101 protein-coding genes, 2 tRNA genes and 1 riboswitch (2 of these 104 running past the window's edge) are annotated in these 113,232 nt (G+C 72.4%); of the genes, 52 read left to right on the forward strand and 51 right to left on the reverse strand.

The features are described 5' to 3' along the window. On the reverse strand, positions 1–201 hold the start of the coding sequence (locus IEZ04_RS03910; protein ID WP_189215150.1) for a PPA1309 family protein. Its footprint begins 342 nt before the window's first position; 201 of the gene's 543 nt are visible here — the first part of the coding sequence; it begins with the start codon at positions 199–201; its stop codon lies beyond the left edge, outside the window. Positions 202–376: 175 nt separating this feature from the next. Between IEZ04_RS03910 and IEZ04_RS03915 the strand changes: the two genes are divergently transcribed. From IEZ04_RS03915 to IEZ04_RS03930, 4 genes are all read left to right on the forward strand, one after another. After that, complete coding sequence (locus IEZ04_RS03915; protein ID WP_189215404.1) at positions 377–3,340, forward strand: UPF0182 family membrane protein; 2,964 nt, start codon at positions 377–379, stop codon at positions 3,338–3,340. A gap of 73 nt (positions 3,341–3,413) precedes the next feature. Then, positions 3,414–3,487: transfer RNA gene (locus tag IEZ04_RS03920), tRNA-Met, on the forward strand. 230 nt (positions 3,488–3,717) lie between these two features. After that, complete coding sequence (locus tag IEZ04_RS03925) at positions 3,718–5,589, forward strand: tetratricopeptide repeat protein (protein ID WP_189215151.1); 1,872 nt, start codon at positions 3,718–3,720, stop codon at positions 5,587–5,589. 65 nt (positions 5,590–5,654) lie between these two features. Continuing rightward, positions 5,655–5,728, forward strand: a tRNA-Met gene (locus IEZ04_RS03930). A gap of 140 nt (positions 5,729–5,868) precedes the next feature. Here the strand turns inward: IEZ04_RS03930 and IEZ04_RS03935 are convergent. Then, positions 5,869–6,285, reverse strand: coding sequence for a Fur family transcriptional regulator (locus IEZ04_RS03935; protein WP_189215152.1), 417 nt, complete (start codon positions 6,283–6,285; stop codon positions 5,869–5,871). Positions 6,286–6,429: 144 nt separating this feature from the next. Between IEZ04_RS03935 and IEZ04_RS03940 the strand changes: the two genes are divergently transcribed. Then, positions 6,430–7,884: a catalase gene (locus IEZ04_RS03940; protein WP_189215405.1), complete on the forward strand. Its 1,455-nt coding sequence runs from the start codon at positions 6,430–6,432 to the stop codon at positions 7,882–7,884. Positions 7,885–7,970: 86 nt separating this feature from the next. Here the strand turns inward: IEZ04_RS03940 and IEZ04_RS03945 are convergent, their stop codons facing one another. Together IEZ04_RS03945 and hisN are read right to left on the reverse strand one after the other, a co-directional pair. Continuing rightward, entirely contained in the window at positions 7,971–8,378 is a 408-nt protein-coding gene (locus tag IEZ04_RS03945; RefSeq protein ID WP_189215153.1) for a CBS domain-containing protein, read from the reverse strand. 210 nt (positions 8,379–8,588) lie between these two features. Next, positions 8,589–9,389, reverse strand: coding sequence for a histidinol-phosphatase (gene hisN / locus IEZ04_RS03950; protein ID WP_189215154.1), 801 nt, complete (start codon positions 9,387–9,389; stop codon positions 8,589–8,591). Between the two features lie 359 nt (positions 9,390–9,748). Between hisN and IEZ04_RS03955 the strand changes: the two genes are divergently transcribed. Then, positions 9,749–10,384: a TetR/AcrR family transcriptional regulator gene (locus IEZ04_RS03955; RefSeq protein WP_189215155.1), complete on the forward strand. Its 636-nt coding sequence runs from the start codon at positions 9,749–9,751 to the stop codon at positions 10,382–10,384. Between the two features lie 61 nt (positions 10,385–10,445). On the opposite strand, the gene IEZ04_RS03960 is transcribed toward IEZ04_RS03955, so the two are convergent. The 4 genes from IEZ04_RS03960 to IEZ04_RS03975 all read right to left on the reverse strand — a co-directional run bounded on the left by IEZ04_RS03960 (position 10,446) and on the right by IEZ04_RS03975 (position 14,094). Then, positions 10,446–10,769 carry a DMT family transporter gene (locus tag IEZ04_RS03960; protein ID WP_189215156.1) on the reverse strand — a complete coding sequence of 108 codons (324 nt, stop codon included), beginning with the start codon at positions 10,767–10,769 and terminating at the stop codon, positions 10,446–10,448. A gap of 107 nt (positions 10,770–10,876) precedes the next feature. Then, on the reverse strand, positions 10,877–11,890 hold the full coding sequence (gene rsgA / locus IEZ04_RS03965) for a ribosome small subunit-dependent GTPase A (RefSeq protein WP_189215157.1): 1,014 nt from the start codon (positions 11,888–11,890) through the stop codon (positions 10,877–10,879). Between the two features lie 16 nt (positions 11,891–11,906). Next, a complete protein-coding gene (gene aroA, locus IEZ04_RS03970; protein WP_189215158.1) occupies positions 11,907–13,223 on the reverse strand; it encodes a 3-phosphoshikimate 1-carboxyvinyltransferase in 1,317 nt (438 codons plus the stop codon). A gap of 148 nt (positions 13,224–13,371) precedes the next feature. Then, the gene (locus tag IEZ04_RS03975) at positions 13,372–14,094 is read right to left on the reverse strand and encodes a M50 family metallopeptidase (protein ID WP_189215159.1); all 723 of its coding nucleotides are present in this window, start codon (positions 14,092–14,094) and stop codon (positions 13,372–13,374) included. 49 nt (positions 14,095–14,143) lie between these two features. On the opposite strand from IEZ04_RS03975, the gene IEZ04_RS03980 reads away from it, so the two are divergent. From IEZ04_RS03980 to IEZ04_RS04025, 10 genes are all read left to right on the forward strand, one after another. Beyond that, positions 14,144–14,971, forward strand: coding sequence for an SOS response-associated peptidase (locus IEZ04_RS03980; RefSeq protein ID WP_189215160.1), 828 nt, complete (start codon positions 14,144–14,146; stop codon positions 14,969–14,971). Positions 14,972–15,017: 46 nt separating this feature from the next. Beyond that, the gene (locus IEZ04_RS03985; RefSeq protein WP_189215161.1) at positions 15,018–15,662 is read left to right on the forward strand and encodes an alpha/beta hydrolase family protein; all 645 of its coding nucleotides are present in this window, start codon (positions 15,018–15,020) and stop codon (positions 15,660–15,662) included. A 329-nt stretch (positions 15,663–15,991) separates the two neighbouring features. After that, the gene (gene sigR, locus IEZ04_RS03990; protein ID WP_189215406.1) at positions 15,992–16,678 is read left to right on the forward strand and encodes an RNA polymerase sigma factor SigR; all 687 of its coding nucleotides are present in this window, start codon (positions 15,992–15,994) and stop codon (positions 16,676–16,678) included. After that, positions 16,675–16,977, forward strand: coding sequence for a mycothiol system anti-sigma-R factor (gene rsrA / locus IEZ04_RS03995; protein ID WP_189215162.1), 303 nt, complete (start codon positions 16,675–16,677; stop codon positions 16,975–16,977). Before sigR ends, rsrA begins: the two co-directional genes overlap by 4 nt. Before the next feature lie 224 nt (positions 16,978–17,201). After that, on the forward strand, positions 17,202–18,602 hold the full coding sequence (locus IEZ04_RS04000) for an HD-GYP domain-containing protein (RefSeq protein WP_189215163.1): 1,401 nt from the start codon (positions 17,202–17,204) through the stop codon (positions 18,600–18,602). Beyond that, complete coding sequence (locus tag IEZ04_RS04005) at positions 18,599–19,894, forward strand: HD domain-containing protein (RefSeq protein ID WP_229820816.1); 1,296 nt, start codon at positions 18,599–18,601, stop codon at positions 19,892–19,894. The genes IEZ04_RS04000 and IEZ04_RS04005 overlap by 4 nt, the downstream gene beginning before the upstream one ends. A gap of 147 nt (positions 19,895–20,041) precedes the next feature. Continuing rightward, the gene (locus tag IEZ04_RS04010) at positions 20,042–21,022 is read left to right on the forward strand and encodes a tetratricopeptide repeat protein (protein ID WP_189215164.1); all 981 of its coding nucleotides are present in this window, start codon (positions 20,042–20,044) and stop codon (positions 21,020–21,022) included. Positions 21,023–21,122: 100 nt separating this feature from the next. Further along, positions 21,123–21,773, forward strand: coding sequence for a peptide deformylase (gene def / locus IEZ04_RS04015; protein WP_189215165.1), 651 nt, complete (start codon positions 21,123–21,125; stop codon positions 21,771–21,773). A gap of 280 nt (positions 21,774–22,053) precedes the next feature. Then, positions 22,054–23,136 carry an epi-isozizaene synthase gene (gene cyc1 / locus IEZ04_RS04020; protein ID WP_189215166.1) on the forward strand — a complete coding sequence of 361 codons (1,083 nt, stop codon included), beginning with the start codon at positions 22,054–22,056 and terminating at the stop codon, positions 23,134–23,136. Further along, positions 23,133–24,530: a bifunctional albaflavenone monooxygenase/terpene synthase gene (locus IEZ04_RS04025; protein ID WP_189215167.1), complete on the forward strand. Its 1,398-nt coding sequence runs from the start codon at positions 23,133–23,135 to the stop codon at positions 24,528–24,530. Before cyc1 ends, IEZ04_RS04025 begins: the two co-directional genes overlap by 4 nt. Before the next feature lie 31 nt (positions 24,531–24,561). On the opposite strand, the gene IEZ04_RS04030 is transcribed toward IEZ04_RS04025, so the two are convergent. Next, entirely contained in the window at positions 24,562–25,524 is a 963-nt protein-coding gene (locus tag IEZ04_RS04030; protein WP_189215168.1) for a GlxA family transcriptional regulator, read from the reverse strand. A gap of 93 nt (positions 25,525–25,617) precedes the next feature. Between IEZ04_RS04030 and IEZ04_RS04035 the strand changes: the two genes are divergently transcribed. Next, on the forward strand, positions 25,618–25,863 hold the full coding sequence (locus IEZ04_RS04035) for a hypothetical protein (protein ID WP_189215169.1): 246 nt from the start codon (positions 25,618–25,620) through the stop codon (positions 25,861–25,863). Here the strand turns inward: IEZ04_RS04035 and IEZ04_RS04040 are convergent. From IEZ04_RS04040 to IEZ04_RS04065, 6 genes are all read right to left on the reverse strand, one after another. Beyond that, a complete protein-coding gene (locus IEZ04_RS04040) occupies positions 25,776–26,732 on the reverse strand; it encodes a ribonucleotide-diphosphate reductase subunit beta (RefSeq protein WP_229820844.1) in 957 nt (318 codons plus the stop codon). The genes IEZ04_RS04035 and IEZ04_RS04040 overlap by 88 nt on opposite strands. A 56-nt stretch (positions 26,733–26,788) precedes the next feature. Next, positions 26,789–29,179, reverse strand: a complete 2,391-nt coding sequence (locus IEZ04_RS04045) for a ribonucleoside-diphosphate reductase subunit alpha (protein WP_189215171.1) — start codon at positions 29,177–29,179, stop codon at positions 26,789–26,791. A gap of 140 nt (positions 29,180–29,319) precedes the next feature. Continuing rightward, positions 29,320–29,455: riboswitch (cobalamin riboswitch) on the reverse strand. Positions 29,456–29,519: 64 nt separating this feature from the next. Then, the gene (locus tag IEZ04_RS04050; protein WP_189215172.1) at positions 29,520–30,026 is read right to left on the reverse strand and encodes a GNAT family N-acetyltransferase; all 507 of its coding nucleotides are present in this window, start codon (positions 30,024–30,026) and stop codon (positions 29,520–29,522) included. A gap of 65 nt (positions 30,027–30,091) precedes the next feature. After that, positions 30,092–30,292 (reverse strand): YbdD/YjiX family protein, encoded by a 201-nt coding sequence (locus IEZ04_RS04055; protein WP_189215173.1) that lies wholly within the window; start codon positions 30,290–30,292, stop codon positions 30,092–30,094. Continuing rightward, a complete protein-coding gene (locus tag IEZ04_RS04060; RefSeq protein ID WP_373296251.1) occupies positions 30,264–32,375 on the reverse strand; it encodes a carbon starvation CstA family protein in 2,112 nt (703 codons plus the stop codon). Before IEZ04_RS04060 ends, IEZ04_RS04055 begins: the two co-directional genes overlap by 29 nt. A gap of 183 nt (positions 32,376–32,558) precedes the next feature. Beyond that, positions 32,559–33,323: a GntR family transcriptional regulator gene (locus tag IEZ04_RS04065; protein ID WP_189215175.1), complete on the reverse strand. Its 765-nt coding sequence runs from the start codon at positions 33,321–33,323 to the stop codon at positions 32,559–32,561. Between the two features lie 422 nt (positions 33,324–33,745). Here IEZ04_RS04065 and IEZ04_RS04070 point away from each other — a divergent pair, with 422 nt between their 5' ends. The 4 genes from IEZ04_RS04070 (at position 33,746) to IEZ04_RS04085 (ending at position 38,621) form a co-directional block, all read left to right on the forward strand. After that, positions 33,746–35,023 carry an extracellular solute-binding protein gene (locus IEZ04_RS04070; RefSeq protein ID WP_189215176.1) on the forward strand — a complete coding sequence of 426 codons (1,278 nt, stop codon included), beginning with the start codon at positions 33,746–33,748 and terminating at the stop codon, positions 35,021–35,023. A 223-nt stretch (positions 35,024–35,246) separates the two neighbouring features. Next, complete coding sequence (locus tag IEZ04_RS04075) at positions 35,247–36,245, forward strand: carbohydrate ABC transporter permease (protein WP_189215177.1); 999 nt, start codon at positions 35,247–35,249, stop codon at positions 36,243–36,245. 14 nt (positions 36,246–36,259) lie between these two features. Next, positions 36,260–37,123 carry a carbohydrate ABC transporter permease gene (locus tag IEZ04_RS04080; protein WP_189215178.1) on the forward strand — a complete coding sequence of 288 codons (864 nt, stop codon included), beginning with the start codon at positions 36,260–36,262 and terminating at the stop codon, positions 37,121–37,123. Positions 37,124–37,130: 7 nt separating this feature from the next. Then, positions 37,131–38,621, forward strand: coding sequence for a glycoside hydrolase family 3 protein (locus tag IEZ04_RS04085; RefSeq protein WP_189215179.1), 1,491 nt, complete (start codon positions 37,131–37,133; stop codon positions 38,619–38,621). An 81-nt stretch (positions 38,622–38,702) separates the two neighbouring features. On the opposite strand, the gene nagB is transcribed toward IEZ04_RS04085, so the two are convergent. Further along, positions 38,703–39,488 (reverse strand): glucosamine-6-phosphate deaminase, encoded by a 786-nt coding sequence (gene nagB / locus IEZ04_RS04090; protein WP_189215180.1) that lies wholly within the window; start codon positions 39,486–39,488, stop codon positions 38,703–38,705. 510 nt (positions 39,489–39,998) lie between these two features. Between nagB and IEZ04_RS04095 the strand changes: the two genes are divergently transcribed. Beyond that, the gene (locus tag IEZ04_RS04095) at positions 39,999–41,474 is read left to right on the forward strand and encodes a PAS domain-containing sensor histidine kinase (protein ID WP_189215181.1); all 1,476 of its coding nucleotides are present in this window, start codon (positions 39,999–40,001) and stop codon (positions 41,472–41,474) included. Positions 41,475–41,659: 185 nt separating this feature from the next. Here IEZ04_RS04095 and IEZ04_RS04100 read toward each other — a convergent pair whose 3' ends face one another. After that, on the reverse strand, positions 41,660–41,917 hold the full coding sequence (locus IEZ04_RS04100) for a WhiB family transcriptional regulator (RefSeq protein WP_003992873.1): 258 nt from the start codon (positions 41,915–41,917) through the stop codon (positions 41,660–41,662). Positions 41,918–42,236: 319 nt separating this feature from the next. Then, the gene (locus IEZ04_RS04105) at positions 42,237–43,205 is read right to left on the reverse strand and encodes a diacylglycerol/lipid kinase family protein (RefSeq protein WP_189215182.1); all 969 of its coding nucleotides are present in this window, start codon (positions 43,203–43,205) and stop codon (positions 42,237–42,239) included. 178 nt (positions 43,206–43,383) lie between these two features. On the opposite strand from IEZ04_RS04105, the gene IEZ04_RS04110 reads away from it, so the two are divergent. Continuing rightward, a complete protein-coding gene (locus IEZ04_RS04110) occupies positions 43,384–43,866 on the forward strand; it encodes a hypothetical protein (protein ID WP_189215183.1) in 483 nt (160 codons plus the stop codon). A gap of 84 nt (positions 43,867–43,950) precedes the next feature. Here IEZ04_RS04110 and IEZ04_RS04115 read toward each other — a convergent pair whose 3' ends face one another. The 3 genes from IEZ04_RS04115 to IEZ04_RS04125 all read right to left on the reverse strand — a co-directional run bounded on the left by IEZ04_RS04115 (position 43,951) and on the right by IEZ04_RS04125 (position 46,084). Beyond that, a complete protein-coding gene (locus IEZ04_RS04115; protein ID WP_373296246.1) occupies positions 43,951–45,096 on the reverse strand; it encodes an RNA polymerase sigma factor SigF in 1,146 nt (381 codons plus the stop codon). Further along, entirely contained in the window at positions 45,093–45,506 is a 414-nt protein-coding gene (locus tag IEZ04_RS04120) for an ATP-binding protein (protein ID WP_030574593.1), read from the reverse strand. The genes IEZ04_RS04115 and IEZ04_RS04120 overlap by 4 nt, the downstream gene beginning before the upstream one ends. Before the next feature lie 317 nt (positions 45,507–45,823). Then, positions 45,824–46,084: a UBP-type zinc finger domain-containing protein gene (locus IEZ04_RS04125; RefSeq protein ID WP_189215185.1), complete on the reverse strand. Its 261-nt coding sequence runs from the start codon at positions 46,082–46,084 to the stop codon at positions 45,824–45,826. Between the two features lie 72 nt (positions 46,085–46,156). Between IEZ04_RS04125 and IEZ04_RS04130 the strand changes: the two genes are divergently transcribed. After that, positions 46,157–47,764 (forward strand): Na+/H+ antiporter, encoded by a 1,608-nt coding sequence (locus tag IEZ04_RS04130; RefSeq protein WP_189215186.1) that lies wholly within the window; start codon positions 46,157–46,159, stop codon positions 47,762–47,764. Here IEZ04_RS04130 and IEZ04_RS04135 read toward each other — a convergent pair. From IEZ04_RS04135 to IEZ04_RS04145, 3 genes are all read right to left on the reverse strand, one after another. Beyond that, complete coding sequence (locus IEZ04_RS04135; RefSeq protein ID WP_189215187.1) at positions 47,746–48,714, reverse strand: 1-aminocyclopropane-1-carboxylate deaminase/D-cysteine desulfhydrase; 969 nt, start codon at positions 48,712–48,714, stop codon at positions 47,746–47,748. The two genes, IEZ04_RS04130 and IEZ04_RS04135, sit on opposite strands and share 19 nt — an antisense overlap. A gap of 43 nt (positions 48,715–48,757) precedes the next feature. Beyond that, positions 48,758–49,348, reverse strand: a complete 591-nt coding sequence (locus IEZ04_RS04140; RefSeq protein WP_189215188.1) for an N-acetylmuramoyl-L-alanine amidase — start codon at positions 49,346–49,348, stop codon at positions 48,758–48,760. A 157-nt stretch (positions 49,349–49,505) separates the two neighbouring features. Next, positions 49,506–49,739, reverse strand: coding sequence for a hypothetical protein (locus IEZ04_RS04145; protein WP_189215189.1), 234 nt, complete (start codon positions 49,737–49,739; stop codon positions 49,506–49,508). 276 nt (positions 49,740–50,015) lie between these two features. On the opposite strand from IEZ04_RS04145, the gene IEZ04_RS04150 reads away from it, so the two are divergent. The 4 genes from IEZ04_RS04150 to IEZ04_RS04165 all read left to right on the forward strand — a co-directional run bounded on the left by IEZ04_RS04150 (position 50,016) and on the right by IEZ04_RS04165 (position 53,836). Continuing rightward, a complete protein-coding gene (locus tag IEZ04_RS04150; protein WP_189215190.1) occupies positions 50,016–51,422 on the forward strand; it encodes a family 2B encapsulin nanocompartment shell protein in 1,407 nt (468 codons plus the stop codon). Positions 51,423–51,534: 112 nt separating this feature from the next. Then, a complete protein-coding gene (locus IEZ04_RS04155) occupies positions 51,535–52,734 on the forward strand; it encodes a family 2 encapsulin nanocompartment cargo protein polyprenyl transferase (RefSeq protein ID WP_189215191.1) in 1,200 nt (399 codons plus the stop codon). A gap of 207 nt (positions 52,735–52,941) precedes the next feature. Continuing rightward, positions 52,942–53,607 (forward strand): GNAT family N-acetyltransferase, encoded by a 666-nt coding sequence (locus IEZ04_RS04160; protein ID WP_189215192.1) that lies wholly within the window; start codon positions 52,942–52,944, stop codon positions 53,605–53,607. Between the two features lie 4 nt (positions 53,608–53,611). Further along, the gene (locus IEZ04_RS04165) at positions 53,612–53,836 is read left to right on the forward strand and encodes a hypothetical protein (protein WP_189215193.1); all 225 of its coding nucleotides are present in this window, start codon (positions 53,612–53,614) and stop codon (positions 53,834–53,836) included. A gap of 190 nt (positions 53,837–54,026) precedes the next feature. Here the strand turns inward: IEZ04_RS04165 and sodN are convergent, their stop codons facing one another. After that, positions 54,027–54,422 carry a superoxide dismutase, Ni gene (gene sodN / locus IEZ04_RS04170; RefSeq protein WP_189215194.1) on the reverse strand — a complete coding sequence of 132 codons (396 nt, stop codon included), beginning with the start codon at positions 54,420–54,422 and terminating at the stop codon, positions 54,027–54,029. A gap of 145 nt (positions 54,423–54,567) precedes the next feature. Between sodN and sodX the strand changes: the two genes are divergently transcribed. Continuing rightward, on the forward strand, positions 54,568–55,002 hold the full coding sequence (gene sodX / locus IEZ04_RS04175; protein ID WP_189215408.1) for a nickel-type superoxide dismutase maturation protease: 435 nt from the start codon (positions 54,568–54,570) through the stop codon (positions 55,000–55,002). Here sodX and IEZ04_RS04180 read toward each other — a convergent pair. After that, positions 54,906–55,535: a CGNR zinc finger domain-containing protein gene (locus IEZ04_RS04180; protein ID WP_189215195.1), complete on the reverse strand. Its 630-nt coding sequence runs from the start codon at positions 55,533–55,535 to the stop codon at positions 54,906–54,908. The genes sodX and IEZ04_RS04180 overlap by 97 nt on opposite strands. A gap of 139 nt (positions 55,536–55,674) precedes the next feature. Here IEZ04_RS04180 and IEZ04_RS04185 point away from each other — a divergent pair, with 139 nt between their 5' ends. Further along, entirely contained in the window at positions 55,675–56,445 is a 771-nt protein-coding gene (locus IEZ04_RS04185) for a class I SAM-dependent methyltransferase (protein WP_189215196.1), read from the forward strand. A 147-nt stretch (positions 56,446–56,592) separates the two neighbouring features. Here IEZ04_RS04185 and IEZ04_RS04190 read toward each other — a convergent pair whose 3' ends face one another. From IEZ04_RS04190 to IEZ04_RS04200, 3 genes are all read right to left on the reverse strand, one after another. Then, positions 56,593–57,405: an amino acid ABC transporter ATP-binding protein gene (locus IEZ04_RS04190; RefSeq protein ID WP_308429775.1), complete on the reverse strand. Its 813-nt coding sequence runs from the start codon at positions 57,403–57,405 to the stop codon at positions 56,593–56,595. Next, positions 57,402–58,343 carry an amino acid ABC transporter permease gene (locus IEZ04_RS04195; protein WP_189215197.1) on the reverse strand — a complete coding sequence of 314 codons (942 nt, stop codon included), beginning with the start codon at positions 58,341–58,343 and terminating at the stop codon, positions 57,402–57,404. Before IEZ04_RS04195 ends, IEZ04_RS04190 begins: the two co-directional genes overlap by 4 nt. 68 nt (positions 58,344–58,411) lie before the next feature. Beyond that, on the reverse strand, positions 58,412–59,392 hold the full coding sequence (locus tag IEZ04_RS04200; RefSeq protein ID WP_189215198.1) for an ABC transporter substrate-binding protein: 981 nt from the start codon (positions 59,390–59,392) through the stop codon (positions 58,412–58,414). Between the two features lie 632 nt (positions 59,393–60,024). Here IEZ04_RS04200 and IEZ04_RS04205 point away from each other — a divergent pair. Further along, a complete protein-coding gene (locus IEZ04_RS04205; RefSeq protein WP_189215199.1) occupies positions 60,025–61,251 on the forward strand; it encodes an NAD(P)-dependent malic enzyme in 1,227 nt (408 codons plus the stop codon). A 429-nt stretch (positions 61,252–61,680) separates the two neighbouring features. After that, entirely contained in the window at positions 61,681–62,646 is a 966-nt protein-coding gene (locus tag IEZ04_RS04210; RefSeq protein ID WP_189215200.1) for a zinc-binding dehydrogenase, read from the forward strand. Between the two features lie 63 nt (positions 62,647–62,709). Here the strand turns inward: IEZ04_RS04210 and IEZ04_RS04215 are convergent, their stop codons facing one another. The 3 genes from IEZ04_RS04215 to IEZ04_RS04225 form a co-directional block, all read right to left on the reverse strand. Then, entirely contained in the window at positions 62,710–63,762 is a 1,053-nt protein-coding gene (locus IEZ04_RS04215; RefSeq protein WP_189215201.1) for a PadR family transcriptional regulator, read from the reverse strand. 1 nt (position 63,763) lies between these two features. Next, positions 63,764–64,675, reverse strand: coding sequence for a DUF4097 family beta strand repeat-containing protein (locus IEZ04_RS04220; protein WP_189215202.1), 912 nt, complete (start codon positions 64,673–64,675; stop codon positions 63,764–63,766). Between the two features lie 318 nt (positions 64,676–64,993). Next, positions 64,994–65,176 (reverse strand): DUF6104 family protein, encoded by a 183-nt coding sequence (locus tag IEZ04_RS04225; RefSeq protein WP_019075209.1) that lies wholly within the window; start codon positions 65,174–65,176, stop codon positions 64,994–64,996. Between the two features lie 224 nt (positions 65,177–65,400). Between IEZ04_RS04225 and IEZ04_RS04230 the strand changes: the two genes are divergently transcribed. From IEZ04_RS04230 to fxsT, 8 genes are all read left to right on the forward strand, one after another. Beyond that, positions 65,401–65,994: a CU044_2847 family protein gene (locus IEZ04_RS04230; RefSeq protein WP_189215203.1), complete on the forward strand. Its 594-nt coding sequence runs from the start codon at positions 65,401–65,403 to the stop codon at positions 65,992–65,994. After that, entirely contained in the window at positions 65,991–68,192 is a 2,202-nt protein-coding gene (locus IEZ04_RS04235) for a VMAP-C domain-containing protein (RefSeq protein WP_189215204.1), read from the forward strand. The genes IEZ04_RS04230 and IEZ04_RS04235 overlap by 4 nt, the downstream gene beginning before the upstream one ends. Before the next feature lie 122 nt (positions 68,193–68,314). Then, positions 68,315–69,340: an AAA family ATPase gene (locus IEZ04_RS04240; protein WP_189215205.1), complete on the forward strand. Its 1,026-nt coding sequence runs from the start codon at positions 68,315–68,317 to the stop codon at positions 69,338–69,340. A 7-nt stretch (positions 69,341–69,347) separates the two neighbouring features. Then, positions 69,348–72,860, forward strand: coding sequence for an SAV_2336 N-terminal domain-related protein (locus IEZ04_RS04245; protein ID WP_189215206.1), 3,513 nt, complete (start codon positions 69,348–69,350; stop codon positions 72,858–72,860). 77 nt (positions 72,861–72,937) lie between these two features. Continuing rightward, complete coding sequence (gene fxsA, locus IEZ04_RS04250) at positions 72,938–73,129, forward strand: FxSxx-COOH cyclophane-containing RiPP peptide (protein ID WP_189215207.1); 192 nt, start codon at positions 72,938–72,940, stop codon at positions 73,127–73,129. Positions 73,130–73,327: 198 nt separating this feature from the next. Continuing rightward, positions 73,328–74,563: an FxsB family cyclophane-forming radical SAM/SPASM peptide maturase gene (locus IEZ04_RS04255; RefSeq protein WP_189215208.1), complete on the forward strand. Its 1,236-nt coding sequence runs from the start codon at positions 73,328–73,330 to the stop codon at positions 74,561–74,563. Continuing rightward, complete coding sequence (locus IEZ04_RS04260; RefSeq protein ID WP_189215410.1) at positions 74,563–76,053, forward strand: aKG-HExxH-type peptide beta-hydroxylase; 1,491 nt, start codon at positions 74,563–74,565, stop codon at positions 76,051–76,053. Before IEZ04_RS04255 ends, IEZ04_RS04260 begins: the two co-directional genes overlap by 1 nt. 146 nt (positions 76,054–76,199) lie before the next feature. Further along, positions 76,200–79,208 carry an FxSxx-COOH system tetratricopeptide repeat protein gene (gene fxsT / locus IEZ04_RS04265; RefSeq protein ID WP_189215209.1) on the forward strand — a complete coding sequence of 1,003 codons (3,009 nt, stop codon included), beginning with the start codon at positions 76,200–76,202 and terminating at the stop codon, positions 79,206–79,208. Between the two features lie 116 nt (positions 79,209–79,324). On the opposite strand, the gene IEZ04_RS04270 is transcribed toward fxsT, so the two are convergent. The 4 genes from IEZ04_RS04270 to IEZ04_RS04285 form a co-directional block, all read right to left on the reverse strand. Then, positions 79,325–83,140 carry a multifunctional oxoglutarate decarboxylase/oxoglutarate dehydrogenase thiamine pyrophosphate-binding subunit/dihydrolipoyllysine-residue succinyltransferase subunit gene (locus IEZ04_RS04270; RefSeq protein ID WP_189215210.1) on the reverse strand — a complete coding sequence of 1,272 codons (3,816 nt, stop codon included), beginning with the start codon at positions 83,138–83,140 and terminating at the stop codon, positions 79,325–79,327. 478 nt (positions 83,141–83,618) lie between these two features. Next, a complete protein-coding gene (locus IEZ04_RS04275; protein ID WP_189215211.1) occupies positions 83,619–84,713 on the reverse strand; it encodes a HAMP domain-containing sensor histidine kinase in 1,095 nt (364 codons plus the stop codon). Between the two features lie 130 nt (positions 84,714–84,843). Then, a complete protein-coding gene (locus tag IEZ04_RS04280; RefSeq protein WP_189215212.1) occupies positions 84,844–85,581 on the reverse strand; it encodes a response regulator transcription factor in 738 nt (245 codons plus the stop codon). Positions 85,582–85,702: 121 nt separating this feature from the next. Further along, on the reverse strand, positions 85,703–86,380 hold the full coding sequence (locus tag IEZ04_RS04285) for a spermine/spermidine synthase domain-containing protein (protein WP_189215213.1): 678 nt from the start codon (positions 86,378–86,380) through the stop codon (positions 85,703–85,705). Positions 86,381–87,285: 905 nt separating this feature from the next. Between IEZ04_RS04285 and lon the strand changes: the two genes are divergently transcribed. Further along, complete coding sequence (lon, locus tag IEZ04_RS04295; RefSeq protein WP_189215214.1) at positions 87,286–89,688, forward strand: endopeptidase La; 2,403 nt, start codon at positions 87,286–87,288, stop codon at positions 89,686–89,688. Between the two features lie 175 nt (positions 89,689–89,863). On the opposite strand, the gene IEZ04_RS04300 is transcribed toward lon, so the two are convergent. Then, positions 89,864–90,727 carry a lysozyme gene (locus IEZ04_RS04300; protein ID WP_189215215.1) on the reverse strand — a complete coding sequence of 288 codons (864 nt, stop codon included), beginning with the start codon at positions 90,725–90,727 and terminating at the stop codon, positions 89,864–89,866. 319 nt (positions 90,728–91,046) lie between these two features. On the opposite strand from IEZ04_RS04300, the gene IEZ04_RS04305 reads away from it, so the two are divergent. Further along, positions 91,047–91,550 (forward strand): MarR family winged helix-turn-helix transcriptional regulator, encoded by a 504-nt coding sequence (locus IEZ04_RS04305; RefSeq protein WP_189215216.1) that lies wholly within the window; start codon positions 91,047–91,049, stop codon positions 91,548–91,550. 29 nt (positions 91,551–91,579) lie between these two features. On the opposite strand, the gene IEZ04_RS04310 is transcribed toward IEZ04_RS04305, so the two are convergent. After that, positions 91,580–92,365 (reverse strand): protein phosphatase 2C domain-containing protein, encoded by a 786-nt coding sequence (locus IEZ04_RS04310; protein ID WP_189215217.1) that lies wholly within the window; start codon positions 92,363–92,365, stop codon positions 91,580–91,582. 369 nt (positions 92,366–92,734) lie between these two features. On the opposite strand from IEZ04_RS04310, the gene IEZ04_RS04315 reads away from it, so the two are divergent. From IEZ04_RS04315 to IEZ04_RS04340, 6 genes are all read left to right on the forward strand, one after another. Next, positions 92,735–95,557, forward strand: coding sequence for a sensor histidine kinase (locus IEZ04_RS04315; protein WP_189215218.1), 2,823 nt, complete (start codon positions 92,735–92,737; stop codon positions 95,555–95,557). Further along, a complete protein-coding gene (locus IEZ04_RS04320; protein WP_189215219.1) occupies positions 95,554–96,060 on the forward strand; it encodes a roadblock/LC7 domain-containing protein in 507 nt (168 codons plus the stop codon). The genes IEZ04_RS04315 and IEZ04_RS04320 overlap by 4 nt, the downstream gene beginning before the upstream one ends. Further along, positions 96,057–96,518 (forward strand): DUF742 domain-containing protein, encoded by a 462-nt coding sequence (locus IEZ04_RS04325; RefSeq protein WP_189215220.1) that lies wholly within the window; start codon positions 96,057–96,059, stop codon positions 96,516–96,518. Before IEZ04_RS04320 ends, IEZ04_RS04325 begins: the two co-directional genes overlap by 4 nt. Beyond that, a complete protein-coding gene (locus IEZ04_RS04330; RefSeq protein ID WP_189215221.1) occupies positions 96,499–97,191 on the forward strand; it encodes a GTP-binding protein in 693 nt (230 codons plus the stop codon). Before IEZ04_RS04325 ends, IEZ04_RS04330 begins: the two co-directional genes overlap by 20 nt. A 34-nt stretch (positions 97,192–97,225) precedes the next feature. Continuing rightward, positions 97,226–98,467, forward strand: coding sequence for a styrene monooxygenase/indole monooxygenase family protein (locus tag IEZ04_RS04335; protein ID WP_189215222.1), 1,242 nt, complete (start codon positions 97,226–97,228; stop codon positions 98,465–98,467). Positions 98,468–98,670: 203 nt separating this feature from the next. After that, complete coding sequence (locus tag IEZ04_RS04340; RefSeq protein ID WP_189215223.1) at positions 98,671–98,895, forward strand: hypothetical protein; 225 nt, start codon at positions 98,671–98,673, stop codon at positions 98,893–98,895. A gap of 105 nt (positions 98,896–99,000) precedes the next feature. Here the strand turns inward: IEZ04_RS04340 and IEZ04_RS04345 are convergent, their stop codons facing one another. The 7 genes from IEZ04_RS04345 to IEZ04_RS04375 form a co-directional block, all read right to left on the reverse strand. Next, a complete protein-coding gene (locus IEZ04_RS04345) occupies positions 99,001–100,119 on the reverse strand; it encodes a C40 family peptidase (protein ID WP_229820817.1) in 1,119 nt (372 codons plus the stop codon). A 158-nt stretch (positions 100,120–100,277) separates the two neighbouring features. Continuing rightward, a complete protein-coding gene (locus tag IEZ04_RS04350) occupies positions 100,278–100,616 on the reverse strand; it encodes a DUF8847 domain-containing protein (RefSeq protein ID WP_189215224.1) in 339 nt (112 codons plus the stop codon). A 25-nt stretch (positions 100,617–100,641) separates the two neighbouring features. Further along, a complete protein-coding gene (locus tag IEZ04_RS04355; RefSeq protein WP_189215225.1) occupies positions 100,642–101,367 on the reverse strand; it encodes a TetR/AcrR family transcriptional regulator in 726 nt (241 codons plus the stop codon). A 461-nt stretch (positions 101,368–101,828) separates the two neighbouring features. Further along, positions 101,829–103,295: a penicillin-binding transpeptidase domain-containing protein gene (locus IEZ04_RS04360; RefSeq protein WP_189215226.1), complete on the reverse strand. Its 1,467-nt coding sequence runs from the start codon at positions 103,293–103,295 to the stop codon at positions 101,829–101,831. After that, the gene (locus IEZ04_RS04365) at positions 103,292–104,764 is read right to left on the reverse strand and encodes an FtsW/RodA/SpoVE family cell cycle protein (protein WP_189215227.1); all 1,473 of its coding nucleotides are present in this window, start codon (positions 104,762–104,764) and stop codon (positions 103,292–103,294) included. Before IEZ04_RS04365 ends, IEZ04_RS04360 begins: the two co-directional genes overlap by 4 nt. Positions 104,765–104,879: 115 nt before the next feature. After that, the gene (locus tag IEZ04_RS04370) at positions 104,880–105,233 is read right to left on the reverse strand and encodes an SH3 domain-containing protein (RefSeq protein WP_189215228.1); all 354 of its coding nucleotides are present in this window, start codon (positions 105,231–105,233) and stop codon (positions 104,880–104,882) included. A gap of 263 nt (positions 105,234–105,496) precedes the next feature. Continuing rightward, complete coding sequence (locus tag IEZ04_RS04375) at positions 105,497–106,015, reverse strand: protein-tyrosine phosphatase family protein (RefSeq protein ID WP_229820818.1); 519 nt, start codon at positions 106,013–106,015, stop codon at positions 105,497–105,499. Between the two features lie 103 nt (positions 106,016–106,118). Between IEZ04_RS04375 and IEZ04_RS04380 the strand changes: the two genes are divergently transcribed. Then, positions 106,119–106,922, forward strand: a complete 804-nt coding sequence (locus tag IEZ04_RS04380) for a nuclease-related domain-containing protein (protein WP_189215230.1) — start codon at positions 106,119–106,121, stop codon at positions 106,920–106,922. A 9-nt stretch (positions 106,923–106,931) separates the two neighbouring features. On the opposite strand, the gene ligD is transcribed toward IEZ04_RS04380, so the two are convergent. Beyond that, complete coding sequence (gene ligD, locus IEZ04_RS04385; protein WP_189215231.1) at positions 106,932–107,822, reverse strand: non-homologous end-joining DNA ligase; 891 nt, start codon at positions 107,820–107,822, stop codon at positions 106,932–106,934. Between the two features lie 71 nt (positions 107,823–107,893). On the opposite strand from ligD, the gene ku reads away from it, so the two are divergent. Continuing rightward, on the forward strand, positions 107,894–108,925 hold the full coding sequence (gene ku / locus IEZ04_RS04390) for a non-homologous end joining protein Ku (RefSeq protein WP_189215232.1): 1,032 nt from the start codon (positions 107,894–107,896) through the stop codon (positions 108,923–108,925). 56 nt (positions 108,926–108,981) lie between these two features. On the opposite strand, the gene IEZ04_RS04395 is transcribed toward ku, so the two are convergent. From IEZ04_RS04395 to IEZ04_RS04415, 5 genes are all read right to left on the reverse strand, one after another. After that, positions 108,982–109,293, reverse strand: coding sequence for a hypothetical protein (locus tag IEZ04_RS04395; protein ID WP_189215233.1), 312 nt, complete (start codon positions 109,291–109,293; stop codon positions 108,982–108,984). Between the two features lie 126 nt (positions 109,294–109,419). Continuing rightward, positions 109,420–109,803 (reverse strand): hypothetical protein, encoded by a 384-nt coding sequence (locus IEZ04_RS04400; protein ID WP_189215234.1) that lies wholly within the window; start codon positions 109,801–109,803, stop codon positions 109,420–109,422. Positions 109,804–110,007: 204 nt separating this feature from the next. Then, on the reverse strand, positions 110,008–111,126 hold the full coding sequence (locus IEZ04_RS04405; protein ID WP_189215235.1) for a hypothetical protein: 1,119 nt from the start codon (positions 111,124–111,126) through the stop codon (positions 110,008–110,010). A 298-nt stretch (positions 111,127–111,424) separates the two neighbouring features. Further along, positions 111,425–111,580: a hypothetical protein gene (locus tag IEZ04_RS04410; protein ID WP_189215236.1), complete on the reverse strand. Its 156-nt coding sequence runs from the start codon at positions 111,578–111,580 to the stop codon at positions 111,425–111,427. A 133-nt stretch (positions 111,581–111,713) separates the two neighbouring features. Next, positions 111,714–112,640 carry a hypothetical protein gene (locus IEZ04_RS04415; protein WP_189215237.1) on the reverse strand — a complete coding sequence of 309 codons (927 nt, stop codon included), beginning with the start codon at positions 112,638–112,640 and terminating at the stop codon, positions 111,714–111,716. A gap of 151 nt (positions 112,641–112,791) precedes the next feature. Here IEZ04_RS04415 and IEZ04_RS04420 point away from each other — a divergent pair, with 151 nt between their 5' ends. Both IEZ04_RS04420 and IEZ04_RS04425 read left to right on the forward strand, forming a co-directional pair. Further along, positions 112,792–113,187 (forward strand): WXG100 family type VII secretion target, encoded by a 396-nt coding sequence (locus IEZ04_RS04420; RefSeq protein ID WP_506004852.1) that lies wholly within the window; start codon positions 112,792–112,794, stop codon positions 113,185–113,187. Then, positions 113,187–113,232, forward strand: partial view of a WXG100 family type VII secretion target gene (locus tag IEZ04_RS04425; protein ID WP_189215239.1) — the 5' end (the start) only. Its footprint extends 914 nt past the window's final position; only the first 46 of its 960 coding nucleotides appear in the window; it begins with the start codon at positions 113,187–113,189; its stop codon lies beyond the right edge, outside the window. Before IEZ04_RS04420 ends, IEZ04_RS04425 begins: the two co-directional genes overlap by 1 nt.

The following is a 113,232-nucleotide window of genomic DNA, read 5'->3' on the forward strand; positions in this document are numbered from 1 at the left end:
GACGGGGGTGAGACCGGCGGTTTCCGACTCGCCCTCCAGACCGAGCTGGGTTGCGAGGGCGGGTTCCTGGGCCCGCAGACGCGCGGTGTCGACAAGGGCGAAGAGGCGAGCGGGCCCGTCCCAGCCGAGGCCGGAGGTGTACTCGTCGATCTCGAGCACGGCCCGGGTGAGGGGGTTCGCTGCCATGGGAGTGTTGGACATGGTCACAATCCTGCCTCGTTCGTCCCCCGAACCGGGAACCGAGTAAAGCGTAGGTAAGTTGCATAGATGAGGTCCCTGTGCTCGCCACGATCACAGGGACGAAGAAGATGGTCCGCGATCACGAGGGCCTGACGTATCAACAGCGAACTTCGAGGTGCGCACCTTGGCTTTCCAGATGCCGGACCGCGGCGGAGGCCCGACGGGGCCACGGATGAGAGTGGGCCGACCGTCCCGGCGGGTCCGGACCCTCCTCATGACACTGGGCGTCCTTGCCGTCCTGGGCATGGCGTTCGTCATGTTCTCCGGGTTCTGGACGGACTGGCTCTGGTACCGGTCGGTCGATTTCTCCTCGGTCTTCACGACCACCCTGCTGACCAAGGTCGGGCTTTTCTTCGTCTTCGGCCTGCTCATGGCGTTGGCCGTCGGGCTCAACGTCTGGCTGGCCCACCGGCTGCGCCCGCCGCTGAGCGCCATGTCGATGGAGCAGCAGAGCCTCGACCGGTACCGCATGGGCATCGCGCCCTACAAGAAGTGGCTGCTGCTCGGCGTCACCGCGCTGGTGGGCCTGATCGCGGGAGCCTCCGCGTCGAGCCAGTGGCGCACGTGGCTGCAGTGGGTGAACGGCGTGCCGTTCGGCCAGAAGGACCCCCAGTTCGGACTGGACGTCTCCTTCTACGCCTTCGACCTGCCCTGGTACCGGTTCCTGCTCGGCTTCGGCTTCGCCGCCACGATCCTGTCGCTGATCGCCGCCGCGCTCACGCACTACCTGTACGGCGGCCTCAGGGTCACCTCCCCGGGCGCGCGCGCCACGGGCGCGGCCACCGGGCACCTGTCGGTACTGCTCGGCCTCTTCGTGGCCCTGAAGGCGGTCGCGTACTGGCTCGACCGGTACGGCCTCGCGGTGAAGTCCAGTGACTTCAAGGCGACCGGCAACTGGACCGGCCTGAGGTACGTCGACGCGAACGCGTACCTGCCGGCGAAGACCATCCTGTTCTGCATCGCGGTCATCTGCGCCCTGCTCTTCTTCGCCACCCTGTGGCGGCGCACCTGGCAGCTGCCGCTGATCGGCTTCGGCCTCCTGGTGCTCTCGGCGGTGCTGATCGGCGGGCTCTACCCGGCGATCGTGCAGCAGTTCCAGGTCAAGCCGAACGAGCAGGCCAAGGAGACGCCGTACATCGAGAAGAACATCGAGGCGACGCGCAAGGCGTACGGCATCGACGGCGTCAAGCTCGACAACGTCTCGGGCACGGGCGACAGCGGCAGCGCCGAGCAGCAGCGCGACCAGGCGGAGACGATCGCGAGCTACCGGCTGAACGACCCGAACGTGGTCTCGCCGACGTTCCAGCAGCTCGAGCAGGAGCGGAAGTACTACCAGTTCCCGACCACGCTGGACGTCGACCGGTACGACGGCCAGGACACGATCATCGGTCTGCGTGAACTGAACCTCGACCGTGTCGACAAGAAGAACTGGATCAACCAGCACTTCATCTACACGCACGGGTACGGCGCCATCGCGGCGAAGGGCACCGAGATCCAGGAGGGTTCCGACGGTTCCCCGGCCTTCACCGAGCAGGGCCTGCCCACCACCGGCGCCCTGAACGAGGGCTACCAGCAGCGGATCTACTTCGGCGAGAAGACCACCCAGTACTCGATCGTGGGCGGGCCCCAGAAGGAGCTCGACTACGAGGAGGGCGGCGGCCAGAAGACGTACCAGTACCAGGGCAAGGGGGGTATCGATCTGTCGAACCCGCTGAACCGGGCCGCGTACGCGACCGTCTTCAGCGAGCCGCAGATGCTGTACTCCGGTGCCATCGGCGACGGCTCCAAGATCCTCTACAACCGTACGCCCAAGGACCGCGTCGAGGCGGTCGCGCCCTGGCTGACCATCGACGGGGACGCCTATCCGGCCGTCATCGGCAAGCGGGTCCTGTGGATCGTCGACGCGTACACCACCACCAACGGCTATCCGTACGCCTCGCGCACGACGCTCGGCACCACCACCGCGGACGCGCTCACGGACGACGACAGCCAGCGCGCGGTGGTCGCCCAGCAGAACCAGGTCAACTACATCCGCAACTCGGTGAAGGCGACCGTCGACGCGTACGACGGCACGGTCACCCTGTACACCTGGGACGAGAACGACCCCGTCCTCAAGACGTGGAAGAAGGCGTTCCCGGACACGGTGAAGGCGAAGGCCGACATCCCGGCCGAACTGAAGGAGCATCTGCGGTACCCGCAGGACCTCTTCAAGGTGCAGCGCGAGCAGCTGGGCGTCTACCACGTCACCAACGCCGACCAGTTCTACAACGCGAGCGACGTGTGGCAGGTGCCCAACGACCCGACGAGCCGGGACCGCGTCGCCGTACCGCCGTACTACCTCTCGCTGAAGATGCCCGGTGACGACCGGCAGAGGTTCTCGCTGACGACGACCTTCACCCCGAGCGGACGGCCCAACCTGGCCGCGTACATGGCGGTGGACGCCGATGCGACCAGCGACCAGTACGGCACGATGCGGCTGCTCAGGGTCACCGGCGAGTCCGAGGTCGACGGACCGGTGCAGTGGCAGAGCAAGCTGAGCTCGATCCCCGCGGTGCAGGAGTTCACGCGGAACGCGGAGACGTCGAAGTCGAACATGATCTTCGGCAATCTGCTCGCGGTGCCCATGGGCAGCGGATTCCTGTACGTGGAACCGATCTATGTGCAGGGCAGCAACGCCGAGTATCCGCTGCTGAAGAAGGTCGCGGTGTCGTACGGCGGCAAGACCGCCTTCGAGGACACCCTCGAACAGGCGCTGAACACGGTGTTCGGTACGGAGGGCTCCGGCACCGAACCCCCGGGCGACGGCCAGGACGAGGGCCGGGACGAGGGCCGGGACGACGGCACGGAGCCGCCGGCGTCGAGCGACCCGACGGTCCAGGCGGCCCTGGACGACGCCCAGAAGGCGTTCGAGGACGGCCAGCAGGCTCTCAAGGACGGCGACTGGGAGGCGTACGGCCGGGCGCAGAAGAGTCTGGAGGAGGCGCTCCAGCGGGCCGAGGAGGCGCAGTCCAGGGCCGGCGGGTCCGATTCCGGGTCCGGCTCTGGAGGCGGTGGGCCGGACAACGAGCAGGATTCCGGAGGGAGTTCGGCGGAAAGCTGAGCCGGGCCCGCGCGTGAGCGCACCGACGACGACAGGCTCCACCCCGCGCCGTGATACGGTTGCAGAACAACGGCGCGGGGTGGAGCAGCTCGGTAGCTCGCTGGGCTCATAACCCAGAGGTCGCAGGTTCAAATCCTGTCCCCGCTACTGAAGTCGAAGGCCCGGATTCCTTTCTAGGGATCCGGGCCTTCGGCGTGTGTGGCGACGCGCCGGGCCGCACGGGCTGACCTGGACGGCTCGACGCGGTGCCGCGACCTACGGGGCCGGAGAGCGGCCCTGTGTTTGACTTGTCTCTCTGTGGGCATGTCGACAAAACGCTGTAGTGACCTCAATCGCTGCGGTATACCGGGTGTACCCAGGTTGCGGGTGGTGCGACGATGGACGTTATGGGGGACAAGGCAACTCTGTGGAAGACGGGACGGTTTGCGCGGCCTGCTGACATTTCGCAGCCTATGGACAGGGACGAGGCCGGCGAAGCCGTCGAGGAGGCGCGCCGCCGGATGGCCGCCGAGGCCGGCGACGTGGAGGCCATGAGCGTCCTCGGGGCCATGCTGCTGCGCCGCGGCGATCTGGACGGGGCCGAGCCCCATCTGCGCGCCGCCACCGCCGCGGGCGACCGCGCCGCCGCCAACAACCTGGGTGTCCTGCTGCACCAGCGCGGCTACCCCGACGAGGCCGCCGGCTGGTGGCGGATCGCCGCCGTCGCCGGTTCGGCCGCCGCCGCGCACGCGCTGGGCCGGCACCACCGTGAGCGCGGGGACGAGCCGGCCGCCGAGTACTGGTTGCGCCAGGCCGCCGAACAGGGGCATGTGCTCGGCGCGTACGCCCTCGCCGACCTGCTGGAACACCGCGCCGACCCCGACGCCGAGCACTGGATGCGGGCCGCCGCCGAGCGCGGGCACCGGGAGGCCGCGTACCGGCTGGCGCGCGCCCTCGACCGCCGGGTCGCGGACGAGGAGCACCGGGAGGCGTGCGCCGAGCCCGGGACACCGGCCGCGGAGAAGGCCGCCGACGGAGGCGCCGGGCTGTCCGCCGCCGAGGAGGCGGAGCAGTGGTACCGGCAGGCCGCCGCGCGCGGGCACCGGCGGGCCGCGCTGCACCTCGGGGCCATCCTGGAACGGCGCGGGGACCTCAGGGAGGCCGGACGCTGGTACCTGACGTCCGCCAAGGACGGCGAGGCGCGGGCCGCCTGCGCGCTCGGGTTCCTGCTGCGCGACGCCGGGGACGACGAGAGCGCGGCCGTGTGGTGGCTGCGGGCCGCGCAGGACGGTGACGGCAACGCGGCGAACGCGCTGGGCGCGCTGCACGCCGAGCGCGGCGAGACGCAGACCGCCGAGCGCTGGTACCGGGCCGCGCTGGACGCCGGTGACGTCAACGGCGCGTACAACCTCGGGCTGCTCTGCGCCGAGCAGGGGCGCACCGCGCAGGCCGAGCAGTGGTACCGGCGCGCCGCGTACGCCGGGCACCGTGAGGCTTCGAACGCGCTCGCGATCCTGCTGCTGCAGGTCGGGGACGCGTCCGGGGCCGAGCCGTGGTTCTCCAAGGCGGCCGAGGCGGGCAGCGTGGACGCCGCCTTCAACCTCGGCATCCTGCACGCGGGCCGGGAGACCTCGGAGGGCGCCAGGAACGCGCTGGTCTGGTACGAGCGGGCGGCGGCGGCCGGGCACTCCGAGGCGGCGCTCCAGGTCGCCATCGCGCGGCTGAAGGAGGGCGACGAGCAGGCGGCCGAGCGGCATCTGCGGCAGGCGGCCGGGGGCGGCAGCGCCGAGGCCGCGTACCGGCTCGCCGCCGTGCTGGACGCCCGCCGTCCGCCGGAGGCCGCGCACGAGCTGGGCGAACCCGCGCGGGAGAAGACCGAGTGCGAGGAGTGGTACGAGCGCGCCGCGTCCCAGGGACACCGGCGGGCCCAGGTGCGGGTCGGCATGCTCGCGGCGGCCCGCGGGGACGTCGCGGAGGCGGCCCGCTGGTACCGGCGGGCCGCCGAGGCCGGATCCCGCAACGGCGCCTTCAACCTCGGGCTGCTGCTGGCGCGGGAGGGCAGCGAGCCGGAGGCCGCGCTGTGGTGGACCCGGGCCGCCGACGCCGGGCACGGACGGGCGGCTCTCCGGCTCGCCCTGGTCTACGCGCGTCGTGGCGAACTGGCCGAGGGGCAGCGCTGGGCCGACCGCGCCGTGACCCTCGGACCGGCGGAGGTCGCCGAGCGCGCCCGGCGGCTGCGGGACGCGCTGCGGCAGGAGCTGTCGGCGTGACGGCGGCCCGTACGGGAAGCGATTTGCATCCGTCCGACGCCTTGACGTAGTGTTCATTTCACCGACGCGGGGTGGAGCAGCTCGGTAGCTCGCTGGGCTCATAACCCAGAGGTCGCAGGTTCAAATCCTGTCCCCGCTACAAAGGCCGAGGGCCGGAATCCGACAGGGTTCCGGCCCTCGGTGTTTCCCCCTCCGTGTGTGCTCGGTGCATCCGTCATCGGTACGGGCATCACGAGAGGGCCCCCGGCGCCATCGGCGCCGGGGGCCCTCTCGTGATGCTTACGCCTTCGCGCAGTCGGGGCACACGCCCCGGTACGTCACCTCGACGTCCGAGACGGTGAAGCCGAACCGCTCCGCGGCGGGCAGGTCCGCCAGCGGGTCACCGGTCGGGTGGACGTCGCGGATCGCGCCGCACCGGGCGCAGATCAGGTGGTGGTGCGGACGGTGCGCGTTCGGGTCGTACCGCTTGGCGCGCTTGTCCGTGGCGACCTCGACCACCTCGCCGAGGGAGACCAGCTCGCCCAGGGTGTTGTACACGGTGGCCCGGGAGATCTCCGGCAGCCTGTCGACCGCGCGGGCGTGCACTTCGTCGGCCGTCAGATGCACGTGTTCGCCGTCGAGGACCTCGGCCACGACACGCCGCTGCGCGGTCATGCGCCATCCGCGTCCGCGCAGCCGTTCCAGTAGGTCACTCATAGCAGCCAGCCTAACAGCAGAGGGAAAGGAATCCCGAACGGGTGTGGTTTTGGAGCTTCACTTGACTTAGACATTGTCCATTGTAGGATCGAGCTCGGCATTGGCCAAGGGACAGGAACAGCAGGAATGACGCAGGAGGCGTACGTGTCGCAGGGACCGCTCACGACGGAGGCCGGTGCTCCGGTCGCCGACAACCAGAACAGCGAGACCGCGGGCGTCGGCGGCCCCGTGCTCGTCCAGGACCAGCTCCTGCTGGAGAAGCTCGCGCACTTCAACCGCGAGCGCATCCCGGAGCGTGTCGTCCACGCCCGTGGCGCCGGTGCGTACGGCACCTTCACCGTCACCGCCGACGTCACCAAGTACACGCGCGCCAAGTTCCTCTCCGAGATCGGCAAGGAGACCGAGGTCTTCCTGCGGTTCTCGACCGTGGCCGGCAACCTCGGCGCGGCGGACGCCGTCCGTGACCCCCGCGGCTGGGCGATGAAGTTCTACACCGAGGAGGGCAACTACGACCTCGTCGGCAACAACACCCCGGTCTTCTTCATCCGGGACGCCATCAAGTTCCCCGACTTCATCCACACCCAGAAGCGCGACCCGTACACGGGCTCGCAGGAGGCGGACAACGTCTTCGACTTCTGGGGCCTCAGCCCGGAGAGCACCCACCAGGTGACCTGGCTCTTCGGTGACCGCGGCATCCCCGCCTCGTACCGCCACATGGACGGCTTCGGTTCCCACACCTTCCAGTGGAACAACGAGGACGGCGAGGTCTTCTGGGTCAAGTACCACTTCAAGACCGACCAGGGCATCAAGAACCTGACGGCCGAGGAGGCCGAGATCCTGGCGGGCAAGGACCCCGACTCCCACCAGCGCGACCTGCGCGAGGCCATCGAGCGCGGCGAGTTCCCGACCTGGACGGCGTACGTCCAGATCATGCCGGCGGCGGACGCGGCGACCTACCGCTTCAACCCGTTCGACCTGACCAAGGTCTGGCCGCACGCGGACTACCCGCTGATCGAGTACGGCAAGCTGGAGCTCAACCGCAACCCGGAGAACATCTTCGCCGAGGTCGAGCAGTCGATCTTCAGCCCCGCCCACTTCGTGCCGGGTATCGGTCCGTCCCCGGACAAGATGCTGCAGGGCCGTCTCTTCGGCTACGGCGACGCCCACCGCTACCGCGTCGGCATCAACGCCGACCAGCTGCCGGTGAACCGTCCCAAGGCCACCGAGGCGCGTTCCCACGGCCGTGACGGTTTCCTGTACGACGGCCGTCACGGGGGCGCGAAGAACTACGAGCCGAACAGCTTCGGCGGCCCGTTCCAGACGAACCGCCCGCTGTGGCAGCCGTTCACCGACTTCACGGGCGCCACGGGCAACCACCCGACGCCGGTCCACGCGGAGGACAACGACTTCGTGCAGGCGGGCAACCTCTACCGCCTGATGACGGAGGACGAGAAGGAGCGCCTGGTCAAGAACCTGGCGAACGCCATCTCGGGGGTCACGCGCGACGACATCGCCGAGCGCGCGATCAACAACTTCCGTCAGGCGGACGCGGACTTCGGCAAGCGCCTGGAGGTCGCGGTCCAGGCCCTGCGCGGCTGACCCAGGCTGGACCGCTTGCCGTAGGTGACGGGCCGGAACCCCCTTGGGGTTCCGGCCCGCTCGCTTGTCCGGGCACGCCCGCACGGTCACGCGGGGGCGTGCTGCCGGGCCGGGAGCTGCGGGGCCGGGGCCCAGCAGCGGATGATGTCGCGGACCGAGACGATGCCGACGGGGTCGACCCCGTCCAGGACGACGAGATGCCGGAAGCCGCCGTGGGCCATGGCGCCCGCGGCCTCCTCCAGGGTCCAGGACGGCGTGGCGAACACGACGTCGGTGGTGGTGTGCGCATGGACCCGCTCGGCGTCCGGGCTCTGCCCGAGGCCCACGGAGCTGAGGACGTCGCGCTCGGTCAGTATGCCTAGCCCGCCGGCGTCGGGGTCGAGGACGACGGCCGCGCCGACCTTGCGGGCGGACATCAGGGCGGCGGCCTGGCGAAGGGTGTGGTCGGGGCCGATGGTGAGGACCACCGTGCTCATGGCGTCACGGACGAGCATGGAGTGCAGCCACCTCCTAGGAACCCTGGCGCCGACGGCGCCAGTTCAGGGATTCACAAGTTCACAAGTGGGGGAACTCTCAGAGTTGCAGCCGGACTTCGGACCAACAAGGGGGCGCGCGAGTCAGTTCGGGGCGCCCGCGCGTCACTTGGCACCCCTGTTTCCCAGGGGTGCCTGGACGTACGGTTCCGTCCCGGTGGCGTCCGGCGCTCAGCGGCGTCCGGCGAGGTGGTCCAGCAGGTCCTCGTGGAGCAGTCCGTTCGACGCCGCCGCGTTGCCGCTGTGCGGGCCGGGACGGCCGTCGAGTCCGGTGAAGGTGCCGCCCGCCTCGGTCACGACGATCGCGTTGGCCGCCATGTCCCACAGCGACAGCTCCGGTTCGGCGCAGAGGTCGACCGCACCCTCGGCGACCATCATGTACGGCCAGAAGTCGCCGTACGCGCGCGTCCGCCACACCTTGCGGGTCAGGTCCAGGAAGGCGTCGAGCCGGCCCTGCTCCTCCCAGCCGCTCAGCGACGAGTACGCGAAGGAGGCGTCGGAGAGGTCGGCGACGCGTGAGACGTGCAGCCGGGAGGCGGAGGCCAGGCTGCGGCCGCTGTACGCGCCGTGCCCCTTCGCGGCCCACCAGCGGCGGCCGAGAGCGGGAGCGGAGACGACGCCGACAACCGGCTGGTATCCCCCCTCGCCCGCCTCCATCAACGAGATGAGGGTCGCCCACACCGGCACGCCGCGGACGTAGTTCTTCGTACCGTCGATCGGGTCGACGACCCAGCGGCGCGGCCCGGTGCCCTGGAGGCCGTACTCCTCGCCGAGGACCGCGTCACGCGGCCGGGAGCGCTTGAGGTGCGTGCGGATCACGTCCTCGGCCGCCTTGTCCGCCTCGCTCACCGGGGTCATGTCCGGCTTGGTCTCGACCTTCAGGTCGAGCGCCTTGAACCGGTGCATGGTCGCCGCGTCGGCGGCGTCCGCGAGGACATGGGCGAACCGCAGGTCATCGAGATAGTCGGGCATGTGCGAACCGTATCCGGCGATTCCGGCGCACGGCCACACGGCCCCTCCGCGGGGCGGCCGGAACGTTGCCCGGGCGCCGCCGCGGGCGTCACCATGGCGGCGTGGACGCGGCATCCGGGGCTGGGGCGTGGCACCCGCCACCGTCGGCGGGCTCTCCGGGGCGCGCGGTGCGCGGCCCGCGCCCGGGGCTCGCCCGCACCGGCCGCGGCCGACTCCGTGCGCCGTGCCCGGCCGCCCTGCGTGGCTTCCGCCCACGTTGGCCGACACACGCCCCCGGACGTCGCCGTACACCCTTGACAGTGCCCCGGCGCACGTCAAATCTGAGCTCCAGAGCCGCCGCTCGCCCCTGGGAGGCGATCATGCCTGCAGCGCGGGAATCCCTGCTGGACGCCGCCTACGCGGCGCTCGCGCGTCGTCCCTGGTCCGCGGTGCGCATGGTCGATGTCGCCGCCGTGGCGGGGGTGTCCCGGCAGACGCTCTACAACGAGTTCGGCAGCAAGGAGGGGCTGGCCCGGGCCCTGGTGCGCAGGGAGGCCGACGCCTATCTGGCCGGGGTCGACCGGGCGCTCGCCACCCACACCGACGCCCGTGAGCGGCTGGCCGCCGCCGCGGAGTGGACCGCGTCGGCGGCCAGGGACAACGCGCTCGTCCGGGCCATGCTCACCGGCTGCTGGGGCGAGCGCCTGCCCGCGCCCACACTCTCCGCGGTGCCCTCGTCCTCCGCCGTTCCCGCGCAGCGCCGCGCCGACGGGCCGCTGCCCTCGCCCGCCGACTTCGTCGCCCTGGTGCGCGACCGCGCGGTCACCCTGCTCTCTGTTCCCGGTCCCGGTGGTCCCGGCGGTCCCGGCGCGCACAAGCCGGACACGGCGGAACTCTCCCGCACCTGCGAACTCGTCTTCCGGCTCGCGCTGTCCTGTCTCTCGGCGCCCCCGGGGGAAGGCGGCGTGGCGGACCTGGTGCGCACGGCCCTGCAGCGGCAGCCGGTCCGGTTCTGAGTCCGCGCCCGGTGCTCGCCCGGTGCTGAAACCGCGCCCGGCGCGCGGACCGCTGTGCGGACTAGTGGGCGGAACCGGACAGTTGGAGGCCGATGACGCCCGCGATCACCAGAGCGATCGACACGATCTTCAGCGTGGACACGACGTCCCCGAGGAAGACCATGCCGTAGACGGCGGTGCCCGCCGCGCCGATGCCGGTCCACACCGCGTAAGCGGGCCCCACGTCCAGCTTCTTCAGGGAGAGCGTCAGCAGACCGAAGCTGCCCAGCGCGAAGACGGCGAACGCGATCGTCGGCCAGAGCCTGGTGAATCCGTGCGAGAGCTTGAGGCAGACCGCGAACCCCGTCTCGAGGATTCCGGCCACGATGACCAGCAGCCACGCCATGTCTCGTCCTCCCGTGTAACCATGCTCCGTGACCGCTTCGTCCGACTTGCAATGACTGGTGCGATTATGCACTTGCCGAAGCGGTGAAGACGTAAACAACGTGGAGGTCAGTCGCCCTCGCGCCGCTCACGGGTGGCCAGCAGCCGTCGCAGGGAGTACAGCCGGGCGGGGTCCGCGTGCCCCTGCGCGACCCATTCGTCGAGCGCGCAGTCCGGCTCGTCGTGGCTGCACGCGCGCGGGCAGCCCGCCGTGCCGGGCTCCAGGTCGGGGAAGGCGTGGATGACGCGCGACGGATCGATGTGCGCGAGACCGAAGGAGCGCACGCCGGGGGTGTCCACCACCCAGCCCCCGTCCTCGCCGTCGAGCGGCAGCGCGAGGGCCGAGGTGGTCGTGTGCCGGCCCCGGCCCGTGACCGCGTTGACGTGGCCCGTCGTACGGCGGCGGTCCTCCGGTACCAGCGCGTTCACCAGGGTCGTCTTGCCGACGCCCGAGTGACCGACGAAGGCCGTGATCTTGCCTTCGAGGTGCTCGCGCACCCGGTCCGCCGCGTCGCCGTTCTCCAGCTCCTCGCGGTTGGTGACGACGTACGGGATGTCGAGGGCGCCGTACAGCTCGAGCAGCTCGTCCGGCGGTGCCAGGTCCGACTTGGTGAGGACGAGGAGCGGGGTGAGGCCGCCGTCGAACGCCGCGACCAGGCAGCGGTCGATCAGACGCGGGCGCGGCTCGGGGTCGGCGAGGGCGGTGACGACGGCGAGCTGGTCGGCGTTGGCGACGACGACCCGCTCGTAGGGATCGTCGTCGTCGGCGGTGCGGCGCAGGACGGACGTCCGCTCCTCGATGCGCACGATGCGGGCGAGGGTGTCCTTCTTCCCGGACAGGTCGCCGACGAGGGCCACCCGGTCGCCGACCACCGCGGCCTTGCGGCCGAGCTCGCGGGCCTTCATGGCGAGGACGATCCGGTCGTCGACGAGGCAGGTCAGCCGGCCGCGGTCGACGGTGAGGACCATCCCGTCGGCCGCGTCCTCGTGCTTGGGGCGGATGTGCGTCCGGGGGCGGTTGCCCTTGCGGTTGGGGCGGACCCGGACGTCGTCCTCGTCGGTGTGCTTGCCGTAGCGGCGCATGATCCCGGTCCGCCCGTCAGTTCCCCAGCATCCTGTCCCACAGCTCCGGGAAGTCCGGCAGGGTCTTGGCCGTCGTCGCCACGTTCTCGATCTCCACGCCCTGGACCGCGAGGCCGATGACCGCGCCGGCCGTGGCCATGCGGTGGTCGTCGTAGGTGTGGAAGACGCCGCCGTGCAGCCGGCGCGGGCGGATGTGCAGGCCGTCGGCGGTCTCGGTGACGTCACCGCCGAGCTCGTTGATCTCCTTGGCGAGCGCGGCCAGCCGGTCCGTCTCGTGCAGCCGCAGGTGGGCCACCCCGCGCAGGGTCGAGGGGGAGTCGGCGAGGGCGGCGACCGCCGCGATGCCCGGGGTGAGCTCGCCGACCTCGCCCAGGTCGACATCGATGCCGTGGATCTCGCCCGAGCCGGTGAACTGCAGCCCGGCGTCGGTCAGTTCGCAGGAGCCGCCCATCGCGGTGAAGATCTCGCGGAGCCGGTCGCCCGGCTGGGTGGTGTGCGCCGGCCAGTCCGGAACGAGGACCTTGCCGCCGGTGACGAGGGCCGCCGCCAGGAACGGCTGGGCGTTGGACAGGTCCGGCTCGATGGTCAGGTCGCGGCCCAGCAGGGCACCCGGCGTGACCCGCCAGACGTTCGGCTCGCCGCCCGACTCCGGGGTGTCGACCTGGGCGCCGCCCGCGCGCAGCATGTCGACGGTCATCCGGATGTGCGGCACCGACGGCAGCGTGGAACCGGTGTGCCGTACCTCCACGCCCTGGTTGAAGCGCGGGCCGGAGAGCAGCAGGGCGCTCACGAACTGGGAGGACGAGGAGGCGTCGACCTCGACGGGACCGCCGTCCAGCGCACCGCCGCCGTGAACCGTCATGGGGAGCGCGCCGCGGCCGTCGTCGTCGATGCGGGCGCCGAGGGCGCGCAGGGCGTCGATCACTCCGTGCAGCGGCCGCTCGTACGACCGCGGGTCGCCGTCGAACCGGACGGGACCGTCGGCGAGCGCGGCCACCGGGGGCAGGAAGCGCATCACGGTGCCGGCGTTGCCGACGTCGATCGTGGCCGGGCCGTGCAGGCCGGTGGGGAGCACCCGCCAGGCCTCGCCGGTCCCGTCGGGGCCGATGCCCTCCTCGATGCCCACGCCCATGGCGCGCAGCGCGGAGGCCATCAGCAGGGTGTCGCGGGAGCGCAGCGGGCGGCGCAGCCAGCCGGGCTCGGAGGCGAGCGCGGCCAGCACCAGGGCGCGGTTGGTGACCGACTTGGACCCGGGCACGTGGACCGTCGCGTCGACGGCTCCGCTCGCGTGCGGGGCGGGCCAGAGGGCGGTGTGTGCGGGGTTAACGGTCATGCGCCCCACTTTAGTGGCTGACCTGGACCGGAAATCCTGTTCAAAAGAGGTGAAACCCGAGCGAAGTCATTGTTTCGATGTGCGACGGAAAAGTGCCATGCATATATGCATGATCACGGTCCCGCGCGGGCGCAGCCGCCGGCGCCGCTCAGAGCCGCAGCAGCCAGCGCCCGCCGCCCATCAGCGAACACAGCGACACCGCGTGGAAGAGGAACAGCCACAGCCCGGGCGGCACGTGGGTCAGCCGCGCGAGCTGGTCCGCGTCCGAGTCGCCCGCCCCGCCCCGGCGCCGCTTCGCCTGGAGTTCGAAGGCCGGCCGTACGCCGCCGAGCAGCAGGAACCACACCACCGCGTACGCGAACGCCGCCTGCACCTGGGGCCCGGCCAGCCAGGAGACCCCCACGAAGGTGCCGCCCGCCAGGACGACGGTGAGGGCCCCGTAGGCGTTGCGGATCATCACCAGCATCGCCAGCAGCAGGGCGGTGGCCAGCCACAGCAGCAGGGTGATGCGTCCCGTGGCGAGCAGCGCGGCACCGCCGAGGCCCAGCAGCGGGGGAGCGGTGTATCCGGCGGCGGCCGTGAGGATCATGCCGGGTCCGGTCGGTCTGCCCCTGCTGACGGTGAGTCCGCTGGTGTCGGAGTGCAGCCGTATTCCGGTCAGGGTGCGGCCGGTGAGCAGCGCGACCAGACCGTGGCCGCCCTCGTGGGCGATGGTGATGGCGTTGCGGGAGAGCCGCCAGGCGCCGTGCGGGAGGATCACCGCGAGCGCGGCGGCGGCGGTGACGAGGACGACCCAGGTGTCGGGGTCGGGCTGGGTGCCGGAGACCTCGTCCCAGAGGCCCGACAGCGAGGCGGCGGCGGTGCTGTGCATGGTGGGCGGTGGCTCCCTGTAGTGGTCCGGATCTGGCAGTCTGGCACGTATGTGCGGACGGTATGCGGCGAGTCGTGGGGCCGAGGATCTCGCGGGAATCTTCGGGATCGAGACGTGGGAGGCGGAGTCGGGCCCGGACGGAGGCCCGGTGCCCGATTTCAACGTGGCCCCGACCAAGGAGGTCTACGCCGTCCTCGACCGTCCTCTGAAGGACGCCGACGACAAGCGCCCGGTTCGCCAGCTGCGCAGGCTGCGCTGGGGGCTCGTGCCGTCCTGGTCCAAGTCGCCCGACGGCGCCGCCCGGATGATCAACGCCCGTGCGGAGACCGTGCACGAGAAGCCCGCGTACCGCCGCGCCTTCGCCTCCCGGCGCTGCATCGTGCCCGCCGACGGCTACTACGAGTGGGTCACGGGCAAGCAGGAGCGCGACCTGGAGGTCGAGGGGAAGAGGAAACGGCCGCGCAAGCAGCCGTACTTCGTGCTCCCCGCCGACGGGTCGGTGTTCGCGATGGCCGGGCTGTACGAGTTCTGGCGCGACCGCACCCTGCCGGACGACCACCCGCAGGCCTGGTGGGTGACCTGCTCCGTGATCACCACCGAGGCCGAGACGACGCCGCTCGCGGTCGCGCCCGAGGGGGGCCCGCACTCCCTCGCCGAGATCCATCCGCGCATGCCGCTGATGCTCACCCCGGACCGCTGGGACGCCTGGCTGGACCCGGCCCGCACGGACGTCGACGAACTGCGCGGGCTGCTCGCGCCGCCGCCCGCCGGGCTGATGCGTGCGTACCCCGTCTCCACGGCCGTCAGCAACGTCCGCAACAACGGCCCGGAGCTGCTGAAGGAGCTGGAGGGGCCCGAGGAGGGCACACTCTTCTGAGGCTCTCCTGAGGCACCTCGGAGGCCGTTCTGGGACTCTTTCCCACGTGACGGAGATCGACAGGACGACCGAGACGGTGGAGACCGGTGCGGGCGCGGCCCGCATCACCTGGTGTGCGGCGCCGCGCGCCCGTCTGGTCCTCGCCGTGAGCCACGGCGCGGGCGGCGGCATCGAGGCCCGGGACCTCCAGGCGCTGGCCCGGGCCCTTCCCGCACACGGTGTGACCGTGGCGCTCGTCGAGCAGCCCTGGCGGGTGGCGGGCAGGAAGCTGGCGCCCGCCCCGAAGACGCTGGACGCGGCCTGGCGGGACCTGTGGCCCGCGCTGGCGGCGCCGGGGCTCCCCGTGGTCGCGGGCGGCCGGAGCGCGGGCGCCCGGGTGGCCTGCCGCACGGCGCGGGAGCTGGGCGCCGTGGCCGTCCTGGCCCTGAGCTTCCCGCTGCACCCGCCGGGCAGGCCGGAGCGGTCCCGGGCCGACGAGCTGCTCGGCGCCGGGGTGCCCACGCTCGTCGTCCAGGGCGGCAACGACCCGTTCGGGAAGCCGGAGGAGTTCCCCGAGGGCCCGTACCGGCTGGTCGAGGTGGAGTACGGAGACCACGGTCTCGCCGTGCCGAAACGGGCGCCGACCGGTCAGGACGAGGCGCTGGGCGTCCTCACCGACGGCGTGGCCGCGTGGATCACGTCACTCGGCTGAGAGATCACGCCACCGCGGGCAGGACCTGAGAAAGCCTGCGTCACTCGCGTGAAAGACGGGAATGCCGGGCCGCGGACTTCTGTTGTGCGGATCAGACAGCGCGGAGACGCGCTGCGAGTCCCCGACGAAGGAGAGTCCGCCGCATGGGTTCGACCATCTGCCCTAGCCGCGGCAGCGCCGGCCAGCTCGACTGGACGGTCCTGCACGCGGTGAACGACGCCTCCGTACGGGCGGCGGGCGGAGTGAACCGGCAGGCGACGCCGGCCGCCCGTCGTCTATCCTCCGATTCGAGTGGGACCGGTCTCGGTCCTGCGAAGACTCTGGAGGAGGTGGGTCCGGTCACTGGGACCGACGCCGGTACCGAACACGGCCAGGCGGAGCAGCCCGAGGGCCAGGGCGGTCGCGAGCCGGAGACGACCGCCGAGCGCAGTGCGCGCTTCGAGCGGGACGCGCTCGAGTTCCTCGACCAGATGTACTCGGCCGCGCTGCGCATGACGCGCAATCCGGCCGACGCCGAGGACCTGGTGCAGGAGACGTACGCGAAGGCGTACGCGTCCTTCCACCAGTTCCGGGAGGGCACCAACCTCAAGGCGTGGCTGTACCGCATCCTCACGAACACCTTCATCAACTCGTACCGCAAGAAGCAGCGCGAACCGCAGCGCAGCGCGGCCGAGGAGATCGAGGACTGGCAGCTGGCGCGCGCCGAGTCGCACATGTCGACGGGGCTGCGCTCGGCCGAGTCACAGGCGCTGGACCACCTGCCCGACTCGGACGTGAAGCAGGCCCTCCAGGCGATCCCCGAGGAGTTCCGCATCGCCGTCTACCTCGCGGACGTCGAGGGCTTTGCCTACAAGGAGATCGCGGACATCATGGGGACACCGATCGGTACGGTGATGTCCCGGCTGCACCGGGGCCGCCGTCAACTGCGCGGCATGCTGGAGGACTACGCCCGTGAGCGCGGGCTGGTCCCCGCCGGCGCCGGAGAGTCGAACGAAGCGAAAGGCTCGGGCTCATGAGCTGCGGAGAGCCGCACGAGACGGATTGCAGCGAGATCCTCGATCATCTCTACGAGTTCCTGGACCGTGAGATGCCCGACAACGACTGCACCAAGTTCGAGACGCACTTCGAGGAGTGCTCGCCGTGCCTGGAGAAGTACGGGCTCGAACAGGCCGTGAAGAAGCTGGTCAAGCGGTGCTGCGGGCAGGACGACGTACCGACCGACCTGCGGGCGAAGGTCATGGGCCGGATCGAGCTGATCCGCTCCGGGGAGACCGCGCCCGGGCACGACGTGACGGCGACACCCCAGGACTCGTGACACCCGGCTCCTGACTTCCCTGTGCTCCCCTGTACCTCCCTGACCCGGGGGTGACTCCGGGGAACTGCCGTACGGGCCGCGTCGCCAGGACGCGGCCCGTTGTCACTCGAACGTGTGCTTCCGTGCGTCGAGCACCCGTGCATTCGCTCATTGCCGCCCCCGCGTCCCGCGCGCCCCTCTAGGCTCCGGAGCCCTCCGGAGCCTGATGAAGAGGGGGTGGCGCCATGAGGCCGGTCCCGGTGTGGGCCCGGGTGTACATCGGCTGTGCCGTCCTCGGCGCCCTGGGCTGTCTGGCCGCCCTGCCGGACGTCACCGTCCCCTGGTGGGCGGTGGGCCTGCTCGCCGCGCTGTACGCGCTCTGCGAGCAGGTCACCCGGTGTCCGTTCCTGGGCCGTCGCGCCCCCGAGGGCCTGAGCACCTTCTTCCCCGTCCTGCTCGCGGGTGCCTTCCTGCTGCCGCCCCCGGCCGCCGCGCTCGTCGCGGTGCCCGGGGCGCTGGTCTCCCGGGTCGAGCGGCGGCCGCGCGGACCGCGGCGCGTGTGGCGGGCGGCCCGGCTCGCCGTCGCGGTGTGGGCCGCCTCCCGGGTGCACGGGGCGCTGGGCGGCCGGGCGGCGGTCGCCGGGCCCGACTTCCCGTACGCGCTGGTCCCAGCGGGGGGCGCCGTCCTGGTCTTCTGCGCGGTCCTCGCGGTGCTCGACCGGGGCATCCTGGCCCTCGCCGAACGCGTGCCCCTCAGGAGCGCGGGGCGGGGCGGGCTCTTCGCGCGGTCGCTCGCGCCGGTCGCCGCGCACGGGCTCGCCGGGCTGATGATGGCCGTGCTGTGGCACAGCCCCTACGGCCCGGCCGCGGCCCTCCTGGTCCTGCTGCCGATGTACGTGTCCTGCTGGGTGTTCGCGCAGGTCCACCGGGAGCGTGCGGTGCACCGGGCCACCATCCGGGCCCTGGTGCAGGCCGTCGACATCAAGGACGGGTACACGCGCGGGCACAGCGAGCGGGTGGGCCGGGCGTCCGTGCTGATCGCGCGTGAGCTGGGGATGGACGACGAGCGCGTCGAACTGGTCCGCTTCGCCGGCATCCTGCACGACGTCGGCAAGATCGGCGTGCCCACCCGGCTGCTGCGCAAGGACGGCCCCCTGACCGAGAGCGAGCGGCGGGTCGTCGAGCTGCACCCGGAGTACGGGCACGAGATGACGCGCGGCATCGGTTTCCTGGGCGAGGCCCGCTCGGCGATCCTGCACCACCACGAACGGCTGGACGGCAGCGGATACCCGCACGGGCTGGCGGGCGACCGGATTCCGGAGCCCGCGCGGGTCGTCGCCGTCGCCGACGCCTTCGACGCGATGACCTCCACCCGTTCCTACCGCCGGGCCCGGCCGGTCGCGGCCGCGCTGGAGGAGCTGGAGCGGTGCGCGGGGACGCAGTTCGACCCGGCGATGGTCCGGGCGCTGGCACACGCCCTCGACCGGCACGGCTGGCTGCCCGCCGTGACCGCCGACAGCCCCGGCAGCGCCGACAGCCCCGGCAGCGCCGACGGTACCGACACCACTGACATCACCGATCCGTCCGAAGTGCGCGGAAACGTCCCGCCTCCGTCGGCGCCCGCGCGTGCGGAGACCGGGCCGTGAAGCGCCCGTTCGGCGTGCCCGCGCACTGTTCCGCGGGCGGCTCCCCCTTCACCGTGCTCGTCCACGGGACCGCCGCCCTGCTCGCCGTCGCGGCCCTCGTCCACACTCTGCGGCACGGGGTTGACGGGCTCGCCACGGCCCTCGCCTTCGGGCTGCTCGTCGCCGTGGGCGAACTGTTCCGGTGGCCCGGCCCCGAGGCACGGGAGCCCGCACCGCTCGGGGCGGCCGGGGCGCTCGCCTACGCCCTGCTCGGGCAGGACGCCGGGGAGCCCACCCGGCACGGCGTGCTCCAGGTCGTCGCCGTCGTCGCCGTGGCCGCACTCGCCGGGTGCCTGTCCCGGCCGACGGGAACGGCCGCGGGGCGCGCACCCGTCGCCGACCGGCCGGCCCGGCGGGTCCTCACCGTCGCCCTCGCCGCCAGCTGCTTCGGGCTGCTCTACCGGCGGGACGCGGCCCCGGAGTGGCACGGCCCCTCGTACGTGGCGCTCCTCCTCGCGCTGCTGGCGCTGACCGTGGTGTGCGACGCCGTGCTCGTCGCGGCGCTCACGCGCGCGCGTACCGGCTGGCCCCTCGGACCGTTGCTGCGCGACGAGCTGCGGGCGCTGCTCGGCATCGCGCCCGCGGTGTGCGCCAGCGGCGTCGTGCTGTCGCTCGGGGTGGCGGTGGCGGGCCTGTGGGCGCTGCCCGTCTTCTCGCTGCCGCTGCTGCTCGCCCAGTTCTCCTTCCGCAGGCACGCGGCCGTGCGCGCCACCTGCCGGCAGACCATCGCCTCCCTCGCCCGGGCCACCGAGATCGCCGGGTACACCCCGGCGGGGCACGCCCGGCGGGTGGCCGCGCTGAGCCGGGCCGTCGGCCGCGAGCTGGGGCTCACCGAGTCCGAGCTGACGGTGCTGGAGTACGCGGCCCTGATGCACGACATCGGGCAGCTCTCCCTCGTGGACCCGGTGCCGGCCGGGGCGACGGCCACGCTGCCGGAGGCCGAGCAGCGCCGGATCGCCCTGCTCGGCGGCGTCGTGGTCCGGCAGACCGGGGTGGACGCCGAGGTCGCGGTGGTCGTGGAGCGGCAGGCCGACCCGTACCGGGAGCAGCCGGTGAGCGCGCGGATCGTACGGACCGTGAACGCCTACGAGGAGAAGTCGCGGGACGCCGGTCCGGGCGGACCGCTCAGGGCCCTGGACGAGCTGCGGCGGGGAACCGAACGGGAGTACGAGCCCCGGGTCGTGGAGTCACTGGCCCGCGTGCTCGCGCGCGGTGGCGGGGCGGTGCGCGGGTGCCCAGGTTGGGGGTGGTGAGCGGGGCGCGGGCCGTCTTACGCTGCCTGCGGCTGGGTAACCCATGGGTAATGAGCGGCCCTCCCGCCGTACGTGGTTGGATGCGAGGGAGAGGGTGCCCCGGGGCACAGGCCGGCCCACTCGAGAATCAATTGGCAGGCGGGAATCGTGAGGATCTTCGGCAAGGGACGGCACCGGCCCTCCGCCTCCTGGCGGCAGGCCACCGACCGCGCGTTCACGCTGATCGGAGACGGGCGGTACGAGGACGCGGGCGCGCTGCTGACCCGCGCCGCCGACCTGGAGCCCTGGCTGTCCGAGTCCTGGTTCAACCTCGCGCTGCTGCACAAGTTCCGGCACGACTGGGAGCAGGCGCGGGCCGCGGGCCTGCGGGCCGTGGCGCTGCTCGACCGGGAGACCGGCGCGCCGGACTGGTGGAACGTGGGCATCGCGGCGACCGCCCTGCAGGACTGGCCGCTGGCCCGGCGGGCCTGGCAGGCGTACGGGCTGAAGGTGCCCGGCGGGTCCGGCGCGTCCGGGGAGCCCGTCGGCATGGACCTGGGCAGCGCGGCCGTCCGGCTGTCGCCGGAGGGGGAGGCCGAGGTCGTGTGGGGGCGCCGGCTCGACCCCGCCCGGATCGAGGTGCTGTCCATCCCGCTGCCGTCCTCGGGGCGGCGCTGGGGCGAGGTCGTCCTGCACGACGGGGTGCCGCACGGCGAGCGGACCACCGCGGCCGGGCACGCCTACCCGGTCTTCGACGAGATCGAGCTGTGGGCGCCCTCGCCGGTGCCGACCTGGGTCGTCCTCCTCGAAGCCGCGACCGAGGAGGACCGGGACGCGCTGGAGCAGCTCGCGGCCGACGCCGGTTTCGCCGCCGAGGACTGGTCGTCCTCCGTGCGGCTGCTGTGCCGGCTGTGCTCGGAGTCGCGGATGCCGTCCGACGAGGGCGACGGCGAGCACCTCGACCCGCACGACCACAGCGAGCCCGGGCATCCGGGGCCGCTCGGCCACCGCACGGACGGGCAGCTGTGGGCGCCCGAGCGGGAGTGCGGCATCGCGGCGCCCGCCTCCCTGGTGCGCGGCCTGCTGGACGGCTGGGTCGCCGACAGCCCGGACTCACGGGCCTGGCGGGACCTCGAAGAGGTCTGCTGAACGGTCCCCCGGTCCCGGCCCCCTTAGGCTGTAGGCACACGGTCCCACCGTTCACCGTTACACCGTTTCATCACAGGTCGCAGGAAGGCGTACGTCGGTCATGGCGCAGCAGGACACCGATCAGCAGCACGCGGGCGTGCTCCCCGTGGACGACGAGGGCTTCGTCATCGACACCGAGGAGTGCGAGGAGCGCGAGCAGGCCTACCGCGAGCGCGGCACCTCGCGTCCGATCACGGTCGTCGGGAACCCGGTGCTGCACAAGGAGTGCGCGGACGTCACCGAGTTCGACGACGAGCTCGCCCAGCTGGTCGACGACATGTTCGCCAGCCAGCGCACCGCCGAGGGCGTGGGTCTGGCCGCCAACCAGATCGGTGTCGACAAGAAGGTGTTCGTCTACGACTGCCCGGACGACGAGGGTGTGCGGCACGTGGGCGTGGTCTGCAACCCGAAGCTCGTCGAACTGCCCGCCGAGAGGCGCCGCCTCGACGACAGCAACGAGGGCTGCCTCTCGGTGCCGACCGCGTACATGCCGCTCGCCCGCCCCGACTACGCCGAGGTCACCGGGCAGGACGAGAAGGGCAACCCGATCAAGGTGCGCGGCACGGGTTACTTCGCGCGCTGCCTCCAGCACGAGACCGACCACCTGTACGGCTACCTGTACATCGACCGGCTCTCCAAGCGCGAGCGCAAGGACGCGCTGCGGCAGATGGCCGAGAACGAGCCGCGCTACCCGGTGGTCGCGAACGACTGACACCCGTCCGTCCCGCACGAACGGCGTTCGGCCGGAAGCTCCGCTCCGGCCGGACGCCGTTCGCGTACCCGGTACAGGCTCGAAGCCGAGGGCTCCATATCTGATCCGGAAGCAGTCATGCAAGGGGGCTCCCTCGGCAGCTTGGGGTAGTGAGCGGTGCAAATCCGTTCCCAAGCGGTCAGTTCGGGTGCTGAATGGGAAGGGCGGGGATACGCATCGGCGCGCGCCCGGCACGACGCGGGAGGGCGGGCGTCATCAGGCGGCTGAGAGGGGTCTGTTCGTGCCTGCATTCCCACCAAGCATCCCGACGACGGCGGTGGCAGCGGTACCGCCGTCACTCCGTCTCCCGGTGATCGAAGCGGCGTTTCCCCGGCAAGTGCATCCGTACTGGCCCCAACTGCAGGGAAGGACCAGGGCCTGGCTCCGGGACAAACGGATCATGCCGGCGGACAAGGTGGCGGAACACGCCGACGCCCTGTGCTACACCGACCTCATCGCGGGCTACTACATGGGCGCCGCCGACGAGGTCCTCCAGGCCATAGCCGACTACAGCGCCTGGTTCTTCGTCTGGGACGACCGCCACGACCGCGACGTGGTGCACGGCCGGTCCACCGCCTGGCGCCGGCTGAGGCACCGCCTGCACGTGGCGCTCGACTCCCCGCAGGACCATCTGTACCACCGGGACCCGCTGGTGGCGGGCTTCGCCGACAGCGTGGTGCGGCTGTACTCGTTCCTCGGCAGGAAGTGGAACACCCGTTTCGCCCGGCACTTCCACGCGGTGATCGAGGCGTACGACAGGGAGTTCCACAACCGCACGCGGAACATCGTGCCGACGGTCGAGGAATACCTCGAACTGCGCCGGCTCACCTTCGCGCACTGGATCTGGACGGACCTGCTGGAGCCCAGCGCCGGGCACGAACTCCCCACCGCGGTACGGAAACACCCCGCATACCGGCGGGCGGCCCTGCTGAGCCAGGATTTCGCCGCCTGGTACAACGACCTCTGCTCGCTCGCCAAGGAACTCGCGGGTGCCGAGGTGCACAACCTCGGGATAAGCCTCGTCCACCACGGGGGGATGACACCGGAGGAGGCGGAGGCCGATCTCCGGCGGCGCGTCGAGGAGTGCGCGTTCGCGTTCCTGGACGCCGAGAAGGACGTCGAACGGCTCGCCGTGTCGGTCGACGACGGCAGCCTGCGGGGAAGGCAACTGGGGGCCGCCGTGCGCGCCTGCGTCGGCAACATGCGCAACTGGTTCAGCTCCGTCTACTGGTTCCACCACGAGTCCGGCCGCTACATGGTCGACAGCTGGGCCGACCGGTCCACGCCCCCGTACGTCACCAACGAAGCGGCAGGTGCGGCATGACCGTAGAGTCAGTGAACCCCGTGAACCCCGTGAACCCCGCGAACCCCGTGGCCGCGCAGCATCCGGAGCCGGTCGAGCCGCCCCTCGCCGCGGGCGGCGTCCCGGTCCTCGGCCACGGCCGGCAGCTCGTGCGCGACCCCTTGGGCTTCCTCGCCCGGCTGCGCGACGAGGGGGACGTGGTCCGGCTGAGGTTCGGACCCAAGACCGTGTACGCCGTCACCACGCCCGCGCTCACCGGCGCGCTGGCGCTGAACCCGAACTTCGAGGTCGCCGGACCGCTGTGGGAGTCCCTCAGGGGCCTGCTCGGCGGGGAGGGCGTGGCCACCGCCAACGGGCCGCGCCACCGCCGCCAGCGGCGCACCGTCCAGCCCGCCTTCCGGCTCGGCGCCATCCCGGCCTACGGGCCGGTCATGGAGGAGGAGGCGCGGGACCTCGCCGCGCGCATGGCCTCCGGGGAGCCCTTCGACTGCACCTCCGAGTCGTTCCGCGTCGCCGTGCGCACCGCGGCCCGCTGCCTGCTGCGCGGCGAGTACATGGACCAGGGGGCCGAACGGCTGTGCGCCGCGCTCGCCGTGGTGTTCCGCGGCATGTACCGGCGCATGGTGGTCCCGGCCGGACCGCTCTACCGGCTGCCGCTGCCGGCCAACCGCCGCTTCAACCGCGCGCTGGCCGACCTGCACGCCCTCGTCGACGAGATCGTCGCCGAGCGCCGGGCCTCCGGCCACCGGCCGGACGACCTGCTGACCGCCCTGCTGGAGGCGGTGGACGACGACGGCGCCCCCATCTCGGAACAGGAGATCCACGACCAGGTCGTCGCCTTCCTCACCGCCGGGGGCGAGACCGTGGGGGCGACCGTCATGTGGCTGCTCGAGGTGCTCGCCGAGCAGCCCGAGCACGCGGACAAGGTGTGCGCGGAGGTGGAAGCGGTCGTCGGGGACCGGCCCGTCGTCTTCGCGGACGTCCGGAAGCTGTCCCACACGAACAACGTCGTCGTCGAGGCGATGCGGCTGCGCCCCGTCGTCTGGATCCTCGCACGACGGGCGGTGGCCGGGACGGAACTCGGCGGGTACCGCATCCCGGCCGGGGCGGACATCGTGTACAGCCCGTACGCGATCCAGCGCGATCCCAGGTCGTACGAGCGGCATCTGGAGTTCGACCCCGACCGCTGGCTCCCGGAACGCGTCGGGGACATACCCAAGTACGCGATGAGGCCGTTCGGCGTGGGCAACCGGAAGTGCCCGAGCGACCACTTCTCCATGGCGTTCCTCACCCTCGTCACGGCGTCCGTGGCGCGCCGCTGGCGGCTGGAGCAGGTGCCCGGGTCGGACGCCACGCACCGGGTGGGCATCACGCTCCGGCCGCAGCGGCTGACGGTGCGGGCGACCCCCAGGTGACGTGCCCCGCCGGTGAGCGTCGTACGCGCGGTCAGGCGGCCCGGGGGCCCCGGAACGTGCGCCGGTACGCGTGCGGCGTCGTCCCCAGCGCCCGTACGAAGTGGTGGCGCAGCGCGGCCGCCGTGCCGAAGCCGGTACGGCCCGCGATCGCGTCCATCGTCTCGTCCGTCGCCTCCAGCAGCCGCTGGGCCAGCAGCACGCGCTGGCGCAGGATCCAGCGGTAGGGCGTGGTGCCCGTCTCCTGCTGGAAGCGGCGGGCGAAGGTGCGCGGCGACATGTGGGCACGGTCGGCCAGCTGCTCGACGGTCACCTCCTCGTCGAGGTGCTCCTCCATCCACACCAGCACCTCGCCGACCGTGTCGCACCGCGAGCGGGGCAGCGGCCGTTCGATGTACTGGGCCTGGCCGCCGTCCCGGTGCGGGGGCACCACCATGCGGCGGGCGATGGCGTTGGCGACCTCCGGGCCCTGCTCCTTGCGGACGAGGTGCAGACAGGCGTCGATCCCGGCGGCGGTGCCGGCCGAAGTGATCACCGGGTCCTCGTCCACGTACAGCACGTCGGGCTCGACGACCGCCCGCGGGTACCGCCGCGCCAGCTCCTCCGCGTGCCGCCAGTGCACGGCGCACCGCCGTCCGTCCAGCAGCCCGGCCGCGCCCAGCAGGAAGACGCCGGAGCACACGCTCAGCACCCGCGCGCCCCGGTCCACGGCCCGGCGCAGCGCGTCGAGCAGCCCGGGCGGGAACTCCCGCCCCACATAGCTCTGCCCGGCCGGCACGGCGATCAGGTCGGCCTCGTCGAGCCGCTGCAGGCCGTACGGCGTGGAGACGGTGAACCCGGCGGGCGTGGTGAGCGTCGGGCCCTCGGCGGAGGCCACCGCGAAGTCGTACACGGGCAGCCCCTCGTCGCTGCGGTCGAGCCCGAACACCTCGCACAGCACGCCGAGTTCGAAGGGATGCACTCCGTCGAGCAGGACGACGGCCACATTGCGCAGCATGCCGTCAGTGTGCCGCAGGGCTGGCAGCATTTCGAGGGTGTGCGGCAGTCCTGCCACTGACGGTAAGGAGTGTCCGGCGCGAGAGTGGTGTCCATGGATACGACACGCATGGAAGCCCTCGTCGGACTGCCGGCCGTCCTCGGTCTCCTGGTCCTGCTCGTCCTCCCCGCGCTGACCGGCATCGTGCGAGATCTGCGCATCGACCGGCAGCTGAGGGAGGCCGAGCAGGGGCGGCGGGGACGGAAGAGGGCTCAGAAGTCCTCGTCGAAGCCGACCGAACCCTCCACCGCGACCTGGTACGCCGAGGGGCGCCGCTCGAAGAAGTTGGTCAGCTCCTGAACTCCCTGGAGCTCCATGAAGGAGAACGGGTTCTCCGAGCCGTACACCGGTGCGAAGCCGAGGCGGGCGAGCCGCTGGTCGGCGACGCACTCCAGGTACTGGCGCATCGACTCGGTGTTCATCCCGGGGAGGCCGTCGCCGCACAGGTCGCGCGCGAACTGCAGCTCGGCCTCGACGGCCTCCCGCAGCATGTCCGTGACCTCCTGCTGGAGCGCGTCGTCGAAGAGGTCCGGCTCCTCCTCGCGGACGGTGTCCACGACGTCGAACGCGAAGGACATGTGCATCGTCTCGTCGCGGAACACCCAGTTGGTGCCGGTGGCCAGGCCGTGCAGCAGGCCCCGGCTGCGGAACCAGTAGACGTACGCGAAGGCGCCGTAGAAGAAGAGACCCTCGATGCACGCGGCGAAGCAGATGAGATTGAGCAGGAAGCGGCGGCGGTCGGCCTTCGTCTCCAGCCGGTCGATCTCCTCCACCGAGTCGATCCACTTGAAGCAGAACTCGGCCTTCTCGCGGATGGAGGGGATGTTCTCCACGGCCGCGAAGGCCGCCGCGCGGTCCGCCGGATCGGGCAGGTAGGTGTCCAGGAGCGTCAGGTAGAACTGGACGTGCACGGCCTCCTCGAACAGTTGCCGCGACAGGTACAGGCGTGCCTCGGGCGAGTTGATGTGCTTGTAGAGGGTGAGCACCAGGTTGTTCGCCACGATCGAGTCACCGGTCGCGAAGAAGGCGACCAGGCGGCCGATGAGGTGCTGTTCCGCCGGACTGAGCCTGGCGAGGTCGGCGACGTCGGAGTGCAGGTCGACCTCCTCCACGGTCCAGGTGTTCTTGATGGCGTCCCGGTAGCGCTCGTAGAAGTCGGGGTAGCGCATGGGGCGGAGCGTGAGCTCGAAGCCGGGGTCGAGCAGGTTGGTGTCACGGGTGGTCGTCACTGGCAGGCCTCGCAGGACTCGGGGTTTTCCAGGGAGCAGGCGACGGCGTCGGAATCGGGACCGGCCGTCTGCTGTACGGGGACGGTGGCCTGCGCCTGCGCGGCGCGGGCGATGCGGGTCGCGGGACGCGACCGCAGGTAGTACGTCGTCTTCAGGCCCGACCTCCAGGCGTACGCGTACATCGAGGAGAGCTTGCCGATGGTCGGCGTCTCCATGAACAGGTTGAGCGACTGGGACTGGTCCAGGAACGGGGTCCGGGCGGCCGCCATGTCGATCAGGCCGCGCTGCGGGATCTCCCACGCCGTGCGGTAGAGCGCCCGTACGTCGGCGGGGATCCAGGAGAAGTCCTGCACCGAGCCGCTCGCCTCGCGCAGCGCCTCCCGGGTGCGGGCGTCCCACACGCCGAGCCGCTTCAGGTCCTCCACCAGGTACGAGTTGACCTGGAGGAACTCGCCCGACAGCGTCTCGCGCTTGAACAGGTTGGACACCTGCGGCTCGATGCACTCGTACACGCCGGCGATCGAGGCGATGGTGGCCGTGGGCGCGATCGCCAGGAGCAGGGAGTTGCGCAGCCCGGTCGCGGCGACGCGCTCGCGCAGGGCCGCCCAGCGCTCGGGCCAGGTGAGGTCCGCGTCGTAGTGGTCGGGGTGCAGCACGCCCCGGGCCGTACGGGTCTTCTCCCAGGCGGGCAGCGGGCCGTGCCGTTCCGCGAGGCCGGCGGACACCTCGTACGCGGCCAGCATGATCCGCTCGGCGATCCGGGTGGACAGCGCCCGGGCCGCGGGCGAGTCGAACGGCAGCCGGAGCCGGAAGAACACGTCCTGGAGCCCCATGACACCGAGGCCGACCGGCCGCCAGCGGGCGTTGGAGCGGGCCGCCTGCTCGGTCGGGTAGAAGTTGACGTCCACGACGCGGTCCAGAAACGTCACGGCCGTGCGGACCGTCGCGTCCAGCCGCTCCCAGTCCAGCTCGCCCGCCTCGCCCGCCTCCGGGTCGACGAAGGCGCCCAGGTTGACCGAGCCGAGGTTGCAGACCGCGGTCTCCCCGTCGTCCGTGACCTCCAGGATCTCGGTGCACAGGTTCGAGGAGTGCACGACGTGGCCCGGCTCGGCCGTCTGGTTGGCGGTGCGGTTGGCGGCGTCCTTGAAGGTCATCCAGCCGTTGCCGGTCTGCGCGAGGGTGCGCATCATGCGGCCGTACAGCTCCCGGGCGGGGAGGGTCCTGCGCGCGAGGCCCTTTTCCTCGGCCGCCCGGTATGCCGCGTCGAACTCCGCGCCCCACAGGTCCACCAGCTCGGGCACGTCGGACGGGGAGAACAGCGACCAGGGCGCGTCGGCGTCCACCCGGCGCATGAACTCGTCCGGGATCCAGTGCGCGAGGTTGAGGTTGTGCGTGCGGCGCGCGTCCTCACCGGTGTTGTCCCGCAGCTCCAGGAACTCCTCGAGGTCCGCGTGCCAGGTCTCCAGGTACACCGCGGCCGCGCCCTTGCGCCGCCCGCCCTGGTTCACCGCGGCCACCGAGGCGTCGAGCGTCTTCAGGAACGGGACGATGCCGTTGGAGTGCCCGTTCGTGCCCCGGATCAGCGCGCCCCGGGAGCGCACGCGGGAGTACGCGAGGCCGATGCCGCCCGCGTGCTTCGAGAGGCGGGCCACCTGGAGGTACCGCTCGTAGAGGGAGTCCAGCTCGTCCTTGGGGGAGTCGAGGAGGTAGCAGGACGACATCTGGGGGTGCCGGGTGCCGGAGTTGAAGAGGGTGGGCGAGGAGGGCAGGTACTCCAGGCGGCTCATCAGGCCGTACAGGGCGGCCACGTCATCGACGGCCGCGGAGGTCTGGTCCTCGGCGAGACCGGCGGCGACGCGCAGCAGGAAGTGCTGCGGGGTCTCGATCACCCGCCGGGTGTGCGGATGACGGAGCAGGTAGCGGCTGTGCAGCGTGCGCAGGCCGAAGTAGCCGAAGCGGTCGTCGGCGCCCTCGGCGACGGCGGCGTCGACCAGCGCGTCGAGACGGGCCGCGTGCCGGCTCACGAAGGCGGCGGTGCGGTCCGCGACCAGGCCCTCGCGGTGACCGGTGGCGACCGACCCGGAGAAGGAGCGCACGCCCTGCGAGGCGGCCTCCGCGCGGAGGCCGAGGGTCAGCAGGCGGGCGGCCAGCCGCGAGTAGGCGGGGTCCTCGGAGATGAGCCCGGCCGCCGCCTCGGTGGCCAGCTCCCGCAGTTCCGCCTCGTCCGCATGCGCGGACCGGCCGCGCAGCGCGGCGGCGGCGACCCGGCCGGGGTCGGCGTCGGGGAGGTCGGCGGTGAGCTCGGTCAGGGTGCGCAGCAGTGCGGTACCGGGACCGTCGGACTCGGGGGTTGTGACGGGGGCCGCGTCGGGTGGCGCGATGGTCACGTGGGGCTCTCCCTCGCTCGGCACGGGGCCTTGCAGGGGAGCGGGGGCACGGGCGCGCGCCTCAGGGCAGGGCAGAGCAGCGCGCTGCGCGTCCACCGGCCCATTCCACGAGGCCCGGACGTCATGGCGCCCGGGCCGGACGGCCGGGCGCGCCGTCGGCAGGTACTCGGACTCGACCAGTGCGGGCTCCGGCGGGCGGACACGCACCAGTACACCGTTGCGGGACAGTTCCGGGTTCACACCGGATTCCCCTGCGGCGACAGCGATCAAGAGCATACATGTAGTGGCGCCTCGCGGGAGGAGCCCCACATGTTGTGTCGCGAGGTTGTGTCGCGAGGTCTCAAAGGGTGAGCTCGTAGGTGATCAGCGTGATGTCGTCCAGCTCGGGGAGGGGGTTCCAGTCCCGCTGCGGGGTGCGGCGGAAGCCGAGGCGCTCGTAGATGCGGTGGGCGGCGCGCATGGTGCGCTGGGTCGACAGAACGACACTCGCGCATCCGCCGACGGACCGGGCGCGGTCGACGCAGGCCCGCACCAGGGCCTCGCCGACACCCCGGCCCCGCGCCCCGTGCGCGACCGCGAGCATGCGTATCTCGGCCTCGCCGGCCCGCGCGATGTCGGCCATGGGGCCCCCGGCCGGCACGAAGGTCACCCCGCCGAGCACCGCACCGTCCCCGACGGCGACGAGCACCTCGGCGGCCGCGGCCCGTCCGGCCACGTTCCGCAGCACGCCGAGGTAGGGGTCGCTCTCCCCGGAGTCGAGGAGCCCGTCCCGTAGATATGCCTGCGCGGTGATCTCGCCGAGGGTGCCGTACTCCTGCGGCACGGCGGGCCTGATGGTGAGGTCCATGGCCGCAGTGTGCCGCAGGGGTCACGGCAGCGGTCCGCGAGTCGCGGGTCGCGGACGGGGCCGGGTCAGCAGCAGCGGAACCCCTGCCGCGGATCCGCGTCCTGCCGGTCGGTGCGCAGGCGCTCGAACTCCCGGCGGGACGGCACGCGCGCGTCCGGATCGTGGGCGCGCACGTGTGCGACGTACCGGTCGTAGGTGGACTCGCCGGTCAGCTCCCGTACGTACCAGCGCACTCCCTCAACCACTCTGACCAGCACGGACCGCATCGCGCTCGGCCTCCTTCTCCTCCTGGGTCGGGAACAGGCCGTCCGGGGCGACGAGTTTCGACTCCACGTACGGGGCCTCGCTCAGCGTCGACAGCGACGGCCGGCGCACATGGCGGACGCACACGCGGATCGCGTCGGCGAGCACGATCACGATCAACAGGGCCAGGACGGCGGTGAGGACGCCGTCCACCGTGGAGTTGGTGACGACGGTCCGCATGTCGTCCATGGTCTTCGCGGGCGCGATCACCTCGCCCCGGTCGATGGCGTCCTGGTAGACCTGCCGTTGCTTGAAGAATCCCACGCGCGGGTCGCCGGAGAACACCTTCTGCCAGCTCGCGGTGAGCGTCACCGTCACGTCCCAGGCGAGCGGCACGCCCGTGATCCACGCCCACTTCAGCCGCCCGGACTTCACCAGCAGTGTGGTGCTCACGGTCAGGGCGACCGCCGCCAGGAGCTGGTTGGAGATGCCGAAGACCGGGAACAGCTGGTTGATCCCGCCGAGGGGTTCGTGGACGCCCACCCACAGGAAGTAGCCCCACAGACCGCACACGATGCCGCTGGTGATGACCAGTCCCGGCTTCCAGCTGATGTTCCGGAACGGCCGGTACACGTTGCCGAGGGTGTCCTGGAGCATGAAGCGGCCCACGCGCGTGCCCGCGTCGAGCGCGGTGAGGATGAACAGCGCCTCGAACATGATGGCGAAGTGGTACCAGAAGGCGCGCATCCCGTCCCCGGTGACCTGGGCGAAGATCTCCGAGACGCCGACCGCGAGGGTGGGCGCGCCGCCGGTGCGGGACAGCAGGGACGCCTCCTCCACCTGCCGTGCCGCCTCCGCGAGGGCGTCGGGCGAGATGGAGTAGCCCCAGCCCGTCACCACCTGCGAGGCGCTCTGCACGGTGTCGCCGATGACACCGGCGGGCGCGTTCATCGCGAAGTACAGGCCCGGGTCGATGACCGAGGCCGCGATCAGCGCCATCACGGCCACGGACGACTCCATCAGCATCGAGCCGTAGCCGATCAGTCTGACCTGCGTCTCCTTCTGGATCATCTTCGGCGTCGTACCGCTGGAGATCAGCGCGTGGAAGCCGGAGAGCGCGCCGCAGGCGATGGTGATGAAGACGAACGGGAAGAGCGCGCCCGAGAACACCGGGCCGTCGCCGCGGGTCGCGAAGTCCGTGACCGCGGGCATCCGCAGCGTCGGCAGGGTGAAGACCACGCCGAGGGCGAGCAGCCCGATCGTGCCGATCTTCATGAACGTGGACAGGTAGTCGCGCGGCGCGAGCAGCATCCACACCGGCAGGATGGAGGCGACGAAGCCGTACGCCACCAGCCAGATCACCAGCGTGGAGGGGGCGAGGGTGAAGGCGTCGGCCCAGGACGACTCCGCGACCCAGCGGCCCGAGACCAGCGCGAACAGCAGCAGCGCGACACCGATCAGCGACACCTCGGTGACCCGGCCCGGCCGCAGCACCCGCAGGTAGAAACCCATGAACAGGGCTATGGGGATGGTCATGGCGATGGAGAACGTGCCCCACGGCGACTCCGCGAGCGCGTTGACGACCACGAGTGACAGCACGCCGAGCAGGATGATCATGATGGCGAAGGCGGCGAGCAGGGCGGCCGCGCCGCCCACCGGGCCGATCTCCTCGCGGGCCATCTGCCCGAGCGACCGGCCGTCGCGGCGGGTGGAGAAGAACAGCACCACCATGTCCTGCACGGCGCCCGCGAAGATGACGCCGGCGACGATCCAGATGGTGCCCGGCAGATAGCCCATCTGCGCGGCGAGCACCGGCCCGACCAGGGGGCCCGCGCCCGCGATCGCCGCGAAGTGGTGGCCGAGCAGCACGCGGCGGTCGGTGGGCTGGAAGTCGATGCCGTTGTCGAGCCGTTCCGCCGGGGTGGCCCGGGTCCGGTCGGCCTTGAGCACCTTGTACTGGATGAACTTCGCGTAGAAGCGGTAGCCGATGGCGTACGAGCCGAGGGCCGCCGCGACCATCCAGGCGGCGGAGACCTCCTCGCCGCGGGCGAGGGCGAGCACGGCCCAGCCGGCCGCGCCGACCAGGGCGACAATGGTCCAGACGATGACGGTCCGCGCACTCGCGCGGCTGGTACGAGGACTGTTCTGAGCGTTCGCGGTGCGCACCGGGTGGTCCTTCCGTCCAAGCGATGACGGGAGGACCGTAGTGCGGAGAGAGGAGGTGCGCTACACCGCGAGCACGAGTCGGTGTGCGCCGGGCGCACAGAACGTACGCCCCGTCGGACGGGACTACACCGCGGGCCGTGCCAGCCGCGCCACGAACTTGTACCGGTCCCCGCGGTAGACCGACCGCACCCACTCCACCGGCTTGCCCTCCTTGTCCAGGGAGTGACGGGAGAGCATCAGCATCGGCAGGCCCACGTCCGTGCCGAGCAGGCCCGCCTCGCGCGGGGTGGCCAGCGAGGTCTCGATGGTCTCCTCGGCCTCGGCGAGGTGGACGTCGTACACCTCGGCCAGCGCGGTGTAGAGGGAGGTGTACTTCACCAGCGACCTGCGCAGCGCCGGGAAGCGCTTGGCGGAGAGGTGGGTGGTCTCTATGGCCATCGGCTCGCCGTTGGCCATGCGCAGCCGCTCGATGCGCAGCACCCGTCCGCCGGCGGCGATGTCGAGCAGTCCGGCGAGGGTGTCGTCCGCGGTGACGTAACCGATGTCCAGCAGCTGCGAGGTGGGCTCCAGGCCCTGGGCGCGCATGTCCTCGGTGTAGGAGGTGAGCTGGAGCGCCTGCGAGACCTTGGGCTTGGCCACGAACGTGCCCTTGCCCTGGATGCGTTCGAGCCGGCCCTCGACGACCAGCTCCTGCAGGGCCTGCCGGACGGTCGTGCGCGAGGTGTCGAACTCGGCGGCCAGCGTGCGCTCCGGCGGGACCGGCGTGCCCGGGGGAAGCGTGCGCGTGATGTCGAGCAGGTGCTTCTTCAGGCGGTAGTACTTCGGCACGCGCGCGGTACGGACGGGCGTCCCGCTCTCGTTCTCCGCGCTGCTGACGTCGGTGCTCATGCTCCGCTGCTCCGCCTTCCCGGCTCCGTGTGCTCCGTGCGCCGACGTGCAGGACGGACCGTCGGCTCGGCTCACATCGTGGCACGGCTTCGTGTGCGAGTGTCCCCTCGCGTCCTCCGTGATCCCCTCTGTATACCTTCGCGCCCCGAGTTGGTCTAGTCCATAGCGGCCCGAGTGGTTCACTCGCCTCTTCCGCTCCGGACCTGCTGTTCCCGCCGGTTCCTTACTGAAAGGTCCCTGCATATGTAGGTCCCGTAACGGACGGTCGAGCGTGCCGGAACGCCCTTGACACGCCTTTTGGTCTGAGCCAAGCTCCCCCTACTGGTCTACACCATTGGTCCAGGTCCCGGCCCCACGGGCAGCGCCAGGCGTTCGGTCACCGCGGTGGGCAGGGGGGAGCAGGCATCCCTGAGGAGGGTGGCGTGAAGCGCAAGCTGACAGCCGCGATCGGTATCGCGGGCATGATGTTCTCCATCGCGGCGTGCGGCGGCGAGGGGTCCGGCGGATCCGGGGGCGCGAACGCCGACGAACTGACGGTCTGGCTCACGGTCGACGCCCAGAACAACTGGCCCGAGCTGGTGGAGGCCGCCGACGCCGCGGTGAAGAAGAAGCACCCCGGTCTCACCATCAAGCACGAGTACTACGGCTGGACCGACAAGAACACCAAGCTCGACGCCGTCCTCGCCACCGACAAGACTCCCGACGTGGTCGAGATGGGCAACAGCGAGATGCTCGGCTACATGGTCAAGGGCGCCTTCGCCCCGCTCGACACCGCGAAGTTCGAGAACGCGGACGCCTGGCTCGACGGCCTCAAGGAGTCGGTGACGTACGAGGGCAAGACCTACGGCGTCCCGTACTACGCGGGCGGCCGCGTCGCCGCCTGGCGCACGGACATCGCGGAGGCGGCCGGGGTCAAGGAGACGCCGAAGACGTACGAGGAGCTCACCGCCGCCCTGGACAAGATCCAGGCGAAGCAGGGCGACAAGTTCTCCGCCTGGTACCAGCCCAGCCGCGACTGGTACGCGGCCATGTCCTTCGTCTTCGACGCCGGCGGCGCCATCGCCGAGGAGGAGGGCGGCCGGTGGAAGGCCGCGCTCTCCTCGCCCGAGTCCCTCAAGGGGCTCCAGGAGTACAAGAACGTCCTCGACACGTACATGAAGGGCGACAAGACCAAGGACGAGGCCGACCGCCCCATCGTCTACGGCCAGGGCAACTCCGGCATGATCTTCGCCGCCGCCTGGGAGGGCGCGACCGCCGCCACCCCGGAGAACGACAAGACCGGCAAGCTCGCGGACAACCTCGAGAGCTTCGTGATGCCCGGCCCGTCCGGCGAGAACATGCCCGTCTTCCTCGGCGGCTCCGACCTGGCCGTCCCGGTGAAGTCCGACGCGCAGGACGTCGCCGCCGAGTGGATCGCCGCCTTCACCGGCGCCGAGGGTCAGAAGGGCCTGATCGAGAAGGGCAACCTGCCCAACAACAAGACCGACCTCGCCACCCTGAAGGACGACCCGGCGACGGCCGTCCCGGCCACCGCGGCCGAGTCCAGCTGGTTCGTGCCCATGGCGCCGGGCTGGGGCCAGGTCGAGAAGTCCCAGATCCTGCAGACCATGCTCCAGGACATCGGCACGGGCAAGAAGACGGTCGAGGCCGCCGCCAAGGAGGCGGACGCCGAGATCGACAAGGTCATCAACAACAAGTGACCCGGAAGCGGGGCCCGTCCGGACTCCCGGAGTCCCCCCAGGGGGAGCCGCCGGAGCGGGCCCCGCGACCCGTACCGCCTCGAACCACCCGTACGACGCCGGAGCGCGCCGGCACGAAGCGCGGTCCGCGTCCCGTACGACCTCCCGTACGACCGGCGGGGTGCGCCACCGGCCGGCGGTAGCCGCTTCCCGTACGACCTGAGGGACCGCTGAGGAGCACGCGATGAGTGCCGCAGACACCACCACCCCCGCCAAGGTGCCGCCCGCGCGGCAGGCGCCGCCACCGCCACCGGCCGCGAAGGAACGGGCCCGGAACGGACAGCGCCCGGGCGGCGCCGGCGCCGCCGTGCCCTGGGCCCTGCTCGCGCCCTGCCTGCTCGTCCTCGTGCTGGTCCTCGGCTATCCGCTCGCCCGGCTGGTCACGCTCTCGTTCCAGGAGTTCGGCCAGTCCCAGCTGTGGGGCTTCCTGCCGGCCGAGTTCGTCGGCCTCGGCAACTTCACCGAGGTCCTGGGCGACGGCGAGTTCTGGACGGTCGTCCTGCGCACCGTCGTCTTCGCCGCCGGGTGCGTGGTCTTCACCATGGTGGCGGGCATGCTCATCGCGCTGCTGCTCCAGCAGGTCTCCGGCTGGGTGAAGATCCTCGTCAACATCGCGCTGGTGGCGAGCTGGGGCATGCCGATCATCGTGGCCACCACCGTCTTCAAGTGGCTGTTCGACGCGGACTACGGCATTCTCAACGCCCTGCTCAGCAAGTTGCCCGGGGTCGAGATGATCGGTCACAACTGGTTCGCCAGCGGTCCCGAGGGCCTCGCCGTGATCATGCTGCTCGTGGTGTGGGGCGCGGTGCCCTTCGTGGTCATCACGCTCAGCGCGGGCCTCACCCAGGTGCCCAAGGAGATGGTGGAGGCGGCCCGGCTGGACGGCGCGGGCGCGTGGGGCGTGTTCCGCTACGTCACCCTGCCCATCCTCAAGCCGGTCATCGTGATGCTGACGACCCTCTCCGTCATCTGGGACATGGGGGTCTTCCCCCAGGTGTTCGTCATGCGCAACGGTCATCCCGAGGCCGAGTTCCAGCTGCTCACGACCTACTCGTACGACAAGGCGTTCGTCGTCAACGACTACGCCCAGGGCTCGGCGATAGCCCTGCTCACCGTGGTGCTGCTGCTCGGCGTGGTCGCCGTCTACATGCGCCAGATGCTGAAGATCGGAGACGTTGAGTGAGCAGCGTGAGCGGCATGAGCAGCACGGGCACCGCCCCGGCCCCCGCCCGCCGGAAGCCGCACGGGAGGCCGAGAGCAGGCTGGAACCTCCTCGGCCTCCTCGTCTTCCTCACCGCGGGCTTCCCCGTCTACTGGATGCTGAACACGGCGTTCAAGCCCGCCGCGGACGCCATCGACCCCGACCCGAGCCTGTTCCCGACCGGGCTGACGTTCTCCAACTTCGGCCGCGCGCTGGACATCTCGGATTTCTGGGGCCCGGTGGGCCGCAGCCTGACCGTGTCCCTCGCGGTCGTCGTGGTCGGCATGGTGGTCGGCGTGCTGGCCGCCCTCGCCATCTCCCGCTTCGCCTTCCGCGGCCGCAAGGTGGTCATCGTGGGCATCCTGGCGGTGCAGATGGTCCCGCTCGTCGCCATGATCATCCCGGTCTTCCTGCTCCTCAACGACCTGGGCCAGTACGACCGGCTGACCGGCCTGATCATCACGTACCTGACCTTCATCCTCCCCTTCACCGTGTGGACGCTGCGCGGCTTCATCGTCAACATCCCGAAGGAGCTGGAGGAGGCGGCCATGGTGGACGGCTGCTCGCGCGCGGGCGCCTTCGTCCGCGTCGTCTTCCCGCTGCTCGCCCCGGGCATGGTGGCCACCTCGGTCTACGCCTTCATCCAGGCCTGGAACGAGTACCTGTACGCGCTGATGCTGATGAGCCAGCAGAACCAGACCGCCACCGTCTGGCTCGGCAACTTCACCACCAAGCACGGCACCGAGTACGCCCCGATGATGGCCGGCTCCACGATGATGGCCGTGCCGATCGTGATCCTGTTCCTCTTCGTCCAGCGCAAGATGGCCGCGGGTCTCACCGCGGGCGCCGTGAAGGGATGACGCGCCCATGACGACGATCGCCGGTACCACGGACACCGTGACGCGCGACGCCCTCGCCGTGCTCCAGCCCGGCTTCCCGGGCACCACCGCCCCGGACTGGCTGCTGCGCCGGCTGGACGAGGGCCTAGCCTCGGTCGGCCTGTTCGGCCGCAACGTCGCCTCGCCCGGGCAGCTCGCCGCCCTGACCGCCCGGCTGCGCGCCGAACGCGACGACGTCCTGGTCGCCGTCGACGAGGAGGGCGGGGACGTGACCCGCCTGGAGGTGCGCACCGGCTCCTCCTTCCCGGGCAACCACGCCCTCGGCGCGGTGGACGACGTGGACCTCACCCGCGAGGTGGCCCACGAGCTGGGCCGCCGCCTCGCGGAGTGCGGGGTCAACTTCAACTGGGCGCCCTCCGCGGACGTCAACTCCGACCCCGGCAACCCCGTGATCGGCGTCCGCTCCTTCGGCGCCGACCCCGGCCTCGTGGCCCGGCACACGGCCGCGTACGTCTCCGGGCTCCAGGCGGCGGGCGTCGCGGCCTGCGCCAAGCACTTCCCCGGGCACGGCGACACGGCGGTCGACTCCCACCTGGCGCTGCCCCGCATCGACGCGCCGCGCCCGCTGCTCGACGCCCGCGAACTGGCGCCCTTCCACGCCGGGATCGCCGCCGGCGCCAAGGCGGTGATGAGCGCCCACATCCTGGTACCGGCCCTCGACCCGCACCACCCGGCCACGCTCTCCCCGGCGGTCCTCACCGGGCTCCTCCGCGAGGAGCTCGGGTACGACGGCCTGATCGTCACCGACGGCATGGAGATGCAGGCGATCGCGGGCACGTACGGCATCGAGCGGGGGAGTGTGCTCGCGATCGCCGCGGGCGCGGACGCCATCTGCGTGGGCGGCGGCCTGGCCGACGACGAGACGGTACGGCGCCTGCGGGACGCCCTGGTCGCGGCCGTGCGCTCGGGCGAGCTGTCCGAGGAGCGCCTGGCGGACGCGGCGGCCCGGGTACGCAACCTCGCCGCGTGGACGGCGTCGGCACAGCGCTCCGCCGGCCGCGGCGGGGGGACCTCCGACATCGGCCTCGTCGCCGCCCGCCGGGCCCTCGCCGTGACCCGTGCGCCGGGCTACGAACCGCCGTCCGCAGCGCCCTTCGTCGCCGCCTTCACCCCGGTCGCGAACATCGCCGTCGGCGACGAGACCCCGTGGGGCGTCGCCGCGGAGCTGGCCGGGCTGCTGCCCGGCACGGAGACGGCGAGCTTCACGGGCGAGGGGGCGGGCGCCGCCGCCCTGGCCGCCGCGGACGGGCGCCGCGTCGTGGCCGTGGTCCGCGACGAGCACCGGCACCCCTGGATGGGCGCGGCCCTCGACACCCTCCTCGCGGCCCGCCCCGACACGATCGTGGTCGAGATGGGCGTTCCCCAGGCCCCGGCCCGGGGCGCCCTCCACCTCGCGACGCACGGCGCCGCGCGCGTGTGCGGCCGTGCCGCGGCGGAGGCCGTCGCGGGCGCCGTCTGAACAGCAGGAACACTGGGAACGACAGGTGCCGGTGGCCCCTCGGGCCACCGGCACCTGTCGTCATCCGTCACCCGTACGGTCTCAGATCCCCTGCCACCCCGGCTTGTTCGCGTACGTGTGCCGGAAGTAGTCCGCCAGCTTCAGCTCGGACGCGGCGGCCTCGTCCACGACGACCGTGGCGTGCGGGTGCAGCTGCAGCGCCGAGGCCGGGCACACCGCGGCGACGGGCCCCTCCACGGTCGCCGCGACCGCCTCGGCCTTGCTCTCGCCCGTCGCGAGCAGCACCAGGTGCCGCGCCTCCAGGATGGTGCCGATCCCCTGGGTGATCACGTGGTGCGGCACCTGCTCGATGTCCCCGTCGAAGAAGCGCGCGTTGTCGACGCGGGTCTGCTCGGTGAGCGTCTTGATCCGGGTGCGCGAGGCGAGCGAGGAGCACGGCTCGTTGAATCCGATGTGCCCGTCGGTGCCGATCCCGAGCAGCTGGAGGTCCACGCCCCCGGCGGCGGCCAGGGCCTTGTCGTACGCCTCGCACGCGGCCGTCACGTCCTCGGCGGCGCCGTCCGGCCCCAGGAACGCGTCCATGCCGATGCCGAGCGGTTCCAGCACCTCCCGGCGGAGCACGGAGCGGTACGACTCCGGATGGTCGGGCGGCAGCCCCACGTACTCGTCGAGCTGGGCGATCCGCGCGCGCGAGACGTCCACCGCGCCTGCTCTCACCCGGGCCGCCAGCGCCTCGTAGACGGGCAGCGGGGTCGAGCCGGTGGCCGCGCCGAGCAGGGCGTCCGGGGTGCGCCGGAGCAGCTGAGCCATGGCCTCGGCGACGAGCTCGCCGCCCGCCCTGGCGTCCGGGACGATGACAACTTCCACGCTGGGCCTGCCGATCTGTGAGGGATACGGGTTCCATGTGGTTTAGACCAATCTAACAGAAGCCTTTCTCCGGGTGCCCTCGAATACGCCCCCGGAAGGGCTACGCTGCGGTCGGGTCACCGGGCGGGTGTCGGACAACGGAACAACAACAAACATCTGCCGACGCGTGGACGTCCCAGCTGGTCCAGTCCAGAATGCGTAGGTGAAGCATGCGAACGACACGGCATGCGCACCACCGACCTCCGTCCTCCCCGCACAGGAGGGCGGACCGGGGAGACGGGGCTCTCTGCCCTGACCGCCTCATCTCCTCGTCTTCGGCCGGCCGGGACCGCACACCCCACGGCCGATGGTGCTCCGGGCTGCGGTGCCGGGAGGGTTGAGGGTCCCTCCCAGGCGCCGCGGCCCGCGGGTGTTCCCGGGGTACGCGCCGGCCGCACCGGCACCCTCCCGCAACCGCCCGGTGACCCGCGTTTTCCAGTCATGTCCGAACCGCCGGGTACGCTCGCACACGTGCCGTCCATGAACGAACTCGTCCGCCAGCACACCGGCCTCAGCGACTCCGACCTGGAGTGGCTGCACCTGCTGGTGTCGGAGTGGCAGCTGCTCTCCGACCTGTCCTTCGCCGATCTGGTCCTCTGGGTCCCCACCCGGGACGGCACCCGCTACGTCTCGGTGGCGCAGATGCGCCCCAACACGGGCCCGACCTCCTACCAGGACGACATGGTCGGCCACCTCGTCCCGCGCGGCCGCCGCCCCCTGCTGGACGCCGCCCTGGACGAGGGCCGCATCGTGCGCGAGGGCGACCCGGAGTGGCGCGAGGAGGTCCCGGTCCGGGTCGAGTCCATCCCCGTACGGCGGGAGGGGCGCGTCCTCGGTGTCATCGCGCGCAACACCAACCTGCTGACCGTCCGCACGCCGAGCCGGCTGGAGCTGACGTACCTGCAGAGCGCCTCCGACCTCGCCCAGATGATCGCCGCCGGGGCGTTCCCGTTCCCGGACCAGCAGAAGGACATGGACGCGGCGCCGCGCGTCGGCGACGGACTGATCCGCCTCGACGCCGACGGCATCGTCCAGTACGCCTCGCCGAACGCGCTGTCCTCGTACCACCGCCTGGGCCTCGCCGCCGACCTGGTGGGCCACCACCTCGGCCGTACCACCGCCGAACTCGCCCCGTCCCGCGGCCCGGTGGACGAGGCCCTGGCCAAGGTGGCGAGCGGCTGGGCGCCCCGCGAGTTCGAGATCGAGGCCCGGGACGGCGTGATCCAGTTCCGGGCGATCCCGCTCAAGCCCAAGGGCCCGCGCATCGGCTCGCTCGTGCTGTGCCGTGACGTCACCGAACTGCGTCGCCGCGAACGCGAGTTGATCACCAAGGACGCGACGATCCGGGAGATCCACCACCGGGTCAAGAACAACCTCCAGACGGTCGCGGCCCTGCTCCGCCTCCAGGCCCGGCGCATCGAGTCGGAGCGCGGCCGCGCGGCCCTCGAAGAGGCCGTACGGCGGGTCGGGTCGATCGCGATCGTGCATGAGACGCTGTCCCAGAACCTGGACGAGCGCGTGGAGTTCGACGAGATCGCCGACCGGGTGCTCGCCATGGTCGCCGAGATCTCACCGGGCACGGTCGCGGGCCGGCGCTCCGGCCGCTTCGGCATCCTGGACGCCGAGGTGGCCACCCCGCTCTCCATGGTCCTCACGGAGGTGCTGCAGAACGCCCTGGAGCACGGCTTCCGTCAGGGCGAGACGGGTTCCGTCGAGGTCTCGGCCGTGCGCGGCGGTACGACGAAGGAGGCCCGACTGCTCGTCACCGTGCAGGACGACGGGGTCGGCCTCCCCGAGGGCTTCGACCCGCAGCGCTCGGGCAACCTCGGTCTGCAGATCGTACGGACGCTGGTGGAGGGGGAGCTGGGCGGCACGTTCGACATGGTCCCGGCGCCCGAGCGGGGGACGAGAGTGATCCTCGACATCCCGGTCCGCGCCCAGAAGTGAGGCCACGCCCCCTCGGGGCCCGACACGCACAGCACAAAGCCCCGGACCTCGCGGTCCGGGGCTGAGCTGCTCGTTGCCAGCTTGTGTTGCTGCGCATCGGGGGCACTGCGCGCTGCGGCTCGGGGGCGGGAGATGCGTACGCGCTGTACGCGCCGCCAAGCGCAGGCTGTCGCTGGGTGGGATTGTCAGGCGGAGGCCTGACGGGCCCGGTTGCGGGCGGCGCGGCGCTTCATGGCACGGCGCTCGTCCTCGCTGAGACCACCCCAGACGCCGGAGTCCTGACCGGACTCGAGCGCCCACTGCAGACACTGCTCGATCACCGGGCAGCGGCGGCAGACAGCCTTGGCTTCCTCGATCTGCAGCAGCGCAGGACCGGTGTTGCCGATGGGGAAGAAGAGCTCGGGGTCTTCCTCGCGGCAAACGGCGTTGTGACGCCAGTCCATGGCTGCTACCTCTCCGTGGTTATTACGTGCAAGTTGCTTGTGAATGTGAACGCTTTCACGAAACCCTCAACAAGTGAAGGGCCGACCACCAGATGGACTGGCGTGGTCCTTGGGATTGAGGAGGGGTTCCGGCACTTCGTGGGGCCGATGAAGCGGGCCGTCCCGAGCGCCACGTAGAGACTCGCAAACCTCAGCGGCGGATACAACCCCTTCTGGAAAGTTTTTTTTGATTCCTTGGTGTCGACTAGGTCACAGCCGTACTTCCAAGGGGTGGATCCTGGCCTAAACGTTCGAGTGGAAGGACTTTTGCCTTTTCCGCTCACACAATCACACGCAGTGCACGGCGTACGCCTGTGAACGTCACACTCGTGCGCAGTCCGAGGTGGTCACCGTCCATCTGGAGAGGGAGTGGCACCTTCGAATGCAAGGTGAAGTCCGTCAAGTCGTGCAGGGAGACCGCGTGCTTTCCGTGGGGCCCGCGCTCGGGGGACGAAGTGAGCAACTGGGTGCCATACCGGGCAACCGCGGTCGTCGACATCCGGCTGAGACCGAGCACGTCGAGCCCTTTGTCGAACGAGGCCTTGGGCGACGCGTACACCGGGCGATTGACCAGATAGGTCCAGGGCGAGGTGTTGCAGACTATGGACAGCACCAGATCGGTCACCGGATCCGCGTCGGGACGCTCCAATGTGATGGTTCCGTGGCGTCGGTGCGGTTCCCCGAAGAACTGGCGCACCGCCTGGCGCAGGTAAAGGGCGTGTGTGGAACGTCTGCCGAGTTCGCGCTGCTGCTCCACACGCCCGACCACGCCCGCGTCGAAACCGAGGCCCGCGTTGAAGGTGAACCAGCGGGCGGGCACCGCCTCGTCCTCCGTGCCCGGGGTGCCGGCCGCCAGGCCCAGACCGACCGTGCGCTCCCGGCCCTCGCGCAGGGCGTCCAGGAGGGCGCCCGTCGCCTCGACGGCGTCGTTGGGCAGGCCCAGGGCGCGGGCGAACACGTTGGTGGAGCCGCCGGGGACCACGGCGAGGCCCGGGAGGCCCGCCGGGTCGGGGCCGTGGTGCAGCAGACCGTTCACGACCTCGTTCACGGTGCCGTCGCCGCCGAGGGCCACGACCAGTTCGATGTCCTTGCTCTCCGCCGCCTGGCGGCCGAGGTCCCGGGCGTGGCCGCGGTACTCGGTGGTGACCGCCTCGAGCTTCATCTCGCTCGCGAGCGCGTGGATGAGGACGTCGCGCGTACGTGCGCTTGTGGTGGTTGCCGCCGGGTTGACCACGAGAAGTGCACGCATGCGATGCAGGTTACCTACTGGGTGGTACCCGGCCCAGGGCGGACCGGGGGATCACGTGGGCGTTCGGGCGTGATGCCGGACACGCGGGGCGCGCGGGCGTGTCCAGGGGCCGGACGGGGCGGTCGTGCGCGGTCGCGGGGGCCCGTGGGTGCGTACGGCCGGGGGCTACCCTTCAGGGGTGAGCGCTGAGCAGAACCGCACCACCCCGGACGACACCCCCGACGGGCCGCGCCCCGGCCGGCTGACCGCGGCGGCGGCGCTGGCCGCCCTGGAGGGAGCCGCCCTGGCCGTGGGCGGCGTCGCCATGCTGGTGGTGGGCGTCGCGGGTGACGCGGCCGACCGCCAGGGGGCCGTCACCGGGGGCGTCACGCTGCTGGTGCTCGCGCTGCTGCCGCTGCTCGCCGCGCGCGGGCTGTTCCTGCGCCGTGCCTGGAGCCGGGGCCCCGCGGTCATCACCCAGATCCTGGCGCTCCCGGTGGCGTACAACCTGCTCCAGTCCGACAGCGTGGCCATCCCGGGCGGCATCGCCCTGGGGGTCGTCGCGGTCGCCGCCCTCGTGCTGCTGGTGAACGCGGAGACGACCCGGGCCCTCGGCATCCGGGCCCCGGGCGAGCGGCAGGACGCGAAGGAGCGGGACACGAAGGAGCGGGACACGAAGTAGCGGGACGGGAGAAGCGGCTCGCGCGGTCCGCTCCCGCCGGCCGGTACCCGCGGCGCGCGGGGACGTGCGCCGCGAGCCGGGGGATCACTCCTCGACCAGGAGCTTCTCCCGGAGCTGGGCCAGGGTGCGGGCCAGCAGACGGGAGACGTGCATCTGGGAGATGCCGACCTCCTGGGCGATCTGCGACTGGGTCATGTTGCCGAAGAAGCGCAGCAGCAGGATGCGCTTCTCGCGGGGCGGCAGGTCCTCCAGGAGCGGTTTGAGCGACTCGCGGTACTCGACGCCCTCCAGCGCCTCGTCCTCCGCCCCCAGGGTGTCCGCCACCGCAGGCGACTCGTCGTCCGTGTCGGGGACGTCCAGGGAGAGCGTCGAGTAGGCGTTCGCCGACTCCAGGCCCTCCAGGACCTCCTCCTCCGAGATCGCCAGCTTCTCGGCCAGCTCGTGGACGGTGGGCGAGCGGCCGTGCTGCTGGGAGAGCTCCGCCGTCGCCGTCGTCAGGGCGAGGCGCAGCTCCTGCAGCCGGCGCGGGACCCGTACGGCCCAGCCCTTGTCACGGAAGTGGCGCTTGATCTCGCCGACCACCGTGGGCGTGGCGTAGGTGGAGAACTCCACCCCGCGGTCCGGGTCGAAACGGTCCACCGACTTGATCAGGCCGATGGTGGCGACCTGGGTGAGGTCGTCCAGCGGCTCGCCGCGGTTGCGGAAGCGGCGCGCGAGATGCTCGACGAGCGGCAGGTGCATGCGGACCAGCTGGTTGCGCAGCTCCGCGTACTCGGCGCTGCCCTGGCTCAGCCCGCGCAGCCGGACGAACATCGCCCGCGCCCCGCTGCGGTCCTGCGGATCGTGCTGCGTGCCCTGCACGCGCTGCTCAGCGTTTCGCTCGTGCTCGCTCATAGTCCCGCCCGCCGTCACCCGACGCCGCCCTTCCGAGGGCGTGGTGCTCCCTGCCGCACCCTCCGGACTCCGTCGTCCGTCGGGGAGCGTCTCGCGCTCCGCGTCGTCGACCGGCCCTGTCCACCGGGCCGCCGCGGCCGCCGCCGGGGACTCGTCCTCCGGGTGCGGCCGGGCCTGCTCGGGGATGCCGTCGACGCCGTCCGCCCAGTGCCGGGGCCCGCCCGGACCGTCCGGTCCCGGGCCGCCGGCCCCGTCGTAGGTGCGCCCCCCGTTCTCGGCGGGCAGTTCCCGTGTGCCGCGCTCTTCGTCCCGCACCGGCCCGTCCCCGTTCCTCACGCCGGGCCGGGGCCCGCGCCGCGCTGTTTGTAGAGGCTGATCGAAACGGTTTTGTCGTCATCGACGGCGGACGACACCTTGCCCGCCAGGGCCGACAGCACGGTCCAGGCGAACGTGTCCCGCGAAGGGGCGTGACCGTCCGTGGTCGGCGCCGAGACAGTGACCTCCAGCGAGTCGTCGACGAGCCGGAAGACACAGCTGAGCACCGAGCCGGGCACGGCCTGCTGCAGCAGGATCGCGCAGGCCTCGTCCACCGCGATGCGCAGGTCCTCGATCTCGTCGAGGGTGAAGTCCAAACGGGCCGCGAGACCGGCCGTGGCCGTACGCAGTACCGACAGGTAGGCACCCGCGGCCGGCAGCCGGACTTCCACGAAGTCCTGGGTCGTGGGCTCGCCTGCGATCTGGGACACCCTCACCTCCAAGGTGGTGCAAGCTTCTTCGGGTCCGAGGGGTCACCCCCCGGGGTAACGCGCTACGTGGTACAGCGGTGACGCTACCGCGCGCAGAAGTTACCTGTCCCGGGGGCCCTGTCCCGCGCTGTCACTCATAGTAATACTATGAATACGCTCGGTGGCTAGGGGTCTGCGGGCTTCAAATAGGAAGAACGCCCGCCGGGTTGACGTACCCGTACGGCGGACCGCCGAACCGTGCCACATGAGCGTGCTCCCGTGTCATCGGTTCCCGACCAGTATGCGTCCCGCACGCGGTGTTCGGACAGGCACGTGGTTCAGACGAGTACGTGGTCGGTGTAGCACCAGCGCCAGCTCTCCCCGGGTTCCATGGTCCGCATGACGGGATGACCGCTGCTCCCGTGGTGCTCGGTCGCGTGCCGGCCCGGGGAGGAGTCGCAGCAGCCGACGTACCCGCACTCGAGACACAGCCGGAGCTGCACCGGATGGGTGCCGTCGGCCAGACACCGCGGGCACGTCTCGCTCAGGGGCGCGGGCTCCGGATCGGGCAGCGCGTCGGCATGCGTGCACTGTTTCATGATTGCCACATTACGACGGGTACGACGGGCGCGCGGAGCACCGCGCGTGATCGACCGGGAGGAGCGCGCATCATGCAGGTACTGCCCTTGCTGTTGCTGGTCGCGGGCAGTGCCGCGGTGGCCGGAGCGGCCCGCCGGGCACCGGTGCCGGCCCCGCTGCTGCTCGTCGCGGCCGGGCTGGCCGTGTCGTTCGTGCCCGGGGTGCCCGAGGTGCCCGCCTACGTGCTCGACCCCCATGTCTTCCTGCCGCTGATCCTCCCCCCGCTGCTGTACACGGCGGCCCTCGACAGTTCCTACCTCGGTCTGCGGGCCGCGCTGCGGCCCGTGGCGCTGCTGTCGGTGGGCTACGTCCTGTTCGCGGCCCTCGCCGTGGGCTGGGCCGCCCACCTGCTCGTGCCCGGGCTGCCGCTGCCCGCCGCACTGGTGCTCGGGGCGGTGGTGGCGCCGCCGGACGCGGTCGCGGCGACCGCCGTCGCACGCCGGGTGGGGCTGCCGTCCCGGATCACCACGATCCTGCAGGGCGAGTCCCTGGTGAACGACGCCACCGCGATCACCGCGTACCGCGTGGCCCTGGCGGCCGCGCTCGGCGAGGGAGCGACCTGGGCGGGCGCGATCGGCGAGTTCCTCCTGGCGGCGATCGGCGGCATAGCGGTCGGACTGCTGCTCATGGTGCCGATCCACTGGCTGCGCACCCGCCTGAGGGAGGCGCTCCTGCTGAACACCCTCTCCCTGCTGATCCCGTTCGTGGCGTACGGGCTCGCCGAATGGGTGCATGCCTCCGGAGTGCTCGCCGTGGTGGTCGTGGGCCTCTACTTGGGGCACCGCAACTGGCAGGTCGACTTCGCGACCCGGCTCCAGGAGGCGGCGGTGTGGCGGATGGTCGCCTTCCTGCTGGAGTCGTCGGTGTTCGCACTCATCGGACTGCAGCTGGCGGTCCTGCTGGAGGGACTCGGCGACTACGAGGCCACGCGGGTCGCCTGGTACGCGGTGGCCGTCTTCCTGGTGGTGGCCGTCTCCCGGTTCGTCTGGGTCTACCCGGCGACCTTCCTGCCCCGGCTGCTGTCCCGGCGCATCAGGGAGCGGGAGGCGAACCCCGGCTGGAAGGGCCCGTTCGTCATCGCCTGGGCAGGCATGCGCGGCGTGGTGTCCCTCGCCATCGCCTTCTCGATCCCCACGACGACGCACGGGGACGGGACGCCCTTCCCCGAACGCGACCTCCTGCTGTTCCTGACCTTCACGACGGTGATCGGCACACTGGTGCTCCAGGGGGTGACCCTGCCCCCGCTGATCCGGCTGCTGAAGCTGCCCGGGCGCGACCCGCAGGCCGAGACCCTCGCCGAGGCCAACGCCCAGGCCCAGGCATCCCTGGAAGCCGAGCGGCGCCTGGAGGAACTGCTCGCGGACGAGCGCAACGCACTGCCGCCGCCGCTGGCCGACCGGCTGCGCGCGGTGCTGGAGCGGCGGCGCAACGCGGTGTGGGAGCGGCTCGGCACGGTGAACCCCGTGACGGGCGAGAGCGTCGACGACACGTACCGCAGGCTGGCGCGCGAGCTGATCGGCGCCGAGCGGGCGGTCTTCGTGAAGCTGCGGGACGCCCGGTACATCGACGACGAGATGCTGCGGACGCTGCTGCGCAGGCTGGACCTGGAGGAGGCGGCGGCTCACCGGGAGACGGCGTAGCCGTCCGCGCCGAACGGTGCCCCCGTGATCACGGCCGCGAGGGCGGTGCCGCGGGGGAAGGCCCCCTCCTCGGCGAGCGTGACGAGCGCGTACAGCGTCTTCGCCACGTAGAGACGCTCGACCGGCAGGCCGTGGCGCTGCTCGAAGTCCGCGGCGAAGGTCTCGAGGGCGGGCGTGGTGCGTGCGTAGCCGCCGAAGTGGAAGCGCTCGTCGAGGGACCAGTCGCCGCGCGGGCCGCCGAACGCGCGTTCCTGGAGGCCGCGTATCTCACCCGGCAGGAAGCCGCCCTTCAGCACGGGGACGCCGAGGACGCGCTGTCCGGCGTCCAGACCCGCGGCCAGGCCCGCCAGGGTGCCGCCGGTGCCGCAGGCGAGGGCGACGACGTCCGCGTGGCCGCGCAGCTCCTCGCCGAGCCGCTCGCAGCCGCGTACCGCCAGGTCGTTGCTGCCGCCCTCGGGGACCACGTGGGCGTCCTCGGCGCCCACGGCACGGAGGATGCCGGACAGCGTCTCCGGGTCGGCCTTGCGGCGGTACGCGGACCGTTCGACGAAGTGCAGCCGCATGCCGTCCGCCGCGCACCGGGCCAGCGAGGGGTTGAGGGGGCGGCCGGCCAGCTCCTGGCCCCGCACCACGCCCACCGTGGGCAGCCCCAGCAGGCGGCCCGCGGCGGCCGTGGCCCGCAGGTGGTTGGAGTACGCCCCGCCGAAGGTGACGACGGTGCGCCCCGCAGCGGCCCGGAGGTTCGGCACGAGCTTGCGCCACTTGTTGCCGACCAGCTCGGGGTGGATGAGATCGTCCCGCTTCAGCGCCAGCCGGAGTCCGTGCCGCGCGAACCGCTCGTCCGCGACCTCCTGAAGGGGGGACGGCAGCCGCGGCTCCAGCGAGGCGAGGGCGGGGCGGTCGGGGTGGTCGGGGCGGGTGGGGCCGTTCACCTGCCCATTGTCGGACATCGGACATGAGGGGGAGGGGTCGGAGGTCCTTCCCCCGGTGCCGCTACTTCAGCCGGGCGTGGACGCGGTCCCTCATCGACGCCATCGTGAAGCCCCGCGGGTCGTTCTTGCCCGGCTGCCACTCCAGGTGGCCGATCACCGATCGGGCCGTCCAGCCGTGGTGGCGGCAGATCGCGGCGGAGACACGCTCGATGGCGTCCAGCTGTGCCTCGGGCCACGGGTCGGCGCCGTCGCCGAGGTTCTCGCACTCGAAACCGTAGAAGTGCCGGTTGCCGTCCGTGTTGGCCTCGTTGTCCGGGGGGAGCGCCTTCTCGGCCACCACCGCTCTCAGCACGTCGTCGTCGCCCAGTCCCGCGTGGTTGGCGCGGCCGTACCCGACGAGGTGGACACGGCCGTCCTTGGTGATGACGCCGTGGCACAGGGGGCCGGGCAGGTCGGAACGGCCGTCCCGGCAGAGCCGGACCGTCCACTCGCTGCCCGACGTCACCGTGTGGTGGATCATCACACCGTTCACCGGGCCCCAGGGACCCTTGTGGTTGCGGTTGTGCCGCTCCCAGTCGCCGACCTCGACGACGGTGACGCCCTCGTTCCTGAGGACGCCGAGGAATCTGCCCGCGGACATGGGTGGAGCCATGACCGCCTCCTTCACGCTGCGCGACGACCGCCGGTCGCGGCCGCCTCGTACCGCGCTTGTACCGCAGCGCGGAGGCGTGGACTCCTCTTTCGTACGATGTATGACCCGAACCGGGCCGCCCGCTCCCCGGTGCTGACGCGCCGGCGCGTCAGCACCGTCAGGAACGCAGGAAACCGTCCCCGTTCGCGGCGATGTGGGCCTCCAGGTCCCGGAGCGCCTGCTGGGTGGCGGCGGGGGAGCCGCCGCCGTGCTGTTCCGCGTAGTACGCCGCGCCGAGCTTCTTCAGCAGTTCGCCTCCGGCGCGCTGGGCCTGCACCTCGTCCAGCTTCTGTCTGCCCTGCGTGAGGCCGCGCTGTGCCTGCTCCTTGGCGCGGTCCAGGAATCCCGCCATGTCCGTCTCCTGTCGAATCGGTCGAAGGGGCCGTCACCGCATCAAACGGGCGGCCGGATCATGGAGTTCCCGCCCTGCCGTACCTCTCGCGCCGGCCGTCACGCCCATCCCCCGGCCCGTCCCGGATCGGCGAGCTCCCCAGTCTGCCCACAGGGCAAATGATCCATTCCCGCTCTTTCGTGTAATAGCACGAGCTCGACACGTGCTGGGAGGCTGGTCCGCGCGATCGGCGCACCACCGCGCGAGATCAGTGCACGACCGGAGAGGCGTTCCGATATGTCGGTAGGCGATGAGGTCCGCACGGAACAGGAGAAGCCGCAGCAGAGTCTCGGCACCTCCGCCGCACGGAACCTGGCCACGACCACCAAGTCCGTTCCCCAGATGCAGGAGATCAGCTCGCGCTGGCTGCTGCGCATGCTGCCGTGGGTCGACGTACAGGGCGGCACGTACCGGGTGAACCGGCGGCTCAGCTACGCGGTCGGTGACGGCCGTGTCACCTTCGTGAAGACCGGTGACCAGGTCACCGTGATCCCCGCGGAGCTCGGCGAACTGCCGGCCCTGCGGGGGTACGACGACAAGGAGGTACTGGACGAGCTCGCCCGCCGATGCGAACAGCGGGAGTTCCAGCCCGGCGCGGTGATCGCCGAGTTCGGCGGCCCGGCCGAGGAGGTCTTCCTGCTCGCGCACGGCAAGGTGGAGAAGGTCGGCACCGGCCCCTACGGGGACGACGCGGTCCTCGGGGTGCTCGCCGACGGAGCCTACTTCGGTGACCGGGCGCTCCTGGACCCGGACGCCGTCTGGGAGGAGACGGCCCGCGCCGTCACCGCGTGCACCGTCCTCGTGCTGCCCCGCCGGTCCGTCGACCAGGTCGCGGAGCGCTCCGCCACCTTGCGCGGCCATCTGGAGAGCCGGCGGTCCGTCCCCGAGCAGCGCACCAACAAGTACGGCGAGAAGGAGATCGAGCTGGCGGCCGGCCACAGCGGCGAGCCGGACATCCCGCACACGTTCGTCGACTACGAGGGCGCGCCGCGCGAGTACGAACTGAGCGTCGCCCAGACGGTGCTGCGGGTCCACACGCGCGTGGCCGACCTGTACAACAAGCCCATGAACCAGACGGAGCAGCAGCTCCGGCTGACCGTGGAGGCGCTGAAGGAGCGGCAGGAGCACGAACTCGTCAACAACCGGGAGTTCGGGCTGCTCAGCAACTGCGAGTACGACCAGCGGATCCAGCCGCACGACGGTGTGCCGAGCCCCGACGACATGGACGAACTGCTCACCCGCAGGCGTGCGTCCAAGCTGTTCCTCGCCCATCCGCGGGCGATCGCCGCGTTCGGCCGCGAGTGCAACAAGCGCGGGCTGGTGCCGGAGAGCATCGACGTCGGCGGCAACCGCATCCCCGCGTGGCGCGGTGTGCCGATCTTCCCGTGCAACAAGATCCCGATCACCGACGCCAGGACGACGTCGATCATCTGCATGCGCACCGGCGAGGAGGACCAGGGCGTCGTCGGGCTGCGGCAGTCGGGCGTTCCGGACGAGATCGAGCCGAGCCTCTCCGTGCGCTTCATGGGCATCAACGAACAGGCGATCATCAAGTACCTGGTGACGGCCTACTACTCGGCGGCCGTCCTGGTGCCCGACGCGCTCGGCGTCCTGGAGAACGTCGAGATCGGCCGCTGGGGGTGACCGGACGCCAGGCCCGGCGCCGTGTTCCCGCCCTCAGGGGCGGGTACACCCTGGACGTACGCGCCCAGCGACAGCGGAAAGGCCACCGTCCGCCGACTCTCCAAGGTGATCCATGGGTGAGTTCATGACGGAGACGAAGCACAGCCCGGCCGGTCCACGGGAACGGCTGAACCCCCTCACGGGTGCCTCGCGCCCGGCGGACGCCACCGGTGCGGCCGGTGACGGCGGGGGGCTCGCGCAGGAGGCCGCCGGGACGGAGGAAGCCGACGGACCGGCGGAGGCGCCGGATCCCTCCCTGGCGCAGGAGGCGGCGGACACACTGGAGCGGGCACGGGCGTCGGTCGACCCCGAGCTGCGCCGCGCCGTCGAGTCACTGCCGGGTGCGATGCGGCGGATCGCGCGCTATCACTTCGGCTGGGAGCACGTGGACGGCACCCCGGCCGCGGGCAACGGGGGCAAGGCGATACGCCCCGCGCTCGTGCTGTCCGCGGTCGCGGCGCTCGGCGGGCCGCAACCCGCTGCCGTGCCCGCCGCCGCGGCGGTGGAACTGGTCCACAACTTCACGCTGCTGCACGACGACGTGATGGACCGGGACGTCACCCGCAGGCACCGGGCCACGGTGTGGACCGTGTTCGGCGACGCCGACGCCATCCTCACCGGTGACGCCCTCCAGGCCCTGGCCCAGCGGCTGCTCGCCGAGGACCCGCACCCGGCGTCCGCGGCCGCCGCCGCCCGGCTGGCCGCCTGTGTGATCGAACTGTGTGCCGGCCAGCAGGTGGACACCGCGCTCGCTCGCAGCGGCCCCGACGAGGTCACGCTCGACGAGGTGCTCGCCATGGCGGAGGCCAAGACGGGGGCGTTGCTGGGGTGCGCCTGCGCGGTGGGCGGGCTGTACGCAGGAGCGGCCGCGGAGGACGTCGACGCGCTGGACGCCTTCGGCCGCGAGGCGGGTCTCGCCTTCCAGCTCATCGACGACGTGATCGGCATCTGGGGGGATCCGGGCCGTACCGGCAAGCCGGCCGGGGCGGACCTCGCGGCCCGTAAGAAGTCGCTGCCGGTCGTTGCCGCGCTCACCTCGGGCACTCCGGCGGCGGACGAGCTCGCCGCGCTCTACCGGCTGCCGTACGAGGAGGGTGATCTGGAGCGCACGGTGCTCGCCGTGGAGCGCGCGGGCGGCCGGGACTGGGCCCAGTCGCAGGCGGCCGACCGCATGGCCCACGCGATGCACGAACTCTCCCGCGCGGTCTCCGACCCGGAGGCCGCGGGCGAACTCCTCGCCCTGGCGGAGTTCGTGACGCGGCGCACCAACTGAGCGCCGGGGCCCCGCCCGGTGCCGTCGGCTCCCGGGACCCGGCGCCGTCGGTTCCCGGAGTCACCGGGCGCGCCCCCGCCCGCTTCCGCACGCGGTGCCGCGCCCCCGACCGCGCGCGTTCCGCCCCTCGTGTCCCGATCTGTTGTCGTACCCGCCCATTAGGCTGCAACCGCCGGACACGCGCAGCATGTTGGAAGGGCGGACACCATGGGCGTGAGAATCCGCACGGCGGACCAGCACGACCACGAGACGGTCACCTGGCTCCTCGACCGGGCGTTCGACGACGATCCGGTGAGCGTCTGGCTGTTCCCCCAGGCGGGGCACCGCCGGACCACGCATCCCCGGCTGATGGCCGCCTTCGTCGACATGGTGCTGGCCCGGGGGCGCATCGACATCACCGAGGACGGCACCGCCTGCGCGCTGTGGCTGTCCGTACCGGCGGGAAAGGGCGAGGGGGGCGAGGAAGCGGCCGACGACCCCGCGCAGTTGCGCGCGGCGCTCGACCCGGACAACGAACGCATGGAGCTGGTCGGCAGGCTGACCAGCGAGGCCCACCCGGAGGGTCGTGCCCACGAGTACCTGTGGCTGATCGCGGTGGCGCCCGAGTGCCAGGGCGAGGGCCTCGGCACGGAACTCCTCCGGTCCGTGCTCGACCGCTGCGACCACGACGGGGTGCCGGCCTATCTCGAGGCGAGCAACGTGCGCAGCCGCACGCTGTACGAACGGCTCGGCTTCGTCTTCGGGGGCCGTACGGTCGACCTGCCGGACGGTCCCCCGATGTGGCCGATGTGGCGCGAGCCGCGGATCCCGGCCCGCGGCCCGTCCGCCCCCGTACGGAGCGCGGGCGCCGGACCGGGCCTCGCCCTACCCTGAGGGCATGGACAGCAACGAGCAAGCCTGTCCCGTCTGCGGACAGCCCGTGGCGATGGTGGTACGGCGGCGCAAGACGCTCGGCGCCTTCGTGCCCGTCTGGGGTCCCGGTGACTGCCGGAACCCGGAGTGCGGCGCGCACACCGAGCCGGCCGGGGGAGACGCCCGGAAGCGGTCCCGGGAGCGGGCGGCGGAGGACATCGGTGAGGCGCCCGGGGAGCACGCGCTGTAGCGGGTGCGCGGGTGTGCGGCGGAACCGTGGGCCGAGAGCCGGGAAGCGGGGGCGAGCACGTGGAGAGGAGGGGCGGTGACACACGGGGACGGCGAAGGGGCCCGGCCGAGGTGTCGGCCGGGCCCCTCCCCGGAGGTCCGCGGACCCGCGAGGGTGCACCACTCGCCGGTCGTCGCGGAGCGGGCTCCGGTCAGGCCTTCTTGGTCTCCCAGAAAATCTTGTCGATCTGGGCGATGTAGTCCAGTGCCTTCTGGCCGGTCGCCGGGTCGGTCGACGCCTTCGCGGCCGACAGGGCCTTGAGGGTGTCGTTGACCAGCTGGTGCAGCTCCGGGTACTTCTCGAAGTGCGGCGGCTTGAAGTAGTCGCTCCACAGCACGGAGACGTGGTGCTTCGCGAGCTCCGCGCGCTGCTCCTTGATGATGGTGGCGCGCGTCTGGAAGTGCGGGTCGTCGTTGGCCGCCATCTTCTCCTGGGTGGCCTTCACCGACTCCGCCTCGATGCGGGCCTGGGCCGGGTCGTACACACCGCAGGGCAGGTCGCAGTGCGCGCTGACCTTGACCTTAGGCGCAAACAGGCGGGAAAGCATGTAGCTGTCCTTCCTCGTGATCGTCTTCTCAGGTGCGACATTACTCCGTGGGAGACGCGATTTCGCGAGTGCCCCCGGCGGCTTAGGACAAAAGTCCGGGGTCAGACTGGGACTGGTGGAGGAACGGACCGGGGAGGTGCCGGGGATGCCGGAGCTGTCGCAGGAGACCGAGCGTGCGAGGGCCCTGCTGCCCTTCGGGGTGGCGGAGGTCACGGGTCCGTCGATGGTGCCCACGCTGCGGCACGGGGACCGTCTCCTCGTCCACTACGGGGCGCGCGTGCGGGTCGGCGACGTGGTCGTGCTGCGGCATCCGTTCCAGCAGGACCTGCTGGTGGTGAAGCGGGTCGCCGAGCGGCGCGAGGGCGGCTGGTGGGTGCTCGGCGACAACCCGTACGCGGGCGGGGACAGCACCGACTACGGCACGGTGCCCGAGGACCTCGTCGTCGGCACGGTGCGCCTGAGGTACCGGCCGCGGAGCGGGTCTCAGTTCTCGCCGGTCGCGCTCGTGCGCTGGCTGTTCTCGTCGGTGCGGCTCGTGTTCGCCGACCGGTCGGCCTCCAGGCGTTTGCGGGCGCGGTAGGCGGCCACGTTGGCGCGGGTCGCGCAGCGGTCCGAGCAGTAGCGCCGGGAGCGGTTGGTGGAGGTGTCCAGGTAGGCGTTGCGGCACGGTGCGGCCTCGCACAGGCCGAGCCGGTCCACGCCGTACTCGGTGAGGTGGAAGGCCAGTCCCATCGCGGCGATCGCCGCGTACCCGGCGGTCGCGTTGGACGGGTGGTCCGCCAGGTGCATGTGCCACAGCGGGCGTCCGTCGTCGTCCCGGAAGTCGTGGCCGGAGATCTGCGGGCTCACCGGGAACTCCAGTAGCAGCGAGTTCAGCAGGTCCACCGCAAGGGTCTCGTCCCCGCCGTCCGCGGCCTCGAAGACGGCGCGCAGCCGGCCCCGGACCGAGCGGAAGCGGGTGACGTCGGCGTCGGTGGCGCGGCGGGCCGCCGACTGGTTGCCTCCGAAGAGGTCGCGGACGGCCCCCACCGAGGTGAGCGTGTCGGTGCCCCGGAGTGGTTCCTCGGTGTTGACGAGACGGACGGCGTAATCCGAGTAATAGGCCAGTTCCACTTGTAGTCCTTACGAGGGGGCTCTATCGTCGTGCGTACGAGGTAAGTAACGGTTGAAGGCGCTTTCAGGGTATTACGCGGTCCGGTGCGTCACCCGGACGGCACGGACAGCGCGTGCGGCGTTGACGAGAGGGCTTGCATTGACCACCTCCACCCCCCGACCCACCGGCACCGACTGGCACGCCTGGCAGGAGAGCTGGGACCGGCAGCAGGAGTGGTACCTCCCCGACCGCGAGGAGCGGTTCCGGGTGATGCTGGACATGGTCGAGGCGTTCGCCGGGACCGCGCCCCGCGTCCTCGACCTCGCCTGCGGCACGGGAAGTATCACGGCCAGACTGCTCGCCCGGTTCCCAGAGGCGACCAGCACGGGCGTCGACCTCGACCCGGCCCTCCTCACGATCGCCGGGGGGACCTTCGCCGACGACCCGCGGGTCTCGCTCGTGACGGCCGACCTCACCGACCCCGCGTGGGTGAGCCGGCTGCCGTACGACTCGTACGACGCGGTGCTCACCGCGACCGCCCTGCACTGGCTGCGCACCGAACCCCTCGCGGCCCTCTACGGTCAGGTCGCGGACCTCGTCCGCGACGGCGGTGTCCTGATGAACGCGGACCACATGCCCGACGGGAACACCCCCCGGATCGACGCGGCCGAGCGCGCCCACCGCCACGCGCGCATGGAGCGCGCCAAGCGGGACGGCGCGCTCGACTGGGCCGAGTGGTGGCGGCTGGCCGCCGAGGACCCGGTCCTCGCCGGGCCCACCGCGCGCCGCTTCGAGATCTACGGGGAACACGCGGAGGGCGACACCCCGTCCGTCGACTGGCACACCCGCACGCTGCGGGAGGCGGGCTTCGCGGAGGCGCGGCCGGTGTGGCGCTCGCCGTCGGACGCGCTGGTGCTGGCGGTCAAGTAGCGGGAGCGCGCGGTATTCACGGGGGAGACGCGCGTGACGGGCGGGCGGTACGGGCAGAGGCGGTACAGCGGTCGTGGTACCACCCCGGTCCGTACCACTGCCGTCCGTACCGCCCCTGTCCGTGCGGGCCCTCGCGGGCACCTGTCGTCAGAGCACCTTCGACAGGAACGACTTCGTGCGCTCCTGCTGCGGGTCGGTCAGGACGTCACGCGGGTTGCCGGACTCGACGACCACACCGCCGTCCATGAAGACGAGGCTGTCGCCGACCTCACGGGCGAAGCCCATCTCGTGGGTGACGACCACCATCGTCATGCCGGACTCGGCGAGGTCGCGCATGACGTCGAGGACGTCGCCGACCAGCTCCGGGTCGAGGGCCGAGGTCGGCTCGTCGAAGAGCATGAGCTTCGGGTCCATCGCGAGCGCCCGGGCGATCGCCACGCGCTGCTGCTGGCCGCCGGAGAGCTGCGAGGGGTAGTTGCCCGCCTTGTCGGCGAGGCCGACGCGTTCCAGCAGCTCCGTGGCCCGCTCCCGGGCCCTGGCCTTGGCCGTGCCCTTGACCTGGACCGGTGCCTCCATGACGTTCTCGACGGCCGTCATGTGCGGGAACAGGTTGAAGCGCTGGAAGACCATGCCGATGTCCCGGCGCTTGAAGGCCACCTCGCTGTCCTTGAGCTCGTACAGCTTGTCGCCCTTCTGGCGGTAGCCGACCAGCTCGCCGTCGACGTAAAGACGTCCGGCGTTGATCTTCTCGAGGTGGTTGATACACCTGAGGAAGGTGGACTTGCCGGAGCCGGAGGGACCGATGAGGCAGAACACCTCGCCGGTCCGCACCTCCAGGTCGATGCCCTTGAGGACCTCGACGGATCCGAAGGACTTGTGGACGCCCTCGGCCTTCACCATGGCGGGGGCGGCGGCCGGGGCGGCCGTGGTGGACGAGGCCCCGGTGGGGGACTGCGTCATGCCGTGACTCCCTTCGGGCGGCGCGCGGGCAGGACGGCGGCCCTGAAGCGCTGGAACGGGGTCGGCGGCAGGGTGCGGCTGGAGCCGCGGGCGTAGTACCGCTCGATGTAGTACTGCCCGACGCTCAGGATCGAGGTCATGATCAGGTACCAGGCGGCGGCGAGGAAGTACATCTCCACCGAGGAGCCCGCGTTCTGGCCGATGTCCTGCGCCTGTTTGAACAGGTCGAGGAACTGCACCGCCGAGACGAGCGAGGTCGTCTTCAGCATGTTGATGACCTCGTTGCCCGTGGGCGGCACGATCACGCGCATCGCCTGCGGGATCACGATCCGGCGCAGCGTCTTCACATGGCTCATGCCCAGCGCGTGCGACGCCTCGGTCTGGCCCTCGTCGACCGAGAGCAGACCGGCGCGGCAGATCTCCGCCATGTACGCGGCCTCGTTGAGGCCCAGGCCGAGCAGCGCCGTCAGCAGCGGCGTCATGAAGGACGACCAGTAGTCCTTGTAGATCGGGCCGAGGTTGATGTACTCGAAGACCAGGCCCAGGTTGAACCAGACGAACAGCTGGACCAGGACCGGGGTGCCGCGGAAGAACCAGATGTAGAACCACGCGATCGACGAGGTCACCGGGTTCTTCGACAGGCGCATCACGGCGAGCACGATGCCGCCCACGATGCCGATGAGCATCGAGAGGATGGTGAGCTGGAGGGTGTTCCAGACACCGTCGAGGATGCGGTCGTCGAAGAAGTACTCGGGTATCGCGTCCCAGTTGATCTTGCCTTGCGCGAAGGCGTAGACGACGGCGCCCAGCAGGGCCAGCGCGACGGCCGCGGACACGTACCGCCCCGGGTGCCGGACGGGGACGGCCTTGATGGCCTCCGGTCCGGCGGGAGGTGTCACATCGGCGCAACCGTCCGTCTTGTTGACGTCAACAGTCATGGGTGGTGCCTCTCATAGCCTCGTGCCTCACAGCCTCTTGGCTCATGGCCAGATTCGGGCGGGCGGGCTCAGGAGCCACCGTTGATCTTCACTTCGGTGATCGCGCCGTCCGCGACGCCCCACTTGTCGACGATCTTCTGGTACTCGCCGTTGTCGATGATCGCCTGCACGGCGGCCTGCAGGGCGTCACGCAGCTCGGTCTTGTCCTTGGCCACGGCGATGCCGTACGGGCCCGCCTCGACCTGGTCGCCGACGATCTCGAAGTAGGCGCCGTCACCGGCGTTCTTCACCGAGTACGCGGCGATCGGGAAGTCGGCGGAGACGACGTTCGCGCCCTTGGAGCGCATACGGGTCTCGGCCTCGGGATTGGTGGGGAAGTCCTCGATCTTCAGTTCCCCCTTGCCGTCCTCCGTACACTTCTTCGCCTGCTCCTTGGCGAGGTCGTGGGAGAAGGTGTTGCGCTGCACGGCCATGGTCTTGCCGCACAGGTCGTCCCAGGTCTTGATGCCTTGGTCGTCGCCCTTGTTGGTGTAGAGCGAGACACCCGCCGTGAAGTAGTCGACGAAGTCGACGCCGTCGCCGACCTTCTTGCCGGTGTCGGCGTCGACGCCCTCCTGGCGCTCCTTGGTGTCGGTCATGGCCGACATGGCGATGTCGTAGCGGTTGGAGGCGAGACCGGTGATCAGGGTGTCGAACGTGGCGTTCTGGAACTCGAACTTCACACCGAGCTGCTTGCCCAGCGCCTCGGCGATGTCGGGGTCGATGCCGACGACGTCGCCCTTGTCGTCCTTGAACTCGACCGGTGCGTACGCGATGTCCGAGCCGACACGGAGGACGCCCTTGGCGCGGATGTCGGCGGGCAGCCTGTCGGCGAGCGGGGCCGCGTTCGCGCTGCCGCTCGCCGGGTTGCCGTCGCCGCCGTTGCCGGCGTCGTTCTTCGTCTGGTCACCGCAGCCGGTGAGCAGCAGGGCGCCTGCGACCGCTATCGCGCCGGCCGCGGCCGTCCGGGAGCGCATGGAGGTCGGGCGGCGGGTGATGCCTGCGGTCATGGTGGTGTCCTCCGGCGGGGTGGGTGGGCTCGGCGGGGTGTGTGGTTCCGGCGAGGTGGGTGAGGGACGCCGGACCTGCCGAACGGTCGTGTCGTGGGGTCGGCGTCAGCACACGTCATCGGGCGCCGCGACCTGAAGTGATTACGGCATCTTGCCATTCGGACTGGGGCGTTCAAGCGATCTGATATGTCAAAAATGGATAACGGGTGACCGGTGACGGCCTTACGGGGCTCCGGTGCGCCGCGGGGCGTGCGTGACCGGTCGCGAACTCGGTTGCCACCGAGTGGGGTTGGTCACGAACCGGGGCGGTCGCGAGCCCGGTCGACGCGGTCGTTGTGGACCATGTCACGAACCCGCCGGGCGGTTTTGGCATATCCGGCCAAGAGAGCTGTCGTCGGCGTGTGACCTTTGCGTTGTGGACTCGTCGGCGGTGCCGTCCGTCCGGTAAGAAGGTTGCTTACACCCCTCATCCGGGGCTCAGGGCGCGTGTGCGGCGCGCCCGTCGCGCTCGTGTCCGTACGTCTCGGCCATCCGCCCGTGCGTATCGGCCTTTCGGGCATTGCGCGGTCCCAACCACTCCCTGACCGGGAGCGGCCACCCTCACACCATGAATACCTAAGGGGTAAATCAAAGTGGCAGCGGAGATTGTCAATCCTCGCACCGAGAACAGTGGTAATGCCCAGGAAGGCGGGGCGGAGCCCCTGGATTCCTTCGACCCGGCCTTCGCCCTCCACCGCGGCGGCAAGATGGCCGTGCAGGCCACCGTGCCCGTCCGGGACAAGGACGACCTGTCCCTCGCGTACACGCCCGGTGTCGCCCGTGTGTGCACCGCCATCGCGGAGCAGCCGGACCTCGTTCACGACTACACCTGGAAGTCCTCCGTCGTCGCCGTGGTGACGGACGGCACGGCGGTGCTCGGGCTCGGTGACATCGGGCCGCAGGCTTCCCTGCCCGTGATGGAGGGCAAGGCGATCCTGTTCAAGCAGTTCGGCGGCGTGGACGCCGTTCCGATCGCGCTGGACTGCACGGACGTCGACGAGATCGTGGAGACCGTGGCCCGGCTGGCGCCGTCGTTCGGCGGGGTCAACCTGGAGGACATCTCGGCGCCCCGGTGCTTCGAGATCGAGCGCCGGCTGCAGGAGCGGCTGGACATCCCCGTCTTCCACGACGACCAGCACGGCACGGCGGTCGTGACGCTGGCCGCGCTGCGGAACGCCGCGCGGCTGTCGGGGCGGGAGCTGGGCGACCTGCGTGCGGTGATCTCGGGCGCGGGCGCGGCCGGGGTGGCCATCGCCAAGATGCTCGTCGAGGCCGGTGTCGGTGACGTCGCGGTCGCGGACCGCAAGGGTGTCGTGTCGGCCGACCGGGACGACCTGACGCCGGTCAAGCGGGAGATCGCCGGACTCACCAACAAGGCCGGGCTGACCGGGTCGCTGGAGTCGGCGCTCGCGGGTGCGGACGTCTTCATCGGGGTCTCCGGCGGTACGGTGCCGGAGGCGGCGGTGGCGTCGATGGCCGAGGGGGCGTTCGTGTTCGCCATGGCCAACCCGAACCCCGAGGTGCACCCCGAGGTCGCGCACAAGTACGCGGCGGTCGTCGCCACCGGGCGGTCCGACTTCCCGAACCAGATCAACAACGTGCTCGCGTTCCCCGGGATCTTCGCCGGGGCGCTGCAGGTGCGGGCCTCCCGGATCACCGAGGGGATGAAGATCGCGGCGGCCGAGGCGCTGGCTGCGGTCGTGGGTGACGATCTGGCTGCCGACTATGTCATTCCGTCGCCGTTCGACGAGCGGGTGGCGCCGGCCGTGACGGCTGCGGTGGCCGCGGCGGCCCGTGCCGAGGGTGTGGCTCGACGGTGAGGCGTTGCCGGAGCGGTCGGTTCGGTCGGGCCGGTTGGTTCGGTCGGGCCGGTCGGTTCGGCCGGTAGGTCGGTTCGGTCGGGCCGGTCGGTTCGGCCGGTGAGCCGGTATGTGGTTGGGCTTGGGTCTCGTCCGTTCGTGTGGGCGGGGCCCTCGTCTTTTCGTGCGTGCCGGGGGTGGGCGCCTGCTGTTCGGGGTGGGGCGGGTGCGCGCCGGGGGTGTCCGTGCCCGGTCCGGCGGGCTGTCCGCCTGGGGAGGGCGGCCGGTGGTCCGCGCCGGCCGCTGCGCGCGGGCACCCCCCGGCACGCCCCCTTCCCGCCGTACGCGGCTGCCGCGCCGTCGGGCTGTCGGTGTTCCGCCCCGCGCGGGGTGCGTGTCACAGGGACGGCGGGTTCCCCCGGGTGGGGGCGGGTCCCTAGGGTCGGAGCCATGTTCGCTGCTTACGCTGCTCGAATCGACCGTGACGAGCCCCTGCGAGGGCTTGAGTTGGGGGAGCGTCCGGCTCCCGTGGACCGGCCTGGCTGGACGACCGTGAGGGTGCGGGCGGCCTCGCTCAACCACCATGACCTGTGGTCGCTGAAGGGCGTCGGGCTCGGTGAGGACAAGCTGCCGATGATCCTCGGGTGCGACGCGGCCGGCGTCGACGAGGACGGCAACGAGGTCGTGCTGCACTCGGTGATCGGACAGAGCGGTCACGGGGTGGGACCCGATGAGCCCCGGTCCATTCTGACCGAGCGCTACCAGGGCACGTTCGCCGAGGCGGTGTCGGTGCCCCGGTGGAACGTGCTGCCGAAACCCGCTGAGCTGTCGTTCGAGCAGGCCGCCTGTCTGCCCACGGCCTGGCTGACGGCGTACCGCATGCTGTTCACGAACGCGGGGGTACGGCCGGGGGACTCGGTGCTGGTGCAGGGCGCCGGTGGGGGTGTCGCCACGGCCGCGATCGTGCTGGGCAGGGCCGCGGGGCTACGGATCTTCGCGACCAGCCGTGACGAGGCCAAGCGGAAGAGGGCCGTGGAGCTGGGGGCCGTCGAGGCGCTGGAGCCGGGGGCGCGGCTGCCGCAGCGGGTCGATGCCGTGCTGGAGACGGTGGGCGCCGCCACCTGGTCCCACTCCGTCAAGTCGCTGCGGCCCGGGGGGATCCTCGTCATCTCGGGGGCCACCAGCGGTGACCGGCCTGCCCATGCGGAACTGACCCGGATCTTCTTCCTGGAGCTGAAGGTGGTCGGTTCCACGATGGGCACGAAGGACGAGCTGGAGGACCTGCTGTCCTTCTGCGCGGCCACCGGGGTGCGGCCCGTGATCGACGAGGTGCTGCCGCTGGACCGGGCGCGGGAGGGCTTCGAGCGGCTGGAGGCCGGTGATGTGTTCGGGAAGATCGTGCTGACGGGGGTCTGAGGTGGGGGGAGGGCAGGGGGCCGAGGGCGGGTGTGCCTCCCCCGGCCCCTCCTCCCGCTTCTCTCACCCCTTGGGTGCCCGCAGGGTGGCTCCGATGTGGGCCGCTGCCGTGGAGAGGTGACGACGGGCGTCGCGGAGCTGGTCCTCCGTGATGCCGTGGTCGCGGGCCGCGTCGCGGATGTCGTCGCGGAAGCGGTCCAGCAGGCGGTCCAGGTCGCGTGCGGGGTCTCCGGTGGAGGGCTCGTGGGCCCAGGCGGGTTCGTATGTGCCGGGGAAGTCCTCCGGGGTGGTGGAGTAGTCGGGTCCGCCGTCCGTGTCGGTGGGGCGTTGTTCGTCCGTGCGGCCGAAACCGAAGTCCTTGCCGAAGCCCCTCCCGAACTCGCCGAACTCCTTGGCCAGTTCGGTGATGCCCTCCCGTACGCCGGTCGGCCAGTCGCCCTGGGTGAAGTGGTGCTGGACCTGCTCCTGGACGCGCTGGGCGATGCGCTGCAGCTCCTCCTGGGCCTGGCCGCGGGCCCACTCCTGGGCCTCCTTGGCCTGGCGCCGGGCGCGCTGGGCCTCCTCGCGGGCCCGCCGGCTCTCGTCCTTGGCGCGCCGGGCCTGCTCCTTCCACTCCTGCCTCACCCGCCGCATCTCCTCCTTCGCCGCGCGCCAGGCATCCTTGTCGGTGTGGTCCGGACCGGTGTCGCCCAGCGGGCCGTGCTCCCCGTTGCCGTCCCGGGAGCTCTGCCGGGCCTTCGAGGCGGCCGCGCGCATCTCGCGGCGCAGATCGCCCGCCGCGCCGCGGACGTCGGCACGGATCTCGGCGGCCAGTTCGGCCACCGACTCGCGGATCTCCAGCTCCAGGTCGGCCAACTCGCCCTGCCGCTCGGACAGTTCCGCGCGGCCCGCGTCCGTGATCGCGTACACCTTGCGGCCGCCCTCGGTGGTGTGCGTGACCAGCCCCTCGGCCTCCAGCTTGGCCAGGCGCGGGTAGACGGTGCCCGCCGACGGCGCGTACAGGCCCTGGAAGCGCTCCTCCAGGAGGCGGATCACCTCGTAGCCGTGGCGCGGGGCTTCGTCCAGCAGTTTCAGCAGGTAGAGGCGGAGGCGTCCGTGGGCGAAGACGGGGGGCATGTCAGAGCACCTTCTTGTCGGTCGGACCTGGGGACGCGGTGTCACCGGGCGCGGCGGGCCCGGTCTTCGGGGCGGTGTCCGGTGCCGCGTCCCATGGCTCGTCCTCCGCGGGGGGCCTGCGGAGGAGGGCGATCGAACCCGAGACGGTCGTCGCCCTCAGGCGGCCCGTACCCGTGCCCAGGCGGCCGGTGATCCTGTGGGCGCCCCAGGGGCCGTGCACCCGGAGGCCGTCGAAGGCGTTGGAGATCGTGCCGCTCGCGGTGTTGGCCTCGACCTCCGCGTCCGTGGGGTGGGGGAGCCGGACGGCGATCTCGCCGGAGACGCTGGTGAGGCCGACGTCCGCCGGGCGGCCCGTCGGGTCGAGGTCGAGGACGATCGAACCGCTCACCGATTCGGCCTGCACGGTCGGGCAGGACCCCTCGATGACGGTCAGGTCGCCGGAGACGGAGCTCAGCCGCAGGTCACCGGTGACGCCCTGGGCCTCCACGGCGCCCGAGACGGTGGTCGCGCGGACCGGGCCGGACAGACGCACCAGGGTCGTGTCGCCCGAGAAGCCCTTGACCTCCGTGCGCCCGTCCATCCCGGAGACGACGGCGGTGGCGCCGATCACGCCCACCTCGACCCGCGTACGGGCGGGGACGGCGAGCGTCACCAGGGCATTGCGGCGCCGGCCCTTGCCGTCGAGCCACTTGAGGAGGCCCTTCCAGGGGAGGTCGTCGTACGCCACGGTCAGCGTGCCGTCCTCGTACGTCACGGTCAGGGGCGGGCCCTCGACGTCGGACACCTCCAGGCGGGCGGGGCCCTCGTCGGTGCCTACGACGTTCACCGTTCCGTTGACGACGCGCACGTGGAGTGTCGTCACGGGGTCGTCGAACGTGAGCTTCCGTGGCTCGGCGACGGACCACTCGGACATGGTGCTGACCTCCTCGGCGGGGTGCACGGCACGGTGGGCGGGTGTCGTCGGGCCATGGGAGACGAGGCGTGGAGCCGCGTGGAGCCATGAGCCGAGTGACGCGCCATATCGTGTCTTTCGGTATTCACGATATATCGCGGTTCCGGGTTGTCAAGGCGTGGCGGGGTCCGGTTGCCGGTGGATGGCGGTCGGGAGTTGGGATGAATGCGGGCAAATCGCCCGAGCTCGGCACGCCGGTGTCGCTGGGTGGCGGGGTACGGCCCGCGGCTGAGCGGTCGGGGCGCGGCGGTCCGCGTCACGGGCGGTGGCGGGATCCGCTCACTCGTCGTCGTCCTCGTCGTCCAGCCGTGCCAGCCATGTCGCGAGGCGCTCCACCGGTACCTCGAAGTCCGGGTTCAGGTCGACGAACGTCCGCAGCTGCTCGGCGAGCCACTCGAAGGTGACCTCCTCCTCGCCGCGCCGCTTCTCCAGCTCCTCGATGCCGCGGTCGGTGAAGTACATGGGTGGTGCTCCGTCGGGTCGGTGGAGGGTGGAGGCCCTTCCTCGCGGGAAGAACTCTTCCCTCACGGGAAGTAGGGGTGGAGGCTTCCGGTGGGGAGAGCCAGGGAAAAGGATAGGCCGCACGCGCGGGCCCCGAGGGGCCGCGCGCGTACGGGCCACCGCACACGGAGCCCGCGCGCCGGGCCCGCGAGGCCGTGGGGGCGTGGGGGAGACGGGGGAGTGCCATGGGGGACGAAGAGACACGCGTCACGCGCATCGCGATGCCGGACGGAACGCCGGTGTGGGCGCGGATCTCCGGGGCCGAGGAGCTGGCCGTGCCGTCCGGGGAGCTGTCGTACACGGACGTGGGGTTCACCGACCGGGTGGAGGCGCACGTCGAGAGCCTGCAGTCGGTCGTCACCGGCGTCGCCCGCTCACTGGCCGTGCCGCTGCGCGCGGTGCGGCCGGACGAGGTCAGCGTCGAGTTCGGGATCGAACTGACGGCGAAGGCCGGCAAGGTCGTCGGACTGCTCGCCGACGGCGAGGCCAAGGCCGGCATCAAGGTGACACTGACCTGGAACGGCGGGCCGCCGGACACGGTCGGCACCGACTCGGACGCACCCCCGCCGGGCCCGTGGCACGGAACCCCGGGCCACGGCCCCGGCGGGACGCCCCCTGCCCCGGGCACCGAAGGGCCGTCCGCGGAAGCACCGCAGCCGGCCCCTCGCCCCGGTGCCCGTGGTGACGGCGCACCACCGGGATGCGTGTGCGCGGGCGCGTCCACCGGCGCGTCGGTGCACGGTGGGGTCGGTGGACCGGTCACCGGGAGCGGGGCATGACGGAAGGGCACGCCCGGGGTGCGGGGGACGGGTTCGACGGCGCCCACCGTGCGCTCCGTGAACTCGTCATGGCCGCGACGGTACGCATCCATGGCGCGGGGGCGGGGTATGCCGTCGACCAGCCGGTCACGTTCCTCGGCAGTGGTTTCTTCATCGCGCCGAACTGGGTGCTGACCTGCGCCCACGTGCCGCGGACCGGGGTGGGAGGGGAGGTCACCGTGGTGCACGAGAGAGGGCCGGGGCGTGGTCCGCGTGCCGTGCCCGGCCGGGTGGCCGCCGTCCTGCCCGAGCACGCGACGCCCGACGCCCGCGGTAACTGGCCCGCACCGGACCTCGCGCTGGTGCAGCTCCGCGAGGCCGTCGAACACGACTGCGTGTACGTCTCCGAGCGGCCGGCCGCCTACTACGGGGAGGGCAAGGTCCTGTACGCGGGCTGGACCGTGCTGGACGGCCGGCTCCAGTTCCTGGACGGGCCGCTCTCGGTGCAGGGCAGCCTGGGCGGGTGGACCGCAGGGGTGCAGCTGCGGCTGGGGCACAACGACCTGCCGCGCGGAGTCTCCGGAGGGCCGGTGATCGACCCGGAGCGCGGCGAGGTCGTCGGCGTCCTGAAGTCGAGTGCGGACCGGGGGTACGGGGGCACCTCCACGGGCGTCGAGCAGCTGCGGACGCTGGCCGTGCCGCGGGACGCGGTGCGTGCCGAGCACGACGACCTCTACCAGGCGGTCTTCCACGCCCACGACCGCTACCACCGCGACCGTCAGCGCCATCCCGACTCGGTCCGTCCCACCTGGTCCGACGTCCAGGGACAGCTCGGCGCGCGCCCCGGGCGCACGCTCAGACCCGACGAGCGGGTGCAACTGCTCGGACGGCTCGCGGAGCTGCCGCCCCCGGCCAGCACGCGCCGTCTGCTCGACATCCTGGAGTCACTGCCCGACCAGCAGGCCCCGGTGCCGCTCCCGGCACCGCGCGGCTGGCGCGACGGACTCGGCGCCCTGTACGAGAGCACGCGCGGGCACGGCGCCCTGGAGCTCGTCCTCGACTACGCGACGGAGGCGCTGTTCGCCGGGCTGCCCTCCGCCACGCCCGGCACGCGCGCCGCCGAACAGGCGCTGTGGGAGTGGCTGCGGCAGACCGCGGAGCGCCTCGGTCCGGCGTACCGCCGCCGTCTCGGGCGGCGGAGCGTCGAGTGGCTCCGGCTGCGGCAGAGCGCCGGTACGCCCGGCAGCCAGGTGTCCGCCGGTACCGGAGGACCGTCCGCGGCGTACCGCTCCTCGGCCGCCCCGGGACGGACGGCCGACGCACAGGCGCCCGGCGAGCACCCGGCGGCGCGGTCCGGTGGCGCGCTCCGGCCGTGCGCCCTGCTCGAGGTCGTCCCGCGGGGCTGGGAGCCCGACCGCTGCGACTGGCGGATCTCCGTGACCCGCCCCGACGGCGAGGTCGAGCGTCTCGACGAGGCCGAACGGGCCCCGCTGGACGAGCTGCCCGCCCTCCTCGCCGCCCCGCTCGCGGAGGCGTTCCGCCGCTGTGACGAGCCCGGACGGCCCGCCGTGCTCCAGGTGGCGCTGCCGCACCCGCTGCTCGGGCTGGACGTGGACGCCTGGCGGCTGGGTCCCGGCGGGGTGCCGGTCGGCTCGTACCGCCCCGTCGTCGTGCGCTGCGCGGACCGTGCGGAGCTGACGGGCGAAGAGGCGTTCGGCCTCGCCGGCGGCGACCGGGCGTGGGCCTGGGGCGGCGCCGGGCAGGACGCGCGCGAGCAGCGCTGGACCTGGGTGCACGCGCACGCGCCCAAGGCCGAGGTGCTGGACTGCGACGACGGGCTGCGGATACCCGTCCCCTCCGTGGACGGACTGCGCGGACTGCACCCCGGCGCCGTCCCGGTGCTGTGCCGCTACGGCGACCAGCGGTTCGAGGACGACACGGTGGCCCTCGCCCGGATCGTGCACGGCGGCTTCGGCGTGGCCCTGTGGCGGCGCTGGCGCGGCGAGTACGACACGGTGTGCGGCGAGTTCCACCGGAGGGCGGGCGACACGGTCGCGGGCGCGGGTGGTGCGGAACAGCTTCCGGAGCTGGTGCGCGCGCTGCGGGAAGGGGTGCTCGAGGGGCGCGCGGAGACGTACTGGGCCGACGGCATCGCTCTGTTCTACGACGATCCGCAGGCGCCCCTGCCCGGTACGGGCGACCTGCTGGAGGCCCCGTGATCCCGCCGTGCGGGCGCGGCTCCCCGCACCCTTACCAGGCCCCCTGCGGATCGATACCGTGAGGCACGTTCGACGGCTCCCATGGCGTACGAGTGGCGTACGAGTGACGACGAGGACCGGACATGACCGAACCCAGCGAGTGGCTCATCTACCGGGGCGCCGGAGAACCGCACGACGGCATGGACCGGCTGCCCCCGCCCCCGCCCTGGCGCGACTTCACCGGCCGGGAGAACGGGGGGCCCGGCGCGGACGGCTCCCAGGACCGCAGGCTCGGCGCGTACCGGCACCTGGCGGAGCTGCACCGGCCCGGCGCCGAGGAGCTGGAGATGATCAACGCGGCGCTCTACCTGCGCCGCCCGCTCCTGGTCACCGGCAGCCCCGGCGCCGGCAAGAGCACGCTGGCCCACTCCGTCGCGTACGAACTGGGCCTCGGCGACGTGCTGAAGTGGTCCATCGTCAGCCGCTCCACGCTCCAGGACGGGCTCTACCACTACGACGCCATCGCCCGGCTGCAGGATGTGCAGATCGCCGCGCAGGGAGGGTTCGGGGGAGCCGCCGGCAGTCCCGGTGCCGTCGAGGGCATCGGCAGCTACATCCGGCTCGGTCCCCTCGGCACCGCCCTGCTGCCCTCCGACACCCCGCGCGTGCTGCTCATCGACGAGCTGGACAAGAGCGACATCGACCTGCCCAACGACCTGCTCAACGTGCTGGAGGAGGGCGAGTTCCCGATTCCCGAACTGGAGCGGATCGCGGACCGGCTGCCCGACGGCGAGGCCGAGGTGCTCACCGCCGACGGCACCAAGGTCCGGGTCCGCGACGGCCGGGTGCGCTGCCGCGCCTTCCCGTTCGTGGTCCTCACCAGCAACGGGGAGCGCGACTTCCCCGCCCCGCTGATGCGCCGCTGCATCCACCTGGAGCTGGGCCGGCCCGATCACAACCGGCTCGCCACCTTCGTACGCGCCCATCTCGGCGACGAGGCCGCGCGCGCGGGCGACGATCTGATCACCCACTTCCTGGAGCGTTCCCGCAGCGAACTTCTCGCCGCCGACCAGCTGCTGAACGCCATCCACCTCACGGCCGCGGCCGCGCCGCCCAGCCGGGACCGCCTCGCGGACCTGCTCATCCAGCGACTCGACCGTCCGAGGTGAGGCGCTGATGCCCGACGCAGCGGCGCGCCACGGACCGGCCACCGGCCCCTCCCCCGATCCGATCTCCGAACTGATCGTCCGGCTGCGGGCGGGCGGACTCGAGCTGGACGCCGAGGAACTCTGCGACGCACTGTGGCTGGCCCGCTGGTCACGGCCCCCGAACGGTGATGCAGAACCGTTCCGGCCGACGGCGCCCGGTGTCGTGCCGAGGGAGGACCGGGGACCGCTCCCGGGCGCCGCCGCGACCGCCACCGCGCCGCCCGTCCCGCACCCGCCCGCCCCGCCGGAGACCCCCTACGACGAGGGGGGCGACCGCCGTGTCGTCCTGTACCCGGTACCGCAGCCGGGCGCCGCCGCCCGGGCCGGCGGTCCGGGGCACGCGACGGCGCTGCCGGTCGGGGTGCCCGCCGCGCCCGCCTTCCCCTCGCTCCTGGAACTGCAGCGCGTGCTCCGCCCGTTGCAGGGTTACCGGAGTCCGGCGCCGCCGCTGCGGTCGGTGCTCGACGAGACCGCGACGGCCGAGCTGAGCGCCCGGGCGGGCGGGCTGATCATGCCGGTCCACCGCGCCGTCACCCGCGCGGACGCCCGGCTGCAGCTGGTCATGGACGCCTCGTCGTCGATGCGCGTGTGGGACCGGATGTTCACCGAACTGGAGCTGGTCTTCGCCCGGCTGGGCGCGTTCTGGGACATCCAGGTCAGTCACCTCCACGAGGGCCCGGACGGCGAGCCGGCCGTCAGCCGCAGCCCGGAGGCGCACGCGGCGCCGCTGCACGCCGCGGACCGGCTGAGCGATCCCACCGGTCGCCGGATCACCCTCCTCGTCAGCGACTGCGCCGGGCCCCTGTGGCGCAGCGGCCGGGCCCACCGGCTGCTCCACCACCTGGCCCGGCAGGCGCCCGCCGCCGTCCTCCAGCCGCTGCCGCAGCGCATGTGGAACCGCACCCGGCTGCCGGTCGTGCACGGGGAGCTGACGCGCGGTGAGGCGCTGGGCGGCGCGGCGTCCCTCCGGGTCCGCCCGGTGACCGGCGCACCGCCCGAGGACCGTGGGGGAGCGCTCCCCGTGCCCGTGCTGCCGCCCGAGCCGGTGGCCCTCGGTGCCTGGGCGCGCCTGCTGTCCGGGGCCGGCGCGGGCCCGGTGTCCGGAGCCGTGGGCTGGGTGCGCGCGGACCAGCCGCCCGTCCCGGCGGGCCGCCCCGCCCGCCGCTCGTCCGCGCCGGCGCTCGTCAGCCGGTTCCGCTCCACGGCCTCCCCGGCCGCCGGGCGCCTCGCCGTCCATCTGGCGGCGGCCCCGCTGTGCCTGCCGGTCATGCAGCTCGTGCAGCGGACGATGCTGCCCGACTCCGGGCCGGCCGAACTGGCCGAGGTGCTGCTCGGCGGACTGCTCACGCGCGCGGGCACGGAACACGGGGCGGACGGCGGCCAGTGGTACGAGTTCGCGCCGGGCGTCCAGGAGGCGCTGCTGACGCTGCTGGGCCGGGACGAGGCCATGCTGGTCCTCAAGCACTGCTCCGAGTACATCGAGCAGCGCTTCGGCAAGGGCGGCCCCAACTTCCCCGCCCTCGCCCTGGCGCAGCTCGGCGACGGCGGCTCGGCGCGCCCGTACGGGCCGCCGGGCGCCGGGATCCCGGGCCGTGACGAGACCCCCGCCGACAGCGGCACCGGAGGCCACGACGGGCCGGCCGGGCACGGCGGGCCGGGCGGGTCCGACGTGCTGAGCGGAATCGACGGCCTGGGCGGGGCCAACGGTCTGAGCGGGCTCGACGCGGGCGGCCGGAGCGAGGGGGACGACGGGGGCAACGGCGCCCGCGCCCTGGTGCCGCAGCCGTTCGCCGAGGTCGCCGCGCGGGTGCTGGAGCGGTTCATGCCGCTGCCGGACGGCATCGTGTCGCCGGGCGGCGGCGAGCACACGGACCCGGCAGGGGAGCGCCCGACGCACACCGCGGTGACCCGCGCGCGCGACCTGGTCGCCCGGTTCGACCGCGAGGGCATGGTGCAGGACCTGATCGACGCGGTGCAGTTCCTGCGCCGAGCCGCCGAACGCCGGCCGCCGGGGGAGCGGGACCCGCGGCTGTGGGCCGAGTACGCCCTCTCCCTGCTGCGGCTGTGGGAGGTACAGGGCGGCGCGGACCTGCTGCGCGAGGCGGAGACGGCGGCCGAACGGGCCGTGGCGCACCCCGGTGCCGTACGCGAACGGGCCGTCCTCGCCCGGGTGCTGCGCACCGCCGCCACCGACCGCAGGCGCCGCGGCGACCGCAGGGGCGCGCTCGACCTGCTGCGCCGCGCGGACCGGGAGTACGCGGTGGCGTGCGCCGCGCCCGACCTGGAGGACGACGAGGAGGCGCTGCGCCTCACCCTGGAGCGGGTGGGCGCGCTGGAGACGCAGTGGCGCCTCGGCGGGGACAGCGCGCTGCTCCAGGGCGCCGTCGGCATGCTGGAGGCGTTCGCGGACGCCTGGCCCGACCGGGACGAGCGCCCGCCCGGACTGCCGCTCGCCCACGGCCGCGTCCTGCTGCGGCTGTCCGGTGCCACGGCCGACCCCGAACAGGCCCGGCTGTACGCGGAACAGGCCGCCCGGTCGCTGCGTACGGCGCTCGACGCCCGGCCGGACGACACGGCGCCCCCCGCGGAGTGGCCGCGGGAACGCGTCCGCGTCCTGCTCGGCCTGGTCGACGCGCTGCTGAGGTCGGGCGGCTCCCTGGACGACGCGCGGACCCACGTCGGGGAGGCGCTGTCCGGCACCCGTGAACAGGGCCTGCGCGCCTCGCTGCTGGTGCGCGCCGGGCGCATCCACGTGGCGGCGTACGAGGAGTCGGGCGACCCCCGTGAACTCCAGGAGGCGGCCGGCCGCTTCGAGGAGGCGGCCCACCGGATGCCCCGGGACGCGTCCGCCCACGCCGACGTGCTCGCCGAGTGGGGCGAGACGCTGCTGCGCCGGGCGGCCCTGGAGGGCGGGACCCGGTCCCAGCACCATCTGTCCCGGGCGGTCCGCGTGCTGCGGGACTGCCGTACCGAGACACCGGCGGGCGACGGCCGGCTCGCGTACCGGCTGCTGCTGCTCGGACGCGCGCTGATGCTGCGCTACCGCGCGCGGGGCGACCGCGTGGACCTCCGGGAGGCCGAGCACCTCTTCGGTCTCGCGGCGGCCGACGCGGACGACGCGCTGCTGGCCGCGGGCTGCTGGCTGGAGCTGGGCCAGGCCCAGTTCGAGGCGTATTCGAGCCTCGGCCGGCCGGCGCGCCTGGACGAGGCGGTCGACGCGTTCCGCCGTGCGGCGGAGGCGGCGCGGGAGGCGGCGGAGGAGACGGCCGGGACCGACCGCCGCCGCCGGGAGGCCGTGCAGCTGGGGGCTCAGGCCCACCACTGGCGGGGTATGTCCTACGAAGCGGCCGCCCGGCCGCGCGCCGCCCGTGAGGCCTACCGCTCCGCCCGCGCCGAGTGGTCCCGGCTGCCGGACGACACGGTGGGCACGGGGGAGCCCACGGCGCGGCAGACGGCACAGCGGCTGGCGGAGCTGGAGTGAGCGTGGACGCGTGGCGGGACGGTGAAGGAAACGAGCGGGATGAGGGACGTCAGAAATATGAGGGAGGTGAACGGCCGATGGATGCGGAGGAGCCGGGCGTGACGGGCGCGGCGCCGGCGCCGGAGGAACCGCTGCCCGATCTGCTGGCGCTGGACCTCGCCGAGCTGAGGACGGTGCGGCACCCGGTGCTGCGGGAGGTGCTGGCGGAGCTGCGGGAGCGGGCGGCCCGGCCGAGCGAGGTGCTCTGGGGCTTCAACAACTCGCTCTGACCCCCTCCCCGTCCCCTTCCGCCCCTTCGGGTGGCGACCGCCCACCGGCGACCGCCCACGGCGCTCACTTCCGGTCGAAGACATGGTCGAACCAGTCAGCGTGGCGGTCCCGCGTTTGCCGATTTCCGGCCAGGGAATGGCCCGGACGGACAAGGCGACGTGGCGTGAACTCGGGCCGTACAGCATGGGGGTACCGGAGTGCCGGGAAGCAGCGCACCCCGCCCACCGCACGGGACCGCGGACGCCGCCCGGCCCGCGGCCGCCGTCCCCTTCCGCCAGTTCGTCGTCAAGGTGCACGGCCGCTGCAATCTCGCCTGCCGGTACTGCTACCTCTACGAGGGCCCCGACCGCTCCTGGCGCACCCGCCCGGCCGCCGCCCCGCCCGCCGTCCTGGACCGCACCGCGACCCGGATCGCCGAGCACGCGCGCGCCCACGGACTCCCGGCGCTGTCCCTGGTGCTGCACGGCGGTGAGCCCCTGCTGGCGGGCGCGGACACGCTGGCCCGCTTCACCGCGGCCGTACGCGACCGGGCTCCCGCCGGCTGCGCGGTGCACGCCACCGTGCAGACCAACGCCACCCTCCTCACCGAGGCGCGCCTCGCCACGCTCGCCCGGCACCGCGTCACCGTGGGGATCAGCCTCGACGGCGGCCGGCCCGGCCACAACGCCCGCCGCGTCGACCACGCCGGACGCCCGTCCTGGCCCGCCGCGGCGTGCGGGGCGCGGCTGCTCGCCGACCGCTTCCCGTCCCTCTACGCGGGCGTCCTCACGGTCGTCGACCCGGCGCAGGACCCGCTGGAGACGTACGAGTCCCTGCTCGCCCTGCGCCCTCCGGCCCTGGACCTGCTGCTGCCGCACGGGAACTGGTCGGCCCCGCCGCCGCACCGGGACGCCGGGGACGGCGCCCCCTACGGGGACTGGCTGTGCGCCGTCTTCGACCGGTGGTGGGGGGCCGGACGCCGGGAGACGCGGGTACGGCTGTTCGAGAGTTGCGTCGCGCTGCTGCTGGGGCTGCCGGCGGCCACGGAGTCGCTGGGACTCGCGCCGTTCGACGCGGTGGTCGTGGAGACGGACGGTGCCATCGAGCAGGTCGACTCCCTCAAGTCGGCCTACGAGGGCGCGGCCGAGACGGGCCTCGACGTCTTCCGGCACGGCTTCGACAAGGCGCTGTCCCACCCGGGCGTGGCGGCCCGGCAGGCGGGCGCGGCGGCGCTCTCGGACACCTGCCGGGCGTGCCCGCTGCTGCACGTGTGCGGCGGCGGCCACTACGCCCACCGCTACCGGGCCGGCCACGGCTTCGCCAACCCCTCCGTGTACTGCCGGGACCTCGGCCGCTTCGTCCGGCACGTGGCGGGGCGGCTGGCGGAGAGCACGGCGGCACCGGCACCGCCCGTCCCGTCGTCGGCCCGTGCTCGCGAAGGGGGCACCCCGTGATGTTCCAGGCGGTCCCCGACCGCGCCCTCGCCGAGCTGGGCCGCACCGGGGGCGGCCCCGGCACGCTCGCCCTCCTGGTCCGCGACCAGGACACCCGGCGCCTGCTGATGCTGCGCGCCGTGCTGGACGCCGCCGAGGAGGCGGACGCACGGCTGCTTCCCGCCGCCGCGCGCCGGCGGCTGCGGGAGGACTGGGCGATGCTGGCGGAGGCGGACCGCGCGGGACCGCCCGGCGGCCGCCGCGGAACACCGGCCCCCGCACACGCCCCCGCCCACGACCTCTCACCCGCCCGTGCCCTCCTCCTCCACCCCTTGGTGGGCGCATGGGCCAGGAACTGTCTGCGCGGACTGGACGCCGGGGCGGGACCGCGCCCCGAGCCGGACCGCCGCAGTCCGACGCACGACCTGGCGCACTTCGGCGCGCTCGCCGCCGCGGCCGCCGCGCGCGCGGGCCTCCCCTTCGCCGTACGGCTGACCGCCCCCGGCGGAGTCCTCACCCTCCCGTCGCTCGGCGCGCTGCGCACGGCGGAGGCGGGGAAACGGTTCCCCGGAGACGTCCGGGTGGACGTCGCGCACCGGGGCGGCCGTCTGACGCTGCGCCAGCACGAGACGGGCGCCGACGACGTGGTGCTGCACCTGGAGTCGCACACCGGCGCGTGGTCCTCCGCACCCGGCTGGACACCCGCGTACGCGTTGCCCGGACTGCTGCCGGGCGCCGCGCCGATGCCGCTGGACGACCTCGACCCGTACCGTGCCGTGCCCGCCGGGCCGGACCGCGGCGGGCCGAGCGGTCCGGCGGCGCCGGACGACGCGGAGCGCAAGCGGTGGGTGCAGACCTGGGCCGGGACGGCCGCCGCCCTGCGGCTCGGCGGCGAGCACCGGGTCACGGAGGCCCTGACCCTGCTGCGCTGCCTCGTGCCCCTCGCCGCGCCGAACGGGACCGCACCCGGCGGCCGCGGCACGGGCAGTTGCAGCGCCACGCGGCGCGAGGCCTTCGGCGCGCTGCTCAGCAGTACGCCCGAGAGCCCCACCCTGTTCGCCGCCACCCTCGTCCACGAACTGCACCACACCAAGCTGTCCGCGCTGACGGACATGGTGACGCTGCATCACGCCGACGGCGCGCGGAAGTACTTCGCGCCCTGGCGTCCCGACCCGCGCCCGTACGACGGTCTCTTGCACGGCGTCTACGCGCACCTGGCGCTCGCGGACTTCTTCCAGCGCCGTGCGCTCACCGCCGGGCGCCCGTCCCGCCGGGAGTCCGCGTGGGCCGCGCACGCGCGGTACCGGGAACAGGTCGGGGCGGCGCTGCCGGCGCTGGTCGCGTCACCGGACCTCACGGTGCCCGGGCGCCGGTTCGTCGACGAGATGATCGCCGAGTACGAACGGCAGAGCGAGCACCCCGCGCCCCGCGGCCACGCCGCCCGGGCCAGGGCCTACGTCGAGGCGGCACGCGCGCTGTGGGCCGCCCGGATGACGCGACCGACGCAGTGACGTCACGTCGTGGATCCGGGTTGCCGATCCGGGTGAAGATCGTTGCGCTTGCGGAAGGACGAACCGGGCCGCGGACGACGGGCGCTCCACGTGACCTGTCGCCGCGCGGGTCCAGGTTCTAAACTCACGCGCGGGGAGGCCGCCGCATGTCTGGAGCTCGTACGCCGGTCGGGTCAGCCGAGAGGGGAACCGCGCGGCAGACCGTCACGATCAGCTTCGCCGGTTTCAACCGGGCCTGGGCGGCCTGGATCGGGGACCGGCTGGAGCGGCGCGGGATCCGTGTCGTCTACATGCGCTGGGACTCGCCGGCGGGCATCCCCCTGGTGGACTCGCTGCGCGACCTGCAGCTCGCCGAGGGCCGCGTCCTGATCGTCGTCAGCGAGTGGTACTTCCAGCTGGGACCGCGCACCCACGAGGAGTGGAACGCGGCGCTGCGCGAGGTGGCCGCGCCCGACCCGGCACGGTTCGCGGCCGTCTCCGTCACCACGGCGACGGTCCCCACGGCCGCCGCGGTGCTCGCCCCGGCGAACCTGACCAACATGGGCGCCGAGGAGGCCGAGCGACGCCTCCTCGACCGGCTCGACCTGCCGTCCGATCCGCTGCCCGACGCGGCCGACGACGACCGCCGCGGCCCGCGCTTCCCGGCGACCATGCCCGAGGTGTGGGGCGGCGTACCGCGCCGCAACACCCGCTTCACCGGCCGTGAGCCGCTGCTCAACGACGCCTACCACCTGCTGCAGGGCGCCGAGCAGGGCGCCGGCGTGCTGACGCTGCACGGCATGTCCGGGGTGGGCAAGACCCAGCTCGCCGCCGAGTACGCCTACCGGTTCGGCTCCGAGTACGACGTGGTCTGGTGGGTCAACGCCGAGAAACGGGTGACGTACCGGCGGGTGCTGGCCGAGCTGGCGCCGAAACTGGGGCTCACCACGGGCGCGGAGTACGGCGAGCGGCTGCGCGCGGTGCGCGACGCGCTCCGGCGCGGCGAACCGTACGGGCGCTGGCTGCTGATCCTGGACGGCGCGGACGAGCCGGACCAGCTCTGGGACCTGGTGCCCACCGGCCCGGGCCATGTCCTGATCACCTCCCGCAACCCCGAGTGGGGCGAGCACAACAGCCGGATGCTGGAGGTGCCCGTCTACGACCGGGACGAGTCGGTGGCCTTCATCCGCCGGCGCGCGCCCCGGCTGACACCGGCCGAGGCGAAACAGCTGGCGGAGGCGCTGGAGGACCTCCCGCTGCTCCTCGACCAGACGGCGGGCTGGCTCAACGACTCGGACCTGTCGGTCGACGAGTACATCCAGCTCCTCGAGGGCGGCGTCGACCGGGACGTGGTGAAGGTGTCGGCGGACTTCCCGCTGGCCTTCCAGACCGCCTGGTCGATATTGCTGAACAACATCCGCGAGACCGTCCCGGAGTCCGTCGCCCTGCTGCGGCTGTGCACCTTCTTCGCGCCCGGCTCCATCCCCGTGCGGCTGCTCAAGGAGATGCCGGTCGACGAACTGCCGGAGCAGATCGCCGGACTGCTCAACGACCCGCTGCTGTGGAACCGGGCCATCAACCAGCTGCGCCAGTACTCCGTGGTGCGGCTGGAGTCCCACGAGACGTCCGGCGAGGAGGCGTCTCCCGGCGAGTCGCTGTACGTGCACCGCATGGTGCACCAGATCGTGCACAAGGACATGCCGGACGAGGACCGCCGGGACTTCATCGACGTGGTGCGGCGCGCCCTGGCGGCGGCCGACCCCGGCCGCCCGACCGACTCCCGCCTGTGGGACCAGTACGCGGAGATCGTGCCGCACCTGAAGTACGCGGACGTCCTCAAGAGCACGGACCGCACCGTGCAGCGGCTGGTCCTCAACTGCCTCAGGTACATGTGGTTCACCGGTGAGTACACCTCGGGCATCACGCTCGGCGAACGCGCCCTCGCGGCCTGGCGCGAGCTGATCGGCGAGGACCACCCCCGCGTCTGGGAGGTGACCTACCACTACGCCAACCTGCTGCGCTCCGGCGGGGAGTACGTGCGCACCGAGGCCATCGAGCGGGCCGCCGTGGAGTACCTGCGGCGGGAGCGGGGCGAGGAGGACCTGGACTACCTGCGGGCGGCCAGCGGCCTCGCCGCCGACCTGAGCGCGCTCGGCCGCTACGAGGAGGCGCTGCAGCTGACCGAGCGGCTGTACTCCGTCTACCGCGGTCTCCTCGGCGAACAGGACTCGCGCACCCTCAACGCCCTCAACAACCTCGGCTTCTCCCTGCGGCTGCTCGGCCGCTACGACGAGACCCTCGACATCGACCGGCGGACGCTGGAGGCACGACGCCAGCTGCTGCGGGGGCGGCACCCCTGGACGCTCTTCTCCGAGACGTCCTACGCGATCGACCTGCGGCTGCTGGGGCGGTACGGCGAGGCGGAGTCCGTCCAGTCGAAGAACCTGCGCGACCACCGCCTCCTGATGGGCGCCGACAACCCGCAGACCCTGCGCGCCGAGCTCAACCTCGCCCTGTGCCAGTACCGCGGCGGCGCCCGGGAGAGCGCGGGCCGGCTGTTCACCCGTGTGCTGGAGCGCTACGAACGCAAGCTGGGCGAGGCCCACATGCAGACCCTGGCCGCAGCCGTCAGCCAGAGCTGCTACGCGCGCGAGCACGGCGACATCGACCGGGCGCGCGAGACCAGCGAGTCCGTGATCGCCCGGTACGAGATGGCGCTCAGCCCCAGCCACCCGTTCCTCGTCGGGGCCCGTGCCAACCACGCGCTGATCCTGCGCAGCGTGGGCGAGCGGGACCACGCCCTCGCCCTGATCGAGCAGGCGCTCGTCGACATGACGGCCGCGGTGGGGGAGAACCACCCCTGGACGCTGGGCTGCGCCGTCAACGCCGCCGCCCTGCGCAACCTCGTCGGCGACCCCGAGTCCGCCGCCGAGCTCAGCCGGACCACCGTGACCAGGGCCATCGAGAGCCTCGGGCGTACCCGTCCGCTGACCCTGACCGCGCGTATCGCCCTCGCGGCCGACCTGCGGGCGCTGCGGGACCGCCGGCAGGCGGAGAAGATCGAGCAGGAGGCGCTGTCGGACCTCGAGGCCACCCTGGGCGACCAGCACGTCCACACCATCGCGGCACGCTCCCGCACCCGCCCGTACTGGGACTTCGAACCGCAGGCGACCTGACCGGCGGGACACCGGCCACGGCCGGCGGGACACCGGCACGGAAAAGGGCCCGGCCCCGGAGGATGCCTCCGGGGCCGGGCCCTTCTCCGTACGGCGACGGACCGCTGTTCAGCGGGTCACGCCTCGAACACCTCGCGCACCAGCTGCTCCTGCTCGGCCTGGTGGCGCTTCGCGGAGCCCACCGCCGGGGAGGAGGAGTGCGGCCGGGAGATCCGGCGCAGGCGCTCACCGTGCGGCACGTCCGCGCCGACCGCCAGGTCCAGGTGGTCGATCAGGTTGAGCGCGATGAACGGCCAGGCACCCTGGTTCGCCGGCTCCTCCTGGGCCCACAGGTACTTCTCGGCGTTCGGGTACTTGGCGATCTCCGCCTGGAGCTCGGCACCCGGCAGCGGGTACAGGCGCTCGATGCGGATGATCGCGGTGTCCGTGACGCCGCGCTTCTGCCGCTCGGCGTCCAGGTCGTAGTAGACCTTGCCCGTCGTGAAGACGACCTTCCTGACCGCGGCCGGGTCGACCGACGCGTCGCCGATGACCGGCTGGAACTGGCCCGTCGTGAACTCCTCGGCCTTCGACGCGGCGGCCTTCAGGCGCAGCATCGACTTCGGGGTGAAGACCACCAGCGGCTTGTGGTGCGGGTTGTGCACCTGCCACCGCAGGAGGTGGAAGTAGTTCGCCGGGGAGGTCGGCATCGCGACCGTCATGTTGTTCTGCGCGCAGAGCTGCAGGAACCGCTCCGGGCGGGCCGAGGAGTGGTCCGGGCCCTGGCCCTCGTAGCCGTGCGGCAGCAGCAGGACGACGCCGGACGTCTGGCCCCACTTCTGCTCGGCCGACGAGATGAACTCGTCCACGACCGTCTGGGCGCCGTTGACGAAGTCGCCGAACTGCGCTTCCCACATGACGAGCGCGTCCGGGCGGGCCAGCGAGTAGCCGTACTCGAAGCCCATCGCCGCGTACTCGGAGAGGAGGGAGTCGTAGACGTTGTACCGGGCCTGGTCGTCCGACAGGTACAGCAGCGGGGTGTAGTCCTCGCCCGTCTCCCGGTCGATCAGCACCGCGTGGCGCTGGCCGAACGTGCCGCGGCGGGAGTCCTGGCCCGAGAGGCGCACCGGGGTGCCCTCCAGGAGCAGGGAGCCGATCGCGAGGGTCTCGCCCATGCCCCAGTCGATCGTGCCGTCCTCGACCATCGTCGCGCGGCGCTGCAGCTGCGGCAGCAGACGCGGGTGCACGGTGATGTGGTCGGGGATGTTGACCTGGGACTCGGCGATCCGCTTGACGACCTCCGTGGAGACCGCGGTCTGCACCGCGACCGGGAAGCCGTCCTGCGGGTCGTGGGAGTCGCCCGACGTCGGCTGCGAGGTGGCCTCGCGGACCTCGGTGAAGACCTTCTCCAGCTGGCCCTGGTAGTCCTGCAGCGCCTGCTCGGCCTCTTCCAGGGTGATGTCGCCGCGACCGATGAGGGACTCGGTGTAGAGCTTGCGCACCGAGCGCTTCTTGTCGATCAGGTCGTACATCAGCGGCTGCGTGAACGCCGGGTTGTCCGACTCGTTGTGACCGCGGCGGCGGTAGCAGATGAGGTCGATGACGACGTCCTTGTTGAACGCCTGGCGGAACTCGAAGGCCAGGCGAGCGACGCGGACGACGGCCTCGGGGTCGTCGCCGTTCACGTGGAAGATCGGCGCCTCGATCATGCGGGCCACGTCCGTCGCGTACATGGAGGAACGCGAGGACTCGGGAGCCGCGGTGAAGCCGACCTGGTTGTTGATGACGATGTGCACCGTGCCGCCGGTGCGGTAGCCGCGCAGCTGCGACATGTTGAGGGTCTCGGCCACCACGCCCTGGCCCGCGAAGGCCGCGTCGCCGTGGAGGGCCACCGGCAGGACGGTGAAGTCCGTGCCGCCCTTGTTGATGATGTCCTGCTTGGCGCGGGCGACGCCCTCCAGGACCGGGTCGACGGCCTCCAGGTGGGAGGGGTTCGCGACCAGGGAGACCTTGATCTGCTCGCCGTCCAGGCCGGTGAACGTGCCCTCGGCGCCCAGGTGGTACTTCACGTCGCCGGAGCCGTGCATCGACTTCGGGTCGAGGTTGCCCTCGAACTCGCGGAAGATCTGCGCGTACGACTTGCCGACGATGTTGGCGAGGACGTTGAGGCGGCCGCGGTGGGCCATGCCGATGACGACCTCGTCCAGGCGCGACTCGGCGGCCGAGTCCAGCACCGCGTCGAGCAGCGGGATGACGGACTCGCCGCCCTCCAGCGAGAAGCGCTTCTGGCCGACGTACTTGGTCTGCAGGAAGGTTTCGAACGCCTCGGCGGCGTTCAGGCGGCGCAGGATGCGCAGCTGCTCCTCGCGCTCCGGCTTGGAGTGCGGGCGCTCGATGCGGTCCTGGATCCACTTGCGCTGCTTGGGGTCCTGGATGTGCATGAACTCGATGCCGGTGGTGCGGCAGTACGAGTCGCGCAGCACGCCGAGGATGTCGCGCAGCTTCATCATCGACTTGCCGGCGAAGCCGCCGACCGCGAACTCGCGCTCCAGGTCCCACAGGGTGAGGCCGTGCTCGGTGATGTCCAGGTCGGGGTGCTTGCGCTGCTGGTACTCCAGCGGGTCGGTGTCGGCCATGACGTGGCCGCGGACCCGGTAGGAGTGGATCAGCTCGAAGACGCGGGCGGCCTTGGTGACGTCGTCGTCGTGGCTGGCGTCGATGTCCTTGAGCCAGCGGACCGGCTCGTAGGGGATGCGCAGCGCCTCGAAGATCTCGTCGTAGAAGCCGTTCTCACCGAGGAGCAGGTTCGCCACGATGCGCAGGAACTCGCCGGAGGCGGCGCCCTGGATGACCCGGTGGTCGTACGTCGACGTCAGGGTCATCACCTTGGAGATGCCCAGCTTGTTCAGGGTGTCCTGGGAGGTGCCCTGGAACTCGGCCGGGTAGTCCATGGAGCCGACGCCCATGATGACCGACTGACCGGGCATCAGACGCGGCACGGAGTGCACGGTGCCGAGGCCGCCGGGGTTGGTCAGGGAGACCGTGACACCCGAGAAGTCGTCCATCGTCAGCTTGCCGTCGCGGGCGCGGCGGACGATGTCCTCGTAGGCCTGCCAGAACTCGAAGAAGTTCAGCGTCTCGGCCTTCTTGATGCCGGCGACGACGAGCTGGCGGTCGCCGTTCGGCTTCACCAGGTCGATGGCCAGGCCGAAGTTGATGTGCGCCGGCTTGACGAGGGTCGGCTTGCCGTCCTTCTCCGCGTAGGAGTAGTTCATCGACGGCATGGCCTTGATGGCCTGCACCATCGCGTAGCCGATCAGGTGCGTGAAGGAGATCTTCCCGCCCCGGGCGCGCTTCAGGTGGTTGTTGATGACGATGCGGTTGTCGAACAGCAGCTTCACCGGGACGGCGCGCACGGACGTGGCCGTGGGCAGCTCCAGCGAGGCGTTCATGTTCTTGGCGACGGCGGCGCCGGGGCCGCGCAGCGTCACGTACTCGGGGCCCTCGGGCGCCTCCTTCGCCGGCTCGGCCTTCGCCTTCGGCTTGGCCGGGGCGGCGGGCTTCGCCGGGGCCGCGGCGGCGGGCTTCGGGGCGGCGGCCGGCTTGGCGGGGGCGGCGGCCTGAGCCTGCTGCGGAGCCGGGGGCTGTGCCGGGGCCTGAGGCCGGGCCGGAGCCGCCGGAGCGGCGGCCGGGGCCTGGGGCTGCGCCTGCGTGGTGGTCCCCGCGGCCCCCGCGGCCGCGTTACCCGCCGGAGCCGAGGAGGCGGCCGCCCCCGGCTTGTAGTCGGCGAAGAAGTCCCACCAGGCTCGGTCTACCGAATTCGGGTCCTGGAGGTACTGCTGATAGATCTCGTCGACGAGCCACTCGTTGGCACCGAAGGCCGCGGCGGGGTTCTTGCCCGCTTGGTCGGTCTCGGTCGAGGTGCTGGAGTTACTGGGGGACTGTGGCGACACGGCGGCAACCGCCCTCTTCCGCTTCACAAGGTGATGGACAGCGGGAATAAAGGCTACGCCTCCGTGGCCGAGAAGGTCAGTCCGGGCCCGTTCATCGTCGCGTAAGTCACATCTCAGGGCGCGTTTCATGGCCGGAAATGGCGGGAAACAAGCGGGGTTCCGGTTGCGGACTGAGGTCAGGCGCATGGGTCGGACGGGCCTGCGGCGACACGCGCGCGGCCCTCTGCTCCACGACTGCCCGACGGCAGCCCGATCACACGTGTCCGTCAGGCGCGGATCTCCGTCGATCTTGGGTGCTCCGGGTCGAACCCTACGTCACCTCGGCCGGGAGGCGACCCCGTGGGAGTGACGCCCGCCGGCGCCCGTACGACGCCTTCCGGTCCCGCCCACCGGCGGACACCGGATCCGGCCGGGGTGGCCGACGGCGCCGGCGGGCGTCGGGAACCGGCCGGGTCCGGGGCGGGACCGGCCGCTCGCGCTACTTCTGCGGACCCGGCAGGACGACTTGGATGCGGCAGCCCCGCGGGGACTCCGCCACACCGATGCGGCCGCCGTGCAGGTCCACCGCCCAGCGGGCGATGGCGAGGCCCAGACCGGTGCCGCCGTCGCTGCCCGGCCCGTGCGGGGAACTGACCGCGCCCCGGTTGAAGCGCTCGAAGACGCGGTGCCACTCCGACTGGGGGATGCCCGGTCCCTCGTCCAGGACCTCCAGTTCCAGGGACTCGGGAGCGGTGCCCGGCCTGGCCTTCACCGTCACACGGCCGTGCGGCGGGCTGTGCTTGACCGCGTTGTCGATCAGGTTGGCGACGACCTGGTGGATGCGCTCGGGGTCCGCGTGCACGGTCAGGTCCGAGGGGTGCACGTCGAGGTGCAGGTGGACGTCCGTACGGGTGTGCTTGCCGGAGTCGGAGGCGACGCCCCCGCGCGCGGAGGCGACCATGTTGGCCTCCTTCAGGACGCCCGAGAGGTACGGCCACACCTCGAAGCGCCGCTTGCGCAGCGGGACCACGCCGTTGTCCAGCCGGGACAGGTCGAGGAGCGTCTCCACCAGGCGCCCGAGCCGCTCGGTCTGCTTCAGCGCCGTACGCATCGTCTCGGGGTCGGCGGCCGAGACACCGTCGACGACGTTCTCCAGGACGGCGCGCAGACCAGCGATGGGGGTGCGCAGCTCGTGCGAGACGTTTGCGACGAGCTCCTTGCGCTGGCGGTCCTGGGCCTCCAGCTCGTCGGCCATCAGGTTGATCGTGTGGGCCAGGTCGCCCAGCTCGTCCCGGCGGTTGTCGTTGACGCGGCGGGTGTAGTCGCCGTGCGAGATGGAGCGGGCGACCGCGTTCATCTCGTCCAGCGGCGCGGTGAGCGAATGGGCCACGAACTGCGTGATCAGCAGGGTCGCGATCATCGAGAAGATGGTGATGAAGCGCAGCTCCGTCTCGGTGCGTGCCGCGATCATCAGCAGACCGGTGGTGATCAGCACCGAGACGACGACGAGCGTGCCCAGCTTCGTCTTGATCGAGAAGGGGCGCACCCCGCCCCAGGGATCCGCGCCCCTGCGCTTCCCGCCCGGACCGCCCATCACCCAACGCCCCTCACGACCACACCGTCTGCCTGCCGAACCGCCCCGCCGGGCCCTCCGCCGGCCCGGGCGCACCGCTTCCGACGGCGTGCCCGGGCCGGCGGGAAGCCCACCGACGGGGACCGGCCGCTCAGGGGTTCGGCGTCTCCAGCGCGTAGCCCACGCCGTGCACCGTGCGGATGCGCTCCGCGCCGATCTTCCGCCGCAGCGCCTTGATGTGACTGTCCACGGTCCGCGTCCCCGACGCGTCCGCCCAGTCCCACACCTCGGCGAGCAGCTGCTCGCGCGAGAGTACGGCACGCGGGGTGTTGGCGAGGCAGACCAGGAGGTCGAACTCGGTGGGGGTGAGGTGCACGTCCTCGCTGCGCACCCGCACCCGGCGCTGCGCGTGGTCGATCTCCAGCTCGCCGAGGCGCAGGATGCCGCTGCGGGGCGTCGCGGCGGCCAGCGCGGCACGCTCCACGCGGCGCAGCAGGACGTGCACGCGGGCGGCCAGCTCACGCATGGAGAAAGGCTTCGTCATGTAGTCGTCGGCGCCCACGCCGAGCCCGACCAGCATGTCCGTCTCGTCGTCGCGCGCGGTGAGCATCAGCACCGGGACCGGGCGCTGGGCCTGCACCCGGCGGCACACCTCCAGGCCGTCGAAACCCGGCAGCATGATGTCCAGGATCAGCAGGTCGGGCTGCCATGCCTCAGCGGTGTCGACGGCCGCCGGGCCGTCGCCCGCGGTCTGCACGAGGAAGCCCTCCGCGCGCAGGCGGGCCGCGATGGCGTCGACGATCGTCGGGTCGTCCTCGACCACCAGGACCCGGCGCTGGGCGCCCGGGGTCGCCGCAGTGCCGCTGTGGGAGGTGTGTGTCTGCTCCATCGCCCGCCCCTGTGTTGCTTTCCGGAATCCGTGGGGTGATCCCTTGACTGCGCATGACTGCGATTGACGCTTGAATGATCGGCGTCAGGGATGCAGCGTACGGGCACTCACCGCGCCTTTGCTATCCAGGCCGGACCGCGAGGTGCACGACGTCCGGAACTCCTCGGGCAACCGGGATCTCTTCGGTACGCACCTGCTGGAACCCGGCATTCCCCAAGGTTTCTTCGAAATGCGCCGACGGCTGGGCCGACCACACCGCGAGCACTCCGCCGGGTTTCAACGCCGTTGCGCAGCTTGCCAGTCCGGCCGCCGAGTAGAGGGTGCCGTTGTCCTCGGTGACCGTCCAGTCGGGGCCGTTGTCGATGTCCAGGCACAACGCGTCGAATGTGGCGGACGTCTCATTGACGTACGCGACCAGGTCCGCCTCGACGATCTCGGTGCGGGGGTCCGCGAGCGCGCCGGCGGACACCGCCGCCAGGGGGCCGTGCCGATGCCATCCGATGATCGCCGGCTCACGCTCCACCACCGTGATGCGCCCCCAGCGGGGGTTCGCGGCGGCGTGTGCGAGCGAGAACCCGACCCCCAGCCCGCCGATGAGCACGCTCGGCGCCGGGCGGTCGTCCAGCGTCTGCAGCGCCGCGTCGACCAGCAGCCGCTCCGAACGTCCGTCGGAGGTGTCCATGAGGAAACAGCCGTTGGCGATGATCTGCAGCAGCTCCCCGTGCCGCCGCAGCACGACCTCACCGTACGGGCCCTCGCGCCGGTCGATGACTTCCGGGATCTCGTAGGCAGTGCTCATGGCCTCATCCTGGCAGTTCCTCCGGGGAGGCCGGGGAAGGGCCGGTGGAACGGTCCGCGAGGCCTCGCCGTCCCCCGCGCACCCGACGGCACCGGCGCACCCGACGGCACCGGCGCACCCGACGGCACCGGCGCGCTCGCCGGCGCCGTCCGCGCGCACCGCGGTCAGGGGCTCCCCCCGAACTTCGCGGAGGCCAACGGTGCCTCCACACGCCGGCCCGGCGACTCGTACGGCGCCCGTCCGTCCGGCGTCCCCGCCAGTACCCCGGTCCGTGCCCCCTGCTCGAACGCCGCGCGGCCGAGGGTGCGCATCACCAGGGTGCCCAGGCCCCGGCGGCGGTGGGCGGCGGAGGTCTCGACCTGGTCGGCGACCGCCGTACGCCCGGTCGGGGCGATCTGGGCCGCGCGCGGCCCAGGAGCCGTCCGGGGCGGCGACCAGTGCGCGGACGACGCCGCCGCGCGACCAGGTGCGCAGCCGGTAGCCGTCGGGGAGCGCCGGTGTCCCGTGCTCCTCCGCCCGCAGCGGCACCGGCATCGGGCAGCCGGACTCGGGACCGGTCCACCAGCCCTCGCCGAGCCACGGCCCGGCCCTGTCCCGCTCCGCGAAGACCTTGAGCCGGACGCCGTGTCCCGTCACGGCGTCGGCCACCTTGCGGACCGTCGCCTCCTCGGCCTCGTCGTGCGTGGCGGTGAGCACGCGGCGCTCACGTGCTCACCCGGTCCCACGTCGATCGTGCGGGCCCAGGGTTCCACCAGGGGCGGCGCCGCCCCTGGTGGGACGACCCGGCGGTCGGTCCCCGCCCGCACGAGTCGGTGATCGCTGACAGCGAACACGTTTGGGGGAACATTCAACGGCTCATGAGCATTGAGTCGGCATAGCTCAACTTGACACCTAGGGAGAGACTCATGGCTTCGACGTCCACACCGCTCACCCTGCCCGTGCTGCCTCTCGACGACGAGGTCGTGCTGCCGGGGATGGTGGTGCCGCTGGACCTGAACGACGCCGAGGTGCGGGCCGCGGTCGAGGCCGCGCAGGCCGCCGCGCGCTCCGAGCCCGGCAAGCCCAGGGTGCTGCTGGTACCGAGGATCGACGGGACGTACGCGAGCACGGGCGTGCTCGGCACCGTCGAGCAGGTGGGACGGCTGGCCGACGGTGACCCGGGCGCCCTGATCCGCGCGCGCGGCCGGGTGCGCATCGGTGCCGGGACCACCGGACCGGGCGCCGCCCTGTGGGTGGAGGGCACCAGGATCGACGAGACCGTGCCCGAGCCCCTGCCGGGGCAGGTCACCGAGCTCGTCAAGGAGTACAAGGCCCTCGCCACCGCCTGGCTGCGCAAGCGCGGCGCCTGGCAGGTCGTGGACCGGGTGCAGGCCATCGACGACGTCTCCGCCCTCGCCGACAACTCCGGTTACTCGCCCTTCCTGAGCACCGAGCAGAAGGTCGCGCTGCTGGAGACCGCCGACCCCGTCGCCCGGCTGAAGCTCGCCACCCAGCAGCTCCGCGACCACCTCGCCGAGCAGGAGGTCGCCGAGACCATCGCCAAGGACGTCCAGGAGGGCGTCGACAAGCAGCAGCGCGAGTTCCTGCTGCGCCGGCAGCTGGAGGCCGTGCGCAAGGAGCTGCGCGAGCTGAACGGCGAGAAGGAGGGCGAGGAGTCCGACGACTACCGCGCCCGTGTCGAGGCCGCCGATCTCCCCGAGAAGGTGCGGGAGGCCGCGCTCAAGGAGGTCGACAAGCTGGAACGGGCCTCCGACCAGTCGCCCGAGGGCTCCTGGATCCGCACCTGGCTCGACACCGTCCTCGAACTGCCGTGGAACGAGCGGACGGAGGACGCGTACGACATCCAGGGCGCCAAGGCCGTCCTGGACGCCGAGCACGCGGGTCTGGACGACGTGAAGGAGCGGATCACCGAGTACCTGGCGGTGCGCAAGCGGCGCGGCGACCGGGGGCTGGGGGTCATCGGCGGCCGTCGCGGCGGCGCCGTGCTGGCCCTCGTCGGCCCGCCCGGCGTCGGCAAGACCAGCCTGGGTGAGTCCGTCGCGCACGCCATGGGCCGGAAGTTCGTCCGCGTCGCGCTCGGCGGTGTCCGGGACGAGGCGGAGATCCGCGGCCACCGGCGCACGTACGTCGGCGCGCTGCCCGGCCGGATCGTGCGGGCCATCAAGGAGGCCGGGTCGATGAACCCGGTGGTGCTGCTCGACGAGATCGACAAGGTCGGCTCCGACTTCCGGGGCGACCCGGCCGCCGCCCTCCTGGAAGTCCTCGACCCGGCGCAGAACCACACCTTCCGCGACCACTACCTGGAGGTCGAACTCGACCTCTCCGACGTCGTCTTCCTCGCCACCGCCAACGTCCTGGAGGCCATCCCGGAGGCCCTGCTCGACCGTATGGAGCTGGTCCGTCTCGATGGCTACACCGAGGACGAGAAGATCGTCATCGCCCGGGACCACCTGCTGCCGCGGCAGCTCGACCGGGCCGGTCTGGGCGCCGACGAGGTCACGGTCGACGAGAGCGCGCTGCGCAAGCTGGCCGGCGAGTACACGCGCGAGGCGGGCGTGCGCACCCTGGAGCGGTCCATCGCCCGGCTGCTGCGCAAGGTCGCGGCCCAGCACGAACTGGGCGAGCGGGAGCTGCCGTTCACCATCACGGACGGCGAGCTGCGCGACCTGATCGGCCGGCCGCACCACGTACCCGAGTCCGCCCAGGACCCGGCCGAGCGGCGCACCTCGGTGCCGGGCGTCGCGACGGGCCTCGCGGTCACCGGCGCGGGCGGCGACGTCCTGTACGTCGAGGCGTCGCTGGCCGACCCCGAGACGGGCGCGGCGGGCCTGACGCTCACCGGTCAGCTCGGCGACGTGATGAAGGAGTCGGCGCAGATCGCGCTGAGCTTCCTGCGCAGCCACGGCGCCGAACTGGAACTGCCGGTCGGCGACCTGAAGGACCGGGGCGTGCACATCCACTTCCCGGCGGGCGCGGTGCCCAAGGACGGCCCGAGCGCGGGCATCACGATGACGACCGCGCTGGCCTCGCTGCTCTCCGGCCGGCTGGTCCGCACGGACGTGGCGATGACCGGTGAGGTGTCGCTGACCGGCCGCGTCCTGCCGATCGGCGGGGTGAAGCAGAAGCTGCTCGCCGCGCACCGGGCGGGGGTCACCACGGTGATCATCCCCAAGCGCAACGAGCCCGACCTGGACGACGTCCCGGCCGAGGTCCTGGAGAAGCTCGACGTGCACGCCGTCACGGACGTGCGGCAGGTGCTGGAGCTGGCGCTGGCCCCGGCGGAGGTGGAGGTCCCGGCCGTGGCGTGACGCCCGGCGCCCCGGGGGCTCCCGGTCGTGCCGTGAGGGACGCGACCGGTCGAGGAAGGCCCGGGTCCCCCGTCGGGGACCCGGGCCTTCACGCGCGGGTGTGTGTCCGTACGGCGCGCGGTCCGGCCGTCGGTCGTACGGCGCAGGTCCGGCCGTCGGTCGTACGGCCCGGGGCTCAGCCGTTGGCGAGGGCCTCCAGCCGGTCCAGCGTGCCGTTGAACCGGTTGTGGTCGCCGACGTACGGGCCGGTCGCCGTGTACTGCCACATGGTGTAGCCGCTCCAGCCCGCGGGCATGGGGCCCACGGAGGAGGCGTACCGCGCGATCCACAGCGGGTGGGCGCCGAGGCCGGCGTGGCTGCCCGTGCACTGGTTCCACCAGGTGGTGGCCGTGTAGACGACGGCGTGGCGTCCCGTCCGTTCCCTGTACCGGTCCAGGAAGTCCCGGATCCAGGCGACCATCGCGCTCGGTGACTTGCCGTAGCAGGCGCTGCCGTACGGGTTCCACTCGATGTCCAGCACGCCCGGCAGCGTCCTGCCGTCCGCCGACCAGCCGCCGCCGTTGTCGACGAAGTAGTCCGCCTGGGCGGCACCGGAGGCGCCGTTGGGGAGCGCGAAGTGGTAGGCGCCGCGGACCATGCCGACGCCGGAGGCGCCGTTGTACTGCTGCGCGTAGGAGGGGTTGCGGTAGGAGGTGCCCTCGGTCGCCTTCACGTAGGCCCAGCGGACGCCGCTGTTCCACAGGGCCCGCCACGCGACGTCGCGCTGGTGGCTGCTGACGTCCACGCCTTCCGTGTGCAGGGCCCGGCCGGGCGGGGACCCGTCGCCGTCGCGGGCCTCCTGGCCGTCGTGCATGCGGACGCCCAGGCCCATGTACGCGGAACCGGGAGCGGGAGCGGGAGCGGGGGCGGGAGAGGGAGAGGGGGAGGGGGCGGCGACGGCGGCGGCCGGGAAGGGGAGGAGGACGAGCGCGGCGACGAGGGCCGCGCGGAGGGTGAGGGGGGAGAGCGAGCGGGTGGATCCGGATCTGCGCACGGGCATGACGGGCCTTCCGAAGGGCGCGATGCTGCTCGGTGGGGGGTGCGGTGGGGTACGCGCTCGGCCGTGCGTGGACACAGGCGCGGTGCGGCGGGCCTGTTGCCGGCACGGCGGGGCGTCACCCGGGGGAGGGGGAGAGCTGTGAGGGGAGTGGGGGGAGTGGCGCGATCATGACAATCTGCGCCCCCGATGACGCTACGCATGTTCGACTTCCCGCGGAAGAGGGCCCGGGGCACGCCGTTGGTCTACGCCTGCGAAATACTGACCGAGCTGCGACGACGCCGCTACTCGGCGGAAACTTTCAGGAACGGGAAACCGGAGCATGGGTGCTGACGCGTACGACAACGGCATCGGCGGTGCGCACCGGGACGGCGCCGACGTGCCGCGGAACGGTATGGACCTCGCCTTCCTCGACCTGGAGCGGGAGCTGACCGTCCTGCTGCGCCGGGCCCGCGCGAAGTCCGGCGAGATGGCCCGCGCGGTCCACCCCGACCTGGAGTCCGCCGCGTACGGCCTGCTCGCCCGGCTGGAGGAGAGCGGCGGGCTGCGCGCCACGGAACTCGCGGCCTACATCGGCGTCGGCAAGGCCACCATGTCCCGCCAGCTGCGCGCCCTGGAGCAGCTCGGCCTCGTGGCCCGCGAGCCCGACCCCGCGGACGGCCGCGCCTGGCTCGTCCGCCTCACCGAGGAGGGGCGGCAGCGCTTCCGCAGGGTGCGGGACGCCCGCCGGGAGCGGTACGTGCGCCGGCTGTCCGGCTGGGACCGGGCGGAGGTCGCCGAACTCGCGCGTCTGCTGCACCAGTTGAACCAGGGCAACGACATCTGACCCGGCCGGCCCGCGCGCCGCGCCGCACGTCACGGCTCCACGTACACCACCGTCGCGTCGTCGTGCCGCTTCGCCCGCCCCAGGTACGTCCGCGCGGAGTCGGCGCGCTCCAGGGTCCGCACGCGCCGCACCAGCTCCGGCGCGCCCTCCTCCCGTACGACCCAGAAGCAGTCCGCCCAGTCGCCCTGCCGGAACCGGTCCACCCAGCGCGTCGCCCCGTCCGTCAGCGCGGCGAGGGCCTGCACCTCCCGGCGCGGCACGGCGCCCGTCACCGCGCGCGCGGCCACCGACGGGTCGGCCGCCGCCGTGAAGAAGCCGCCCTCCCGGTTGCGCAGCGTCGCGTCCGTCACCGCGGCCGACGCCAGCGACGTACGGGGCAGCCGCGCCAGACGGTCGTCGAGGACCGCCGTGACCGCCCCGCCCGGCCCCTGGAGCAGCAGCGCCGAGTCCGACAGCACCAGGTACTCCACGGACCGCGGGGACCAGCGGGCCAGGACCACGGTCGCCTGAGGGGTGCGCGGGTGAGAAAGATCACAGGTTGAGGCGTGCGCGTTCGCGGTACGGGCGATGGCTCCCGCGAGCACCTGCGGCAGCGGCAAATCCCCTGGTGAAACGGACAGTTCGGTCAGGGCGCCGCCGAGCCGCGCGGTGAACCACGCGACCGTGTGCCGGCAGCCGTACGCGCTCGGCGGCGGCGTCACACCGTCCAGGACGACCAGAGAACCACCCTGTCCCGAAGCGGGAACCGCGACCGCGGCGAAGTCCTCGTTGGTGTGATCGGGGCTGCCGGGCTCGGAGATCACTTCCGTACGCATCGGACCAGTCTGCACGAGCCCTTCACAAGATCCACGAGCAGTCCGGCGAGGGGTGCCGAACGGTCGCGATCCGCAGGTCGGGGGCCGGAATTGACGGCAAATGATCGGGGTTGGTGAAGCGTGGCGGCGAATATTGCCAAAGCCCGCCGCATACGTCCAACCGGCCCGCCGTGTCCGGCTCCGGCATGCACCGGAGGAACTTGCCCGCCAACTCTCCTCCGATGTTCACTCCTTCGGGTGGCGGGCTCGATGATGCGGGACCACTGCCCACCGGCACTGGGAGGGTCGGGAGCCGTAACCGGGAAAACGTCACAGTTGACGGCACGTCACCCGGCTTGATGGGTACACGAGTCACGAAGGCGAGCACCGGTGCAGAAGAAGCGGCCTCGGCGCACAGGCAAGCAGACGGCCTCCACGGCCGCTCCGGAGCCGGGCGGGCGTACGGAGGACCAGCAGCCCGCCGTCGGCACCGGCCGTCCCGCCCACGTCCGCACCCGCCTCATCGGCGCCGTCGTCGTCGTGGCGGCCGCCATAGCGGGTGCCGGAGCGCCCTCGGTCCTGGCCGCGTCCGGTCAGTTGAACGACTCCCAGAACCTGGTGACGCTCGCCGAGCGCACCCAGCAGGCGCTCACCCTGGCCCACGCCCTCGCCGACGAGCGGGACGAGGTCACCTCGTACATCGCCGCCGGGCGCCCGGAGTCCGGGACCCCGGACGAGGAGCGCGCCGCACGCGTCGACCGGCAGGCCGGCGAACTCCGGGCGGACGCGGACGCCGCCCTCCGCGAGGACCTCGCCTCCATCACCGGGGTGCGCCGGTCGGCGCTGACGGGGGACGGCACCGCGCTCGAGGCACATGAGGCGTACTCGGCCGTCATCGCCGAGCTGCACACCCTCGCCGAGGACCTGGCCGAGCAGCTGCCGCCCCGCACGGGCCCCGGCGCGCACGCGCTCGCCGACCTGGACACCGCCGTCCAGCAGGCCGCCGCGACCCGCGGACTGCTGCTCGCCGCGCTCGCCGTGCCGGCGTCCGAGCGGACCGTCATCGACCCCGTCACCGGCCTGCCCACCACCGCGAGCACCTCCACGGACGCCGACGCCGAGCAGCGCGACGCCCTCACTGCCGCCGCCCAGCAGGCCCGCGTCCGCTCCGACGCGGCCCTCGCCGGCTTCCGCGAGACGGCACCCGGGCGCGCCCGCGACGCGTACGACTCCACGGTCACCGGGCCCGAGGCCGCCTCCGCCGACGACTTCCTCGGCAGGCTCACCGACCGGCCGGCCCTCACCGACGACGAGCTGAACACGGACACCGACGAGCTGGACGCGGCCCTCACCGCACGCGTCGAGCTGATGCGCGGTGCGGAGGCCTCCCTCCACGACCGGCGCACCAAGGACCTGGCCCGGCTCCGCGACGACGACGTCACCGCGCTGGAGATCCGGATCGCGGCCCTCGGCGGCCTGCTGCTCGTCGCCGTCGGCACCGCCACCGCCATGGCCCGCAGCCTCACCCGGCCGCTGGCCGCGGTGCGCATCGGCGCGGCCCGGGTCGCCGCCGACCCGGTGGCCGAGGAGCCCGTCCGGTTCACCGGCCGCAACGACGAGTTCGCCCAGGTCGTCCGCTCCGTCAACGCGCTGCGGGCGCACGCCGTGGCGCTGAACGAGCGGCTGGCGCCCCTGGAGGGCGACCGCAAGCACCTCATCGGCGAGCGGCAGCGCATGGCCGACGAACGCGACCGGCTGCGCGCCGAACTCGCCGACACCGCCGCGGAGCTGAAGCGGGCCCGCACCGGCGCGAGCGGTCCACTCGTCAACCTGTCCCTCCGCATCCTGGGTCTCGTCGAGAGCCAGCTCGCCGTCATCGAGCAGATGGAGGAGCGCGAGCAGGACGCCGACCGGCTCGCCACCCTCTTCAAGGTCGACCACCTCGCCACGGTCGTACGCCGGCACAGCGAGAACCTCCTCGTCCTCGCGGGCGCCGAGCACGGCCGGCAGCACGCGGGTCCGATCCCCCTGGTCGACGTCGTGCGCGCCGCCGTCAGCGAGATCGAGCGCTACGACCGGGTGCGCATCGCCGAGCTGCCGCCGCACGCGCACATCGCCGGGGGCGCCGCCGACGACCTCAGCCACCTGCTCGCCGAACTGCTGGAGAACGCCGCCTCGTTCTCGCCGCCCGACCTGCCCGTCGAGATCTCCGGCTGGCTGCTGGAGAACGGCGAGGTGATGCTCTCCGTGCAGGACGAGGGCATCGGCGTCGCCGCCGACCGGCTGGAGGCCATCAACGACCGCCTGAAGAACTTCGACCCGCGGGAGCCGTACGAGCCCCACGGCGAGGAGGACGGCGAGGAGGCCGGGCTCGGTCTGTACGTGGTGGCCCGGCTCGCCCACCGGCACGGCGTGCGCGTACGGCTGCGCGAGCAGAAGCAGGGCGGTGTCGCGGCCGTCGCGGTGCTGCCCAAGCGGCTGCTCGCCGCCGCGCCCGCGACCGCGGGCCCCGGCTCCGGTCCGGTGGGCGCCGACACCCCCTCGATGTCCCTGCCGGGCGCCGACGCCGAGGCCAACTCCAACGTCCTGCCCGCCCGCTCGACCGTCGTCGTGCCCGAACCGGACGGCGCCGGTGACCCCCTGATCGAGGCGGCGGAGCGGGCCCTGCGCGCGCGGGGGACGGACGGGGACGACGGGACGACCGCGGACGACGACGCCGTACGTGACGACGACGCCGTACCCGACGAGGACGCCGCCGCACCGGAGGAGACCCCCGGAACCCCCGAACGGGTCTCCGAGACCACGATGGAGCTGGTCGCCCCGGCGCCCCCCGCGGACACCGGGACACCCCCGGACGCCGACACCCATGAACGCGCCGCGGACGAGCGGCCCCTCGACGCGGGGGAGGCCGCCCGTTCCACCGAGGCCCCCCGGCTCACCGACAAGGGCCTTCCCAAGCGCACCCCCAAGGTCAACGCCCCCGCCCCGGCCGCCAGGCCCCGCGCCGGGGGCGTGAACGCCGAGGAACTCCGCCGCCGTCTCGGTGGTTTCCACCAGGGAGCCAAGGACGGCCGGCGCGACGTCGCCGCAGAGATCGCCGAGACAGGCGGTACCGGCGAGAAGACGGACGGGTCGGCCGTGCCCCCGGCACGCCGGCACGACCGTGACCCGCTCGAACCGTCGGGGGGCACTTCCGAGGAGGCAAGCAGTTGACCGCGCCCAGCACGACCTTCGGACTGAGCCATGAGGCCCGTAACCTGCACTGGCTGCTGACCAACCTCGTCGAGGAGGTGCCGGGCCTGCTGTCGGTCGCGGTGGTCTCCTCCGACGGCCTGCTGCTGCTCTCCTCCGACCCCGGCAGGAACGCGGAGGCGAGGGAGGAGCGGGCGGACCGTTCCGCCGGTCCCAGGGGCTCCGCAGCCGACCTCGCCACGATCGTCTCCGGCATCGGCAGCCTCACCATCGGCGCCGCCAAGCTGCTGGACGTCGGCGGGGTCAAGCAGACGATGGTCGCGATGGACGAGGGGAGCCTCTTCGTCATGTCGATCAGCGACGGCTCGCTGCTCGGCGCGCACGCCTCCCCGGACTGCGACATGAGCGCGGTGGCGTACCACATGGCGCTGTTCGTCGGCCGCGCCGGACACGTCCTGACCCCCGAACTCCGCAGCGAGCTGCGGGCGTCGCTCGAGGCGGAGACGGCGGGGAGCGGACGGTGACCCCACCGAGGGCGCCGGGCGGACCATCCGCCGGGACGCGCAAGCTGCCCGTACGCGGCGGCGACCGCAGGCCCGCCCGGGTCCGCCCGTACTCCCTCACCGGTGGCCGCACCCGGTCCGGCCACGTGCTGCTCGTCGAGACGTTCGTCGCCGCTCTCGAAGCCCCCGACGAGCCACAGGAATTGACGGACGGCACCACCGGAACGTTCACTACCGGAAGCGGCTCGTCCACCGCCAGGGTCATGCCCGAGATGCGGGCCATCGTCGAACTCTGCCGCCGCATGCGGACGGTGGCCGAGATCGCTGCGCTGCTGAGGATGCCGCTCGGCGTGGTCCGTGTCCTCCTCAGCGATCTCGCGGACCAGGGAAGAATTCGCGTGTACGGAACGGGGCACGGTCCGGGACAGCCGGACCGTGCCCTGCTGGAAAGGGTGCTGAGTGGACTCCGTCGTCTCTGACGCCTCCTCCCCGGGGGTCGCCACCGGCGCCCGGAGGGGCGTCACCCGCGCCGCATCGGCCGGCCGGACCTCCCCGCGTGTGGAGCGCGAGGAGGAGCTGAAACCCTGGCAGACCGACATCACCCGCGCGCCCATCGCGACGAAGATCGTGATCGCGGGCGGGTTCGGCGCCGGCAAGACCACCCTCGTCGGCACCGTCTCGGAGATCGAGCCGCTGCAGACCGAGGCGCTGATGACCGAGGCGAGCGAGGCCCACGACGACCTCTCGGCCACCCCGGACAAGACCACCACCACGGTGGCCATGGACTACGGCCGCATCACGCTCGACGACGACCTGGTGCTCTACCTGTTCGGCACGCCGGGCCAGCAGCGGTTCTGGTTCATGTGGGACGACCTGGTGCGCGGGGCGATCGGCGCGGTCGTCCTCGCCGACACGCGGCGCCTCGCGGACTGCTTCCCGGCGCTCGACTACTTCGAGAGCTGCGGGCTGCCGTACGTCGTCGCCGTCAACCACTTCGACGGCAGCGAGCTGTTCGACGCCGAGGACGTCCGCGAGGCCCTGTCGGTGCCCGCGCAGATACCCGTCATGGTCATGGACGCGCGGAACCGCATATCCGTCGTGGAGACCCTCCTCGCGCTCTGCGCCCACGCCATCGCCACCAGCCCCGAGTAACGCCACCAGACCCGAGTAGGAGAACAGCTCCCGGATGCGGAAGATACTCGTCGTCGGAGCCGGCCAGTCCGGACTTCAGCTCGCCCTCGGCCTCCAGGCGCACGGGTACGAGGTCACCCTGATGTCCAACCGGACGGCCGACGAGATCCGCACCGGACGGGTCATGTCGACCCAGGTCATGTTCCACACGGCGCTCCAGCACGAGCGCGACCTGAAGCTGAACTTCTGGGAGCACCGGGCCCCGCGGATCGAGGGGCTCGGCATGTCCGTCGCCGGCCCCGCGGCGCAGCGCGTCGTCGACTGGACGGGCAGGCTGCGGGGGTACGCGCAGTCGGTCGACCAGCGCGTGAAGATGGCCGGCTGGCTGGAGGCCTTCGCCCAGCGCGGCGGCCGGCTCGTCGTGCACGGCGCGGCCGTCTCCGACCTGGACTACTTCTCCCGCGCCTACGACCTGGTGCTCGTCGCGGCGGGCAAGGGCGAGCTGGTGTCGATGTTCGCCCGCGACGCCGCCCGCTCCCCGCACCGCGAGCCGCAGCGCGCCCTCGCCGTCGCCTACGTGCACGGCCTCGCCCCCCGCCCGGAGTGCCCGGACACCGACGCGATGCGCTGCAACCTCGTCCCGGGCGTCGGCGAACTGTTCGTCATCCCGACGCTCACCCTCTCGGGACGCGCCGACATCCTGTTCTGGGAAGGCGTCCCCGGCGGCCCCGCCGACGTCTTCCAGGGCGTCGGCAGCCCGGCGGAGCACCTCTCCTTGATGCTGGGGCTCATGCAGCGGTACACGCCCTGGGAGTACGCGCGCGCCACCAAGGCCGAGCTCACCGACGCGCGCGGCACCCTCGTCGGCCGCTACGCCCCCACCGTCCGGCACCCCGTCGCGCACCTGCCCGGCGGCGGGCTCGCCCTGGGCGTCGCCGACGTGGTCGTGGTGAACGACCCCGTCACCAACCAGGGCGCCAACGCCGCCGCGAAGTGCGCCGCCTCCTACCTCGCGTCGATCCTGGAGCGGGGCGAGAAGGAGTTCGACGAGGCGTGGATGCGGGCCACGTTCGACCGCTACTGGGAGAGCGCGCGGCACGTCACCAAGTGGACGAACGCCATGCTCGGCGTCCCCCCGGAGCACGTGCTCAACCTGATCGGCGCGGCGGGCGCGCTCCCCGCGGTCGCGGACCGCTTCGCGGCCGGCTTCGACGACCCGTCCGACTTCGAGGACTTCTTCTACGAACCGGAGCGGACCGAGGCGTACCTGGCCTCGCTCACCGGCACGCACGCCTAGGCCGATCCCCGGGCCGTTCCCCGAGCCGTTCCCTGGGCCGTTCGTGTGCGGTGGTGTGGGCGATTCGTGTGAATTGATGCTGTTCGCCGAGCGCGGGGCGCACATGCGGTGACGCCCCGACGAGATCCTCGATCGGGCCCCGGGACTCCGTCGTGGAGATCCGGACGCCCACGCTTGTCATGCAGCGCCCACAGGAGGTTGGTATGCGTTCCCTCATGCGTTCGGTTCTCGTCGGCTGCGCCACAGCGGGCCTGGCCCTGGCGGGTTCCGCCTCGGCCCATGCCGGTGGTGGCGGGGACGAGGGTAACCACGACACCCGCGTCGGCATCAACAAGGAAGTCCACGACTCGGGCTGGGGATCAGGCAACGGCAACGGGGTCCTGACCCCGGGCGGCGGTGTCATCTTCGGGTCCTTCGTCCAGGACTGACCCTCCGGCATCTCGGCGGGCGGGGCACCATCGGGTGCCCCGCCCGCCGTCGTCGGCGGACCGGGGCGCGGACGGCGGGCCGCCCCCGTCACCGGCCGCATCGCGTCACCGGTCCGCTCCCGCCCCCGGTCCGCCCCCCGGCGCCACCGCGGAGCCGTACCCCTCGTCCGCCCCGGCCGACGCCCCCTCGGGAAGGCGCACGGGTGTGTACCGGGTGAGGGGTCTGCCCTCCGGGTCGGGGCGTACCGCGCCCAGCACCGGGTTGGCCGCGATCGGCGACACCTTCACCGCCGCCCCGGGGCGCGGCGCGTGGACGACCAGCCCGGCACCGAGGTAGACGGCCACATGAGTGGCCCGGGGGAAGTAGACGACGAGGTCGCCGGGCCGCAGCCGGCCGAGCGGCACCCGGGGCAGCCGCTTCCACTGCTCCTGGCTGGTCCGGGGGACGGGCCGCCCCGCCCGCGCCCAGGCCCGCGAGGTGAGCCCCGAGCAGTCGTACGCGTCCGGCCCCTCGGCACCCCACTCGTACGGCTTGCCGATCTGTTCCACGGCGTACCCGAGCGCCGCCGCGCCGTCCTCGGTGGGCGGCCGCACGCCGCCGAGCGCCCCCGAGGCGAGGAGCCGCCGCTGCGCACCGGCCGTCCGCTCCCGCTCCAGCTCGGAGATCCGCCGCAACTGGTCGTCGCCGATCGAGGCGAGCAGCTCCTCGACCCCCCGCAGCCGCTCCCGCACGACGTCCCGTTCCCGCCCGCGCCGTGCCGTGAGCGAGAGCCGCTCGTCCAGGGCCCTCCGTGCCGCTCTGGCGAGGGCGTCGGCACGCCGCTCGCTGCCGGCCAGCCGCCGTACGGTCCCGGCCCGTTCCCGGGACACCCGCCTGATGACATGGGCCTGGTCGAGGGCGCGGTGCGGATCGCGGGCCAGCAGCAACCGCAGGTAGGGGGAGAGGTCGGAACGGCTCTGGTACTGCTGCCGGGCGAGCCGGCCGACGGCGCCCCGGCTGTCCCGGAGCGACAGGCGGGCATCGCTGAGCCTCCGGTCCAGCCGCCGGACCTCGGCGCGCTGTTCCGTCAGCCGCTCCTCGGTCGCGTTGTACGCCTCGGTGGCCGCCTCGGTCTCCCGGTACAGCCGCCTCAGCTCGGCCAGCAGTCCGGCGGCGGAGCGCTCCCGTGGCTCCGGCAGGGCGACGGAGGCGGGGGCGGCGGGCGCGGCGGCGAGGACCGTCACGACCGCCACCGTGAGAACCAGGCCGCGACCGGGCCGTCCTGCCGACACGCCATCACCTCCGATGCCCGCGATGGCGCCTCCACCGCGTACCCCGCACCGGCAGGATGGGACGGGCCCGTCCGGTGCGCCCCCGGGGTGACCGCTCCGGACCAAGGAGATCACTCGTCGGCGGTGCCGCCCGGCCCGCCCGGCGTGTCGCCTGGCTTCGCGCCTTCCGGTCTCCCGCCTCCCGGGTTCCTGGACCAGGGCCACCGGGGCCCGCCGGCGCGGCCCGCGGGGTCGGGGTCGTACTCGTACTGCCACCTCGCGGCGAGGGCGAAGCGCCCCGCCTGCGGCCGCGGCACCCGCCGGTAGACGAGCACGGCCGGCTCCCCGCCCGCGGCGGCCGGCACCGGGACCCGGTACGTCTTGGGCGGGTGCCCGGTGATGCCGAGGAGCACGGGCAGGACGCGCCCGTCGAGGGGCCCGCCGACGAACGGGGTGTCTTCGCTCTTCACCCCACCAGTGTCACAGCCTCCGGTGTCACCGCAGGTGCGCCGCCTCCCCCACGAGGGGCAGCACACGCCGCAGCAGCCCGCCCACGGAGCCCCCGGAGTCCTCCGCCGCCAGCACCTCGCGCACCACGCCGGCGGTCTGCCCGTCCCGTCCCGCGGTGGCCAGGAGACCGGCCACGAACTGCTCGACCAGCCAGTCCCGCAGCTCGTCCCGCGACGGCTCCTTGCCCTCGTCCAGCCAGATCAGGGAGGCGGCCTCGACGGAACTTATCCACATGCGCACGGCCATCCGCAGCCGTGCCCCGGGCCCGGTCACCCCGAGGCCGCGCAGGACGTGCTCGACGGCGGCCCGCCGCACCCCGTCCACGATGGCGCCCGTGCGCGACGTCGCGACGACGCTGCCGCTCTGCAGCAGTGCGCCGAACCCGGTGTCGTGCTCGTCGACGAAGGCCAGGTAGCGGTTCAGCACCCGGCCGAGCCGCTCGGTGAAGGGCCCTCCGGGCGGCTCCGCGAAGCAGCGCTCCAGCTCGTCGGCGGCGGACCGCAGGGCGGCCTCGTAGAGCTGCTGCTTGCCGCCGGGGAAGTACCGGTACACCAGCGGCCGGGACACGCCGGCGGTCTCCGCCACGTCGTCCAGCGAGATCTCCTCGGGCGCCCGGTGCGCGAAGAGCTCCAGCGCCGCCGCGAGCAGTTGGCGGCGCCGTTCCTCGACGCTCAGCCGCCGGTACGCGCGTGGGGGAGACTCCGAGGCCATGTCCGGCAGCGTAGCCGGGCCCCGCCCCGGACGGGCGGCCGATGCGCCGCGGGCGCCGGGTCCGGGCCACACCTCACCGGCTCACGCGCCACGCCCGTCTCACAGTGCATTGCCCGGGCGCTGTCCCTGGTTGTCCCGCCCGGGCGCTGTCCCTGGTTGCCCCGCCCGGGCGCTGTCCTTGGTTGTCCCGCCCGGGCGCTGTCCTTGGTTGTCCCGCCCGGGCGCTGTCCTTGGTTGTCCCGCCCGGGCGCTGTCCTTGGTCGTCCCGCCCGGGCGCTGTCCTTGGTCGTCCCGCCCGGGCGCTGTCCTTGGTCGTCCCGCCCGGGCGCTGTCCCTGGTCGTCCCGCCCGGGCACCGTCCCTGGTCATCCCCCCGGGTACCGTCCCCGATCATCCCCCCCAGACACCGTCCCCGGTCATCCCCCCGGGCATCGCCCCAGGTCCCCCGGCCACCGCCCCCGCTCACCCCCTGAGCACCGCCTCCATCACCGCCCGGGCGATCGGCGCCGCGTCCCCGCCCCCGCTGATGTCCCCGCGGTCGGCGTCCGCGTCCTCCACGACCACCGCGACCGCCACCGCGGGCGCCGGCGCGCCCTCCGCGCGCGCCCAGGAGATGAACCAGGCGTACGGCGTGCCGGAGTTGCCGACGCCGTGCTGGGCGGTGCCGGTCTTGCCGCCGACCGTCGCGCCCTTCACGGCCGCCTTCGCGCCGGTGCCGTGCTCCACCACGCCCGTCATCAGCTCGCGCAGCCGCGCCGCCGTGGCCGGGTTCATCGCCGGGTGCGGCGCCCGCGGGACCGTGACCGACACCGTGGCGCCGGAGGCGCTCGTCGTCCGCTCCACCAGGTACGGCGCCCTGACCGAACCGCCGTTCGCGACGGCGGCCGTGACCATCGCCATCTGCAGCGGGGTGGCACGGGTGTCGAACTGGCCGATCGAGGAGAGCGCGAGCTGCGCCCGGTCCATCGGGGCGTCCGCCGCGCCGAAGCCGCTCGGCGCGACGGGGAAGGGGATGCGCAGGCCGGCGTCGTTGAAGCCCAGGCCGCGCGCCGTCTCCCGCATCCGGCCCGCCCCGACGTCCACGCCGAGCTTCGCGAACACCGTGTTGCACGACCACTCGAAGGCGTAGCGCAGCGAGGCGTCGGCGCACCCCTCCACCTCGTTCGCCAGCGCCGTCGACGTGCCGGGGAGCGTGTACGGGTCGGGGGACCGGGTCGGCGCGTCCACGTTACGGACCACCCCCGCGTCCAGCGCCGCCGCGGCCGTCACCACCTTGAACGTCGACCCCGGCGGGTACGTCCGGCGGATCGCCCGGTTGAGCATCGGCCGGCTCGCGGCCCCGCTCAGCCGCTTCCACGCCGCGGTCGCCGACCGGTCGTTCCCGGACAGCTCCCCGGGGTCGTACGACGGGGTCGAGACCAGCGCGAGGACGCGCCCGGTGGCCGGGTCCAGCGCCGCGACCGCGCCCCTGCGGGAGCCGAGCCCCGTGTAGGCGGCGAGCTGCGCCGCGGGGTCGACGGTCGTGACGACCCGGCCGCCGGGGGTGCGGGAGCGTGCCATGTCGTTCCAGACCGGCATCAGCGACAGCGCCGGCTCGGTGCCCGCGAGCACCCGGTCCTCCGCGTCCTCCAGGAGCGTCGACCCGTACATCTGCGAGGCGAAGCCGGTGACGGGCGCGTACAGCGGGCCGTTGCGGTAGGTCCGCTCGTAGCGGAGCTGCTCGCCGGTGTCCCGGGAGCCGGTGACCGGCCGGCCGGCGACCAGGATGTCCCCGCGCGGCTGGGCCCAACGGGCGATCGTGGGCCGCCGGTTGGCCGGGTTCGCGTCGTGCGCCGGGGCCTGGTAGATCTGCACGCGGGCGGCGTTGACCAGCAGTGCCACGAACAGCAGCGCGCACAGGGCGGCCGCCCTGCGGATGTACGTCGTCATGACCCCACCCCGTACGGCCTGCCCGCCTTGCCCGCCTTGCTCGCCCTGCCCGCCTTGCCTGCCTCGCTCGCCCTGCCCGCCGTACCGGCCCGAGCGCGCCGTACGGCGGCCCGGCCCCGGATGTCCTGGCCCCGGGCCGAGTCGCTCATCCGGATCAGCAGGGCCACGATGACCCAGTTGGTAATGACCGAGGACCCTCCTTGCGCGAGGAACGGCATCGCCATCCCGGTGAGCGGGATCAGCCCGGTCACCCCGCCCGCGATCACGAAGACCTGGAGGGCGACGATCGACGCGAGCCCCGTGGCGAGCAGCCGCCCGAACGGGTCCCGCAGCGCGAGCCCGGTCCGGTAGCCGCGCTCCACCAGCAGCCCGTACAGCAGGAACAGCGCCGTCAACCCGGCCAGGCCCAGTTCCTCGCCCACCGTCGCCAGGATGAAGTCCGACTTCACCGCGAAGCCGATGAGGACGGAGTGGCCGAGACCCAGTCCGGTGCCCAGCGCGCCCCCGGCCGCGAACGCGAACAGCGACTGGGCGAGCTGGCCGGGCCCGCGCCCGGCCTCGACCGACGCGAACGGGTGCAGCCAGTCCTCCACCCTGCTGTGCACGTGCGGCTCCAGCCGGCCCACCGCGACGGCGCCCGCGACCGCGAGCAGCAGCCCGACCGCGATCCAGCCGGTGCGCCCGGTCGCCACGTACAGCAGCACCACGAACAGCCCGAAGAACAGCAGCGAGGTCCCGAGGTCCCGCTCCAGGACCAGCACCCCGACGCTCAGCACCCAGATGGCGACGATCGGGCCGAGGACGCGCCCGGTGGGCAGCTCGAACCGCTTGAGCCCCCACAGCCGGCGGCCCGTGTAGGTGAGCGCGTGCCGGTTGCCCGCCAGGTACCCGGCGAAGAACAGCGCCAGCAGCACCTTCGCGAACTCGCCGGGCTGGATGGAGAACCCGGCGACCCTGATCCAGATCCGGGCGCCGTTCACGGCGGGGAAGAGGATCGGCAGGGCCAGCAGCACCAGGGCGGCGGCCATGGACACGTACGTGCAGCGCTGCAGCATCCGGTGGTCGCGCAGCACCAGCACCACCGTGATGAACAGCGCCACGCCCAGCGCCGACCACACGAGCTGGGCCGGGGCCGCCCGGTCATGGGGGGTCTCCAGGTCCAGGCGGTAGATCAGCACCAGGCCGAGACCGTTGAGCAGGACGGCGATGGGCAGCAGCAGCGGATCGGCGTACGGCGCCCTCAGCCGCACCGCGAGGTGCGCGAGCAGCGCCAGTACGGCGAGCCCGGCACCGTAACCGGCGGCGCCGGGCGGGACGGTGCCGTGGCGCGCCAGACCGACGGCGCAGTATCCGTACACGGGGAGCAGGACGGCGACCGTGAGCAGGGAGAACTCGACGCCACGGCGCCCGGGTGAGCGTACCGCCGGAGGGGACGGGTCCGCCGCCACGGACGTTCCGGCCTTGGTCATGCCGGGAACGTAGCAAGCGCGATGCTCCATGTCCCGTTATGTCGCGGCAATCGAACCTTTGCGGTGTACTTGGCGGCGCGGAGGCTGACAGGCGGGCTGACGGACACGCGGCCGGTCAGCAGCGGCGGGGCCGCTCGTGGGTGTCGATGTGCTGTGCCGACCCCCAGGCCCACGTGCCGTCGGTCAGCAGGTACCAGTGCTTGTCGCCGTCCACCCGTTCGCCCTCGGCCCGGCAGAAGATATGGACGATCTCGCCGCGTTCGGCGACCCGGAGCACCGCGCTGCCCCGGTGCGGCGCGTCGCGCAGCAGGAGTCCGCCGTGGGCGGTGACCCGTCCCTCGTAGGTGCGGTGACGGTGCCCGTCGGGCCCGTACCCGTCGTCGTCGCCCGCCGCGGCGGTGCCGGCGGCGGTGAGGGCCGCGGCGGCGGCGAGGACACCGGCGCGTATGAGGGTGGACCGCAGTTCCATGGGGGCTCCTTCGGGGTGAACCACGACGATGAACCGTGACAGATGCCACTAACTGCCACATTAGGAGCGGGAGATGGCCCACGCCCGCCGCACTGGTCCATCCGGGAGGGCTGCCCGTCCGGGAGGGCTGCCCGTTCGGGAGGGCTGCCCGTCCGGGAGGGCTGCCCGTCCGGGAGGGCCGCCCGTCCGGGAGGGCCGCCCGTCCGGGGAGGGCGGCTCGTCCGGGAGGGCTGCCCGTCCGGAGACGAGTGCGCCCGGGAGGACTACTCCGCCCCCTCCTCCGCGAGTTCCTCCAGCAGCCGGGCCGTCGCGAGACCCGTCCGCAGGTACTCCACGAAGAGCTCGTTGTGCAGCGCCCAGGGCGAGCGGCGGGCGCGGATCAGCCGGATCGCCTCGTCGGGGGAGCGGCCCGCGAGGATCAGCGACTCGGCCACCACGAGCCCGGACCGGTTGTACCCGTGGTAGCAGCGCACCAGGACGCGCCGCCGCCGCTCCAGCGCCTCACGCGCGGTCCGCGCGAGCCGCATCACGCCCGCGATCTGGGTCCCGTCGAGCGGACCGTCCGGGATGGGCCACACATGGTGCTCGACGCCCTCGTCCGGCCCGTACCCCGGAAGCCGCAGCAACGTCAGGACCACGTCGAACTCCTCGCCCACGACGGCGAACTCGATCTCTCCGGCACTCCCGGCGAACTCGTGTCCACCCATCCACAGGCCGGGCACGATCTCGTTCCACGGGCTGTCCGGAGCCGGTACGTCGGGTTGCTTCCTGCGGGTCCGCAACGCTGCCTCCCCCAAGTCCCCCCAAAGGTAACCGGCTCCTTGCCCCTGGAGCACCCCGCCTGTTCCCATGGGCGAGGGGTGATGGGCAGAGGGGTGATGGTGCATGAACGGACTGCGCGTCATACCGGCCTGGAGGCACGGGCAGGACCGCCTGTACGTCTGCCTCACCGACGGCAGGAACGTCGCCTGGTACGACCGGCGGACCGCCCGGGTGAACCTGCTCAGCGAGGACCGCAGGGAGGACGTGTTGGACGCGCTCGGCCCGTTCCTCGCCGGTCCGGTCACCGTCGGCCCGCCTCCGGTGCCGACCCCCGCCGAACTGGCCCGCCTCACGCTTCCCCCGGACGACGACCTGGCCCCGAACCGCCCCGGCGAGGCCCTTCTGATCGCCCTCGACCGCGACCCGGGACCGACCCGCCGGCTGCGCCCCGACGTGCGCCGCCGCTCCCTGGCCGCGGAGCAGGCCGTGGGGGAGGCGCTGGACCGCATGGAGGGCGGCGGCTGGCGCACCCTGCACTCGATCGGGCTTCCCGGCGGCGACCGCATCCACCACCTGGTGATCGGCCCCGGCGGCCTCTTCTGCGTCCGCGCCCTGCACGCCCGCAAACAGCGCGTTGTGATCGCCGACCCGATGGTCAAGGTCGGCCGCCGGGAGCCGCGCCCCCTGCTGCGGTACCTCCGGTCGGACGCCGAGCGCGCCGCGTACGCCCTGACGGCGGAGGTCCGCCCGGTGCTGGCCCCCGTCGGCGCGACCGCCGTGGACATCGCGTCACCGCTGCGGGAGGTGCGCGTCCTGCCGGAGGAGGACCTGTGCGGGCTGGCCCGCTCGGGCGGCGTCCTGAAGCCGGCGGACGTGGAGGCGCTGCACGCGATGGCGCGGAACCGGCACACGTGGGCGCGGGTGTGAGCCGCGCTCTCACGGGGCGGGCAGCGGCCGGGCGCGCCCGGGATCGAAGAGGGGCGCCAGCAGATCACCCCCGTACGCCTCCAGCCGCGCCCCCATGTCCGGGGCGAGGAAGGAGAGCTCGTCCGGACCACGGCACTCCTCCACCTCCTCCCAGGTGACCGGCGCGGACACGGTGGGCTCCGGGCGGGCGCGGAGCGTGTACGCGGCGGCGGTGGTCTTGCGGGCGGCGTTCTGGCTGAAGTCGACGAAGACCTTCCCGGGCCGCAGGCTCCTGGTCATCCGGTGGATGACCAGTCCGGGCATGGCCCGCGAAGCCTCGACGGCCAGCTCCTTCGCGTACGCGGTGACCTGCGCGGAGGGGGTGGGCGTGAGCGAGGCGAGCAGATGCAGCCCCTTGGACCCGGAGGTCTTGGCGTACGCCTCGATCCCGTCCTCCGCCAGCCGCTCCCGCAGCCACAGGGCGACCTCGCAGCACTGCACGATCGTCGCGGGCGGTCCGGGATCCAGATCGACGACGAGCCGGTCGGCCTCCTCGGGGGCCTGGACGAGCCACTGGGGCGTATGGAACTCGGTGACGAGATTCGCCGCCCACATGAGACTGGCCAGATCCTGCACCAGCACCATCCGCGAGGGCCCGTCGGACCGCGGCACCTCGCCGGTCCGCACCCAGTCGGGCGTACCGACGGGCACGTTCTTGACGAAGAAGTGCTGCCCGTCGGGCCCGTCCGGATACCGGAAGAAGGACAGCGGCCGATCGCGCAGATGGGCCAGCAGGGGCCCGGCGACGGTGGCGTAGTAGTGCAGCACCTCACCCTTGGTGAAGCCGGTCGCGGGATACAGCACCTTCTCCAGATTGCTGAGGGAGACCTTTCGACCCTCCACGACCGTGACAGGCGACATAGGATAAGAATCCCACGAAAGCGTGACGAAGGGGGAGCAGCGGGGCAGGGGGCAGGAAAGGGGCGAACCGCGTGCGATCCATCTGGAACGGAGCCATCTCCTTCGGGCTGGTCAGCATCCCGATCAAGCTGGTGAACGCCACCGAGAGCCACTCGATCTCCTTCCGCCAGATCCACACGGAGGACGGTGGCCGGGTCCGGTACCGCAAGGTCTGCGAGCTGGAGGACCGCGAGGTCACGTCGGACGAGATCGGCAAGGCGTACGAGGACGCCGACGGCACGATGATCCCGATCACGGACGAGGACCTGTCGGCCCTCCCGATCCCCACCGCGAGGACGATCGAGATCGTCGCCTTCGTCCCGGGCGACCGCATCGACCCGCTCCAGATCGACCGGGCGTACTACCTCGCCGCCAACGGCGTCCCCGCCGCCAAGCCGTACACCCTGCTCAGGGAGGCCCTCAAACGCAGCGGAAGGGTGGCGATCTGCAAGTTCGCCCTGCGCGGCCGCGAGCGCCTCGGCATGCTGCGCGTGGTCGAGGACGTCATCGCCATGCACGGCCTCCTCTGGCCCGACGAGATCCGCTCGACCGACACGGTCTCCCCGGACGCCGGCGTCTCCGTCCGCGACCAGGAACTCGACCTGGCCGACGCCCTGATGGACACCCTCGGCGAGATCGACCTCTCGGAACTGCACGACGACTACCGCGAGGCGCTGGAGGAGGTCATCGCCGCGAAGTCCGCGGGGGAGGCCCCGCCCACGGCCCCGGCACCGGAGCAGGGCGGCAAGGTCCTGGACCTGATGGCGGCGCTGGAGCGGAGCGTACGGGCGGCGAGGGAGTCGCGGGGCGAGCAGGAGGCCGAGGTGACGCAGCTTCCGGCTTCGGCTAAGTCCTCCCGTGCGAACCAGAAGAAGTCGGAACCGGAAACAAAGAAACGGACGGCGAAGAAGACGGCGACGGCGAAAAAGACCGCGACGAAAAAGACCCCGGCGGCGAAGAAAGCAACCAAGGCAACAGCGGCAACAGCGAAGAAAGCGGCGAAGACAGCGGAGAAGACACCGGCGAAAACAGCGGCGAAGACGGCGAGGAAACGGGCGTCCTGAATCCTCTGTGTGTCCTGGCCGTCCCGAACATCCAGGGCGTGGGCCGAGTGCCTGTCTCAGACGGCGCGCGGAATGCCGTCGGCGACGGCTCTTCGCCGCCCGTCCACGATCACACCCCACTCCGCGTCGAAGACCTCCTCGCGCTCGGCACCGCCCAGCGGCGGCCGCAGGGTCACCCGACGCAGCCCGGACGGCTCGGGACCGGACCGCCCGGGCAGCGCACACGAGTCCACCACGACGTACCAGCGCCGCGCGGCGACGTCCCGGGCGGACAGGGCGAGCAGATCACCGGGTACGAGCTCGCCGGCGGCGACGAGACGGGGGCCGGCGAGCCGAGGGCTGACGCGGCGCTGCGGTGAACGACTCATCCGTACCCCTAGCCCTCTCGGCGCCGGCCCCCGTGAGACCCACCCGCCTGCCACCGTCCGTTCAGGAAATGGTTCCCCGTTCAATCTGCCACGCACACCTCGGTGCGGCCGGTGCGGTGACCCCGATCAGTAGCAGGGGCTGCCGTCGTCCTCGCGGTACGTCACGCTCGTGACGGACATGGGCATGGTGAAGTAGCTGCCCGAGACCGCGTTGACACAGGTCGTGTACGTGCGCCCCTGCCCCTCGTCGGCGGCGATGGCGTACGTCATCGTCATGTCCCGGGAGGTGTTGTTGTAGAAGATGTGCCCGGGAGCGCTGCCGGACCATTCGGTGTCGGTGGTCAGCGACGGAGGCATATCGGTGTCGCCGTACCAGAACTCGGGCCAGACGCAGAACTGGCCCACCGGACAGTTCCCGGGGGACCACGCCGATGCGCTGGGTGCGGAAGCCATGACACCGAGGAAGGCGGCGGGTACGGCGGCGAGAGCAATAGCCTTTAGGCGACGCATGGGGGCTCCATTCAAAAGACGTCGCATGAACGTTAGAGCCGCCGATGTTGAAAGGTCAAGCGTTCAAATGCCGAACCCGTGGCGTAACGGATTCCGGTGAATTCCGCGCAATGTTCCCGTGGTGCGGTCATGATGCGGCCATAGTGCGGAATAAACCCGCATGCGCTTCCAAAAGCTGTAATGTCCGAACGTGGCCGCCGACGGTCACGTACGCGTGACCGTCCCGCACGTCGTCTCGTCCTCGTCCGGCGCGTCGAGCGGGCGGCTGCGGTCGTACGGGTCGACGGCCGGTCCCGTGGCAGGCGGGGCGGTGAGGAGGTCGGAGTCGAAGGAGAGGTGCAGGAACCCGTCGGACACGCGGCAGTCGTCGTTGCCCCTGTCCGCGGAGTACTCGATCAGCGACAGTTTGCCCGGGGTGGCCTGGTACTGGGCCGGATCGTAGGCGCGTATGACGAGCGAACGGCGCACGATGGTCCGCGCGATCTCCGTCGCACCACTCTCCGCCTTCACCAACGGGTAGACGAACGTGTAGTCGGCATGAACGTCGACGGTGCCCGGCTCCTCACCCTCCGCGAAGGTCATCCGCCCACGGGTCTTGACCACGTCCCCGACCACCCGCACCTCATCGGGATCGAACCGGCTGAAGAACCACGTGGGATCGTGGTCCTCGTCGGGCGCGCGCAGCGCGGTCTCGATCTCGGACCGCATGTCGGGCTGCAGCGGATCGACGAGGGCGATGGCGCCCTCAGGACGCTCACCCCGCAAGGTGGCAGGCGCAGGATTGGAAGCGACGAGGAATTTCTTGGCCGTCTCCAGCACTTCCGCCACCTGCGACTCGGAGAACGCACCGACCGCCTCCGCCTCGGGCAGCACGATGCCCTCGGCCGCCTCGGCGTACCGCAGGGCCGGCGACCCGAGGAAGGGCTCCTGGAGGGTGGGCGTGTCGGGTGCCTCGGCGGAGGGCGCGGCGGTGGGCGCGACGGACTCCGCCGGCAGTACGGCGGGCGCGGCCTGCGTCTCACTCGGCTCACTCGACTCACCGAACCGATCCCCCAGCCCGCCGGGCAGATGGGACAGCGCCCACTCGGGACAGAGGGCGATGAGGGCAAGGGCGACAGCGACAGGAATCCCGACGAACGCCCCCACCCGCCGCCGACGAGCGGACCGCCCGTTCAACTCCCGCCAGGCGGGCCCGGTACGCCACCCCTCGGGCTGCCAGGCACCCTCACTGCCCCCTCGCGTCCCGGCCTCGGCACCGGAAACGGCCGACGCGCCCTTCGCGTCGTCCGACACCTGACCACCACGCGACTTCCCGCTGCTCACGGGTCCCTCCTCGTACGGACACCGGGCAGCGACGGGGACCGAGAAGACGAGAACCTCCGAGCAGCCGACCGGCACGGCATCAACATCCCCGCGTCGGCCCCTCCACGGGAACAAATCGCAGGTCAGCGGCACATCACAGCACGACGTCGAGAACTCCGGGTCTTCGGGGTGCGGGTTCGGGTACGGGCCGGAGGCGGGTTGGAGTACGGATCGGGGACGCCCGGTGGCGGCATGCGCCCGTGGCCGTGGCCGTGGCCGTGGCCGTGACCGGGGGTGGAGAGGGCGGAGGGGGACACCCCTACCGCACCTCCACCCCGATCCGGGCCGTGTTGTTCTCCGGGTGCGGGTCTCCTGCCTCGTACATCGTGGTCACGGATCCGTTTCGCGCGTCCCCGAACTCCGGCGCCTCGATGCGGAACTCGAACGCGTACCGGAGCTCCTCCCCGGCGGCCATGTACCGACCGAGCCCGGCCCGCAGCTGTACGCCCGGCCCTTGGGCTTGCCGCGACCCAGCACGTCCTCCCCGTAACCCGGGGCGGGCGGGTCCGTCTCGAACCCGAAACAGTTGAGCGGGGCGTGCACCACGGTCACCCCCGGTGGCACGGAGACCCACACAGGGGCGGAGTCGCCCAGCGCCTCCTTCCGCGTGGCTGTCCTGGACCCTGGCCCGAGGTTGCGAAGGGGGACCTCCGCCCGCACCACATCGCCCGGACCGCCCCGCAGGGTGGTCCCGCCCACGGCGAAGTCGGCGGTGTTGTCCACGTCGACGGAGCTGCGCAGCGGCTGCCGGCCGTCCGCGTCGGCGCGTATGTGCGTGGGTGAGGCGGGCCTGCGGCCGTCAGCTCGGTCGACCCGTCGCCGCCCAGGCTGTCCCCGATCAGGACTTCGTCGGGCGGTACGGACCTCACGTCGTACGTGATGTGCTCCCACATCGCCCGGGCGTCGGCCCGTACCGCGCCGAGACCGAGGTCGTACGAGGCCAGCGGGTCGAATGGACCCAGCACCTTGCACTCCACGGTCGTCTCGAGCGTGTCCTCGTCGGTCCTCCGGACGCAGTCGCGGAACCGCTCGCTGAGAGACAGTCCCCGCGAGAGCCCCAGCGTGACCCGGACCGCCGGGACGCTGCTGCGGGTGTAGTTGGTGAAGCCGCCCGGCAGCCGCAGTGTCCCGCCGGGAGCGGGGCGTTCACGGGCACCCGCCGCCCGGTCGAACACCACGCTGGCCGTCGGCACGGCGACGGTGAACCGGTGCGTGCCGCGCGCGCCGTTCCCGTCGGTGGCCGTGACCCGCACCGGGTGGGAGGTGTCAACGGCGGAGATCTTCGGACGGCCGACGCGCACCTCACCGATCCGGACGGGCACGCCCCGCCGGACCGGGCCGATACCGTCACAGACACCGACCAGGTCCCCGTCGGGATCGCAGTCCACGTCCACCTCGTCCGAGACGGCCGCGAGGGCGGAGGCGTCGATGGTCACGGTGACGTCGGTGAGGTCGGTCCGTCCGACGTTGGACACCCAGACGCCGTTGAGGTGGCCGGACGCGTCGAGAGGGCGTACCTCCCAGGGTGCTACCAGGACGGCCGTACGAAGGTTGTACGCAACGTGTACGAGAGACGTACGGAGCCTGTGTGAGTCCGGGCGCCGGGACACTGCCGCGTCCGGCGACATGAGCAGGATCTCGGCCGATGATCCGCACCGACACGGCTGTGGTTATCGTGACGGTCACACTGTTCGGAGTGACGAGGGGGCAACGTTGTCTGCGCAGTTCGATGTGGATCCGCAAGCCTTGCGGACCTATGCGAAAAACATCGACAAGGAAGTGGAGCGGATCCGGCTGATCCGCAACAAGATCGATCAGGTGGCGCTGTCACCGGGAGCGTTCGGCAAGCTGCCGCAGTCGGACGAGCTGGCGGACGACTACGAGAAGCAGCGCACCGGTTCGCTGGACGACCTCAAGGACGCCGCGTCCGCCCTGGAGGGCATCGTCGACGCGGTGAGGAACACGGCGAAGGCGTACGACCAGACCGAGGACGACATCAACGTCAGCTTCGGCGGCAGCTGATGGACATCCTCAGCAAGCTCGGCATCAACATCTCCGGCCCGTTCT

It is taken from the genome of Streptomyces ruber (assembly GCF_014648075.1).
GTDB classification, from domain to species: Bacteria; Actinomycetota; Actinomycetes; order Streptomycetales; family Streptomycetaceae; genus Streptomyces; species Streptomyces ruber.

What these genes read in the sequence shown, in the direction of transcription:
- IEZ04_RS04260 (WP_189215410.1), top strand. Translation starts at nt 74,563, where the DNA reads ATGTTCCAGGCGGTCCCCGACCGCGCCCTCGCCGAGCTGGGCCGCACC.
- IEZ04_RS04080 (WP_189215178.1), top strand. Translation starts at nt 36,260, where the DNA reads ATGAGCAGCACGGGCACCGCCCCGGCCCCCGCCCGCCGGAAGCCGCAC.
- IEZ04_RS04360 (WP_189215226.1), bottom strand. Translation starts at nt 103,295, where the DNA reads ATGACGACGTACATCCGCAGGGCGGCCGCCCTGTGCGCGCTGCTGTTC.
- IEZ04_RS04105 (WP_189215182.1), bottom strand. Translation starts at nt 43,205, where the DNA reads ATGCGTGCACTTCTCGTGGTCAACCCGGCGGCAACCACCACAAGCGCA.
- def (WP_189215165.1), top strand. Translation starts at nt 21,123, where the DNA reads ATGGCGCAGCAGGACACCGATCAGCAGCACGCGGGCGTGCTCCCCGTG.
- rsgA (WP_189215157.1), bottom strand. Translation starts at nt 11,890, where the DNA reads ATGCGCCGCTACGGCAAGCACACCGACGAGGACGACGTCCGGGTCCGC.
- IEZ04_RS04410 (WP_189215236.1), bottom strand. Translation starts at nt 111,580, where the DNA reads ATGGCCGCCGGGGAGGAGCTCCGGTACGCGTTCGAGTTCCGCATCGAG.
- IEZ04_RS04000 (WP_189215163.1), top strand. Translation starts at nt 17,202, where the DNA reads ATGAGGCCGGTCCCGGTGTGGGCCCGGGTGTACATCGGCTGTGCCGTC.
- IEZ04_RS03925 (WP_189215151.1), top strand. Translation starts at nt 3,718, where the DNA reads ATGGACGTTATGGGGGACAAGGCAACTCTGTGGAAGACGGGACGGTTT.
- fxsA (WP_189215207.1), top strand. Translation starts at nt 72,938, where the DNA reads ATGGATGCGGAGGAGCCGGGCGTGACGGGCGCGGCGCCGGCGCCGGAG.
- IEZ04_RS04225 (WP_019075209.1), bottom strand. Translation starts at nt 65,176, where the DNA reads ATGTACTTCACCGACCGCGGCATCGAGGAGCTGGAGAAGCGGCGCGGC.
- IEZ04_RS04365 (WP_189215227.1), bottom strand. Translation starts at nt 104,764, where the DNA reads ATGACCAAGGCCGGAACGTCCGTGGCGGCGGACCCGTCCCCTCCGGCG.
- IEZ04_RS04280 (WP_189215212.1), bottom strand. Translation starts at nt 85,581, where the DNA reads ATGGAGCAGACACACACCTCCCACAGCGGCACTGCGGCGACCCCGGGC.
- IEZ04_RS04055 (WP_189215173.1), bottom strand. Translation starts at nt 30,292, where the DNA reads ATGCGGTCCGTGCTGGTCAGAGTGGTTGAGGGAGTGCGCTGGTACGTA.
- IEZ04_RS04145 (WP_189215189.1), bottom strand. Translation starts at nt 49,739, where the DNA reads ATGGCGGGATTCCTGGACCGCGCCAAGGAGCAGGCACAGCGCGGCCTC.
- IEZ04_RS04155 (WP_189215191.1), top strand. Translation starts at nt 51,535, where the DNA reads ATGGGTGAGTTCATGACGGAGACGAAGCACAGCCCGGCCGGTCCACGG.
- IEZ04_RS04035 (WP_189215169.1), top strand. Translation starts at nt 25,618, where the DNA reads ATGGATACGACACGCATGGAAGCCCTCGTCGGACTGCCGGCCGTCCTC.
- IEZ04_RS04160 (WP_189215192.1), top strand. Translation starts at nt 52,942, where the DNA reads ATGGGCGTGAGAATCCGCACGGCGGACCAGCACGACCACGAGACGGTC.
- IEZ04_RS04195 (WP_189215197.1), bottom strand. Translation starts at nt 58,343, where the DNA reads ATGACTGTTGACGTCAACAAGACGGACGGTTGCGCCGATGTGACACCT.
- IEZ04_RS04130 (WP_189215186.1), top strand. Translation starts at nt 46,157, where the DNA reads ATGCAGGTACTGCCCTTGCTGTTGCTGGTCGCGGGCAGTGCCGCGGTG.
- hisN (WP_189215154.1), bottom strand. Translation starts at nt 9,389, where the DNA reads ATGCCCGACTATCTCGATGACCTGCGGTTCGCCCATGTCCTCGCGGAC.
- IEZ04_RS04150 (WP_189215190.1), top strand. Translation starts at nt 50,016, where the DNA reads ATGTCGGTAGGCGATGAGGTCCGCACGGAACAGGAGAAGCCGCAGCAG.
- IEZ04_RS04210 (WP_189215200.1), top strand. Translation starts at nt 61,681, where the DNA reads ATGTTCGCTGCTTACGCTGCTCGAATCGACCGTGACGAGCCCCTGCGA.
- IEZ04_RS03980 (WP_189215160.1), top strand. Translation starts at nt 14,144, where the DNA reads ATGTGCGGACGGTATGCGGCGAGTCGTGGGGCCGAGGATCTCGCGGGA.
- IEZ04_RS04135 (WP_189215187.1), bottom strand. Translation starts at nt 48,714, where the DNA reads ATGTCCGACAATGGGCAGGTGAACGGCCCCACCCGCCCCGACCACCCC.
- IEZ04_RS04025 (WP_189215167.1), top strand. Translation starts at nt 23,133, where the DNA reads ATGACCGTAGAGTCAGTGAACCCCGTGAACCCCGTGAACCCCGCGAAC.
- IEZ04_RS03935 (WP_189215152.1), bottom strand. Translation starts at nt 6,285, where the DNA reads ATGAGTGACCTACTGGAACGGCTGCGCGGACGCGGATGGCGCATGACC.
- aroA (WP_189215158.1), bottom strand. Translation starts at nt 13,223, where the DNA reads ATGACCGTTAACCCCGCACACACCGCCCTCTGGCCCGCCCCGCACGCG.
- IEZ04_RS04380 (WP_189215230.1), top strand. Translation starts at nt 106,119, where the DNA reads ATGAACGGACTGCGCGTCATACCGGCCTGGAGGCACGGGCAGGACCGC.
- IEZ04_RS04050 (WP_189215172.1), bottom strand. Translation starts at nt 30,026, where the DNA reads ATGGACCTCACCATCAGGCCCGCCGTGCCGCAGGAGTACGGCACCCTC.
- IEZ04_RS04340 (WP_189215223.1), top strand. Translation starts at nt 98,671, where the DNA reads ATGCGTTCCCTCATGCGTTCGGTTCTCGTCGGCTGCGCCACAGCGGGC.
- fxsT (WP_189215209.1), top strand. Translation starts at nt 76,200, where the DNA reads ATGTCTGGAGCTCGTACGCCGGTCGGGTCAGCCGAGAGGGGAACCGCG.
- IEZ04_RS04400 (WP_189215234.1), bottom strand. Translation starts at nt 109,803, where the DNA reads ATGCGTCGCCTAAAGGCTATTGCTCTCGCCGCCGTACCCGCCGCCTTC.
- IEZ04_RS04300 (WP_189215215.1), bottom strand. Translation starts at nt 90,727, where the DNA reads ATGCCCGTGCGCAGATCCGGATCCACCCGCTCGCTCTCCCCCCTCACC.
- IEZ04_RS04040 (WP_229820844.1), bottom strand. Translation starts at nt 26,732, where the DNA reads ATGCGCTACCCCGACTTCTACGAGCGCTACCGGGACGCCATCAAGAAC.
- IEZ04_RS04220 (WP_189215202.1), bottom strand. Translation starts at nt 64,675, where the DNA reads ATGTCCGAGTGGTCCGTCGCCGAGCCACGGAAGCTCACGTTCGACGAC.
- IEZ04_RS04085 (WP_189215179.1), top strand. Translation starts at nt 37,131, where the DNA reads ATGACGACGATCGCCGGTACCACGGACACCGTGACGCGCGACGCCCTC.
- IEZ04_RS04235 (WP_189215204.1), top strand. Translation starts at nt 65,991, where the DNA reads ATGACGGAAGGGCACGCCCGGGGTGCGGGGGACGGGTTCGACGGCGCC.
- IEZ04_RS04100 (WP_003992873.1), bottom strand. Translation starts at nt 41,917, where the DNA reads ATGGACTGGCGTCACAACGCCGTTTGCCGCGAGGAAGACCCCGAGCTC.
- IEZ04_RS04190 (WP_308429775.1), bottom strand. Translation starts at nt 57,405, where the DNA reads ATGACGCAGTCCCCCACCGGGGCCTCGTCCACCACGGCCGCCCCGGCC.
- IEZ04_RS03915 (WP_189215404.1), top strand. Translation starts at nt 377, where the DNA reads ATGCCGGACCGCGGCGGAGGCCCGACGGGGCCACGGATGAGAGTGGGC.
- IEZ04_RS03960 (WP_189215156.1), bottom strand. Translation starts at nt 10,769, where the DNA reads ATGGCGTGGCTGCTGGTCATCGTGGCCGGAATCCTCGAGACGGGGTTC.
- IEZ04_RS04165 (WP_189215193.1), top strand. Translation starts at nt 53,612, where the DNA reads ATGGACAGCAACGAGCAAGCCTGTCCCGTCTGCGGACAGCCCGTGGCG.
- sodX (WP_189215408.1), top strand. Translation starts at nt 54,568, where the DNA reads ATGCCGGAGCTGTCGCAGGAGACCGAGCGTGCGAGGGCCCTGCTGCCC.
- IEZ04_RS04310 (WP_189215217.1), bottom strand. Translation starts at nt 92,365, where the DNA reads ATGCGTACGGAAGTGATCTCCGAGCCCGGCAGCCCCGATCACACCAAC.
- IEZ04_RS04075 (WP_189215177.1), top strand. Translation starts at nt 35,247, where the DNA reads ATGAGTGCCGCAGACACCACCACCCCCGCCAAGGTGCCGCCCGCGCGG.
- rsrA (WP_189215162.1), top strand. Translation starts at nt 16,675, where the DNA reads ATGAGCTGCGGAGAGCCGCACGAGACGGATTGCAGCGAGATCCTCGAT.
- sodN (WP_189215194.1), bottom strand. Translation starts at nt 54,422, where the DNA reads ATGCTTTCCCGCCTGTTTGCGCCTAAGGTCAAGGTCAGCGCGCACTGC.
- IEZ04_RS04215 (WP_189215201.1), bottom strand. Translation starts at nt 63,762, where the DNA reads ATGCCCCCCGTCTTCGCCCACGGACGCCTCCGCCTCTACCTGCTGAAA.
- IEZ04_RS03975 (WP_189215159.1), bottom strand. Translation starts at nt 14,094, where the DNA reads ATGCACAGCACCGCCGCCGCCTCGCTGTCGGGCCTCTGGGACGAGGTC.
- IEZ04_RS04240 (WP_189215205.1), top strand. Translation starts at nt 68,315, where the DNA reads ATGACCGAACCCAGCGAGTGGCTCATCTACCGGGGCGCCGGAGAACCG.
- IEZ04_RS04285 (WP_189215213.1), bottom strand. Translation starts at nt 86,380, where the DNA reads ATGAGCACTGCCTACGAGATCCCGGAAGTCATCGACCGGCGCGAGGGC.
- IEZ04_RS04305 (WP_189215216.1), top strand. Translation starts at nt 91,047, where the DNA reads ATGGGTGCTGACGCGTACGACAACGGCATCGGCGGTGCGCACCGGGAC.
- IEZ04_RS04125 (WP_189215185.1), bottom strand. Translation starts at nt 46,084, where the DNA reads ATGAAACAGTGCACGCATGCCGACGCGCTGCCCGATCCGGAGCCCGCG.
- IEZ04_RS03945 (WP_189215153.1), bottom strand. Translation starts at nt 8,378, where the DNA reads ATGCTCGTCCGTGACGCCATGAGCACGGTGGTCCTCACCATCGGCCCC.
- ligD (WP_189215231.1), bottom strand. Translation starts at nt 107,822, where the DNA reads ATGTCGCCTGTCACGGTCGTGGAGGGTCGAAAGGTCTCCCTCAGCAAT.
- IEZ04_RS04200 (WP_189215198.1), bottom strand. Translation starts at nt 59,392, where the DNA reads ATGACCGCAGGCATCACCCGCCGCCCGACCTCCATGCGCTCCCGGACG.
- IEZ04_RS04335 (WP_189215222.1), top strand. Translation starts at nt 97,226, where the DNA reads ATGCGGAAGATACTCGTCGTCGGAGCCGGCCAGTCCGGACTTCAGCTC.
- lon (WP_189215214.1), top strand. Translation starts at nt 87,286, where the DNA reads ATGGCTTCGACGTCCACACCGCTCACCCTGCCCGTGCTGCCTCTCGAC.
- IEZ04_RS04275 (WP_189215211.1), bottom strand. Translation starts at nt 84,713, where the DNA reads ATGGGCGGTCCGGGCGGGAAGCGCAGGGGCGCGGATCCCTGGGGCGGG.
- IEZ04_RS04245 (WP_189215206.1), top strand. Translation starts at nt 69,348, where the DNA reads ATGCCCGACGCAGCGGCGCGCCACGGACCGGCCACCGGCCCCTCCCCC.
- IEZ04_RS04420 (WP_506004852.1), top strand. Translation starts at nt 112,792, where the DNA reads ATGAGCAGGATCTCGGCCGATGATCCGCACCGACACGGCTGTGGTTAT.
- IEZ04_RS03955 (WP_189215155.1), top strand. Translation starts at nt 9,749, where the DNA reads ATGCCTGCAGCGCGGGAATCCCTGCTGGACGCCGCCTACGCGGCGCTC.
- IEZ04_RS04065 (WP_189215175.1), bottom strand. Translation starts at nt 33,323, where the DNA reads ATGAGCACCGACGTCAGCAGCGCGGAGAACGAGAGCGGGACGCCCGTC.
- IEZ04_RS04355 (WP_189215225.1), bottom strand. Translation starts at nt 101,367, where the DNA reads ATGGCCTCGGAGTCTCCCCCACGCGCGTACCGGCGGCTGAGCGTCGAG.
- IEZ04_RS04370 (WP_189215228.1), bottom strand. Translation starts at nt 105,233, where the DNA reads ATGGAACTGCGGTCCACCCTCATACGCGCCGGTGTCCTCGCCGCCGCC.
- IEZ04_RS04395 (WP_189215233.1), bottom strand. Translation starts at nt 109,293, where the DNA reads ATGAGTCGTTCACCGCAGCGCCGCGTCAGCCCTCGGCTCGCCGGCCCC.
- IEZ04_RS04230 (WP_189215203.1), top strand. Translation starts at nt 65,401, where the DNA reads ATGGGGGACGAAGAGACACGCGTCACGCGCATCGCGATGCCGGACGGA.
- IEZ04_RS04030 (WP_189215168.1), bottom strand. Translation starts at nt 25,524, where the DNA reads ATGCTGCGCAATGTGGCCGTCGTCCTGCTCGACGGAGTGCATCCCTTC.
- IEZ04_RS04140 (WP_189215188.1), bottom strand. Translation starts at nt 49,348, where the DNA reads ATGGCTCCACCCATGTCCGCGGGCAGATTCCTCGGCGTCCTCAGGAAC.